Consider the following 115,343-nt stretch of genomic DNA (forward strand, 5'->3'; position numbering starts at 1 on the left):
CAGTCCTGGACCTGACGGCGGGAGCAATTGACGCGACACCATGCAGCAACTGCCCGGCAATGCCAATATCCCCCGCCGCACGCGCACGCTTTGCGCGCACGGGATCGGTATGGATTCCGGCCGCGCCCTTCTATAGAAGAGGGAGCATGAATACCCCACGCACAGCCACGGTCCACCGCGCCACCAGCGAGACCGACATTACCGTGACCATCAACCTGGACGGCACGGGCCAGACCCGCATCGATACCGGGATCGGCTTTTTCGACCATATGCTGACAGCCCTTGGCCGCCACAGCATGTGTGACCTGGATGTGACTGCCCGGGGGGATCTGCATATCGACTACCACCATACGGTAGAGGATACGGGCATCGCGCTGGGCAAGGCCTTTGCGCAGGCGATTGGCGACAAGCGTGGCATCCGCCGCTATGGCAGCGCCACGGTCCCGCTGGATGAGGCGCTGTGCGAAGCCGTGATCGACATTTCGGGGCGTCCCTTCCTTGCGTGGTCCGTCACCTTCGGGCGGGACAGGATCGGGGAAATGGACACGGAACTGTTCGAGGAATTTTTTCGCGCCTTCGCCATGAGCGCCCTTGTCACCCTGCATGTGATTCAGCGCGCGGGCCATAACTGCCACCATATCGCCGAGGCCGCGTTCAAGGCGCTGGCCCGCGCCCTGCGCACGGCAAGCGAGGCGGACCCCCGCGCGGGCGGCATCATCCCGTCCACCAAGGGCAGCCTGTGACATTCTATACCGCCCTGCTGCCACCTGGGCGCGCCACGGGGCCGGCGTCATGGCCGGTCATGGTGGCGGAGCGCATGTCGTGGCTGGTGCTGCTGTGCGGCTGGGTCGGGCTTGGGCTGCGCGGCTGCCCGGTCAGCGCGCTGGTGGCGGGCGGGGCAAGCATCCTGATCGGGGCGTTCGCGCCCGTTGCCGTGCTCCTGCCGCTGCTGGCCGGGTTCCACCTGCTTCTGGCCCTGTGCATGCCCGGCCTGCGGCAGTGGGAACTGCGGCTGCGGGGCTACCGGCCCACGCGCGGCGTTTACGCCACCAGCCCCCGGGCCGCCCTGCTGCGCTGGATGGACCATGACCCGGCCCATCCCGTTTCCCCCCTGACATGAGACATCCCATGCCCGCGCATACCCGCACCCAGTCCATAGTGGTGATCGACTATAATGGCGGCAACCTTGCGTCCGCCGCGCGTGCGCTGGCGCGCGCGGCGCACGATGGCGGCCTCGACGCCGATGTCACCATCACCGCGGACCCGCAGGCCGTGCGGCGGGCCGACCGGATCGTCCTGCCGGGACAGGGCGCCTTTGCCGACTGCGCATCCGGTCTCGATGCCAAGCCGGGCCTGCGTGACGCGATCGTGGATGCGACCGATAACGGGGTGCCCTTCCTTGGTATCTGCGTGGGCATGCAGCTTATGGCCGAACGCGGGCGCGAACATGGCGTGACCCCCGGCTTCGGCTGGATCGCGGGGGAAATACGGCTTATGGACGCACCCGACCTGCGCCTGCCGCAGATGGGGTGGAACCAGCTTGAATTCACACCCGGCGCGCACCCCCTGACCGAAGGGCTGGATGCGGACGCCCATGGCTATTTCGTCCATTCCTTCGCCCTGGCGCAGTACGATCCGGCCGACATGGTGGCCATGACCGATTATGGCGGGCAGGTTCCGGCCATCGTGGCGCGCGGCAACCGGGCGGGCACGCAGTTCCATGTGGAAAAAAGCCAGAAGGTGGGCCTGCGCATCCTGTCCAACTTCCTGCGCTGGACCCCCGCGCCGGACACCACGCCATGACACGGCGGAACATGTCCCCCGCCGGAACCATCCATGCCGAGCGGCTTCAGCGCATGGACGAGGATGACCTGCACGCCCTGTGCGACGCGACGAACGCCGCGATTCTGGAGGGCGGTGGATTCGGCTGGTTGGCCCCGCCCCCGCGTGAGACGCTGGAACGCTACTTCCGTGGCGTGCTGCTGGTGCCCGAGCGGCAGATGTTCGTGGCCCGGCTGGACGGCATGATCGTGGGCTCCGCCCAGCTTGTCCGCCCGCCGCGCAATAACGAGGCGCAGGCCATGAGCGCCACGCTCATGCATTTCTATATCGCGCCCTATGCGCGGCGGCTGGGGCTGGGCCGCCAGTTGCTGGCCGAGGTTGAAAACTGCGCGCGCAGCATGGGCTACCAGATCATCAACCTTGATGTACGCGAGACCCAGACCGAGGCCGTCCGCCTGTTCCGCAACTGCGGATTCCACCACTGGGGCACCCACCCCAGCTATGCCCGCACGGACGGGCGGACCGTCCGTGGCCTGTTCTTCACCAAACGCCTGCAGGATGACGAGCGGATCGTACCCGCCCACCCGCAGGATGCCTCAACCCCCATTCCTGCAGCAGGACATGCCCCCGTGACCGGACACAGCCTGACCCTCTATCCCGCCATCGACCTCAAGGACGGCACATGCGTGCGCCTGCGCCGGGGCGAGATGGACAACGCCACCGTCTATTCCGATGATCCGGGCGCACAGGCGCTGGCATGGATCCGTGCCGGCTGCACATGGCTGCATGTGGTGGACCTGAACGGCGCTTTCGCCGGGCGTTCGGCCAATACCGAAGCCATCGAGGCCATTATCGCCAATGCCTCGGTCCCGGTGCAGCTGGGCGGTGGCCTGCGTGATCTGGACAGTATCGGCAAATGGCTCAATGTCGGGATCAGCCGTGTCATCCTGGGCAGCGTGGCGGTCAAGAACCCCGAACTGGTGCGCGAGGCCTGCCGCCTGTTTCCCGACCGCATCGTGGCGGGCATCGACGCCCGCAGCGGCCAGGTCGCGACCGAGGGCTGGGCCGAAACATCGGAAATGAAGGCGGTGGAGCTGGGCCTGCGCATGCAGGACGCAGGGGTCGCCGCCGTCATCTTTACCGAGATCAGCCGTGACGGCATGCTGACCGGAATCGACATCGAACAGACCGCCGACATGGCCAATGCGCTGTCCATTCCGGTCATCGCCAGTGGCGGGGTTGGCTCCCTGTCGCATCTGGAAGCCCTGCGCGCCGCCACGGCGCGCGCACCGGGCATCGAGGGCGTGATCGTGGGCCGCGCGCTGTATGACGGGCGGATCGACCTGAGCGAAGCCCTGCGGGTTCTGGCCTGATGCTGAAGCTGCGCGTCATCCCCTGCCTTGATGTCAAGAACGGCCGTGTGGTCAAGGGCGTCAACTTCGTCTCCCTGCGCGATGCGGGCGACCCGGTGGAGCAGGCCGCCGTTTATGACGCGGCGGGGGCGGATGAGCTGACGTTCCTGGACATTACGGCCAGCAATGAAAACCGCGACACCATCCTTGATGTCGTCAGCCGCACGGCGGAGCGGATTTTCCTGCCGCTTACGGTGGGCGGCGGCGTGCGCACCACCGATGACATGCGCCGCCTGCTGCTGGCGGGCGCCGATAAATGCGCCATGAATTCCGCCGCCGTCTCCCGCCCCGAACTGGTGAGCGAGGCGGCACGGAAATTCGGCAGCCAGTGCGTGGTGGTCGCCATCGACGCGCGCAGCGATGGCCATGGCTCATGGGAGGTCTATACCCATGGCGGCCGCACGCCCACCGGCCGCAACGTGATCGACTGGTGCGGGGAAGTGGCCGAACGTGGCGCGGGTGAAATCCTGCTGACCAGCATGGACCGTGACGGCACGGGCAAGGGCTTCGACCTTGACCTGCTGCGCGCGGCCAATGCGCGCGTGCGCATTCCCATCGTGGCGTCCGGGGGCGTGGGCGAACTGGCGCATTTTGTCGAAGGCGCGCGCGCGGGCGCCACCGGCCTGCTGGCGGCCAGCGTGTTCCATTTCGGCCAGTTCACCATTCCCCAGGTCAAGCAGACGCTGGATAAAGCCGGTCTGCCGGTCCGCCAGACGGTCTGATTTCCCTTTTTCTGCCTATCGGAGCATTGCCATGGCCAAGCCAGACAAATCCCGCAAGAACGCCCCGGCCAAGTCCGCCGCCGCTACCGTGAAGCCGGAAGCCGTGGGCCCGGCCACCCCCGATGTGCTGGACCGTCTGTTCGCAGTTGTGGAGTCACGCCGGGGCACGGATCCGTCCATCAGCCATTCCGCCCGGCTGCTGGCCCGCGGGCGGCGCAAGATCGCCCAGAAATTCGGGGAGGAAGCCGTCGAATGCCTGATCGAGGCCGTGGCGGGCAACCGCGAGGAACTGGTCAGCGAAAGTGCCGACGTACTCTACCACCTGATCGTGATGTGGGTGGATGCCGGTGTGACGGCCGCCGATGTCTGGGCCGAACTCCAGCGCCGCGAAGGCACCAGCGGCGTGGCCGAAAAGGCGGCGCGCCCGCGCGATCCGCTGGCCTGATTTCCAACCTGTAACAGGAGAAAGCCCATGGCCGTAAGCGGCATCGGTCCCTACGACCCGCAGAATATCTTTGCCCGCATCCTGCGCGGCGAACTGCCGTGCAAGAAGGTGTACGAGGATGAATACGCCCTCGCCTTCCACGACATCGCGCCCAAGGCCCCCGTGCATGTGCTGGTCATACCCAAAGGGGCCTATGTCTCCTTCGCCGATTTCAGCCACACCGCATCCGAGGCCGAAATCGTGGGCTTCACGCGGGCGATCGGTACGGTAAGCCGCACGCTGGGGCTGGAGCCGCGCGGCTACCGGCTGCTCTCCAACGTAGGTGAGGAAGCCGGGCAGGAAGTGCCGCATTTCCATGTCCACCTGTTCGGTGGCAAGGCGCTGGGGGCCATGCTGCCCGGCTGATGGAGGGCGCTAGCGGGACTGGATCTCGAACAGTTCGCGGTAGATCCCCTCCCGCCGGGCCATGAGTTCGGCGTGGGTGCCATCTTCCCATACCCGCCCGTGGCGGAAGACGATAATGCGGTCCAGGCCCATGACCGTGGAAAGCCGGTGCGCGATCACCAGGACCGTCCGCCCGGCCATGAGGCGCTCCATCGCCTGCTGCACCAGCATTTCGGAATGGGAATCGAGGCTTGATGTCGCCTCATCCATGATGACGATGCGCGCCCGGCTCAGGAAAGCGCGGGCGATGACGATACGCTGCCTTTCCCCGCCCGACAGCTTGACGCCACGCTCCCCCACCATGGTGGCGTAACCGCGTGGCAGGCGGTCGATGAAATCCGCCGCGTTGGCCTGCCGCGCCGCATGGGCGATTTCGGCGGCCGTGGCGCCGGGGCGGCCATAGGCGATGTTTTCCGCCACCGAACGATGGAACAGGACGGGTTCCTGCGGCACGATGGCAATCTGCCCGCGCAGGCTCGCCTGCGTGACGGTGCTGATATCGATCCCGTCAATGGTGATCTGGCCGCTTCCCACATCATAAAGCCGCTGCAGCAGCCGTGTCAGCGTGGTCTTGCCCGAGCCGGACGGCCCGACCAGCGCGATCCTGCTGCCGGGGGCGATATCAAGGTTCAGATTATCGAACAGCAGATGCCCGTTCTGGCGGGCATAGCCAAAATCCACATGCTGGAAACGGATATGCCCCGCCGTGACCGCAAGCACGCCAGCGCCCGGTGCATCGGCCACATCGGGCTGCATGTGGAACAGGGCGACAAGCTCACCCATCTCGTTGACCGAGCGCTGCACGACCGAGATCTGCTGGCCAATATCGCGCAGGTAGCCCTGGATCACGAACATCATGGTCAGCACGTAAGCGACATCCCCCGCTCCCGCGCGGCCCCTGGCCCATAGCAGCGCAACCCCCGCGATCAGTACCATGCGCATGATCAGGGCGGCCAGATTCTGCAGGTTGGCGCTATCCGTGCCGCGCAGCCACGACCGCAGCATGCGCCCGCGCCAGCGGTTCGCGACCCATGCCAGCCGGGCCTCCTCGCGCGCTTCCGCGCCATGGGCCTTGACCACCGCGTTGCATGTCACCGCATCGGACAGGGTAGCCCCCATGCGCGTGTCCCACCGATTGGCCAGTTGGGCAGACGGGGCGACATAGCCCAGCGTCAGCCTGACCGACAGCGCGATCAGCGCCACGGACCCCACCGCGAGCACCAGCCCCATCAGCGCCCAGTGGAACGCCAGCACGCCGGTCGTGACGCACAGGACGATCACCTCCGGCGCGAGCATGAGCAAAAGCGTATCGCCCAGTGTGTCGATCGCACCCAGCCCGCGCGTGATCCGCCTTACGGTGGAGCCGGCGAAATTGCTGGCGTGCCATTCGCTGGAAAAACGCTGCACACGGGCGAACGCCTCCGTCACGATGCCGTACATAACGCGCGAGGTCAGATGGGAAATGGACACATACGCCATGCGACGGGCCGCGATCCCGCCCACGCCCAGCCCGGTCAGGCCCGCCACGTCCCACAGCACGTGATGCAGCGCCGCCCCCTGCGCGGGGCGAGATACGCCATCGACCAGCCAGCCCGCCAGCAGGGGCATCATGACATCGGCCACGGTGGCAATGGTGATCCCCGCCAGCGTCCATGCCAGACAGACCGGCTGCGCCCGCCACCTGCGCCATACAAAGCCCAGCACATCGGAAAATTCATGTCGCCCCGCTACCGGGCGCGAAGGGAAAAAGGCCATTACCACCATGTCCTGATGCCGGAGAACCGGGAAACCACACCGCAAGAAGGGCCGGAAGGACTAGCCCCCGCATGGCCCATACGCAAGGGCACGGCCCCGGTCGCCCGGGGTGGGCGATTTACATGAATCCCCCAAAAGCCCCACAATGCCATGCGACCACACCAGCGAGCAGCCAATGAAAACACCAACCCGCCGCACCAGACCCGCACGCCGCAACATGACGCTGGCGGAAGTGCGGGCCTTCATCACCCAACTGGCCGCGGCCAATCCCGATGCGCGAAGCGAACTCAATTTCGTGGATGACTACACCCTGCTGGTGGCGGTGGTCCTGTCCGCGCAGGCGACCGATGCCTCGGTCAACAAAGCGACGGTCGCACTGTTCCATGACGCCCCGACCCCACGCACCATGGTGGAACTGGGGGAAGAAAAGGTGGGGGCCCATATCCGCACCATCGGGCTGTGGCGGACCAAGGCGCGTAATGTGGTCGCCCTGTCGCGGCAACTGCTGGAGCGTTTCGATGGCAAGGTGCCGTTTGACCGCGCGGCGCTGGAATCCCTGCCCGGTGTCGGGCGCAAGACGGCGAATGTGGTGATGAACGTCGCATTCGGGGACAGCACCATGGCGGTGGACACCCATATTTTCCGTATCGGCAACCGTACGGGTCTGGCGCCGGGCACGACGCCGCGCGCGGTGGAGGACCAACTCCTGCGCCGCATCCCGGCTGACATGCTGCGCCCCGCCCATCACTGGCTGATCCTGCATGGACGGTATGTGTGCAAGGCCCGCAAGCCCGAATGCTGGCGCTGCCCCGCCTTTGATCCCTGCCAGTACCGCCTGAAGGAAGACCTGCGCGCCACGGGGCCGGGCACTGCCGCACCCTGAGACATTATTTTTAAATAACTCGTTGATAAAGTGGCTGGACTATTCCGCCTGCGCCATGGGCAGGTCGGGCACGCCCGCCCCACCGGGCCGCATGACCCATGGCCGCACGCCACGGACATGCCGGTCAGAGCGGATGTACACACCATCGCGGCCCTGCCGGTAAATGGCATAGGCGCCGTTACGCCACGTATCGAAACGCCCGATCAGCGGCATGCCGGGGCATCCCCGCCGGGCCGCGAGATCCACCAGCAACCGGCCCCCGTTGCATACCGCCCGCCCCGGTGGCGGGATGGAGGCGGATACAATCAGGATAATATCGCCCCCCGGCTCCCCGATACGGCAGATCCCCCCATGGCAGGCTAACGCACCCGCCTGTCCCTCCACCGGCAACAGCCCTGTGGGCAGGCCGGTCACCCGCCGCCATTCACGCAACGTGAACGGGTCCGGGCGCGCGCCGGGGCCGGTCAGAAGGGCATGGTCCGCCACCACTGCGGCCACACGCCCCTCCGGCGCGATGACAAGCACCGGCCGCGCCGCCACCAGCGGCGACATGACCGCAAGCACGATCGGCATGGCACCCACCAGCCGCACCCGCCCACGCCACAGGCACAACCAGCACAGACCGGCAAAAAACAGCACAAGCGCGCCATTGCCCATGGCCGCCACCCCCACCCGCGCCATGGGCAGGCTGGCCACCATGCGCGCCAGCCACGCCACCACGCCAATCCCCCACCCCATGGGCACCAGCGCCAGCTTTTCCAGCCCCACGGGCATAAGCAGGACCGAAACCAGACCCCACGGCATGATCCATATGGACATGAGGGGCACGGCCAGCAGGTTCGCCATCACGAACCATGGCTGCACGGTACCGAAATGCGCCATCCCCACCGGAACGCACGCGCCACCCGCCAGCACGCTGGCCAGAAACGGGTGGGCGAGGCGTACTGCGACCCGTCGCCATAACGCGACCTCGTATCGCCATGCGGACAGGCGGGAACGAAGGGAGTCGAAACCCGCGATCAGCGCCATCACGGCGGCCACCGACATCTGTAGCGACAGTTCGGCCACATTTTCTGGGTCAAGGCACAGCAGGAGCGTCACCGCCAGCGCGAGCGCGCGCATGGACATGGCGCGCCTGCCCGCCAGCAGGGCCATGACCGCAAGCCCCGCCATGAACAGGCTGCGCAGGGCGGGAAGATGCCCGCCGGTCATAACAACGTAACCACCCCCCGCCAGCAGGGCGCAGACAGCCGCGATCTGGCGGCATGGCCAGAACAGCGCCATCCGTTCCGACAGGGCCAGCCCCGCCCGTACCACCCCCATGACCAGCCCCATCACGATGGCCAGGTGCAGCCCCGCCACCGCCAGCAGGTGGGCAAGCCCGGCATCGGCGAAGGTGTCCCTTACCTCCGGGTCAATCGCACCCTCCGCGCCTACCAGCACCGTGGCGGCGACAGCCCCCCGCATGCCCGGCAGGGCCGCCCGGATTCGCGCCGCCATGACCTGCCGCAGGCGGGCGACGGCACTTTCCATTCCCGAAGGGCCATGCACATGCAGGCATGTAACCGGGCCAAGCGCGCGGCCATACCCGGCAAGCCCGTCGAACCACGCCCGGCGCTGGGCATCGTAACCACCCGGCAGGGCGGGAAAGGCAGGCGGTGTGAGCAGAGCGTAAACGGACACGCCATCACCCGCCACCGGCCGGGCCGGGTCATCGGGGCGCAGGCGCAGCAGCAGCCTGCGCCGGAGCGGCGGCATGCCCGTATTGATGCCATCAAGGAATCGGGCATCGGCCAGAAGGAGTCGCCATGCCAGCGCGCCATCATGTCCGACCGCGCGCTCCACCCCCACCACACGGGCGGACAGATGCACGGCGCGGCGTGGCAGGTCGGGAAAAGGTGGTTGCCTGTGGGCCTGCGCCCATGCCAGCAGACAGCCCGCGGCAACCGCGCCCAGCACGCCACACCCCACGCGCACCGGCAGGCGCGCGGGCCAGATCAGGCGCGCGGACAGACAGGCCACGACAGCCATGCCCGCCGCCAGCGCCCACACGCCCCCCGGCTCCCACCGCAGGGCGAAATACAGCACGATTCCCCCCGCCAGCAGCACGGGCAGCCACAGGACAAGGCCATCATGCTGCCCCCACAGCCACATGGCGGTCGCGACACGCATCCGCCGCAACCCCGCCCCGAGGCGTGACCCAAGGCGTATCCAGAACCCTGCAATATGCTGGCGCGGCAGAAGAACCCCCGTAATTCACATGCCCGATTCATATGCCCGCCCCGCCATATCCATGCGTGACCGGAATGCACATCTTACCGGCCATGCGGGCGCGCACGCCAGAGAAGCCCCTGTCAGCAGGCCGAAAACATGCTAAGGAGCCGGCTCATGACTGTCCGTACGCGTTTTGCTCCCAGCCCCACCGGCCTGCTGCATATCGGCAACGCCCGTGCCGCCCTTTTCAATTTTCTCTATGCCCGCCACCACGGCGGGCAGTTCCTGCTCCGGATCGAGGATACCGACCGCGAACGCTCAACGCAGAAAGCGGTGGACGTGCTGTTCGACGGCCTGGCCTGGATGGGAATCGAAGCCGATGAGAAGCCGGTCTTCCAGTCCACCCGGCAGGCCCGCCATACCGAGGTGGCACACGCCCTGCTGGAACAGGGGCTGGCCTATCGCTGCTACTGCACGGCGGATGAGCTGAAGGAAATGCGCGAGACCGCGATGGCCGAGGGCCGCCCCCCGCGCTACAACGGCATGTGGCGCGACCGCGACCCGTCCGAAGCGCCCGCCAATACCCCCTACACCATCCGCATCAAGGCCCCGCGTGAAGGCGAGACCGTCATTCACGACCTGGTGCAGGGCGACGTGCGCGTGGCCAACGCGGAACTGGATGACATGATCATCCTGCGCGCGGACGGCACGCCGGTCTATCAGCTCGCCGTGGTGGTGGATGACCATGACATGGACATCACCCACGTCATCCGTGGCGATGACCACCTGACCAATACCTTCCGCCAGGCCATGATCTACCGCGCCATGGGGTGGGAACTGCCGCACTTCGCCCATCTGCCCCTGATCCACGGGCCGGACGGGGCCAAGCTGTCCAAGCGGCACGGGGCGCAGTCCGTCGTCGAGTTCCGGGAGATGGGCTACCTGCCCGAGGCCCTGAACAACTACCTGCTCCGCCTGGGCTGGGGCCATGGCGATGCCGAAATCCTGTCGCGTGAGGAACAGATCAGGCTGTTCGACCTCGATGGCGTGGGCCGCTCGCCCTCACGCATGGATTACGCCAAGCTGCTGCACATCAACGGCGTATGGATGCGGCAGGCCGATGATGCGCGCCTGACCGGCGACGTGATGGAGCGGCTGGCGGGCATGGACGGCGTGGATACGGGCGAACTGACCCGCAGCCGTGTCCTGGCCCTCATGCCCGGACTGAAGGAACGCGCCAAGACGCTGGTGGAACTGACCGATAACGCCGCGTTCCTGGGCCGCGCGGTCCCGCTTCCCTTCGATGCCAAGGCCGAAAAGCAGCTTACGCCGGAAAACCGCGTGATGCTGGGCCGGCTGGCCGAAACGCTGAAGGCGGTCGAACCCTTCGCGCAGGAGGGAATCGACGCCGCCCTGCGCCAGTTCGCCCAAACGCATGACATGAAACTGGGCAAGGTGGCGCAGCCGCTGCGCGCGGCCGTGACCGGCAGCACCATGTCCCCCGGCATCGACGATACGCTGGCCGCCCTTGGCCGGGATGAGGTCGTGGCCCGCATCAACGCGGTCGCCGCCCATGAGTGAGCGCAGCGGCCATGGCGGCAACATGTTCCTGAACCGCCCGGCGCGGCACCTGCTGGGGGTGCAGGGCATGCATCCCAGCCGCATCACGCCCATTCTCGACCTTGCGGAAAACTACACCCTGCTCAACCGCTCGCGCAAAACACCGCGCGACCTGCTGCGCGGCCGCACGCTCATCAACCTGTTCTTCGAGGACAGCACGCGCACGCGTACCTCCTTCGAACTGGCGGGCAAGCGGCTGGGGGCGGATGTGGTGAACATGACCGTGGCCAGTTCCTCGGTCAACAAGGGGGAGACGCTGCTCGACACGGCAGCGACGCTGAACGCCATGCACACCGACCTGCTGGTGGTGCGCCACGCGCAGTCCGGCGCGCCCGCGCTGCTGGCGCAGAAAGTGCAGGCCAGCGTGGTCAACGCCGGTGACGGCACGCACGAACACCCCACGCAGGCGCTGCTCGACGCGCTGACCATCCGCCGCCATTTCGGCGCGTTCGAGGGGCTGACCATCGCCATCTGCGGCGATGTCAGTCACAGCCGCGTCGCGCGCTCCAACATCCACCTGCTGACCGCCATGGGCTGTCAGGTGCGCGTGGTGGGACCGCCCACGCTGGTGCCCGGCGCGATCGGGGCGCTGGGGGTCAGTGTCCACCACACGATGGAGGACGGGCTGCGGGGCGTGGATGTGGTCATGATGCTGCGCGTGCAGCGCGAACGGATGAAGGGCACGCAGGTACCCAGCGCGCGCGAATACTTCCGCTTCTACGGGCTGGACAGCAGGCGCCTGGCGCTGGCGCGGCCGCATGCGCTGGTCATGCATCCCGGCCCGATGAACCGGGGCGTGGAAATTGACAGCCGCGTGGCCGATTCCGACCAAAGCGTAATCCGTGAGCAGGTGGAAATGGGGGTTGCGGTGCGCATGGCCGTGCTGGACCTCCTCTCCCGCGGGGGGGATGGGGCATGAAGCCGGTCGTATTTGAAAATGTCCGCCTGATCGACCCCGCCAGCGGGCTCGACCGCGCCGGTCGCCTGCTGGTGCGCGATGGCGTGATCGCGGGCACCGACCTGCCGGGCGCCGAAGGCAGGCCCGAAGGCGCTGAAACCATTGACGGGCAGAACCAGCTAATCCTGTGCCCCGGCCTGGTGGACATGCGGGTCACGATTGGCGAGCCCGGCTTTGAATATCGCGAGACCGTGGCCTCCGCCGCGCGTGCCGCGGTCGCCGGGGGCATCACCACCATCGCGGTGCTGCCCAACACCAGCCCGACCATCGACAACCCGGCCCTTGCCCGCCTGCTGCGCACGCGTGGCGAGGAGACGGGCATGATCGACATCCTGCCCTATGGCGCGCTGACCCGCGACTGCGCGGGCGTGGAAATGGCGGAGATCGGCCTGCTGGCGGAAGCGGGGGCCATCGCCTTCACCGACGGGCCGCACGCGATTGCCGACAGCCGCATGATGCGCCAGATGCTGACCTATGCCAAAGGCTTCGGCGCGCTGATCGTCCAGCACCCCGAAGACCCGTCACTCGCACGCGGCGGATGCGCGACCGATGGCGAACTGGCGACGCGCCTCGGCCTGCCCGGCATTCCCCCCGCCGCCGAGGCCATCCTGATCGCGCGGGATCTCCGCCTTGCGCGCATGACGGGGGGACGGCTGCATTTCGGCCATGTCTCCACCGCCGAAGGGCTGGACCTGATCCGCACCGCCCGGGCCGATGGCCTGAAGGTGACGTGCGACACGGCCCCGCCCTATTTCGACCTGAACGAAACCGTGATCGGTGATTTCCGCACCTACGCCAAGCTGTCCCCGCCGCTGCGTGCCGAAGCGGACCGCAGGGCGGTATGCGCCGCGCTGGCGGACGGGACCATCGACGCCATAGCGTCCGACCACATGCCGTGCGACGCGGATGACAAGCGCCAGCCTTTTGCCGTGGCGGCCGCCGGTGGCACCGGCCTGTGCACCCTGCTCGCGGTCACGCTGGCGCAGGTGCATGCGGGCAATCTGGGCATGAGCGACGCCATCGGCCTGCTGACCCACCGCCCGGCCCGCGTGCTGGGCAGTGACGCGGGCACGCTGGCGGCGGGCCGGCCCGCCGATCTGTGCCTGTTCCACCCCGATACCGGCTGGATCGTGCGCGCGGGCGAACTGCCCGGCAAGGCCCAGAACACCCCGTTCGACGGGCGTGCGCTGGAAGGCCGCGTGATCGGCACGTGGAAGAACGGCCGCCGCGTGCATGGGGCGCGCGCCGCATGATCTATGGCATCCCTACCTACGACCTGCCGCTTATGGGGGGGGTCGCGTTCCTGTCCTACCTGATTGGCAGCGTGCCCTTCGGGCTGGTGCTGACCGCGCTGTCGGGCAACGGGGACATCCGCAAGATCGGGTCGGGCAATATCGGCGCGACCAATGTGCTGCGCACCGGGCGCAAGGGGCTGGCGGCGGGCACGCTGGCGCTGGATGGCACCAAGGGGGCGTTCGCCGTTTTCTGCGCCTTCGTACTGTGCCCGTTCCATACGCTGGCCGCCGAATCGCTTGCCGCGCTGTGTGTCGTGCTGGGGCACTGCTTTCCCGTGTGGCTAAAGTTCAGGGGCGGCAAGGGGGTCGCCACGGGGCTGGGCAGCCTGCTTGCCCTCATGCCCGTTGTGGGGCTGTGCTGCTGCGCGCTGTGGCTGATCTTCGCCAAGGTCACGCGCATTTCCTCTGCTGGCGCGATCCTGGCCTTCGCGATGCTGCCGCTGCTCATGATCCGGCCGGGAGGCGTTGCGTTTTCATCCCCCGCCTACCTGGCGGGCGCGCTGATCGCGGCGGTGATCGTGCTGCGCCACCATGCCAATATCAGCCGCCTGCTCAGGGGCACGGAACCCCGGATCGGCCGCAAGAACGCATGACCATCCCCGATGCCGAAACGCTTCTGGCCTGCCTGCGGCTGGCGCGGACGGACGGCATCGGCCCGGTCAGCTACCGCCGGCTGATCCAGACCCATGGCAGCGCCCAGTCCGCGCTGGACATGCTTGAACGCGGGGCGACGCGCATGAGCCGGAACGTGGGGCCACCCTGCCCGCGTGATGACGCCGTGCGGGAATATGAACGCCTGCATGCCATGGGCGCGCACCTGCTGGTTCATGGCCATGCGGGCTATCCCGCGCTGCTGGCCCGTCTGCACGATGCGCCGCCGGTGCTGGCTGTCCTGGGCGACCCGGCGCTGCTGGCGAGTCGGATGGTGGGCATCGTGGGGGGGCGCAATGCGTCATCGGGCGGCATCCGCATGGCGGAAAGCCTGGCCGCCCTGCTGGCGGCACAGGGCGTGGACACCATATCGGGCCTTGCGCGCGGGATCGACGCCGCCGCCCATCGCGGCGCGATGACCGCGGGCCGCACCGTGGCCGCCATCGCGGGCGGGCTGGACTGCCCCTATCCGCCCGAACATGGCGCACTTCAGGACCAGATTGCCCGCACTGGCGCAGTTGTGACCGAAGCGCCGCTGGGCACGGTGCCGCAGGCCCGGCATTTCCCGCGTCGCAACCGGCTTATCGCCGGATTGGGGCTGGGCTGCGTGGTGATCGAGGCCGCGCCGCGCTCGGGCAGCCTGATTACCGCGCGCATGGCGCTGGAATACGACCGGACGGTATTCGCCGTTCCCGGCTCCCCGCTCGATCCGCGCTGCCGGGGCAGCAACGACCTGCTGCGGCAGGGCGCGATACTGACGGAAAACGAGCGCGATATTCTACGCGAACTTCCTGAATATATTGAGGAAACAGACCTGTTTCCCCTTCACGCCCAACCCCCGCGCGCATCCCCCGCGCCCCATGGGCGACAGCCCGCCCCCCGCCCGCAAACCAGCCCGGCATCACCCCCCGCCCCACCCCCGGAGGGGGAGGAAGACATTTGTAAAAGAGTGGAGGGATTTCTATCTTTCACGCCATCGCCTGTTGACGATCTTGTACGGCGCTGCCAGTTCTCCACAGCAGCAGTCCTGCGTGTCCTGTCGGAAATGGAGATTGCGGGCATGATCGAATTCCTTCCGGGGGATATGGTCGTGCGGCGTCCACCCCCGGCCTGACGGCAGGGAGCAGAGCAAGGTTTGAGAATCGTGATCCGGAGACAGAATGACTGACGTCGTGGTGGTCGAATCGCCAGCCAAGGCGAAAACGATCAATAAGTATCTGGGTGATAACTACACGGTTCTTGCCTCGTTCGGGCATGTACGTGACCTGCCGCCCAAGGATGGAAGCGTGCGGCCCGATGAGGGCTTCGCCATGGTGTGGGAAACCGATGAGCGCGGCAGCCGCCAGATCGCGGCCATAGCCAAGGCGCTGCGCGGGGCGCGCCATCTCTACCTCGCCACTGACCCCGACCGCGAAGGGGAAGCCATTTCATGGCATGTGCGCGCCATTCTGGAGGAGAAGAACCTCCTCAAGGGCATCGACGTACAGCGCGTCACGTTCAACGAGATCACCAAGAGCGCCATCAAGACCGCGATGGTCCATCCGCGTGAACTCGACTTTCCGCTGATCGAGGCCTATCTCGCCCGGCGCGCGCTGGATTACCTGGTCGGCTTCACGCTTTCACCCGTCCTGTGGCGCAAGCTGCCCGGTTCGAAAAGTGCCGGGCGCGTGCAGTCGGTCGCGCTGCGCCTGATCTGTGAGCGCGAAGCCGAGATCGAGGTTTTCCGCCCGCGTGAATACTGGTCGGTCATCGCCCACATGACCACGCCCGCCGGGGCGGCCTTTACCGCGCGGCTGACGCATCTGGACGGCCACAAGCTCGACCAGTTCGACCTGGGCGACGAAGCTGGCGCCATGCGCGCGAAAGCGGCGGTGGAAGCGGGCGACTTCAGCGTGGGCAAGGTCGAGCGCCGCAAGGTGCGCCGCAACCCGCCGCCGCCCTTCACCACATCGACCATGCAGCAGGAAGCGTCGCGCAAGCTGGGCATGGGCGCGCAGGTGGCCATGCGCACGGCCCAGCAGCTTTATGAAGGCATCGACATCGGCGGTGAGACGGTCGGCCTGATCACCTATATGCGAACCGACGGCGTGCAGATGGCGGGCGAGGCGATCAGCGCCATCCGCAGCCATATCGGCCACAGTTTTGGCGAACACTACGTGCCCGAGAAGGCGCGCATCTATTCCACCAAGGCCAAGAACGCGCAGGAAGCGCATGAAGCCATCCGCCCGACCGACGTGCGCCGCACGCCAGCGGACATGGCCCCCTACCTGTCGGCCGAGCAGAAGAAGCTGTACGACCTGGTGTGGAAGCGTTCGGTCGCAAGCCAGATGCAGTCCGCCGAGCTGGATCAGGTGGCGGTGGACATCATGGACCGCCAGCAGCGCACGACGCTGCGCGCCACCGGCTCCATCATCGCCTTCGATGGCTTCCTGCGCCTGTACAGCGAAGGCCGTGACGATTCCCCCGCCAAAGCGGATGACGATCAGGACCGCATGCTGCCCGCCATGAGCGAGCGCGACGCGATCGGCCGGGGCGATGTCGTGGCGGACCAGCACTTCACGCAGCCGCCGCCGCGTTATTCGGAAGCGTCGCTGGTCAAGAAGATGGAGGAAATCGGCATTGGCCGTCCCTCCACCTATGCCTCCATCCTGACCGTGCTGCGCGACCGCAATTATGTGCGCCTCGAGAACCGGCGCTTCATACCGGAAGATCGCGGGCGGCTCGTCACGGCGTTCCTCACCTCCTTTTTCGAACGCTATGTCGATACGCAGTTCACCGCCGGGCTTGAAGAACAGCTTGATGACATTTCGGGCGGCCGGGCCAACTGGCGTGATGTCATGGCCGCGTTCTGGAGCGACTTTTCCCATGCCGTGGACCAGACCAAGGATCTCAAGATATCCGACGTCATCACGGCCCTTGACGCGGATCTCTCGCCCTATTTCTTCCCCCAGCGCGAGGACGGGCAGGATCCGCGCGTCTGCACGGCGTGCCATACCGGCCGGCTGGGGCTGAAGCTGGGCCGCTATGGCGCGTTCATCGGCTGTTCCAATTATCCGACCTGCCAGTACACCCGCAAACTGGTGGCCGACCCGAATGAAGGCGCCGAGGCCGCGTCCCTCAAGGATGGGCTGCGCGTGCTGGGCACCGGCCCGTCGGGTGAGGAGATTACCGTGCGCCGCGGCCCATGGGGGCTGTACGTGCAGCAGGGCGAACCCGACCCCGAGGACAAGAAGGCCAAGCCGAAGCGCGCCACCATTCCCCGTGGGCTGGAAGGCGATTCGATCACGCTGGAACAGGCGGTGGGGCTGCTGTCGCTGCCCCGGATCGTGGGTATCCATCCCGAACTGGGCGAGCCGATCGAGGCGGGCCTGGGCCGGTTCGGGCCATATGTGAAAATGGGCGCGGTCTATGGGTCGCTGGACAAGGATGACGATGTCCTGACCGTGGGCCTGAACCGCGCGGTCGATGCGCTGGCCAAGAAGCTGGCCTCCATCCGCACCATCGGCCCGCACCCCAAGGATGGCGAGCCGGTGCTGGTGCGCAAGGGTCGCTTTGGCCCCTATGTCCAGCACGGGTCGATCGTGGCCACCGTGCCGCGTGGGCAGGACATGGCTGATGTAACCATGGAAGAGGCCCTGACGCTGCTGACCGAAAAAGGCAAGCCGCTGAAGCCCAAGGGCGGCAAGAAAGCCCCGGCCCGCAAGCCCGCCGCCCGCAAGACCAAGGCAAAGACGGCGGAAACCCCCGAAGAGGGCGCGGCCCCCAAGAAGAAACCCGCCGCGCGCAAGACCGCTGCCCGCAAGACCACGACACGCAAGAAGACCAGCACCGAAAGCGGGACTGACTGACCATGAAACGGCAGCGTCCAGCAGCTCCCGAGATGCCGGACCGCCTGCCCACGGGCACTACCCCGGCCCGGACGGGTGGCCTGCCCGAGCGCGAACAGCTCCGCGCGTTTATCGAAAACGCGCCGGGCCGGATCGGCAAGCGTGAGATCAGCCGGGAATTCGGCCTGGGCCCGGAACACCGGCGCCCCTTGCGTGAAATGCTGCGCAGCATGGCGCTGGACGGCACGCTGGCCCCCGCAGGCGCCCGGCGCTTTCGCGTATCGGACCGGTTGCCCGAATCCGCCGTGGTGCAGGTGACCGGCACCGACGCGGATGGGGATCCCGTCGCGCGGCCCGTCCAGTGGGATGGGGAGGGCGCGCCCCCCGTCGTGTTCATGCACCCCGAACTGCGGGGCCGCGCCGCTCTTGCGCCGGGCGAACGCGTGGTCGCGCGCCTGCGTCGCATCGGCCCCGGCCGGTACGAAGGCCGCACCCTGCGCCGCCTGACCGATGCACCGGTGCAGATCGTGGGCCTGTTCCACAAGCTGGATGAAACCGACCCCGCCCTTGCCGCGCCCGCCCGTTTCCGCCCCGTGGGCCGACTCACCCCCGCGGACCGGCGCGCGAAGGCGGAATGGATCATTCCCGCGGGCGAGGACGATCACGCGCCGGACAACGAAGTCGTCATCGCCACGCCCCTGCCCCAATCCGGGCCGGGCCTGCACCCCGCGCGGATCATCCAGCGTCTCGGCCCGCAGGGCGATGCCCGGACCATCAGCATGGTCGCCGTCGCCATGCTGGGGATTCCCCACGTCTTCCCCACCGAGGCGCTGGCCCAGGCCAAAGCCGCGCGCGGTGTGACGCCCGATGGCCGCACCGACCTGCGCGAGGTGCCGCTCGTCACCATAGACGGCGCGGATGCCCGCGACTTCGATGACGCCATTTACGCCGAACCGGACGGGGACGGCTTTCGTATTACGATCGCGATCGCGGACGTGGCGTGGTACGTCCGCCCCGGCAGCGCGCTGGACCGAGAAGCGCGGCTGCGTGGCAATTCGGTCTATTTCCCCGACCGGGTCATTCCCATGCTGCCTGAAGACCTCTCCAACGGCTGGTGTTCGCTCCGCCCGGATGAGGACAGGGGCTGTCTTTTTGTCGATATGCGGGTCGCGGCCGATGGCGGCGTGTCAGGCGCGCGCTTTGGCCGTGGCGTCATGCGCAGCGCGGCGCGCCTGACCTACGAGCAGGTGCAGGCGGCCCGCGACGGCGCACCCGATGCGACCATGCAGTCCCTGCCCGATGGATTGCTGGACAGCCTGTTCGGGGCATGGGGCTGCCTGTCGGCAGCAAGGGCGCAGCGCGGCACGCTGGATCTGGAACTGCCCGAGCGTCTGGTCCACCTTAACGATAGCGGCCAGATCGCGGCCATCCGGCCCCGAATCCGTCTCGACAGCCACAGGCTGGTCGAGGAATTCATGATCGCGGCCAATGTCGCCGCCGCACATTATCTTGAGGGGCGGCATATCCCCTGCCTTTACCGGATTCACGCGCCCCCCGCGCCGGAACGGCTGGAAACCCTGCGCCGCGCGCTGGACATGATGGGGCTGCCCCTCCCCAATGCGGGCAGCCTGCACGCGACCGACCTGGACCGCGTACTGCGCCAGGTCAGCAATACCGATCAGGCCGGACTGGTGAACGAACTGATCCTGCGCGCCCAGAACCAGGCGGAATACAGCCCCGAGCCGGTCGGGCATTTCGGCCTGTCCCTGCCCGCCTATGCCCATTTCACCAGCCCCATCCGCCGCTATGCCGACCTGCTGACCCACCGGGCCCTGCTGGTCGCCACCGGGCTGGAACCCGGCCCGGCGCCGGATCATGACACGCTGGAGGAAACCGGGCAGGCCATCACCCTGACCGAACGCCGCGCCGCGCAGGCCGAACGTGATACGCTGGAACGCTACGCCGCCACGTGGCTGCAGACCCGCGTGGGTACGGTCATGGAGGCGCATATATCCAGCCTGTCGCGATTCGGTATTTTCATGGTGCTGGACGCGACCGGCACATCCGCCCTGCTGCCCATGTCTGCCCTGCCGCAAGATCAGTGGCATCACGACGAAAAAACGCAGACATTGCAGTCATACGACAAGACCATGGTATTCCGGCCCGGTCAGGCCCTGCGCGTACGGATAGAACAGACATGCGCCATCCGGGGAACGGTCCTGCTGGCACTTCCCGACGCCTCGCCGCCGCGATGGAGGCGGCGGGCATGACACGCCGCCAGTTCGCGGCCATCATACTGCGCCCGATGGGCAGGGGGGGCGAACCCGCGCCGACATGGCGGCGGCGCATGTGCACGCTGGGCCATCTCCCGCGCGACACCATCATCCTGCTGCTGGTCATGGTCCGGCTGACAACCTCCGCCTGCGCCGAGGATGCGCCCGCCTTTCCCCGCGCGCCCACACCGCCTCCGCCGCCCCATGAAGACAGGGTGGACACGCCCGCCGGGACGGGAATGAACCTGGCGGTCATTTCCTCCGTCATTCAGGCGAGTCTGGCCTTCCTTCAGCCCCGCACGCTGGAAAGCCATGAAATCCATGATTTCGCCCTGTGGGGGCTGAACGGCGTGAGCGCGATCGACCCCTCGCTCAGTATTGAGGAGCAGCAGGGCTTCCTGCAACTGGCCGCCACCCAGCGGACCGTCATGGCGCTGCCCGTGCCCCCGGCCAACGACCTGCCGGGGTGGAGCGCGGCCATAACCCGCATGCTGGACGTGGCCTGGCAGCATTCCGCCGCCATGCGCAGCACCGGGCAGGATGGCGTGCTGCAGGGCTTTTTTGATGAACTGTTCAACCATCTCGACCCCTATTCCCGCTACATCGCGCCCGGCGCGGCCGTCTCGGACCGCAGCACGCGCACGGGTGGCGAGGCCTCGGCCGGGCTGACGCTGGGGCTCGACAGGCACGCCATCATCATCACCGCGGTCAACGCCAATGGCCCCGCATGGCCGACCAGCCTTGCCGCCGGGCAGATCGTGCGGGCCGTCAACGGGCGCTCCACCGCGTCGCGCAGCCTCGATACCGTCAATTCATGGCTTGGCGGCCCCGCAGGCAGCCTTGTACGCATCACGGTGGAGGTGAAGGGGCGGCAGAACACGGTCACGCTGCACCGCGCCTCCACCCCGCCTGAAACCGTGTTCGCCTATACCAGCGGCAAGCATGTCATCCTGCACATCACCGCATTTTCCGCCAACACGGCGGAGGAAATGAGCCAGTACCTGGACGAGGCGATGAACGTGCCTGGCATTTCGGGCCTGATCCTGGACCTGCGCGGCAACCGGGGCGGCGTGCTCCAGCAGGCGGTCACCACGTCGGCGCTCATGCTGGACCACGGCGTGGCGGCGATCACGCAGGGCCGCGACCCGCAGGCCAACCATGTCTGGGCCGTGCAGGGCGGGGACATGACCAATGGGCTGCCCATCATCGTCATGGTGGATGGACGCACCGCCAGCGCCGCCGAGATTCTGGCCGCCGCCCTGGCCGACCAGAAGCGGGGCGTGGTGATCGGCAGCGCCACGCTGGGCAAGGGACTGGTCCAGACCATTGGCCAGATGCCCAATGGCGGCGAGCTTTACGTAACATGGAGTCGCGTGCTCGCCCCGCTGGGCTGGCCGCTACAGGGGCTGGGCGTAATGCCGCAGGTCTGCACCAGCCTGGGGGAAAGCGCGCTTGAGCGCCAGCTCCAGAACCTGGCCGAAGGCACGGTGGACAGTCGGGAATGGATCACCGCCACCCGCCAGATCCGCTACCCCGTGGACCCCGCGCGCATCCTGAGCATCCGCAAGGCCTGCCCCGCCGCCATCGGCACAGACAGCGACCTTGATGCCGCGCGTTCCCTGCTGGACAACCCGGTCGAATACCGCGCCGCCCTGTCCGCCATACCCGAGGAAAGCGCCGTCCCGGCCAGTGGCGGCTAGAATATCACCATGGGAAACCGTGCTATTCCTGCATGTCTCCCTTTGCCTTTCTGCATTACCGGAGATGTTCACCCCATGGAAGAATCGCGCCTGAAAACCGGCATATGGGTCCGGGCAATGCTGCGTCAGGCTGGACAAAAGGGAAATCCCGGCATGGTCCTGCACCGTGGGGACGAAGATGCGGGCAGCGTGCTGATCGTACTTCTGGGCCGGGACAGGCGCATGTGCGTGCTTGCCCCCACCCGCACCCCCGATGGACGCCGGGCATGGTTCCGCGCTACAGGGGAGGCGGCTGTGGATCAGGACAGTGTCGATACCTACGTCGCAAGACAGAGGGAACGGGACCCCGATATATGGGTCCTTGAATTCGACGCACCCGATCTTGCGCCACCGTTTGAAGCAAGGCTGATATGAAAGACGTGATTCCACGCGATTAAAGGCATAGAAACCAGTCCGGCGTATGGGTGTGGCATCTGGCACACACTCGGACAGGACAGTTGGCCCCACCGCCCGAAGCGGTGGATTAGGCAGTGACAATGGATTGTCAGGGCTGGTTTCTTTAAGCAAAAGAATGCTGATGCTGCTGATCCGAAGGAATATGGCACGCGCACCCGACCGGGCCGATACGCCACCAGAGGCCCGTCGAAGGGAGAAGAAGAGTATGAATCTGCGGTACGGATTGCTTGCAGGGTCTTTATTGGCTGCCTCGGTTACCCTGGGTCCCGTACTGGTCTCCGCCCCGGTATTCGCCCAGCCCGTACAGGGGCTGTACATGAGCGGTGAAGGTGGTGCGACCTTCAACCAGGGCCAGGTCATACGGAATTCCTCGGCGCGCGATCAGTTCCGTACCGGCGCCATCGGCGAGGGCGCCATCGGCTGGGGGCTGGGCAACGGCTTCCGCGTGGAACTTGAGGGCCATTACCGTAACAACGACCTGAAAACGGTGGGGGGCAATGCCGCCTATCATGCCCATGCGGATGGCCGGCAGCAGGAATCGGGCCTGATGGCCAATGCCCTGTTCGACCTCGATATCGGCAAAAGCTGGCTGTTCCCGTATTTTGGCGCGGGTATCGGCTATGGCTGGCAGAACATGAACACCACCATGACCGGCAACGTGAATGGCGCGAATTACAGCCAGCATGTGAGCGGTACGTACGGCAACTTCGCCTATCAGGGCATCTTTGGCCTCGCCTTCCCCATGCCATGGGTTGTCGGCCTGTCCGCCACGGCGGAATACCGCTTCTGGACCATGCTTGGCCCGCAGTCGCACCATTCCTCCATGAGCGGCAGCGACAGCGCGCTGACGGCCATGAACAGCGATTACGGCTTTCGCAACGGCAACCGCGACAGCCGCACCGACTTCAATCATTCGCTCATGCTCGGCCTGCGCTACGAGTTCAATCCCGCCCCGCCGCCGCCACCGCCGCCTTCAAGCGTCGCGGCGCCAGCCCCGGCGGAGAATCGGACCTATCTCGTATTTTTCGATTGGGACCGCAGCGAGCTGACCGATCGCGCCCGTTCGATCGTGGCGGTTGCCGCGCAGGCCTCGACCAATACGCAGACCACGCGCATCGAGGTCAACGGCTATACCGACAACTCCGCCGCCCATCCCGGCCTGCGGGGCGAGCAGTATAACCAGGCGCTCTCGCTCCGGCGCGCGGAGGTCATCAAGGCCGAACTGGTGCGCGACGGTGTGCCCGGCCCCGCGATCGACATCCATGGCTTTGGCGACTCCAACCCGCTGGTCCAGACCATGGCCAATACGCGCGAAGCGCAGAACCGTCGCGTCGAGATCATCCTGCACTGATCGTGCTGTCACCCGCCTGAATATGGAAAAGAAAAAAGCAGCGCCACAAGGCAGCCGCTTTTTCCATATGGGCCTTTCTTCGCGCCGGATGGTCCGGGATCAGACCAGCCCGGTAAACAGCGAGGTGGACAGGTAACGCTCGGCAAAGGACGGGGCGATGGTCACGATGGTCTTGCCCCCGTTCTCCGGCCGTGCGGCAAGCTGTATGGCCGCATGCAGCGCCGCACCGGATGAAATGCCCACCGGCACGCCATCAAGCCGCGCACAGCGGCGGGCGGCGGCAATGGCCTCACGTTCGGAGACCGGCAGCACCCCCGCCAGCGCCGCGAGATCCAGCGTGCGGGGGCAAAATCCCGGCCCGATTCCCTGAATGCCGTGCGGTCCCGGTTCATCACCGTTCAGAATGGCGCTTTCCATCGGCTCAACGCCGTAAACCTCGATGTCCTTCTTGTAGTCCTTCAGGCGGTGGGCAATGCCGCTGGCGGTCCCGCCGGTGCCCAGCCCCGCGACGACAATATCGACCTCACCCGCCGTATCGGCCCAGATTTCCTCCGCCGTGGTGGCGGCGTGCACATCGGGGTTGGCCGGGTTGTCGAACTGCCGCGGCATCCATGAATTGGGTGTCTTTTTAAGGATTTCCTCGGCACGGGCGATCGCACCGGCCATGCCCAGCCGCATGGGCGTAAGCTCCAGCCGCGCATCGAGCAGGCGTAACATCTTGCGCCGCTCGATCGACGCCCCTTCCGGCATGGTCACGATCAGCCGGTACCCACGCGCCGCCGCCACGAAAGCCAGCGAAATGCCGGTATTGCCGGAAGTCGGCTCCACCAGCGTGGTCTTGCCCGGCTGGATTTCGCCCCGGCTTTCCGCATCCTCGATCATGGCCGCGCCGATGCGGTCCTTGACGGAGGCGAGCGGATTGAAGAATTCCAGTTTCATCAGCACGCGGGCCTGCAACCCGTCCTCACGGGTCAGGTGCGGCAAGGCCACCAGTGGTGTTCCCCCCACAGTGTCCACGATGGAGTCGTACACCTTGCCGCGCGGCGCGGCAAAACCGTAGGTGGAACCCGCCGGGGTGGTCTTGTTCATCCGTTATCACTCCTTGTTACGGAAATGGCCTATTCACGCGTACAGTCTGACATAATCCACCATCCTCCTGAACAGAAGCGTGGATCAATCCGGCAATTGCTGATAAACGGTGCAAGGCACTTTTCCGCTCCACTCCAAGCAAGGCTGAATGATATGCTCCTCCGGCGTGACAGAACCATGATCGCCATACTGATCATGCTTGATGTTGCTTTTCACGCTGGACGGAACGGCACCATAAGCGCGGCCGACATTGCCGAGCGGGCCGGTCTGGCCCGCCGGGGCATCGAGCCGCTGCTCCAGTCCCTGTCACGCTCGGGACTGCTGGAAAGCGTGCGTGGCCCGCGTGGCGGCTACCGGCTGGGCCGCCCCCGGCGCGACATCCTGCTGGCGGATATCCTTTCGGTCATCACGGCGGAAGACAATACGGATGATGGCCCGATCGGCGGTCTGTTCCAGAAGGTTGTCGAACCCTGCTGGCAGGAATTCGACAGCATGATTGACGAGAAATGTCGTGAAATCAGCCTTGATGACCTGGTGCGCAAGGCGGAACACGCGGGCATGCGCCGCCCCCAGCCCGAACCCATCACCTTCTCGATCTGACTGCGCCGCCCCGCTTCCGGCAGGGCGGACCCCGGCCCGTCAGGGCCGGGGCGGTATCATTTTGCGCCGGGTACGACAGGGGCCGTGACCGTGGCCGTCACGTCGATATATTCACGCGGCTCGCTGCCGCCACGGATCAGGACGACACGGAATTTGTCCTGACCGGAATAGGATGTATTGGGCGTATAGGTCACATAAGTGTGATCATTATAGTTATAGATGAAAGCCTTGCCATGCTCCGGCGCGGGCGACACCCCGAACGAGGGATAGGGATGCCCGCCGGACATACGCGTCTCGATCGCGCAGTAGCCGTCATCGCTGCGCACCTGCATGGTGGCGCTTTTCGTGTTCTGTCCCGCGGGCGTCAGGTTCCCCACCTGACACAGGCCGGATGACTTCATGTAATTGTACGGGTTGGGGGTTATGCCGATTCCACCAAGGTTCACGGCCGGTTTGTTGTCACATCCGGCGAGCAGAATGCCCGTCGTCATCATGATTGCAGACAGTCGCAGTCGCACTCGTCAGCTCCGCTGTATTTGATACATCACCTGTTATGAGGACAGTTTCGCCCGCGCCGTCCCATACGGTCTGGATCGGCACAACGGCAAACCGCTTTGGCGTGTGCTGTAGAGCAACGCACCCAGGCGGGAAAGACCCGTTGGTCCTTTTACGCAAGCGGACAGGCCCTGCCCATGTGGCATAGCCGGACCGATGGCCGCTGTCATCCCATCGAACGTTCATGGCTCCCCTTTTTAAGGGGGATACCGTCACTCTCCCTTTTGGCAACAGCAAGTTTGCGCTATAGACCTGATCCGGATTTCATTTCCGCCGGACCATGCGGGGCCGCGTGCACCCCCCGTTGGCAACAGCCCCAATATCTGGAGAACCTTCCTGATGTCCATGTCGATCTGGCGCGCTGGCGCTGCCGCACTTGCCCTGGCCGGGCTGGTTAATGGCGGGCAGGCACTGGCCGCCGGCCCCTGCTCCCCTTCCCCCGCGCATGAGGCCTTCGATGTGCAGGGCCTGAAAAGCGAGCTTATGGTCACGGCCCTGTCATGCAACGCGCAGGAAAAGTATAACAGTTTCGTCATCAAGTTCCGCAACAAGCTGACCAATGAGGAACACGTCCTCAACACCTACTTCCGCAGCACCTATGGCCGCAACGCCCAGCGCCAGCATGATGACTACATCACGCAGCTTGCGAACGTGCAGTCCGAGCGCGGCCTGCATTCCGGCAGCGCGTTCTGCCAGCAGCGTATCTCCATGTTTGACGAGGTGCTGGTGCTTGACAGCGCATCCGACCTGTCCAGCTACGCGCAGGCGAAGGATATTCTCCAGCCCGCGTCCTACCTGACCTGCACCGCCCCCAACCGCCCGGTTCGCCCGGCGGCGTCCACCACCAGCCGTGGCCCGGCGCGCCATACGGTCCGTAGCTGAGCACGCCGGTCGCGGCCGGATAAAAGAAAAATAAGGCCGGGCCAGCGTCCGGCCTTTTTCATGCCCGCAAGTGCGGGCATAGTGCCTGCGCGTGATCGGGCCTTGCAGCCTGACTGGACGTGATGCGACAAAATAAAGAACGATTCATGAACGACGATCTTTTTTCCACGCCTGCCAGCCCCGGCAAACCCGCCCGACGCAAGGTCTCCCCCGCCCCCATGCCAGACAGCACCACAAACACCCCCGATTCCTATGACGCCAGCGCGATCGAGGTGCTGGAGGGGCTGGAACCCGTACGCCGCCGCCCGGGCATGTATATCGGCGGCACGGACGAGACGGCCTATCATCACCTGGCCTCCGAAATTCTGGATAACGCGATGGATGAAGCCGTCGCCGGCCATGCCACCACCATCGACGTGACGCTGGAGGCCGGTGACCGCCTGACCATACGCGACAATGGCCGTGGCATACCGGTGGACCCGCATCCCCGCTTTCCCGACCGCTCGGCGCTGGAGGTGATCCTGACCACGCTGCATGCGGGGGGCAAGTTCTCCGGCAAGGCCTATGCCACATCCGGCGGGCTGCATGGCGTTGGCTCGTCCGTGGTCAATGCGCTGGCCGCCCGCATGGAAGTGGAAATCGCGCGCGACCGGGAACTGTGGCGGCAGGTCTATGAACGCGGGCACCCACTCAGCGGCGTGGAAAAAATCGGCCCGGTCAATAACCGGCGCGGCACGCAGATCCGCTTCACCCCCGACCCGCAGATTTTCGGCCGCCTGCATTTCTCGCCCGCCCGGCTGTACCGGCTGTGCCGTTCCAAGGCGTTCCTGTTCCGTGGGGTGACCATCCGCTGGGCATGCGATCCGGCGCTGATCAAGGGGGATGACGTACCGGCGGAAGCCGTGCTGCACTTTCCCGGTGGGCTGGCGGACAGCCTGCGTGACGAACTGGGGGAAAAGGCAGCCCTGCTGACCGATCTGTGGGCGGGTGACGCGGACCTGCCCACCGGGCCTGATGGCCATGACACCGGGCGCATGGAATGGGCCATTGCCTTTCAGGAAACGGGTCCGGCGGCCCTTGCCTCCTATTGCAACACCATTCCCACCCCCAATGGCGGCACGCATGAGACGGGGTTCCGCAACGCGCTGCTCAAGGGCCTGCGCAACTGGGGGGAGCAGCGCTCCAACAAACGCGCCGCCAGCATCAATGCCGATGATATTCTGGGCTGCATCGCCGCCAAGCTGTCGGTCTTCATCCGTGACCCGCAGTTTCAGGGCCAGACCAAGGAAAAACTGACCAGTGGCGAGGCGAGCAAGCTGGTGGAAACCGCCCTGCGCGACCGTTTCGACCACTGGCTGGCGGGCAACCCGCCGCAGGCGGATAACCTGCTGGCCTTTGTGGTGGAACGGGCCGAGGAACGCCTGCGCCGCAAGGAACAGAAGGACACGCCGCGCAAAAGCGCCACCCGCCGCCTGCGGCTACCGGGCAAGCTGACCGACTGCACGCGCGAAAACGCCGCCGAGACGGAAATCTTCCTGGTGGAGGGGGATTCCGCCGGTGGCTCCGCCAAGCAGGCCCGCAACCGCGAAACACAGGCCGTGCTTCCGCTGCGGGGCAAGATCCTGAATGTGGCCAGCGCCTCGACCGAGAAGCTGCGCGGCAATCAGGAACTGCGCGACCTTGTGGAAGCACTGGGCTGCGGCATGGGGGAGCGTTTCGACGCCACCAAGCTGCGTTATGGCCGCATCATCATCATGACCGATGCCGATGTGGACGGCGCGCATATCGCCTCCCTGCTCATGACGTTCTTTTTTCGGGAACTGCCCGGTCTGATCCGCAACGGGCATCTCTACCTGGCCCAGCCGCCGCTGTATCGCCTTACGCAGGGTGGCAAAAGCATCTACGCCATGGATGATGCCGACCGGGAAAAGAAAATGAAAACCGCGTTCAAACCCAACAGCAAGGTCGAGGTCTCACGCTTCAAGGGGCTGGGGGAAATGCCGCCGGGCGACCTGAAGCAGACCACCATGGACCCGAAGCACCGCACGCTGCTCAAGGTCATCACCCCGCCCGAAGACAGGGCCTTCACGCTGGAGCGCGTGGAACACCTGATGGGCCGCAAGGCGGAACTCCGCTTCCGCTTCATTCAGGAACATGCCAGACAGGTCGATAACCTTGATGTATAAGCAATTTTCCAAAAGGGCGGCGTTTCCTGAAGCTTTTTGAAGAAAGCTTCACCAAAACGTCCTTACAGAACAAAAAAAGCCCGGTCATCCTGTTGGGATGACCGGGCTTTTCCTATCAAGGGAGAGACGTGGTTCAGCCCGCGCCGGTCAGCGGCGCGATCACCTGCGGCTCAACCGTGGCGACAGCCGCCACGGGGTGCAGGAGGCTGGTCACGGTCGGATCGAACATCCGCAGGAACGACCCCGGATGTACCCCCATCCACAGCGTCACCACCGCCAGCGGCACCAGCACAGCCAGTTCCGGCCCCGTCAGGTCGCGCAGCAGGGCGACAACCCCGCCCTTGTTCGCCCCGAACAGCACCCGGCGGTACAGCACCAGCATGTAGACCGCACCCAGGATCATGCTCGAACCACCCAGGAAGGCCAGCCAGAACGAGACATGCAGCGCACCAACCATAACCAGGAATTCACCCACGAACGCCCCGGTGCCCGGCAGGCCGATATTGGCCATGACGAACAGCATGGCGAGCGTGGCCAGCACCGGCATCTTGTGCGCGACACCGGAGAATGCGCTGATTTCGCGCGTTTCGGCCCGCCAGGACACGGCGGAGACACAGAAGAACAGCGCCGCGATCACGATACCATGCGACAGCATCTGGAAAATCGCGCCGTCAATTCCCTCGGGCGTCAGGGTGAACAGGCCGATCGCGATCACCCCCATATGCGAGAACGAGGAATAGGCGATCACGCGCTTCATGTCCGTCTGCGCCAGCGCGATGATGGCGGCGTAGATCACCGCGATCACCCCCAGCGTCAGCACCACCGGCGCGAACAGGCGCGCCGCATCGGGGAACATGAGCACGCCAAAGCGCAGCAGGCCGTAGGCCCCGGCCTTTGACAGCACGCCCGACAGCATGACGGAAGCCGGGGTCGGGGCCTCGGTATAGGCATCGGGCAGCCAGGCATGCAGCGGGAACAGCGGCAGCTTCACGCCAAAGGCGATGATGAACCCGGCCAGAAGCCAGCACTGCATGGCATGGCCGAAACCGTGATGCTGGAGCGCCACGATATCGGTCGTACCCGTTGCGTTCCACATGGCCAGAAGCGCCAGCAGCATGAACAGCGAGCCGCCAAAGGTGAACAGGAAGAACTGCAGCGACGCCCATACACGACGCGGGCCACCCCATACGCCGATCATGAGGCTGGCGGGCAGCAGCGTCGCTTCATAGAACACGTAGAACAGCACCAGATCGAGCGCCGAGAACAGGCCGATCAGTGTCGTTTCCAGCAGCAGCATGGCGATCATGTAATCGCGCACCCGCCCTGAAATCAGTTTCCAGCCGCCAATGATGGAAAGCGGCGTGAGGAACGTGGAGAGCAGCACGAACACGAGGCTGATGCCATCAAGCCCGGCATGATAGGAAATGCCCGCGCCGCTGGCCCATCCGATCCGCTGTTCGAACTGGACGCCAACATGGGCAGGGTCGAATTCTGCCCACATGATCACGGACAACGCGAACACGATGCCACTGGTCCATAACGCCACCCATCGGGCGGCGGTCTCGACCGTCTGGGTCGTGCCACGAGTCAGCAATATGGCGACAACCCCGGCAAGAGGCAGGTAGGTAACTAGAGGGAGCAGGATCGGATGCACACTGGGTCTCACATCATCCATGGACAATGCGTGACCCTAAAGGGGTTTTGTATCAGGGATCCAGTGCGCAAACGGTCACATTCTACCGATCATGCGCCCTGCCATGCCCCGCAATGCGTCAGGCGCATGCCGCACGCCCCTCCGGACCGCGCGGTCAGCGGCGTCCGAACAGCCGTTCGAGATCGCCCTTTTCCAGCCGGATCCATGTCGGCCGACCATGCGAACACGTGCCCGAGCGGGGGGTACGTTCCATGTCGCGCAGCAGGGCGTTCATTTCCTCATGCGTCAGCCTGCGGCCCGCGCGCACGCTGCCATGACACGCCATGCGCGCGATCATCGCGTCCATGCGGGCCTCCAGCGCATCCGCCTGCGCCGGGGTGGCCAGATCGTCCGCCTCCAGTTCCTCCGCCAGATCCCGCAGCATGCCCGCCGGGTCTTCCTTGCCCAGCAGCGCGGGCATGGTACGGATCAGAACGGCGGTCCCCCCAAAAGGTTCGATCTCGATTCCCAGCCTGGCCAGCGCGGGCGTGAAGGACAGAAGTACGTCCACCTGCCGGGGCACGAGATCCACCACTTCGGGCAGCAGCAGGCGCTGGGCACGAATCTCGCCACCCATATATTGCTGGCGCAGCTTCTCATGGGTCAGGCGTTCATGGGCGGCGTGCTGGTCCACCAGCACAAGCGCGCCATCGGCTGTCTGGGACAGGATGTACGTGCCCAGCACCTGCGCCATGGCGGCGCCCAGGGGGTGATCCTCCGCACAGGCGGCGGTCTCGTCCATGCCAGGCGACGACTCCACCGCGGCGGCATGGCGGGCCAAGGGCGGGGCGACGAGCGGCAGGGTGGAGTCGCCAAACCCGGCGGGGAATCCGGCCCCATCCTGCCGGGGCGGATCGGGCGGCATGGCCAGGCGGGTGGAAATGTCCGGTGCGTTGCCCTGCTGCTCCGGCGGGTACCAGATACGCGCGGGGGAAGGTCCGCGCGACTGAAGCAGGTCGGGCCGCACCCCCGCGATCCCCGCCCCCGTGCCAAGCGCGCGCCCCAGCGATCCGATCACCAGCGCCCGTACGGCGGCCGAGTCGGCATAACGCAGTTCCGTCTTGGCGGGGTGTACGTTCACATCCACCTGTTCGGGCGGGATTTCCAGCGATAGCGCCACCACCGCGTGCCGCCCGTGTTCCATGACATTGCGGTAGGCCACCCTGACCGCCGTGCGCAGCACCGGATCGACCACGGGGCGGCCATTGACCAGCAGCATCTGTCCATTGGCCGTGGCGCGATGGACCGAGGGGGCGCAGATGAAGCCGCTCAGTTTCAGGTCACCGCGCTGCCCTTCCACGGGCAGCAGGCCATCGGCATGACCGGATTCAAGAATGGCGGCGACACGCGCGGCCATGTCCTGCACCGGCAGGTCAAGGATCACGCGCGTGTCGAATTCCAGCCGGAAGGCGATATGCGGGGCGGACAGCGCCAGACGTCGCACCACGTTTTCGGCATGGCCGGATTCGACCCGGGGACTTTTGAGGAATTTGCGTCGCGCGGGCGTGGCGAAGAACATGTCCTCCACCAGCACGCGGGTACCCGCTGGCCCGGCGCAGGGTTCGGGTTCCCCCACCACGCCGCCTTCCACCCGGATGGACCATGCCGACTCCGCGCCCCGTGGCCGGGACATGACCGTAAGCCGCGCGGCCGCGCCGATGGAGGGCAGCGCCTCCCCCCGGAACCCAAGGGTGGAAATGCGCACCAGCGTCTCGTCACGCAGTTTGGAGGTGCAATGCCGCTCGACCGCGAGAAGCAGGTCATCGGGCGACATCCCGCAGCCGTCATCGGTGACCTCGATGCGGTCCATGCCGCCCCGGTCGAGACGGATGCGGATGCGCCGCGCCCCGGAATCAATGGCGTTCTCGACCAGTTCCTTCAGCGCCGCCGCCGGGCGCTCGATCACCTCGCCCGCCGCGATGCGATTGACCACCTGTTCGGACAGCCGACGGATCACCGGCTGGCTGTTGCCTGAAGACATGTTCATATCCGCGACCGGATTCCCGTTTCCGCCCACCAGACGGACACCGCCTTGTCTGGTGGGACTTATTTGGTGGGGCCGCTTACGGTTGGGGTGGCACCCTGCGTCAGGTTGCGGCCAAGGGCTGAATCCTCGCGCAGGCGGGCGTTTTCCGCCTTGCCGTTGACAAGATTACCCGCCCCGCCACCGTGCCAGAACATGAGCTTGTCCACAAAGCTGGTATCCGCGCGCCCCATCTCGCCCTTGTCCGGGTCGTTGGCCGCCTGCCGCGCCGACCCCACCAGGGCGGCCTGCCCCGCGCTGTCGGGCCCATCGGCCCCCTGGAGCGCCACGTTGGGCGAAAGCGTTTCCAGCGCCTGCATGCGCGGGTTGGTGTCTTCCGCACGCTGGACGGCGTTGCTGTTGGGCGCGCCCAGTTCATCGGATGGCGGCATGGACAGCGGCGCACGGGTGGTGACGGTGTATTCGTCCGGCAGGCTCCGCTCCAGCCCGAAGGCGCGCGAGACATCAGCGCCCGAGCAGCCCGACAGCATGAAGCCGCTCGCCATGAGCAATGCACAGGAAAGGGGTCTGAAAGCTGGAATCGCCATATCTCGCCTATTACCGTTAGTGGAACGCTTCGGCAAGCATGCGCGGGCCGCTCCAGCCCCTAGTTTGCATCGCGCATGCGCAGGTTGTCGATAATCAGGATCGCAACCCCGCAATCAATCAGGGCGTCCGCGATGTTGAAGACCGGCCACGACCAGCCAAAGGCATGGGCATGGATGAAATCGACCACCGCGCCATAGCGCAGCCGGTCGATCACGTTGCCAATGGCCCCGCCCATGATCATGCCCAGCGCCACCGCCACCCATACCCGTGGCGTGCGCGCCAGCCAGACGCCAAGCCCCGTCACGATCGCAAGGGCTGCGACCGAAAAGATCACGCGGCCGGCGGCCCCCGCCCCCCCCAGCATGCCGAAGGTGATGGCGTGGTTCCAGACCATGGTCAGGTTCAGCACGGGCAGCAGGGGCACGCTTTCACGCGCGGGCAGGTCATAGACATCAAGTATCCAGAACTTGCTGGCCTGATCCGCCGCCAGCGCGCCCAGCAGGCAGGCCCCGCCCACAACGCGGTTGTTCATTGCCGTTACGCCTTGCCCTGCACCACATCGACACAGCGCAGGCACAGTTCGGGGTGGGTACTGTCGCGCCCCACTTCGTCCAGCACCTTCCAGCAGCGCGCGCATTTATGCCCCTGCGCCACCGTAATGGCGGGAATGCCATGCGGCGTGCCTTCCTGCGCCCCGTCCTCGCCCAGATAGATCGAGCCCGCGCCCGCGATGATGCTGACCCCGGCCTGTGACACGATGGTCAGTTCCGCCCAGTCCACGCCTTCAAACCGCGCGGCTTCCGCCTCCGACAGGGGGAGTTCGAGCGCCGCCTGGAGCGAGGACTTGACCAGCCCGTCGCGGCGCGCGCTCTCGATCTCGGTGGTGATGATACGGCGCACGGCGCGCAGCATGGCCCAGCGATCGCCCAGTTCGGGATCATTCCACTCCGTGGGCAGGTCCGGGAAGGACTGAAGATGCACGCTTTCGGTATTGCCGGGGCGGGCGAGCCACGCCTCTTCCGCCGTGAAGACCAGCACCGGCGCGAGCCAGGCGCACAGGCTGCGATGCAGGTGGTCGAGCACGGTGCGCGCGGCGCGGCGCTTCAGGCTCGACGGACCATCGCAATAGATGGTGTCCTTGCGCACATCGAAATAGAAGGCGGACAGGTCGGCGGCGCAGAACCCGTGCAGGGCGGGATACACGCCCACCCATTCATGCGTTTCCACCGCGCGGGCCACAAGCCCGCCCAGTTCGGTCATGCGGTGCAGGACCCAGCGCTCCAGTTCCGGCAGTTCGGCATGGGGCACGCGCTCGGCTTCGGTAAAGCCGTCCAGCGCGCCCAGCAGCCAGCGCAGCGTGTTGCGCAGGCGGCGATAGAGTTCGCCCTGCTGCTTGAGGATCTCCTTGCCGATGCGCAAATCCTCGTTCGTGTCGGAATTCATGACCCACAGGCGCAGGATGTCGGCGCCCAGGCTGTCATTGACATCCTGCGGCGCGATGACATTGCCAAGGGACTTGGACATCTTGCGGCCCTGCTCATCCAGCACGAAGCCATTGGTCACCAGCGCCCTGTAGGGCGCGACACCGCGCGTGCCCACGCTTTCGAGCAGCGATGACTGGAACCAGCCGCGATGCTGGTCCGACCCTTCCAGGTACAGATCCGCCGGGAAGGGCATGTCCCCATGCCCCAGCACGAAGGAATGGGTCGAGCCACTCTCGAACCAGACATCCACGATATCGAACACCTGCTCGTAATCTTCCGGATCGCGCCCTTCACCCAGGAAGCGCGTGGCGGGCGAGCTGTACCAGGCATCGGCCCCTTCGGCGCGGAAGGCAGCGACGACACGGGCCATCACCTCCGCGTCGCGCAGGACCTCGCCGGTGCGTTTTTCCACGAACACGGCAATCGGCACGCCCCATGCGCGCTGGCGGCTGATGCACCAGTCGGGTCGCCCCGCCACCATCGAGGTCAGCCGGTTGCGCGCCTGCGCGGGCACGAACGTCACCTTTTCCAGCGCGGCGAGGGCGCGATCACGCAGGTGCCCCTCCCCATCCATGCGGATGAACCATTGCGGCGTGGCGCGGTAGATGATGGGCGCGCGCGAACGCCATGAATGCGGATAGGAATGAACCAGCGTGGCGCGCGCCACCAGACCGGACGGCGCGGTGCCCGCCGCCACGGCGCGCTGCATGGATTCAAGCAGGGCCTGACAGACCGGCTCCGCCGCCTTGAACACATGCCCCCCGCCGAACAGCGGCACCCAGTCGGCATAACGGCCATCGTCCAGCACCAGTTCGGTGATTTCCAGCCCGAAGGCGCGGCCGAGGCTGAAGTCGTCCTCGCCATGGGCGGGGGCGGTATGGACCAGCCCGGTCCCGGCCTCGGTCGTGACATGCGCGCCGGGCAGCAGCGGCACGTCGAAATCATAGCCCTGCCCCCGCAGCGGATGGGCGCAGACCGCCCCCTCCAGCGCGCTGCCGGGCAGGGTGTACAGGACATGGTGCGCGGTAACGCCCGCTGCCTGGCAGAACGGCCCGATCAGGTCTTCCGCCACCAGAACGCGCGATTGCGGTTCCAGCATGGCCTCGTCGCTTACGCCGTCAACACGCAGCACGGCGTAGGTGATTTCGGGGCCGTAGGCGATGGCGCGGTTGGCGGGGATGGTCCACGGCGTGGTGGTCCAGATCACCGCCGCCACGTCTTCCAGCGCCTGGGCGGGGGTGGGATCGGTTACAAAGGGGAACGCCACGTGGATGGCTGTGGATTCGTGATCGCGATATTCGATCTCGGCCTCGGCCAGGGCCGTTTTCTCGACCGGGCTCCACATGACCGGGCGCAGGCCACGGTACAGCAGGCCGTTGAGCAGGAATTTGCCGATTTCACCCGCGATCGCCGCTTCGGACGAAAAATCCATGGTGGCGTAGCGCCGCGCCCATTCCGCCTGCACGCCCAGCCTGCGGAATTCGCTGGCCTGCGTATCCAGCCATTTCTGCGCATAGGCACGGCATTCGGCCCGGAACTGGAGAACGGGCACGCTGTCCTTGTCCTGCCCGCGCTTGCGGTATTCTTCCTCGATCTTCCATTCGATCGGCAGGCCATGGCAGTCCCAGCCCGGCACGTAATGGATGCCATAGCCCGACATGCGGTGGGCGCGGTTGATCACGTCCTTGAGGATCTTGTTCAGCGCATGACCGATATGCAGGTGCCCGTTGGCGTAGGGCGGCCCATCGTGCAGCATGAACACGTCACGCCCGCGCGCCTGCGCGAACAGGCGGTCATCGAGCTTCTCGCTCTCCCATCCGGCCAGAATCTCAGGTTCCCGTTTGGGCAGGCTGCCCCGCATGGGAAAGGAGGTGGTCGGCAGGAAGACCGTCTCCCGATAGACATCCTGTGGTTTTGACTCGGACATGGCCTGTTCTGTTCTTCTGGCAAGGGGAAGCATGCGGGCCGCGAAGGGCCCGCGTGCGAGGCAACCTTATGGAGACCACGGTGGCGCGTGGTCAAGTTCTGGTGGGTATGGTCCCGGACTGGCGGGCGGCCAGATAGGCGGTGGCCTGCTCGGAATCACGCGCGATCTGATCCTTGAGCGCGTCCAGCCCGTCAAAGCGGCGTTCGGCGCGCAGCAGGGTATGCAGCGCGACCGACAGGGTCTGGCCATACAGATCGCCTGAAAAACCAAGCAGATGCACTTCCAGCCGGCTTTCCTGCCCATCATTGATGGTGGGCCTGCGCCCGATATTGGCCACACCGGGGCAGACCGTGCCATCGGCCATGCGCACGCTGACCGCGTACACCCCGCGCGCAGGCTCCAGATGGCGGCCAAGGGCTATGTTGGCGGTGGGGAAACCCAGCAGGCGGCCGCGCTTGTCACCATGCTGCACCACGCCGCGAATCGACCAGGGGCGACCCAGTTCCTCCGCCGCGCGTTCGGGGTAGCCATCCTGCAGCAGCCTGCGGATCCGGCTGGAGGAATACGGCCCCAGCGCATCGGCCAGCGCGGGCACCACGGTCAGGCCGATGCCCAGTTCCTCGGTCCGTTCGGCCAGGAAATCGACATTGCCCCGCCTGCGGTGGCCGAACGCGAAATCCATGCCGCAGGCCACATGGTGCAGGCCAAGGCTTTCATGCAGCACGCGGGTTACGAAGTTCTCCGCGCTCATGGCGCTGAATTCACGATCGAAGGGGATCTGGAAGACATGCTTCACCCCCAGCGCGGACAGCGCCGCGAAACGTTCCTGCGGCAGGGTAAGGCGAAAGGCCGGATCCTGCGGGCGGAACAGTTCGCGCGGGTGGGGCTCGAACGTCACCACCGCCAGTTCCCGGTCCGGGCGCGCGGCATGCGCCGCCTGCACCAGGTGGGCGTGGCCCACATGCACCCCGTCAAAATTGCCCAGCGCCGCGACCGCGCCACGGGCGCTGTCGGGAATGTCGCGCCAGTCCGTGTGGAGATGCGCCTTCATACCGCCTCCGGGCGTGGCAGGCCGAAGCGGGTGGCCACCTCATCCAGCGTGACGGCCACGGGGTGGGTGGCGCCGGGCTGCGTGCCATCCTGCGGGCGGGCGATCTGGCAGGTGCGCAGGCCCGCGCTGGCCGCCGCGTCAAGCTCGGCCACGACATCGGACAGGAACAGCACGTCGCCCGCCTGCCAATGGGCGTCATGCACGATGTGGCGGTAGCTGTCCGCCTCCCGCTTGCTTCCCATCGCCAGGTCATAGAAACCCACGAAAACGCTGCTCAGGTCGCCCTCGCTCGTATGGCCGTAGATCAGCTTCTGCGCCGCGACCGAACCGGACGAATAGACCGCCAGCGCCACCCCCGCCGCCGCCCAGCACCGCAACGCGGGCACCACGTCGGGATACAGCACGGCCTTGAGCACGCCATCGGCGTAACCCTGCGCCCAGACCATGCCCTGCAGCGCCTTCAGCGGCGCGACCTTGGCGTCCGCGTCCATCCATGCCTCAAGCTGGCGCAGGGGGGGCACGCCGGGGGCAAGGCGGGCGATTTCCGCGATCTGCGCCTTGACCTGCGGGTCATCGGCACGGCTGCGCAGCAGGGCGGGCAGCGCCTTGCGGGCGTAGGGGAACAGGGTGTCATGGACAAAGGAAACCGGTATGGTCGTCCCCTCGATATCCAGCAGCACCGCACGCACGGGCGGCTGCGTGGCCTGGGTCACGTTCTCATCTCCTTCAGTGCGGCTCAGGCTTCAACGGGGAAGCGGGCCGCGATGTCGCTGCCGGTATATTGCGCGATCCAGCCATCGGGGTTGGTGAAGATGCGCAGCGTCACGAAATCCGGCGTCACGCCCCCATCGAACCAGTGCGGCGTGCCGGCGGGGACCGAGATCAGGTCGCGCGCGGTGCAGCGCACGTCATAGACATGGCCATTGGCGTGCAGCACGAAATTCCCCTGCCCATGGACGAAAAAGCGCACTTCGTCCTCGCTATGGACATGTTCGGACAGGTATTTGCCCCGTGCCTGCGCCCAGCCCGCCGTATCGGGGCCGACGCGGATCACATCCGCCGAACCGGCCCCCGTCTCGCCCATCAACTGGTCGAGATAGGGACGATAGGCGTCCAGCACCTCGGCTTCCGCGGCTTCACGCGGGGGGGTGACGGGGCTGTCCCACTGTTCGAAACGCACGCCGATCCGGGCCAGCTCGGCCGCGATGCGCGCGGGGTCGGTCAGGTGCAGGCTGGCCACGCCGGGCCGGTCATCGGCATAAACGCTCAGGCTGCTCATCGGGCCTTCCTTCTTTCCAGTTCGCAGGCCAGCAGGAATTCGAGCCCCTCCAGCCGGGCCAGCGCCACATCCATGTCCGCGCCCCATACATACACACCATGCCCGCGAATGATGTAGCCCGCGCGCATGCCCGCCAGATGCGGTGCGACCACATGGGAAAGGCGGGCGATGTCCTGGTCATTGTCGAATATGGGCACATGCACCCCCGCCGCATGCGTGTCCTGCCCGGCAAAGACCTTCTGGACTTCATACCCCTCCAGCACCAGCGCGTCCCCGCCCGTCATGGACAGCACGGTGGAGGCGACGGAATGGCCATGCAGCACCGCGCCCGCCGTGGCGTCATGGGCATAGATCTGGCAGTGCAGCAGGGTCTCGGCGCTGGGGCGGTCGCCGGGGGTGCATGGCGCGCCCGTGGCGTCCACGCGGATGACCCCATCATTCCCCAGCAGCCCCTTGTGCCCGCCCGAGCGCGTGATGGCGAGCGTGCCGTCGGGCAGGCGGATGCTGATATTGCCCGCCGTGGCGGGCACCCAGCCAAAACGGTCCATCCGCTGGCCCGCGGCAATAATCCGGTCCACCGCGTGGCAGTACGCGCCAGCGGGAAATACTGTTTCATCCATCACGCCGTCCGCCCGCATGCATGTGGCATGCGGCCCATATCATTTTACGTTATTGGCGGAACGCTGCGGCGCTTCGGTAAAGGCGGCGTCCTTTTCGCGTGCCGGACCCTGTATATGGCCGGTGGGCACCGGTTCATCGGGCGTGTCATCGGCCATGTTCTTCTTGAACGACTTGATGCCGCGCGCCATGTCCCCCATGAGCGAACTGATCTTGCCGCCGCCGCCGAACAGTACCAGCACCACGGCCAGTACGATCAGCCAATGTCCCCAGCTCAAGCTACCCATTGCATTCCTCAATCCGCGTCCATGACGCAAAAAGCCGTTTCCGCGCCCGCCATCCCATACGGCGGACAACCTGCCCTTCCCCGCCTATGTGAGGGGGGCACCCATGATATGCAAGCATCCATGGCAGCCAGATCAGCCCGTCGGCAGGATAAATCCATATGCAGGATAGACGGTTTTGCCCATGTCGTGAATGGGGGCCCACCATACCTTTACCCGCGACCAGTCGTTGCGGCCCGATACGTCGATGACCGGCTCGGCCCGGCCAACCCGGCCCGGCACCCAGTTGGCCTGATCCACCAGCACCTCACGCGGGCCACGCACCGCGCGCACGACGGAGACATGCCCATCGGGCAGACGGCCGGTGGAGCGGAACACCAGCACGGCGCCGGGCCGGGGCACGGCGCTGCGCGGGTAGCGCCCGCGCGCCTGCGCCCACCACGACGCCGCATCCCCCTTCAGTTGCACATGCGTCATCTCGCGCGCATAGGGCGCACATTGCAGCCGCCCGTTCCACCCGCCGCCACAGCCGGCCAGCGACACGAGCAGGGCCGCCGCCATGATCCGCGCCACACCCCTCTTCATGCCGATCTCATGCGCATGATCCTGTCCTCCGCCTCGCCCACGTCCATTTCCAGCGCCTGCCGCGCGATGTCGCGTGAAAAGCCCGCCCGCGCCATGGCCTCCATCGCGCGCCGGTCGCGCCGCGCCGCCTCATCCCCATCCGCGTCGGGACGCAGGAACGGTCCCGCCCGCCGCTTGCGCACGAATACGAGGGCGGCGGCCAGTTCCGTCTCCCGTCCCTCCCCCTCACGCGCGCCCAGCGCTTCCTCCATCGCGTGGCCGGCGGTGGCCTCATCCACGCCACGCGCGCCCAGATGGGCGGCGACCATGCGGCGCGAGCGCCCGGCACGCGCGAGGGAACGGGCGCGGGATTGGGAAAAACGGGCGTCATCCACCGCGCCCAGCCCTTCCATGTCGGCAACGATGGCGGGGATCAGCTCACGGGCGGGGGCGACGGCATGGGCCGCCGCTTCCGCCTCCATGCCGGTGGCGAGCGCGCGGCGCACCCAGCGGTCGATGTGGCGGTGGAGCATCTGCCCGACCGCCGCGCGCGTGGCGGCAAAGCGGGCCAGATAGGCAAGTGCTACCGCGCGCAGCACGGCGGCATCCGGTGCGGGGGGAAGCGGGCGCGGAGCGGAGCGGGACGGGCGGGCCACCATAACGGATGGACTGTGCCATAACGCCCCGCCGCCGCCCATAGCTGACTGGCTGGCGGATGGCTGCCATGGCGGAACCGCAGGGGGATACGGGGTTAAGGTTGCATTTCGCACGCCCCGATCATATCCTCTCCTGCTTCCGGGTTGAAATATGCAAGGCGGATGCCCCGACGCACCGCATGCGCGCATGGCCCGGAAAATTCGGGAAAGAAAATATGCCCACCCCACCGGCGGTGGGCCGTTTTCGTTTCTGAGCCTGCCATCCTTTTCCTTGAAACGAAGTACAAGGCCATTCCATGATTCCCGCCCTGATGCCGAATTACAATCGTGCCGACCTCGCTTTCGAGCGCGGCGAAGGTGCTTGGCTGTATACGGTGGACGGGCGACGATTCCTGGATTTCGGCTCCGGCATCGCCACGTCTTCGGTCGGCCATAACAACCCGCATCTTGTCGGCGCGATCACACAGCAGGCGCAGCGCGTCATGCATGTCTCCAACCTGTACCGCGTGCCGCAGGCCGAACGGCTGGCCGCGCGGCTGGTCGCCAGCAGCTTCGCGGATACCGCCTTTTTCTGCAATTCGGGCGCGGAAGCGAACGAAGGTATGATCAAGATGATCCGCCGCGCGCAGGCCAAGTCCGGCCACCCCGGGCGCACCCGCATCATCTGCTTCAACGGCGCGTTCCACGGGCGCACGCTGGCCACGCTGTCCGCCACGGGCAACCCGAAATACCTGGATGGCTTCGGCCCCCGGGTGGAAGGCTTCGATCACGTCGCCCTCAACAACATGAACGCGGTGCGCGACGCCATCACGGCCGAGACCGCGGGCATCATGGTCGAGCCGGTGCAGGGTGAAAGCGGCATCCATGTCGCCACCCCGCGCTTCATGCAGGACCTGCGCGCGGTGTGCGATGAATATGGCCTGTTCCTTGGCGTGGATGAGGTCCAGTGCGGCATGGGCCGCAGCGGCCGCCTGTTCGCCTATGAATGGTCGGACATAACGCCCGACATCCTGTCCACCGCCAAGGGCATCGCCGGTGGCTTCCCCATGGGCGCCGTGCTGACGACCGAGACCATCGCCCGGCACATGACACCGGGCAGCCACGGCACCACGTTCGGCGGCAGCCCGCTGGCCTGCGCCGCCGCCAACGCGGTGCTCGATATCCTGCTCGCCCCCGGCTTCCTTGAGGGCGTGCGCGCCCGCGCGGCCCAGATCGACGCGGGGCTCGACCGGCTGGTGGCGGCGTACCCGGATGTGTTTTCCGGCCGTCGGGGCCTTGGCCTGCTGATCGGGCTGAAATGCCGCGCCGATGTGGCGCTGGTGCAGGACGCGGCCCTCGCGGAAGGGATGCTGAGCGTCACGGCGGGCGACAATGTCCTGCGCATGCTGCCCCCCCTGACCGTGACAGAGAGCGACTGCGCCGATGCGCTGGCCACACTGGACCGGGCGGCCCGGCGCGTGCAGGCCCATCTGGCCGCCGCCAAGCCGGAGAACGTGGCATGAACGCGCTCAACACCCCCACCCAGGCTTCCCCCCGCCATTTCCTCGACCTCCGGGAACTGGACGGGGCCACGCTGCGCGCCATCCTGGATGTCGCGGCCGCCATCAAGCGCATGCAGCGCCAGCGCGCCCGCCCGCTGCACCCCGCCCAGCCGCTGCGTGGCCGCGCGCTGGGGCTCATGCTGTCCAAGCCCTCCACGCGCACGCGCGTCTCGTTCGAGGTGGGGATGCAGCAGCTTGGCGGCAACGTGATCCTGCTTGCGCCATCGGACATGCAGATTGGCCGGGGCGAGAGCATTGCCGATACCGCGCGCGTGCTGTCGCGCTTTGTCGACGCCATCGTCCTGCGCACGGGCAAGACGGAAAACCTGCGCCAGCTCGCGCGCTGGAGCAGCGTGCCGGTCATCAACGGGCTGACGCCGGATTCCCACCCCGTGCAGATCATGGCCGACATCATGACGTTCGAGGAACATCGCGGCCCCATTACCGGGCGCACGCTGGCCTGGGTGGGGGATGGCAACAATGTCGCCACCTCCTTCATCGAGGCCGCCGCCCTGTTCGGCTTCCGCCTGCGTCTGGCCACCCCCCCCACCCACGCGCCCAGCGCCGCCGCCGTGGCGTGGGCGCGCGAACATGGCGCGGACATTACGGTCACGACCGACCCGGTCGCCGCGGTAGAGGGGGCGGACGCGGTCATTACCGACACATGGGTCAGCATGTCGGACAAGGCTTCGGACCAGCGGCTGAACGCTTTCGAGCCCTACCGCGTGAATGGCGCGCTTATGGCGCATGCCGCACCCGATGCCCTTTTCCTGCACTGCCTGCCTGCCCATATCGGGGAAGAAGTGACGGAAGACGTGTTTGAAGGCCCGCATTCCGTCGTGTTCGACGAGGCCGAGAACCGCCTGCACGCGCAAAAGGGCATCCTTGTCTGGGCGCTGTGTGGCGAGGACTGGCAGCAATATGGAAAGGAACCCACGGCATGACCGGACCGGCCGAACAGCCCGCCCTGCCCTCCTCCACCGAAGACGCGCCGGAAATTCCCGGCTGGGCTGAAAAAAGCGTGCGCGACATCTTCGCCTCCGCCCTGCCGGCGGGGGATGGACGGGCTGCCGCCATCCGCGACGCCTATCTGGACTGCCTTGCCGGTGCGGGCCGCACGGAAGATCTGGACATGGAACATGACCGCTGCCGCCGGCGCGCGATCGCAGCAGTACAGGAAGCGGGCCTGCTGCCCGCCGCACGGCTGACGGATCTCGACCAGCGCCTTGCCGCGCTGGAAGCGGACATCACCGCCAATCTCTGACCACACGCGGGTTTTAGCATGACCACCCCCATCCCTTCCCCCGCCTTTCTCGATTCCAGCCGTCCCGACACCCCCGATCTGGTGGTGCCGCAGGGTATCGTGCCGTTCTATCTGGACCAGCGCCCCGTGCGCGGCCGTCTCGTGCGCCCTGGCGTGCTGACCGACACGCTGCTGACCCGCCATGACAACCCCGATGTCGTGCTGCGGCTGGCGGGGGAGGCGCTGGCGCTGGTGGCCGCACTGGCTTCATCACTGAAATTCCAGGGTTCCTTCTCCCTTCAGGCCAAGGGCGATGGCCCGGTCAGCCTGCTGCTGGCGGACTGCACGGATTCCGGCGCCCTGCGCTTTCACGCCCGCTCGGACGATGACCAGGTGGCCGAACTGCTGGCCACCTGCCCCAACCCCACGGCGGGGCAGCTTCTGGGCAAGGGCTACCTGGCGTTCAGCGTGGACCAGGGGCCGGATACCGACATCCATCAGGGCATTGTCGAGATCACGGGCGAGAGCCTGTCGGACATGGCGGCGCATTACTTCACCACCAGCGAGCAGCATGCCTGCTGGGTCAGGCTGTTCTGTGAAAAGACGGAGCTGGGCTGGCGCGCGGGCGCGCTGGTGATGGAAAAGATCGCAAGCGATGGCGGGATCGAAACCGACCTCAGCACCGAGGAAGGTGATGACGCCTGGGAGACGGCGACAACGCTGGCCACCACCCTGACCGCGCATGAAATCCTGGATGACGGCCTTTCCTCCGCCACGCTGCTGCACCGCCTGTTCCATGCCGAAGGGCTGATGATGGGCCAGCCGCGCGCGCTGGCCTTTGGCTGCCGCTGCTCACGCGCGCGGCTGTCGGGCATTCTGGAAACCTTCACGCTTGATGATCTGGACCACATGGCGCAGGACGGCACCATCACCATGAACTGCTCGTTCTGCAACCACAGCTTCCATTTCCAGCGTGGCGAGATCGCCGGCAAGACCACCTGACGCCCGGCCTGCCCCTTTGCGCCGGGTGCGGATCATGGCACGGTCATAATCCTGATCTGTTGACCGCGCCCTGTGCGCCCGCTGTTATCGGGATATATTTTTCATGCGACCGAACCGTCCGCCCTTTTCCATTCCCTCGCTGCGTCGCGGCCTGCGCGTGGTGCTGGCCGCCAGCCTGCCCCTTATGGCGCTATCGGCCTGTGACCATGCCGATAGCAGCCCGACCACCAGTTTCGCACCGCCCCGGTTCAGCAGCCAGCCGCCGCTCAACCTCAATGTCGCCTCCATTTCCGTGGTGGACCGGGGGCAGCCGGGCGTCATACCGGGCGACCTGTCGGCCCGCGCGCCCTTCCCCCCGGACCAGTCCCTGGCCCAGATGGCGCATGACCGGCTCATCGCGGCGGGCAGCGGCGGGCAGGCCGTGTTCACGATCGACCGCGCCTCCATCCTGCATCAGCCCGGCGGCGTGCTGGATGGGCAGTTGAACGTGCATCTGGACGTGACCTCCACCGATGGCCGCATGACAGGCTACGCCGTGGCACAGGTCACGCGCTCCTATGACCCGAAAACACGGCACGGCAACAGCGATACACCTGAAAACCTGAACACCCTGACCGACATGATGTTGCAGGACATGAGCCAGGAACTGGAAAACCAGATCCGCAGCCATCTCGGCAACTGGCTGGTCACATCGCAGCCACCCGGCAGCGTGGCCGTGCAGCCGCTTGATGCTGGCGCGCCCGCCACCGTTACGGCGACCACACCGGCGGCCAGCCAGCCCACCAGCGGGTCCATGACCATTGGCGGCGGCCCGACGGACAGTCCGCCCACAGCCCCGGCCCAGCCAGCGCCCGCGACTCCCGCAGCCCCTGCGGCACCCAGGGATGAAGGGCCTGACGCCATCTTCCCCACCGGCTATCCATCGGATGATGCGACCACGCCTGCCCGGCCCGTAAAACAGCAACCCCAGCTTCGTTCCCCCCCGCCGGGCAGCCTGACCCTGCCGGGCGGCACGGCAAACTGACACCACCAGACGGAGGGGAGGCACACAGGCCGCCCCCCTTCCGTTTTTTCACTCCCCGCCCGTCATGCGCAGGACAATGCCGGGGGACAGGATTTCAGGCAGGATCACCTCCGCCCCATGCGCGGGATAATAGGCGTAGAACGGCACGCCATCGCGCCCATGGGCGTGCAGGAAAGCCGTGATGCCCGCATCCCGCCGGGTCCAGTCCCCTGTCATGTACACGATCCCGCGCCGCGCGAATGACTCCCGCACGGCTTGGGTGGACAGGGCCACCCGCTCATTGACCAGGCATGAGATGCACCACGCCGCCGTCATGTCCACAAACACCGGGTGCCCCTGCGCGCGCAGTTCCGCCAGCCGGGTCGCGGAAAATACCGAACTGCCATCGGCAACGCGGCCGCTACCCTGCCCCGCCAGACTGGCGGGCGGCAGCACGCCGCCACCCACAAAAGCCACCAGCAGGGCCAGAACCGCCACGGCGCGGTAAACACCCGCACGGTCTGGCCGGTCGCCGCGCATATCCGCGTTTTCCGCCATGCGCAGGAAGACGCAGCCAGTCGCGACCAGCACCAGCCCGGCCCCCAGCAAGCCAAGGGCGTACGGTCCCCCCTCCAGTTCGCTCACCCATGCCAGCCACACGCAGGTCGCCAGCACCGGCAGGGCCAGAAGATGGCGTACCGTTTCCATCCATGCCCCGGGGCGTGGCAACCAGCCCAGCAGCCCCGGCATGGTGGCAAGCAGCAGGTACGGCGCGGCCAGCCCCAGCCCGAGGGCCGCGAAAACCAGTAGCCCCACCACTGGCGATGCCGCCAGCGCACCCGCCACCGCCGCCCCCATGAAGGGCGCGGTACACGGTGAAGCCAGCACGACCGCCAGCACGCCGGTCAGGAAATCCCCCATATGCGTGGGCAGGGCATTACCAAACCGCATGAGCCGCAGGCCCGCGCTGAACACGCCCAGCAGGTTAAGCGCCACGACGAACAGCAGCAGGCAGATGACGATGACAAAACCGGTGGACTGGAACTGGAACCCCCACCCCGCCTGCTGCCCCGCCACCCGCAGGCCGGCAATGCCTCCCCCCAGCACGACAAAGGAGCCAATCACACCGCCAGCATAGGCCCCCGCCCCGGCCAGCGCCGCCTTGCGCGCGCCGCGCGCCATACGCTCCAGCGCCAGAACCTTCATCGCCAGAACCGGAAAGACACAGGGCATGAGGTTGAGGATGAGCCCCCCCGCAAAGGCCATGAGCAGCAGCCACCCGACAGGCGCGGCATGGGCCGCCGCATCCGGCGCCAGCACCTGCACGTCCCCCGCCACGGGGCGCACCTGCAGGGCCCTCTCGCGCCCCGTGGCGTCACGCAGCACGACAATGCCGGGCAGGGACGCCCCGCCATGGAATTCCGGCCCGGGACGCAGCGCAAGCTGTACGATCCCGTCGCGCACCGTCAGCACCTGTGGGGCGTCGTGGTCAATCACGCCCGCCGTCTCCGGCATGAACCATGCATCGCGCACCGCGCCCGGCGTCAGTTCCGGGCCGGAAAGCTGCAGGATCCCGGCAGGGGAGATACGCGCGGCGAAGGGGGAGATCACGGGCCTGCTGGCCGCCGCCTGCGCAAAATCCGCCGCCTGCGCCGAAGGTTTCGGGTCGCCACGGGGCAGGGTCAGGCTGAAGGTGCCCTGTTCGGGCACGCAGATATCGGCACAGACCAGCCACTCCGCCACGGCATGCAGGTCCATCGCCCCCGGCTGCGGCCCGGCCACGGGTACAAGCGTGACCGGCAGCAGCACATCGCCGGTATAGGCATAGGATGTGAGCGGTCCATCATGCAGCACGCGCGGGGTTGGCCATTCGATCGTGCTGGCCTGCCCGCTGCCCCCGCCCTGCGCGTTTACCGCCACGGTGGGGGCGGCCCCGGCATCGCCGGGATTGAGCCAGTAGGTGTGCCAGCCGGGCGCAAGATGCAGGCGCAGCCCCACATGCAGCGCGCGACCGGGCATGAAGGTGTCATCCTCCGTTACCAGCGTGGCGGTGGCGCGGGTGGTGGTGACGGGATCGCTCTGCGCCGCGCGGGCGGCGGGCATGGCCGCCACCAGCAGGCACAGGATCGATACAAGCCGCAGAAAGGGCACGGACAGCACTCCACCAGACGGATAAGGAAAAAACGCACCCGTGCCGCATGCCAAGGATTGCCCCCCTGCCGCGCCGGACGCCATAAGATCAGGATATGTCTTTCGATCCCACCTTGCAAAACCGGCTTGCCGCACTCCTGTCCCAAAGCGCGGAGGCGCTGCCGGTTGCGGCTGCCCTTCCCGCGCTACAGGCCGCGCTTGAGCGCACATCCAACGCCGTTCTGGTCGCCCCGCCGGGCGCGGGCAAGACCACGCTGGTACCGCTGGCGCTGCTGGACGCCCCATGGCGGGGCGACGGGCGGATCGTGATGCTGGAGCCACGCAGGCTGGCCACCCGGGCGGCGGCGCAGCGCATGGCGGAACTGGTGGGCGAACAGCCCGGCGGGCTGGTGGGCTACCGCACCCGGCTGGATGGCGCGACATCGGAGCGGACCCGCATCGAGGTCATTACCGAGGGCCTGCTGGTGCGCCGCCTGCTGTCCGACCCCATGCTGGACGGGGTGGCCTGCGTCATTTTTGATGAAATCCATGAGCGTTCCGTCGATGCGGACGCCGCGCTGGCCTTCTGCCTTGACCTGCAACGCAGCCTGCGGCCCGAGCTGAGGCTCGTGGCCATGTCCGCCACCATGGACGGGGCGGCGCTGTCACGCCACATGGCGGCGGAACTGGTGGAAAGCGCGGGCCGGATGTTCCCCGTTGAAATCCGCCATGCGAAGCGCGACCTCGTTCACCGCCGCGACCTGCCCGACGCCATGGCCGCCGCGATCCGCGCCGCCGTGGGCGGGGATGCGGGCGATGTCCTGGCCTTCCTGCCCGGCGTGGCCGAAATCCAGCGCACACGGACGGCGCTGGCGGGAATTGATGCCGATGTCCTGCCGCTTTATGGCGAACTGCCCCCGGCGGAGCAGGATCTGGCGCTGACGCCCCACCCGGCAGGCCGCAGGCGGGTCATCCTGTCCACCTCCATTGCCGAGACATCGCTGACCGTTCCGGGCGTGCGCATCGTGGTCGATGGCGGGTTCCGCCGCGTGCCGCGACTGGACCCCGGTACGGGGCTGACACGGCTTGAAACGGTGCGCATTTCCCGTGCCGCGGCGGCCCAGCGCGCCGGGCGCGCGGGCCGCGTGGCCCCCGGCATCGCCATACGCCTGTGGACGGAAATGACCACCCGCGCCATGCCGCCGCATGACCGCCCGGAAATGATGGAAGCCGAACTGACCGGCCTGCGGCTCGACACCGCCGCGTGGCAGGAGACGATGGGAACGGAACCTGCCGACCTCCCCTTCCCCGACGCCCCGCCCAATGGTGCGTTCGAAGCCGGGCGCAGCCTGCTTCAGGCCCTTGGCGCGCTGGATGAGGACGCCCGCATCACCCCCGGGGGCACGCGCATGGCGGCCCTTGGCGCGCATCCCCGCCTTGCCGCCATGATGCTGGCCGCCCGCACGCCCCCCGAGCGCGCGCTGGCCGCCGACCTTGCCGCCATGCTGGAGGAACGCGACCCCCTGCGCCCGCGCCGCGTCGGGACGGGACGGGGCGCGCCCCCACCCGCGCCGGTGGATATCCGCCTGCGCCTTGACCTGCTGGCGGGCGCGGACCACCCGGATGCCGACCGCGCGGCGTTATCGCGTATCCGCCATGCGGCGCGGCAGTATCGCAGGCGGCTGGGGCTGGCGCGGGACATCATGGCCGAAGGCGACTGCGCCGCGCTGATCGCCGCCGCCTTTCCCGACAGGATCGCGCAGGCGCGCGGCGAGGCCGGGTCCTTCCGCCTTGCGGGCGGCGGCAGCGCGCGCCTGTCCAAAACCGATGACATGGCGAAATGCGGCCTGCTGGCTGTCGCGGGCCTGCATGTGCGCAAGGCCGCCGAAATCTGCCTGGCCGCCCCGCTGGACCGTGACGCCCTGCCCGACAGCGTTCTTGCGCGCGCGAAGGAACAGGTGGAGACCACGCTCGACCCCACGACCGGCAACGTGCTGGCGCGCCGCAGGCTGCGGCTGGGCAATCTGGTGCTGCGCGACCGCACGGTCAGCGCCAGCGCGGATGAGGTCTCGGCCCTGCTCTGCGCGCAGGCGGCGCAGAACCTTGCCGCGACCTTCACCTGGGGGGATGCCTGCCGCCAGCTTCAGGCGCGCGTGGAACTGGCCCGCGCCCGGCTGGACCGCCCGGACCTGCCCGACCTGTCCGATACGGCACTTGCCGACACCACGCAGGCATGGCTCGCCCCCTGGCTTGCGGGGGTGAACCGGCTGTCCGTGCTGGCGGAAATGGACCTGCTGGCCATGCTGCGCGCCACCATGGACCATGCGACGCTGAAATGGCTGGACCGGATGCTGCCCACCCATCTCGACCTGCCGGGGGGGCGGGCGGCGGTGGATTACCTGCAACCCGTTCCGGTCGCGGCCGCGCGCGCCCAGACCTTCTACGGCGTGACCCAGACACCCCGGCTGGCCGATGGCCGGGTGGAGCTGCGCATCGCCCTGCTTTCCCCCGCGGGCAGGCCGCAGGCGATCACCGCCGACCTGACCGGGTTCTGGGCCGGGTCATGGGCGGACATGCGGCGCGACATGCGCGGGCGCTACCCCCGGCATGACTGGCCCGAAAACCCGGCGACAGCCAGTCCGCCGCCCCCACGGCAGCGACGCGGGCCATAAAACCCCATGCGTTCACATCCAAGATGGTATGCAGACATGGCATTGCCACTTTTTTAAGATAACATGGCCACCATGAACGCCTGTCCCAGCCGCCATACATGGATACCGACCGCCATGCGTCGCCCGGCCTCGCGCCTGTTACCCGTACTCCTGCTGGGCATGCCTGGACTGACCATGGCGGTCGCCACGGCCTGGGCGCAGGACGCGAGCATACCCGCTCCACCGCCCAACCCGTCGCTTTTCGCCGCCCCCGTGGCGCCCGTGGTCTCGTCCGGTCCGCTGACCTTCGCGCCGCTGGTGCGGCAGGTGGGGCCTGCGGTGGTGAATATCGCCGTCTCCCAGTCCTCACAGGACAACCGGCAGGCGAACGGCCACCAGCCCCTGCCCCCCAGCGTGAAGGGCACCCCGTTCGAACATAAGTTCCGTGAGCGCATGCGCGCCCATGGCGAGGAAATGCTGGGCGCGGGCTCCGGTTTCCTGATCGACCCGGGCGGCGTGATCGTGACCAACGCGCATGTGGTGGGCGGGGCGGACCAGATTACCGTATCGCTGGCCGATGGCACGGAGTTTCCCGCCCGGCTGGTCGGCAGTGACGACCTGACGGATATCGCGGTCATCCAGATCCACGCGCCCCATCCCATGCCCTTCGTGCCGTGGGGCGACAGCAGGCTGGTCAATATCGGTGACTGGATCATGGCGGCGGGCAACCCGTTCGGTCTGGGCTCCTCGGTCACGGCGGGCATCGTCTCCGCGCGGGGGCGCGATATCGGCACCGGCCCGTTCGATGACTTTTTCCAGATCGACGCGCCCATCAACCCCGGCAATTCCGGCGGGCCGTCGTTCAACCTGGGGGGGCAGGTGGTGGCGGTGAACACGGCCATCGTCTCACCAACCGGGGGGTCGGTCGGGATCGGGTTCGGCCTGCCGTCCGAAATCGTGGCCCCGATCGTGGAGGAATTGCGCCGCAAGGGCCGCATCGACCGGGGCTGGCTGGGCGTGACCCTGGCGGACGGGCCGGGACATGGCGGCGTGCAGATCGTGGGAATCGACCGTGACGGCCCGGCCATGAAGGCGCACCTGCATATCGGTGATGTCATTACCGCCGTAAATGACGAACCGATTGACACTTCGCGCATGCTGATCCGTTCAATAGCGGCGAAGCAGCCGGAATCGACCGTGGTGCTGCATATTCACCGCCACCGTGAGATACTCAGCCTAAATGCCTGCGTGGGCCACCGCCCCGACGAGGACATGGAAGACTGACCGACCCCGCCAGAAACGACGTGAGGCAACGTGCATATTCTTGTAGTCGAAGACGACCCCACCGTCCGCAACTTCGTGGCCAAGGGCCTGAAGGAAGCGGGACACCTGGTCGAACTGACCGATAACGGCAAGGACGGCCTGTTCATGGCCGTGAGCGAGAAGTTCGACCTGATCATACTCGACCGCATGCTGCCGGGGGGTATCGATGGCGTGCGCCTGCTCGAGACCATCCGCGCGCAGAACAATGCCACCCCGGTGCTGCTGCTTTCGGCGCTGGCGGATGTGGATGACCGGGTGCAGGGCCTCAAGGCCGGGGGGGATGATTACGTCACCAAGCCCTTCGCCTTCAGTGAGTTGCTGGCGCGGGTGGAAGCCCTGGGCCGCCGAGGCCGGACCGAGGCGGCGCCGCAGACCAAGCTGGAACTGGCCGACCTGGAGATTGACCTGCTCTCGCGCACGGTGCGCCGCGCGGGACGCAAGATCGACCTCCAGCCACGGGAATTCCGCCTGCTGGAATACCTGACCCGCCACGCGGGGCAGGTCGTGACCCGCACCATGCTGCTGGAAGGCGTGTGGGACTACCATTTCGACCCGCAGACCAACGTGATCGACGTGCATGTCTCGCGCCTGCGCCAGAAGGTGGACAAGCCGTTCGACACGCCGCTCATCCACACTATCCGCAATGCCGGGTACATGCTGCGTGCCGAATAGGCCGCGCGGGGCCTGCCGGTCGCGAACGCGATGGTGAGCGATTTCGCCCCCCCCACCCCCCGCCGTTCGCGCTGGCGGGCATGGCGGTCGGCCAGCCTGCGTTTCTCGCTGGCTTACGGCATGCTGTTCGCCCTGTCCTCGGTCCTGTTCATGTCGTTCATGTGGTGGGGCACGATCGGCTTTCTGGACCGTCAGGTCGAAACCGCCATCAACGCCGATGCCCGCGCCCTGGCCGAACGCTGGGTCATGGGCGGGCTGCCCACGCTGGCGCTCACGATCGAGGACCGGCTGGAACAGAACCTCGATGACGATGCGATCTACCTCGTCGTCGATCCGCAGGGGAATTACCTGACCGGCAATGTCTCCGCATGGCCCGGGCGCGTGCAGTACACCGACCGGTGGTACACCCTGCCCGATACGCGCGCGGGCCTGCGCGGCATGGCGGAACTGCATGGCTACCGCCTGCCCGGCACCGCGCAGACCCATACGGCGGGCCAGCTTGACAGCGGCTACCGCCTGCTCGTCGGCCGCGATGTCCGCTCACGCGGGGTGCTGCGCCACCTGCTGACCGACTCGCTGCTCTGGGCGTGGGTCATGGTCTCGCTGCTGGCGGTGAGCGGGGCGGTGCTGGTGCATGGCATCTTCCGCCGCATGGTCAAGACGGTCGCGCGCACCACCTCCGCCATCGCGCATGGCGACCTGAGCCGGCGCATGCCGCTGGTGGGCAATGGCGACGAGATGGACCAGGTGGCCGAAGCCATCAACGAGATGCTGGACCGCATCGTACGCCTGATGGACGGGGTGCGGCAGGTCTCCAATTCCATTGCCCATGACCTGCGCACCCCCATCGCGCGGGCGCGCACGCAGCTTGAGGACGCGGCCCTTCACGCCACCACGGCGGATGAACTGCGCGGCGCGATCGAGCGCGCGGTCGGTAATCTGGATAACGTGACAGCCGTGTTCGAGGCCCTGCTGCGCATCGCCCAGATCGAGGCGGGCGCGCGTCGCTCCGCGTTCATGACATTCGACCTCGTGCCGGTCCTGCGCGATGTAGCCGACCTGTACGAAGCCGTGGCGGATGAGCATGACATCGCCCTTGCGCTCGACCTGCCCGCGCACCTGTCCTTTTATGGTGATCGCTCACTGGTGCAGCAGGCGGTCGCCAACATGCTCGACAACGCCATAAAGTTCTCGCCACCCGGTGGCACGGTCCACCTGCGCGCGCAGATACGCGAACTTTCCCCCGGCCGCACAAGCGGGCCAACGGGCGAAGGGATGCTGGACCTGTCGGTCAGCGACGAGGGAATCGGCATGAGCGAAGCCGACATGGCGCGGGCGACGGAACGCTTCTTCCGCGCCGAAAAGGCCCGCCATACGCCCGGCGCCGGGCTGGGTCTGGCCATGGTGCGCGCCATCGTGCAACTGCATGGGGGGCGGATGCATCTGTCCGCCCACAACCCCGGGCTCACGGTTTCCATATCCCTGCCCGTAGCGGCGTGCGCGCTGGCGGCGGGGGAAGATGATTTTCCATCCGGCCAGCACATATCTGGCATGACGCAAACGTCACCTTTCTCCCATCAGCACGACATGAACAGTAGCGTAGAGTAACGCCATGAACATGCACTCCGCCGTGACGCCAGCCATCGTCGTGATGGGCTTCTGCCTGTGCGGGGCCTCACCCGTTCCGGTGGAACCAGGGGACATGGCCCGCGTGATGGCCGCACGGGACGGAGCGGACAAGCCTGTCATCATCACCAGCGACACGCGGGCCTACTGTAACCGGCTCCTGAACATTATCGACGCGTATGGGCCTGCCCTGCCGCAGGATGTGGACAGCCTGCGCATGCAGGGCGAAGGCATGTGCCGGGAGGGACGCATCCGCTCGGGAATCGTCCGGCTCCGCCGCGCGCTGGTCGAATTGAAGGAAACGACACATTCATGATGACCAGATACTTTCGCCCATCCGCACGCCGCGCCCTGCCAGCACTCGTACTCGCGGCGGCCCTGTGCCCGGCGGCGGTGATGGCGCAGACACCCGCGGCCGATAACGCCACCCCCGATGAAACCACGCTTGACCTGATCGCGTCCGGCACCGTGCAGGCCCGGCCTGATGAACTGACCGCCTCGTTCTTCGCCGAATCCCGGGCCGACACGGCGGCGGCGGCACAGGCGCAGGTCAATGCCCTGATCGCGAAGGCCATGGCGACCACCGCCCATGTGGACGGGTTGAACGTCAATGCCGAGTCGTATTTCGTCCGGCATGATGATGGCGACCCCCGCCAGAACCGCAAACCGGGCTGGGTCGCCCGCCAGACCATTCGCCTGACCGCGCAGGACGGCAAAATCCTGCTGCCGCTGATCGGGCAGTTGCAGGCCGAAAACCTTGCCCTGACACAACTGGACTGGTCCCTGTCGCGCGCGCGGCGGGCGGAACTGACCCGTCAGGCCGAATCCCTTGCCCTGCAGGACATGCAGCAGCGCGCGCAGGCGGCGGCCACCACGCTCAAGCGGAAAGTTTCGGTCATCATGTCCGTCGTGCTGGAAGACCAGAATACACCGCACCCCATGCCCATGATGATGATGGCCCGCGCCAGCGCCGACAGCATGGCGCCATCCGCCCCGGCGGGCATGGAAGATGTGACCGCCACCGCCCATGGCACCCTGCTTCTCAAACCCTGAGCACTGCCGGTCGAGATATGAAAAAGGCCCGGAAGAGATCATCTCCGGGCCTTTTTTCAAACCTGATGACAGGAGCGGGACACCTCAGCGCGGCGCCAGCACCATGATCATCTGACGGTTTTCAAGCTTGGGCATATGCTCAACCTTGGCCAGCTCGTCCATTTCCGCGCGGATACGCTCCAGAACCTTCACGCCCAGATCCTGATGCGCCATTTCACGGCCACGGAAGCGAAGGGTCACCTTCACCTTGTCGCCCTCGCCAATGAAGCTTTTCATCGCGCGCATTTTAACCTGATAGTCATTTTCATCAATGTTCGGGCGAACCTTGACTTCCTTGATTTCAATGACTTTCTGCTTCTTGCGCGCTTCGTTGCGCTTCTTCTGCTGTTCGTATTTGAACTTCCCGTAATCAAGCACCTTGGCCACCGGCGGCTCGGCGTTCGGGCTGATTTCCAGCAGGTCAAGACCGACGGCATAAGCGCGCGCCAGCGCATCACGGGTGGACATGATGCCGAGCATCTCGCCCGCTTCGTCGATCAGACGTACCTGGGGTACGCGAATCTCTTCATTGACACGGGGGCCCTCTCGATTCGGCGGAGTGGGCATGGGGGGTCTGGCTATGGTCAGCTCCTGTAACTGTTTCATTCAAACGGCAGGCAAGGCCGCCCGCCCGCCTGTGCGCCGGTGGCTGGAGCCAGCCGGACGCGCCGCGAGCATGGAACGGCCTTACATTATGGAAAGATATGTGACGCAAACACACGCCACAGATCAAGTACTGTCTTGCTCCGCCCCGCGAAAACAGCCATGCGCTCGCGGCACGGTGCCATTACGCCACGGGGCGCTTCAGCCACGCATGCGGCGGATATCGGGTGGCAGCGCCTCATATGCAAGGGCGGACACCGCCTCCTCCATCGGAAGGACCTCCTGCGCCTTGCCGCCCAGGCGGCGCATGGCGACGGTATTTTCCTCCGCCTCCTTGCGGCCCACGACCAGAATGACCGGCACGCGGGCAAGGCTGTGTTCGCGAATCTTGGCGTTGATCTTCTCGTTGCGCAGGTCGGCCTCGACCACCAGGCCTGCGGCGCGCAGGCTGTCCGCCACGTGCCGGGCGTAATCGGCCGCGTCGGTCACGATCGAAGCCACGACTACCTGCGTGGGCGCCAGCCAGAGCGGGAAGCGGCCCGCATGCTGTTCGATCAGGATGCCGAGGAACCGCTCGAACGAGCCCAGAATCGCGCGATGCAGCATGACGGGCCGGTGGCGCGCGCTGTCTTCACCCACATAGGAGGCGTCCAGCCGTTCGGGCAGCACGTAATCGACCTGCAACGTGCCGCACTGCCAGTCACGGCCAATGGCGTCGCGCAGCACGAATTCAAGCTTGGGGCCATAGAACGCGCCCTCCCCCGGATTGTGCTCGTAGCTTACGCCCGCCATGTCGCACGCGACTTTCAGCGCGTTTTCCGCGCGGTCCCATGTCGCGTCATCGCCCGCGCGCTGTTCGGGGCGGTCGGCAAACTTCACACGGAAATGCTCGAAGCCGAGATCCTGGTACACATCGGACAGCATGCGCACGAAACGCGCCGTTTCATCCGCGATCTGGTCCTCGGTGCAGAAGATGTGGGCGTCATCCTGCGTGAAGCCGCGCACGCGCATGATGCCATGCAGCGCGCCGGAGGGTTCATAACGGTGGCAGGCGCCGAATTCCGCCATGCGCAGCGGCAGTTCACGGTAGGAGCGCAGGCCATGGCGGAAGATCTGCACATGGCACGGGCAGTTCATCGGCTTCAGCGCGAGGGTCTTGTCCTCGTCCTCGACGGTGGCGATGAACATGTGCTCGCGGTATTTGTCCCAGTGGCCGGAGGCTTCCCACAGCCCACGGTCCACAAGCTGGGGGGTGCGCACTTCCTGGTAGCCGTTGCCGTTCTGCGCGCGGCGCATGTAATCCTGCAGCACCGAGTACAGCCGCCAGCCCTTGGGGTGCCAGAAAATCTGGCCCACGGCTTCCTCCTGGATATGGAACAGGTCCATCTCGCGGCCGATGCGGCGGTGGTCGCGGCGCTCGGCTTCCTCAAGCTGGTGCAGGTGCGCCTCAAGTTCCTTGCGATCGCGCCATGCCGTGCCGTAGATGCGCGTCAGCATGGGGTTGCGATGGTCACCGCGCCAGTAGGCCCCGGCCACCTTCATGAGCTTGAAGGCGGTGCCCACATCCGCCGTGCCGCGCAGGTGCGGCCCCCGACACAGATCCAGCCATTCGCCCTGACGGTAGATGGAAATTTCCTCGTCTTCCGGCAGGTCGCGGATCAGTTCCGCCTTGAAGCGTTCGCCACGTTCCTCGAAAAACGCGATGGCCTGCGCGCGGGGCCAGGTCTCGCGCACGAAGGGCGTGTCGGCGGCTACGATCTCGCGCATCCGCTCCTCGATGGCGGCGAAATCTTCCGGCGTGAACGGCTCGTTCCGATAGAAATCGTAATAGAACCCGTTTTCAATGGACGGGCCGATCGTGACCTGCGTGCCCGGCCACAGCGACTGCACGGCCTCGGCCAGCACATGGGCGGCGTCGTGGCGGATCATTTCCAGCGCCTGCGGATCCTTGCGCGTGATGAAGCGGAGGCTGGCGTCATGGTCGATGGCCCGACCGATATCCATAAGATGGCCGTCCACCTCCATCGCAAGGGCTGCGCGGGCCAGACCGGCCCCGATGGACTGCGCCACCGTAGTGCCCGTCACCGGCCCGTCAAAGCGGCGAACGGATCCGTCAGGCAGGGTGATGGCAGGCATGGTTCATTGCTCCGGTAAGAAGATATTGCGCTGTAATGGCGTTACGGGAGCATTGCCGCAACCCTGTCCACGCGCAGAGTCGCCAGATCCTGCACATAAATGACCCGTACCTGCCCCACATACCGCCCCACCGGGGCGTTGAGTGCCGGGTTGCCGACCGCGCAGAACAGCACGGTGGACGGCACGCCCAGGGCGGCGGCCATATGCATCGGCCCCGTATCATTGCCCACCACGCAGGCGGCGCGCGCGATCACGCCGCCCAGTTCCAGCAGGGAAGTCCGGCCTGTCAGGTCAAGCGCATCGGGGCAGGACTGGCGGATGACACCGGCAAGGGGGCTTTCCTCCGCCCCGCCCACGATAACCGGACGGAGCCCGCGCGCGTGCATGCGTACGGCAAGCGCCCCGTAGCGTTCCACCGGCCAGCGCTTGGCCGGATGGCGCAGTGACGCGCCGGGCACCAGCACGCCATAGGGGCCATCCAGCACCGGGCCGCCCCCGGCCAGCCACGACAGGTCTGGCACCGGCAGCCCCGCCCCGAGTCCCGCATGGCGCAACTGGTCGCGCTGGCGGCTGCTGTTATGCATTGACCGGCGCTGCGGGCTGTCATGCCGCGCCTGCGCGCCGCGCCCGATTCCCGACCACGCCTTCATGCCTGACAGGTGGAAGTAGCGGGTACTGCGGCGCGAGGTCTGGAGGTCGTAGATAAAATCATATGACCGCAGGCAACGCCGCAGCGCCATCATGGCGGGCAGGTCATGCCAGCGTGGCCGGGAATCGATCCGCACATGATCGAACCATGGCGCGTGTTCCCCCAGCCCGGCGAAGGGGCGCCGGGTCAGCAGGTCCACCTCGTCATGGGCATGGTGGGCGCGGATGGCGGCGAAGGGCGCGAAGGACTGCACGAAGTCGCCTAACGCGCCGAGACGGATCACGAGAATACGGGCCATGGGGTCAGGGCGCCTCGGGGTCGGTTTCCAGCAGGGAAAGATCCTGCCGCGCCAGGTCGGCCTCATCCGAATCCGGCGCCAGCGTCACCACGTCCTGCCAGTCGGCGCGGGCGGCTTCCATCTCGCCGCGCCGCATGTACAGGATCCCCCGCTCCAGCAACGCGGCCCCGTTATGGGGCGCATCCTTCAGCGCCGCGTTGATATCCGCCATGCCCAGATCAATGCGGCCCAGCCTGCGCCATGCGCTCGCCCGCGTCACCAGCGCCTCGTCACGTTCCGCCGGGGCGTCGGGCAACGGCGTGAGCGTGGCGATGGCGCGGGCGGGCTGGTCCAGCTCCACCGCGACGCGCGCATAGACCAGCCGCAGCGTGGGGCTGCCCGGCGCCAGCGTCAGGCCGTAGGTCGCGCTGTCCAGCGCCTGTTTCGGGCTGTCATCCGCCTGCCATGCGCGGGCGGCCTGTTCGGCCAGCGCGGCGCGGCGCGGGAGCCAGGCCCGGTTATCCGTGCCCGTGGTCCGCGCGCCCGTCGTGTCCCCCGCGGGCCAGTCGGCCATATGGGCCAGGCGGTCCAGCTCGGTGGCGGCGCTGGCCACATCCCCCAGTTCCATCCGCGCCATGGCGTCGCACTGTTCCGCTTCCAGCCCGCCGCCATGATTGTGCCAGTCGGCGGCATAATCACGGGCGCCATCGGGGTCATCGGGCAGGGTGGCGGTACAATGCGGCAGGCTCCAGTCCTCCGGCGCGGGCGCGGACTGGAGCGGGACGGGCGCAAGCGCGGGCTGGGCCATGGACGCGGCCCCGGCCCGCCCACCGGCCAGCGCCGCCACCAGCAGCACGCATCCCCCCGCCACCGCCGGTCGCGCCGGGCGTGTCCACCGGCCCGGTTCAATGGCCGGAAAAGCACGCCGCGCCAGGGCGGTTCCCGGCAGGACAAAACGGCGGACAGGCAGGCAGGCGAAGGCTTTCATCGGCCCATTCGTCGGGCCGCCCAGCCCCAAGGTCAAGGGAAAACCCCCTATTCGTCGCATGGCCGTGCAGTTCCATTGCGTTCGTGATATGGTGAAGGGTGATGCAAACCGTTACCGACCGACCCGTTATCCTTCAGGCCCTGCCCGCGCTCGAATCCGGTGGAATTGAACAGGGCACGCTGGAAATAGCGCAGGCCGTCGTACAGGCGGGGGGCACGGCCATTGTCGCCAGCGCGGGCGGGCGGCTGGTCGCGCGGCTGAAATATATCGGCGCCATCCCGGTCGAGATGGAACTGGGCGCCAAGAACCCCATCTCCATCATGCGTAACGCGGGCCGCCTGCGCCAGGTCATGCGGCAGTTCAATGTCAATCTGGTCCATGCGCGTTCGCGCGCGCCCGCATGGGCGGCGTCGCTGGCATGCAGGCGGGTCGGCATTCCCCTTGTCACCACGTGGCATGGCGTCCATGCGGCCAATTTGCCGGGCAAGCGGCATTATAACAGCGTGCTGGCCTCGGGCGCGCGGGTGATCGCGATAAGCGACTACATCGCGGGCCGCCTGCGCGATGAATACCACGTCGGCCCCGACCGGCTGCGCCTGATCCCGCGCGGGGCGGACATGGCGCGCTTCGACCCGCACGGCGTGCGCGGCAACCGCGTGCAGGCCCTGCATGACCAGTGGAACATTCCCGATGGCGCCACCGTCATCATGCTGCCCGCGCGGGTTACGGCATGGAAGGGCCATGCGCTGCTGGTCGAGGCACTGGCCCATCTGCACCGGGCGGGCGGTTTTCCCACCGACTGGGTCTGTGTCTTCGTGGGCGAAGCCAATGCGAAACAGGGCAGCGAACTGGTCAGCCTGGCGCGGCGGCACGCCATCGCCGCCCACCTGCGTTTTGCCGGGCACTGCGCGGACATGCCCGCCGCCCTGATGCTGGCGGACATGGTTGTCGTGCCCTCGCGCAGGCCCGAACCCTTCGGGCGCGTGGTGGTGGAGGCGCAGGCCATGGGCTGCCCGGTTATCGTGGCGGGCCATGGCGCGGCGCTGGAAACGGTGGAAGATGGCGTGACCGGCTTCGCCTTCCCCCCCGATGATGTCGGGGCGCTTGCGGCGTGCCTCCATCATGTCATGGCCATGACAGCGGACCAGCGGGCCATGCTGGCGTGGCACGCGCGCGAGAACGTACGCACGCATTATTCCACGCAGGCAATGCAGCATGCGACCCTCGCGGTTTATGATGAACTGCTGCACACCCATCTGGCGGACAGTTTCCTCCATGCCACGGGCGCGGACGAAAGCGGGGATGGCGAAATGCTGCCACAGGCAGGATAGCCCAAGGCCGGATAACGATTGTGCCATGCCCGCAAACGGATTTCCTTGATCTGTCTCATAGCTGCCCGAAAACCCCGCACGAGCCTCCTGCATTAAGCATGGGCCTTATGCAACGCGTGGTTTTACAGTCGACAACACCGCTGGAATTCGCCACCCATTGCGCACGTTCATTTCTGGCATACGGGTTCTGCCCGCTGCCTGCCGTTTCAACGCGAACACTTCGGGACTGCACCGCATGAACCAGATTTCCCCCGCCCTGGCAGACACCGCAACGGAGGCCCGCCAGCCCGACCTGCGCCGGGTCAACTCCAATCCGGATTTCTGGTATCCGGTCGCATGGTCTTCCGACGTGCCCAAGGGCAAGACCGTAGCCGTCAGCTTCGCCGGCATTCCCATTGCCCTGGTCCGCCCCGAGGAAGGGGGCATCTTCGCCCTGTATGACCGCTGCCCCCACCGGCAGGTGCCGCTGAGCCAGGGCATCGTGAACGGCCAGACCGTGCGCTGCTGCTACCATGGCTGGGCCTTCGGCCGGTCGGGCCGCTGCATCGACGTGCCCTATCTGGGCAAGGGCAAGCTGCCCAACGGCGTGCGCTCCTACCCGGTGCGTGAGGCTGGCGGCCTGATCTTCGTCTTCCCCGGCGACCCGGAAAAGGCCCGCACCGTACCGTTCCCCAAGCTGGCCCAGACGGACAACCCCGCCTTCAAGACCCGGCGCTTCAGCCCGCGCGTGAACTGCCACTACACCTTCATGCACGAGAACCTGATGGACATGAACCATCAGTTCCTGCACCGCCGCCAGATGGGCCAGATCAAGGCCCGCTTCCTGGGGCAGGACCGCGGTGACGACTTTATCGAGGCCCGCTACAGCTTCATGCGCAGCGGCGGCCAGCAGCCGCTGGCCGAACGGCTGATCTTTGGCAAGCACAAGGATCTCAATGGCCGCGAACAGCCCGTCGAGGAAGTCGTGACCATCCGCACCGAATATCCGTACCAGACCCTGCGCATCACCGACAAGGACGGTGACCTGATCATGGATCTGTGGGCGGCCTACGTGCCGGTGGACAAGGACCAGCGCGTCACCCAGTCCTTCGGCCTGCTGTCCGTCCTGCGCCCGAAGACCCCGCTGCTGATCGACGTGATCTGGCCCGTGCTGGGCTGGTTCACCAACCGCATTTTCCTTGAGGACAAGGACATTGTGGAAATGGAGCAGGCCGCGTGGAACGAAGTCGGCCATGACCGCAATGTGGAAATCTTCCCCATCGTGCGCGAACTGCGTGAACTGCTGGTCCGCTGCGGCTGCCCGCAGGACGTGAAGCCCGCGCCCGAGCCCGAGAAAACCCCGGCCTGACACCCCGGACCGTCCCGCCCGCCCCCATTCCCATGATCAAGGGGGGCGGGCACCCCTTCCAGCCCCAAGAAACACGACCGATGACCGAACGGCCCGATCCCCCCCGCCTGACCGACCGGGCCGAGGCCGCCCGTCGTGAGCGCCTTGAGCGTGAAGCCGCGGCCCTGCGCGCCAACCTGCGCCGCCGCAAGCAGCAAAGCCGCGCGCGCAGCACCCCGGACACCGACACGGACCAACCGGCGGAGAGTGACATATCCGGCAACGAAAGGTGATTGCCGGTTGCGGTCGGCTGGTCACTTCGCTAGTGGTCGCGCAGCGGCTGGCGGCTTTTCCGCCCGCGCGCCCGCAATGCCGAAGGAAGGGACACCATGCCAATAATGCCTGATACGTGGATTCGTCGCATGGCCACGGAACATGGCATGATCGAACCCTTCGTGGAGAAGCAGAACCGTAGCGGGGTCATCTCCTTCGGCCTGTCGTCCTACGGGTACGACGCGCGCGTGGCGAGCGAGTTCAAGATTTTCACCGACGTGGACAACGCGGTCGTGGACCCCAAGAACTTTGCCGAAAACAGCTTCGTGACCCGCCGGGGGGACTGCTGCACCATCCCGCCGCACAGCTTCGTGCTGGCGCATACGGTCGAATATTTCCGCATACCGCGCGACACGCTGGTCATCTGCCTGGGCAAGTCAACCTATGCGCGCTGCGGCATTATCGTGAACGTGACCCCGCTGGAGCCGGAATGGGAAGGCCAGGTCACGATCGAGATCAGCAACACCACCCCGCTGCCCGCGCGCATCTACGCCAATGAGGGGATCTGCCAGTTCCTGTTCCTGCAGGGCGCATCCCCGTGTGAGACCAGCTACGCCGACCGCAAGGGCAAATACATGGGGCAGGTCGGCGTCGCCCCGCCGCGCATGTAAGGGCAGGGAATACAAGGCATGGACCGTTTCATCATTCACGGCGGGCACCCGCTGCGCGGCGACATCATTATCGGGGGGGCGAAGAATTCGGCCCTCAAGCTGCTGGTCGCCGGACTGCTCACGTCCGAACGGCTCGTGCTGGACAACGTGCCCCGCATTGCCGACATCCGCACCATGCGCAGGCTGCTCGAACAGCACGGCCTGACGGTGGAGGACGTGAACGGGGACAGCGGCACCATCGCGGTGGGCGGCAGCATCACCAACACGGAAGCGCCGTACGACATCGTATCGAAGATGCGGGCCTCGATTCTCGTGCTCGGCCCGCTTCTGGCGCGCTGCGGGGTGGCGCGCGTGTCACTGCCCGGCGGCTGCGCCATCGGCACCCGCCCCGTTGACCTGCACCTCAAGGCGCTGGAAACGCTGGGGGCCCGGATCACGCTGGAAAACGGCTATATCCACGCCTCCGCCCCCGATGGGCTGAAGGGGGAGCGGGTGATCCTGCCCTTCGCCTCGGTCGGGGCCACGGAAAACCTGCTCATGGCCGCCTGCCTGGCCAAGGGGCGGACCGAAATCGTCAACGCCGCGCGCGAGCCGGAAATTGGCGACCTGGTGGGCTGCCTCAACGCCATGGGCGCGCGCATTACCGGCGTGGGCAGCGGCAAGCTGGTCATTGATGGCGTGGAGGAACTGCATGGCGCGCGCTACCGCGTCATGCCCGACCGGATCGAATGCGGCACCTATGCCTGCGCCGCCGCCATTACCGGGGGGGAGCTGCGCCTTGTCGGTGGCCAGATCGAGCATCTGGGCGCGGTGGTGCGCGCGCTCGAGGAAGCGGGCGTGGAAATGGTGCAGGAAGACGGGGCCATCCGTGTCCAGCGCACCGGGGCGCTGCGCGGGGTCGATATCATGACCGAGCCCTATCCGGGCTTCCCGACCGACATGCAGGCCCAGTTCATGGCGCTGCTGTCGGTAGCGGAAGGGGCGTCCATGGTGACCGAAACCATTTTCGAAAACCGGTTCATGCATGTGCCCGAACTCAACCGCATGGGTGCGCGCATCAACGTGCATGGCTCGTCCGCCATTATCCGGGGGGTCCATTCCCTGTCCGGCGCGCCGGTCATGGCGACGGACCTGCGGGCCTCGTTCTCGCTCATTCTGGCGGGGCTTGCCGCCCATGGCGAGACGATCCTGAGCCGGGTCTACCACCTTGACCGCGGGTATGAGGCGGTGGAGCGCAAACTGGCCCAGTGTGGCGCGCATATCGAACGGGTGGCCGGCTAGTCGCCGCCACGGCATGAGAAAAGCGCCCTTCCTGCATGATGGCTGAATGTGGTATGCGCGCATGTCACGAAAAAGCGCCCTGCCCGCCGGGGTGCGCCCGCTCTCATGTCGGAGAATGCATTGACCGTCCTGTCACCGGCCCAGTCCCCCGTTCCGGAAACGGATAGCCCGCTGGTACTGGCCCTGCCCAAGGGCCGTATCCTCAAAGCCGCGGCGCCGCTTCTGCATACGGCGGGCATTGTGCCCGGCCCGGATTTCAACGACGAGAAAAGCCGCCTGCTGCGTTTCGAAACCAATGACCCCGGTGTCGACGTGGTGCGCGTGCGCTCGTTCGATGTCGCGACCTTCGTCGCCTTTGGCGGCGCGCAGGTCGGCATATGCGGCGCCGATGTGCTGATGGAATTCGACTATCCCGAAATCTATGCCCCGCTTGACCTGGGCATTGGCGGCTGCCGCATTTCCATCGCCCAGCCCCGTGACAGGAGCGGGCGGGAGGATAATCCCAACCGCCTGTCGCAGGTGCGGGTGGCGACGAAGTATCCCTCCCTCACGCGGCGGCATTTCGCGGCGCGCGGCATCAACGCCAGCATCGTCCACCTGCATGGCGCGATGGAACTGGCCCCGGTGCTGGATCTCTCGCACCTGATTGTCGATCTGGTCGATACGGGATCCACCCTGCGCGCCAACGGGCTGGAGGAAACCCACGTCATCGCCCATGTCACCAGCCGCCTGATCGTGAACCGCACGGCGCTGAAAACCCAGCCCGAGCGTATCACCGCCCTTATTAACCGTTTTCGTACGGCGCTGGCCTCCCGCCCGGCGCAAGCCAAGGACCAGAAGGCATGAAGCGCCTCGATACCACGCAGCCTGATTTCCGCACGCAATTCAGGGGCCTGCTGGCCGAACGCGACAGTGACACCGCCAGCGTGGATGCCCCCGTGGCTGAAATCCTGGCCGCCGTGCGCGCGCGGGGCGATGAGGCGCTGTGCGAGTTCACCCGCCGCTTCGACCGCATGGACGTGACACCCGCGGACCTGCGCATCACGCCCGATGAAGTCGCCGCCGCCTGCGCCAGCGTATCGACCGAGCTGCTGGCGGCCCTTGAACTGGCGGCGACCCGTATCGAGTCGTTTCACAAGGCGCAGATGCCCGACTCCCTGCGCTATACCGACGCGGCCGGGGTCACGCTTGGCATGCGCTGGACGGCGCTGGATTCGGTCGGGCTTTACGTGCCCGGCGGCAAGGCGGCCTATCCCTCCTCCGTGCTGATGAACGCCATTCCCGCCCATGTCGCGGGCGTAGGGCGCATCGCCATGTGCGTGCCCACGCCCGATGGCACGCTCAACCCGCTGGTGCTGGCGGCGGCGCGGCGCGCGGGCGTGACCGAAATCTACCGCGTGGGCGGCGCGCAGGCCGTGGGTGCGATGGCCTACGGCACCGCCACCATCGCCCCGGTGGACCGCGTGGTGGGGCCGGGCAACGCCTATGTGGCCGAGGCGAAGCGTCAGGTCTTCGGCACGGTGGGAATCGACTCCATCGCCGGCCCTTCCGAAGTGGTTGTGGTGGCGGATGGCAATAACGACCCGCGCGCCATCGCACTCGACCTGCTGGCGCAGGCGGAACACGACCCCATGGCGCAGTCCATCCTGCTCACGCCCGATGCCGGCATGGCGGAAAAGGTGGCGCGCGCCGTAGCGCTCGAACTCGAGACCCTGCCGCGCGCGCAGATCGCCCGCACAAGCTGGGATGCGCACGGGGCGATCATTACCGTACGGAACCTGGATGAAGCGGCGGATCTTGTAAACGAGATCGCGCCGGAACATCTGGAACTCATGGTCGATGCGCCCGCGCCGGTCTTCGAGCGGGTGCGTCACGCCGGGGCCATCTTCGTCGGGCGGTACTGCCCCGAGGCCATTGGCGATTACGTGGGTGGTCCCAACCATGTGCTGCCGACCAGCCGCACGGCACGTTTTTCATCCGGCCTTTCGGTGTTCGACTTTATCAAGCGCACCACGTTCATCGAGGCGCAGGCCGAGTCGCTACGTGAAATCGGCCCCGCCGCCGTAAGCCTGGCGCAGGCGGAAGGCCTTGACGCGCATGCCCTGAGCGTGGCCGTAAGGCTTGCCGCGCTGGACCGCGCGCATGATGGAACTTGACCACCGCCGTTCACATCCCCACATAAACCAACCGTATTGCGCTGCGGGCCCGCGGCGAAACGGCAATTCTAATGATCGAAGGACACGATGTCTAAAGAAGACATGATTGAATTCAGTGGCACGGTAACCGAACTGCTGCCCAACGCCATGTTCCGCGTCACGCTGGATAATGAGCATACCATTCTGGCCCACACCAGCGGCAAGATGCGCAAGAACCGCATCCGTGTCCTTGCGGGGGACCGCGTGAATGTGGAAATGACGCCCTATGACCTGACAAAGGGTCGCATCACCTTCCGCTTCAAGTAAGCCGCGCATTGTCGGTCATGACCGGAACCCCCACCCCAGCCGGGGTGGATGCGGGCGCACAGATGGTCCTTGCCTCGGCCTCCCCCCGGCGGCTGGAACTCCTGCGCCAGATCGGGCTCGTCCCGAACCAGATATACCCCGCCGATATTGACGAAACGCCCCGGCGCGACGAACTGCCCCGCCCGTACGCCCAGCGTCTGGCTGCTGAAAAGGCGGACCACGTGGCGGCGGCGCTTGATATTCCGGCACTCGTCATCGCCGCCGATACGGTTGTCGCACTCGGGCGGCGCATCCTGCCCAAGGCAGAGGATGCGCAGACCGCGCGCGCCTGCCTCAACCTGCTGTCCGGCCGCCGGCACAGCGTCCATACGGCTGTCTCCATCCGTCCGACCGCTGCGTGGCGGGACGGGCGTGCGGGCAACCGTCTGGTCACCAGCACGGTCACGTTCTCGCGCCTGACACCCGCGCAGATCGAGGCGCTGGTCACGGCCGGGGACTGGCACGACAAGGCGGGCGGCTATGCCATACAGGGGCATGCGGCGGCCTTCGTACGGTTTCTGTCGGGCAGTTACACGGGTATCGTGGGCCTGCCCCTGTTCGAGACAGCCCAGATGCTGCGTGGGCAGAAGGGGAACTGGCTCCGTTGAACACGCGCATCTGCGCCAGCAGCGGGCCGGGGGAGATCCGCATTGCCGTGACCGGCAATGGCCGGATGCTGGACTTCGCCCTGTGGCGGCCCGACATGGCCGATGGGGTGGGCGATATCTACCGCGCGCCCGTCAGCGCCCATGTACCCGCCCTTGGCGGCACCTTCATCACCCTGCCCGGGCAGGAACAGGCGGGTTTCCTGCCCGATTCCGAGGGGCTTGGTCCCCTGACACAGGGGCAGGCCGTTCTTGTCACCGTCACCCGCAGCGCGCAGGGTGGCAAGGGCGTGCGACTGGGTGCGCGCAACCTGCCATCCAACCTGCCGGGCGGGGCCGAACCGAAGCTGCTGCGGCGCGGGCTGACACCGCTGGAACGGCTTGCCCACCAGTACCCCGATGCGCCCATCGTGATTGACGACGCGCATGTCGCCACCCTGATACCGGCTACCCTGCACCCCCGGATCACACGCGCCACTTCCGCGTTTGACAGTGAATTACGCGCACAGGCCGATGCGCTGGAAGACCCCGTCGTGGCGTTGCCCGGCGGCATGTCGGCCAGCATCACCCCCACCCCGGCGCTGGTGGCGATCGACATGGATGGCGGGGCCACCAGCGCGGACAGGCGCCCCAAACAGACCGCCCAGTTCGCCGCCAACCGCGACGCCCTGCCGGATCTCCTGCACCAGTTGCGGCTGCGCAACCTGTCCGGCGCGATTATCGTGGATGTCGCCGGTCTGGCCATCCGCAAGCGCAAGGCGCTGGGAGAGACGTTCGGGGCCGCATTGGCGCATGATCCGCTGCGGCCACGCTTCCTGGGGTTTACGGCGCTGGGCCTGGCCGAAATCGTGCGGCCGCGCGTGCATCCGCCGCTGCATGAACTCCTGCACGCCCGCGAGGGCCGGCTGCTGCGCGCCCTGCGGGTGCGGATGCAGGCCGACCGTGGCATGCCGTCCAGCGGCCAGCCTGTCAGGCTGGGGTGTGGTTATGGTATCATGCAGCTCTTGCAGGACCATCCCGCCTGGATGGAGGATTTCACGCGCCTGACCGGCCGCATGCTCCAGCCTGTTACGGATCAGACCCTGCCCGCCAATGGCTGGAGATTTGACCATGACTGAACCATCCGCCCTTCCGCCCTGCCCCATCTGCGGCCAGCCCGCGCAGGCGCGCTACCGGCCGTTCTGTTCGCGACGCTGCGCCGATGTTGATCTGGGCCGCTGGTTCTCCGGGCAGTACCGCGTACCCTCGGCAGAGATTTCCCCTGACACGGATGAAAAATACACAAGACGGGTTGATCCCGACGATGAGGTGGGTTAAACGCTTGTCCATCGTCACGGCGGCCAGACTGTCGTGACCTGCCGGGTAACGGCCCGGTGCCCAAGTAGCTCAGTTGGTAGAGCATGCGACTGAAAATCGCAGTGTCGGTGGTTCGATCCCGCCCTTGGGCACCATTAATTTCCTTGAAAAAACAAGCCTAGACAGAAGTTCGCTTCCTATATCGGAACGGACCGTTCTGCGAACCGTAAAGAAGTTTTTGGTGAAGCTTTTTTCAAAAAGCTTCAGGGAACGCCGCCTTTTTGGAAAAAGGCGACGCCCAAGGACTTTTATTGGTTTTGGGAAGCTCAGGTACCCTGCGGGCGATCTGTTGCCTCAAAACGCAGGGGCGCGCCCTGTGCCGTGGGGGCAAGTTCGTTTTCCCACATGGCGACATTGCCACGGATAATCGTGCCGATGGGGCGACCCGTCAGTTCGCGCCCCACAAAAGGCGACCAGCCGCACTTGGACGCCAGCCATTCCTGCTGGACCGTCCAGCGGGCAGCCAGATCCACCACCGAGAAATCGGCATCATACCCCACGGCAATACGTCCCTTGCCCACCAGCCCGAACAGGCGCTGCGGCCCGGCGGATGTCATGTCCACCACCCGGCGCAGCGACAGCCGCCCATGGGCCACATGGTCGAGCATCAGCGGCAGGAGCGTCTGCACGCCCGGCATGCCGGACGGCGAGGCGGGATAGGCGCGCTGCTTGGCTTCCAGCGTATGGGGCGCATGGTCGGACCCGATGATGTCGGGCACCCCCTGCCCCATCCAGTACCAGAGCCCGTCCCGCCATTTACGGCCGCGAATCGGCGGGTTCATCTGCGCCAGCGTGCCAAGCCCTGCATAGGCTTCTTCCCCCGCCAGCGTCAGGTGCTGGGGCGTGACCTCGCAACTGGCGATATCCTTATGCGCCGCCAGGAATTCCATCTCCACCGGGGTGGTGACATGCAGTACATGAATGCGCCGCCCCGTACGCCGCGCCAGATGCACGATGCGCTGCGTGGCACGCAGGGCCGTCTCGTCATCGCGCCATACGGGATGGCTGGATGGATCATCCGCCCGCCGTTCGGAAAGGCGTTCCTGCAGCCGGGTCTCATCCTCGGCATGGATGGCGACACGGCGGCGGCCCGAGCGCAGCACGCGCTCCAGCATCGAATCGTCCGATACCAGCAGGTTGCCGGTGGATGACCCCATGAAGATCTTGATCCCCGCCGTACCCGGCAGCATTTCCAGCTCACCGCACCGATCGGCATTGTCCGTTGTCGCGCCGACATAGAAGGCATGGTCGCACCACATCCGCCCGCGCGCGCGCTCCAGCTTGTCCAGCACGGCTTCCGGGCAGTCGGTGGCGGGGCGGGTATTGGGCATCTCGAACACGGCGGTCACCCCGCCCATCACGGCGGCCATGCTGCCGGTGGCCAGATCCTCCGCCCCGGTCAGGCCCGGCTCACGGAAATGGACCTGCGTATCGATCACGCCGGGCAGGATGGTCAGACCAGTACAGTCAATGACCCTGCCGGCATCGCCCTGCCCGCCAATACGGGCGATACGGCCGTCGCACACATACACATCGGTTACGACCGTGGCGTCGGGCAGGACAACACTGCCATTTTTCAGACAAAGATCAAAAACGGGTAAGGTCATGGGATCATCCTGTGGCCATACACCCGCCCACCATCACCTGACGGGAGCAGGAGCAGGAAATGTCGTGCCGGGCCAGAGCGACGCCCCACACATCTTTCCCCCGATGTAGGGCATGCGCCCCCTGCCATGCAAACCGCTGAGGCCCGTGAAACATCCTGTTTCAGAAAGCTTTGAGGAATGCCACCTTTTTGAAAAAAGGCGGCACCCAAAAACTTCCGTTACCTATCAATGGATTATGCTGAAGAAATGTCTTAGGGTTGGGACGTAGGCAGCGGGTCGGGACGCCAGGGGTGTGGCTGGCGCGACCAGGCCAGCATGTCCTGGGGTGTCATTGGCCGGGCGAACAGATAACCCTGCGCCACGTCGCAGTTCAGGCCCTGAAGCAGCTTGAGCTGCTCCTCCGTCTCGACCCCCTCGGTCACGACCGTCATGTTCAGCCGGTTGCCAATGCCGATGACGGCGGTGGTCACCGCCTGAGCATTGGCATCCTGTTCCAGATTCATGATGAAGCTGCGGTCAATCTTGATTTCGGTCAGCGGCAGGCGCGTCAGGCGCGACAGTGATGAATAGCCCGTACCGAAATCATCCATCGACAGGCCAACGCCCAGACTGCGGATCGCGGCCAGTCCTTTCATCGTTTCCTCGTTCTCGCCCATCATGACGCTTTCCGTTATTTCAACGGTCAGGCGCCTGGGCTCGACGCCGTGCTCGCGCAGGATACGCTCGATCAGGACCGGCAGATCCCGGTTGCAGAAATGGACCGCCGACAGGTTGACCGACACGGCGGGAACATACAGCCCTTCCCCGTCCCACCGGACGATCTGGCTGACCGCTTCCTCCAGCGACCACGCGCCGATGGTCTCGATCTGCCCGGTATCCTCCGCCACGGCAATGAAGCGGGAGGGATAGATGTTGCCCAGCGTGGGATGGTTCCACCGCGACAGGGCCTCCGCCCCGTACAGCTTATTGGTCCGGATATCGACCTGCGGCTGGTAATGCAGGTTCAAAAGCCCCCGCGCCAGCGAATCACGCAGGGCCGACCCCAGCAGGAGCCGGTCTTCCGCCGCACGGTTATCCGCCGTGCTGGAGACGCAGTACCCCCCGCGCCCCGCCTTCTTGCACCGGCGCATGGCGCTTTCGGCATGACTGAGCAGGGACTGACCATCAGGACCGTTTTCAGGGAAGATGCTGATCCCGATGCCCAGCGATACAACCAGCAGGTTCCCCGCGATCTCGACCGGCTCCTGCATGCCCTTGATCAGACGGTCCGCGAAGATCACGGCGCGCGCCTCATTGGTGTCGGGCAGCACGATGACGAATTCGTCCGCCCCCGAGCGGCTGAGGATATAATTGGAGCGCGACAGGGTCTTGAGCCGCTGGGCAATGGCCTTGAGAAAGGCATCGCCGTTCATGTGGCCCAATGTGTCGTTAATATCGCGGAAGCGGTCGATATCGACCATGAAGATCGCGAAATTATTATCCCCCGGCAGGTCGATCATCGACCTGATGACCTTGTGAACGGCGGAACGGTTGAGGAACCCGGTCAGCGAATCATAATTCGCGAGCTGCGAGATATGCTGTTGCGCCTCATAATTCTCGATCACCACGCCGCAGAACGAGACGGAGCCGGTCACGATCTTCTGTGGCCAGTCGCTCAGTTGGTACTGATTGCGTGAATAGAGGGCGAAAATGCCCGATATCCGGCCATTGCGTGACTTGATGGCCGAAGCCCAGCAGTTATGCAGACCCAGCGAAATGCCAAGCGAACTGTAGCTGTCCCACACGATGCGCCCCACCGCCAGCGGATCGCGGGCGATGGTGGCAAGATCATCCTCGCTCAGCACCACATTCTCAAGGGCCGTGGCGTAATGGCGCGGCAGGCCCGGACCCGACAGGATGCGCAGGCGGTTGTTATCACCCAGCAGGATGATGACCGCCACCGTGTTCGGTACGAAGCTTTCCACCTCACGGCAGACCAGATCGGCCACATCCGGGATCACCATGTCGTTCGAAATGGCTTCGAACACCGTATTCTGCAGGTCGTGCAGCTTGCGGCGGTGGCTTTCCTCGGTCACGCCCTTCATGATGGCCATGTAGTAGCGTTTCTTATCCGGCCCCAGCACGGCGGTCGAGATCGACATTTCGCCCGAAATGTGGTCTCCGGCCTTGTTCTCGAAGGTCACCTCGCGCGATGTGCCGACAATCCGGTCCTTGCCGGTCTCGCGGTTCCTGTCGATATAGCTGTCATGCTCATGGCGATAGACCGAGGGCACAAGGCGGTTGACATTCTCGCCCAGCACTTCGCTTTCGGTATAGCCCCACAGCTTTTCCGCCGCCGGATTGAAGAAAACCACCTCGTTACGCTCATTGATGATCACAACGCCATCAGTGGCCTGCTCAAGCAGTTCAAGGCTGACATCCGCCGTCATCCCCAGTTCCCGGCCTGCGCGCTTTCTGTCCTTCCTCCTGGGTGTTTCGGGCGGCGTGGTCGCGTCCTCATACTGCTTCATAGGATTCCAGAGCTCTCAAATCGCGGAACAAAATAGGCGGAAGAATAAAATCGGCGGCTTTTCTGCCCGGCAAGGCCGCGCGGGGAGTCCGCCGCACCCACGGGACGGGCCGCCAGGGCCACGATGCCATTGCCGGGGGGGCCGATCAGGTAACCCTGCCCTTCATCGCACCCTTCGGAATAGGCCAGGGCCAACTGGTCGCCCGTTTCGATTCCCTGAACCAGAACCGACATATGCAGGACATGACCGGCGATTGTCACGGCACGGACCAGTTCCGCCACTTTCGGGTCGGTCGCGACCTGCTGCATGACCAGACGGTCAAGCTTGATCTTGTCAAACGGGAAATCACACAATGCGGAGAGGACGGACCCCTTCCCGCCAAACTGGTCCAGCGCGAAACGGACGCCAAGGGCATGCACCTTCTGCGCCATGCCCAGCGCGCGCACCCGGTCGCGCTGCACGGTTTCCTCCGTGATCTCGATGACAAGGCGGCTGGCCGGCAGCCCCGTGCGCGCAAGAACCGCCTTCACGGTCCCGGCAAAGCCGGGTTCGAGAAACTGCGAGGCCGACATGTTGACCGCGACGCAGATATTGCCTTCCCACCCGGCGGCCGTCCGGCAGGCCTGCTCCAGCACCCATTCGCCAAGCTGGATGATCAGGCCGTTCTCATCGGCCAGGTCAAGGATTTCCAGTGGGGGAACATGGCCACGGGTGGGATGGTCCCACCGCAGAAGCGCCTCGTAACCCGAGACCTCGCCGGTCGCGACCACGGTCTGGACCTGATAGTGCAGGGAAAGCTGGCGCGTCGCCATGGCCTGTTTCAGATCGTCGCCCAACGCGCGGCGTTCACGTATGTTCTGGTCGAGCGAGCTTTCGTAAAACCATACGGTCTGGTGCAGGTCGTTCTTGGCGCGGTACATCGCCATGTCGGCACGCGAGATCAGGGTTTCGCTGTCTGTCGCATCAATGGGGTAAACCGCCACGCCGATGCTGCCCCCGCTCGTGACCATATAGTCGGCAATCGGGATGGGCTGGTTCAATGCCTGCTGGATACGCGCGACAAAACCATGCAGTTCGCTGTCATCCACCATGCGGTGGAGGGCGACGAATTCATCCCCCCCAGACGGGCGACGAACTCCCCCTCCCCCAGCAGCGCGCGGAACCGTTCCGCCAGGGTGACCAGAACGGTATCGCCCGCGGCATGGCCACGGGTATCGTTGATCTCCTTGAACTTGTTGAGATCGATGCCGATGATGGCGAAGGGCCTGTCGTTCTGGTCGGTCCGGGACACTTCCTCGGCCAGCCGCTCGTTGAAGCTTATGCGGTTGGGCAGTCCGGTCAGCGCGTCCGACATCGCCATGCGATGCAGTTCACCATATGATTCCCGGCGCAGGCTGCCATCAATGATATAGCTGGCGATGCCGGTAATGATGGTCAGCAGCGAACCGCCCAGCACCGCGAAGCCGATCATCTGGAACTGCTGGTTGTCGTGCATCATGGCCATGGAGGGCCGCATGACGACATGCATGGCCGCCATGCCGGTAAAATGCAGCCCCGCCACCGCGCCGGACATCGCCAGCGTCATTTCAATCTCGCGCCGCAGGGTGCCGGGTTGCAGCGCCAGCTTCAGCGCCACGGCGGACAGCCCGACCCCGATCAGGATGGACAGCGCCACGAGCGGCATGTTCCACGCCACCGGCGCATCCAGCCGGTAGGCCTCCATGCCGGTGTAATGCATGCCCGCGATGCCCAGCCCCAGGATCGCCCCCCCGATCAGGCAGCCGCCACGTCCGCACAGCCTGATGGCCGCCGCCACCGCGCAGGGTATGGCCACAAAAATAACCAGCAGCGATAGCGCGGTCCTGATCGGGGCGAGATGCCCCGCCGCGCTGGAATGATAGGCCAGCATGCTGGCGAAATGTGTGCACCAGACAAAGGTGGAGCCGGCCACGGCCGCCATCAGGTACCACCCGACACGCTGGCCGCCATGCGTTTCGGATATACGGGCAACCAGCCGCATGGTCACCCACGCGCCCGTTATACAGACAATAAATGCACCGATCAAAAGGAAGGGGCTGTAGACCTTCAGTTCATAGACAGGATTGCTCATAGATTCCATTTTGAACGATCAATACCATCCGATTACTGACAGAACACAGGTATATAACTGGCTCCACATGCAGGAATGCGGAAAAAACATCTGGCATCAACCGCGCACAGCAGGGGCGTTCCAATAAGTTGATCAGCGGATTATTTGCGTTGGCTGATATTAAACCAACAATAATAAACACCTAAATGAGATGCAACAGAAAACATACATGTATGTTTTCTATATATCCCCGCGCTCAATCCCAATTATGTGAATATGCAAATGACCCTGCCTATATGACTGACAGGACGGGATAAATTACCTATTATAGGTTTGTATTCCTACTCTATACTTTATAACACACCGTCCCTCGCCGGTCCATTCGCGGTTTCCGGTTACAATACTCAATAGGTATATCGTCCACCCTTACGGTAACATGCGCTGAAAAACCTGATCACGACAGAACAGAAGATGGTAAAACCCGGCGCAGGCATGAAACAGCGCCACCCAGAACAGCATCCACGCACCCCAGTGATGGAGCCACGAAAAAAAGTGGTGTGTTTCATGCGTCATGGCAGGAAACGGGGAATTGATGGGCACGCCAAAGGCGATCACGGGGTGCCCGCTGGACCAGCGTGCCATGTAGCCAAGCGCGATCTCGGCCGCCAGCAGCACATAAAGCAGGTGATGGACGCCACGCGCGGCCCGGTCCTGAACCGTCACGGCGGGGAAACGGATCGCCCGTCCCCCCGTCACCCCCCAGGCCACGCGCGTAATGAACACGGCGGCCAGCAAGACCCCCAGCGATGTATGCGTCACCACCATGAAAGGCCGGAGTGCCGCGGTGCGCGCCATGAAATGCCAGCCGATCTGGCCCACGACAAACTGCTCGACCACCAGCGCAGCCGTGATCCAGTGCAGCCAGCGGGTCTCCCAGCTGTAATGGGTCGGTGCGGGGGACGCGATGGGAGAAATTACGCTCATTCCGATCACCTATACTCCACGAAACCAGATCGCCAGGGCCGGGAAGAACGCGCGACATCCGGAACCAGCCATATTGTTGCAAAAACCGCCCTATCTGACCATCCGGTTTCTCACCCATGCCCGCGCGGCGTGGGCCATTGCGCATGCAGCACCCCGGTCCATGCGGCCCGACCTGCCACGCGGCAGGCGCGCAGGTGCCATGGCCCCATGGAACATCATGCCCGGCATGCGGTTGTCATGACACCGAACGGAGCGCACAGTCTGCCCAGTCCGCCCCGGTAGATGTCTTGATGGAGAATGAGAGATGACCACGCTCGCCACCCTTCCGCTGACGCAGATGATCGTGGTGCCCGACCTGCTGGCAGCAAAAGTCGGGACCGTGATGCTGGCCTCGGAAATTTCGCGCGATGACCAGAAACTCGTCATCCGCAGCCGCCTCGTATCGAACGAGGGGATCCGGCCCGGCCTGATCCTGATGACATCGAGCATGCGCGGCTATTTCGCCCCGGATCAGGACTGCACGGAATTCGTGCGCACCGCCATTGACGTGACGGAAGTCATGCCGCCGTTGCTGGTCAAGATCGTGCCGGGCTTTCGCTATAAATATGACGCGGTCGTGCGGGGCGACATCTGGCAGCTCAAGGACGACGCGGGCAACCAGTTCGCCGGGCTCGCCATCGGGTCGGACGAGGAAGAGAGCAAGGTTTACGGCTACGCCCGCATCGAGGGCGGGCGGATTGGCGATATCATCCCCGCCACCCGCGTCGCCTATCTGGGCCAGCTCGATTTCGGGGCCGGTCCCGTCTCGCCCACGCTGGGCTAGGAACGATGCCCCTCATCCCCCACCACAGGGGGGATGAGGGGGACGATGGTCAGGCCGCGCCGGGCTGGCTTTCCAGCATGGCGGAGTTGGGCGTGCGCTTGAGGAAGAAGCGCAGGAAACGCGCGAGGTTGGGCGCAAGCTTGGGCCGCAGCAGGCGCGCGTCGTACCCGGCGAAACGGCGCTCGTTCTCGATCAGGCACATGTCGAGCATGTCACGCAGGGGAACATCGACATTGGCGACGTCCTTGGTGCCATTCACGGTGAAGTTGTTGTCCTGCTGGTGCTTGTTCCCGTCCGCATCGAAGGTCGTGACCATGCCGATGCGCTCATAAAGCAGGAACATCCATACGCCCAGCACCCGCATCTCGAACCACGGGCGACGCCACAGCGGCAGGGTCGCGCGGTACCAGGCCAGCCAGTTGGCGAACAGCAGGATGTGACGGCATTCTTCCTGCATGACCGGCTCGAACGTCTCGATCAGCGCGGGCGGGAAGAAAGCGGATTTCCGGGCGATGGCGAACAGGCCGAAGGCGAAGAAGCTGTCCACGCATTCCGAAAAGCCGGTGACCATGTAGGCCCATTCCACATCGCGCGGTTCGATGTACGGTGGTTCGGACGCCAGCGGGATGCCGTAGGCTGCGACCATGTTGGCCAGAACCTCCTTATGGCGGTTCTCCTCCCATGCATTGCGTGAGAGGGCGTCCTTCATGTCGGGGTCTTCGACCAGGCGGGCATAGGCGGCCATGCGCAGCCGGGCCTTGCCTTCCGTCTGCACCGCGATGTCCCACACCGGCAGGGAGGTGACGCGCCGGAGCGTATCGGGATCCAGCTTCGGCCATTCGATGACCGAGGGCTTGTAGGGGTTGAAGGTGTCGCGGAACATGTCCGCAACCGCCTTTTTATGCTCCGCCGATCCGGGCTTGAGCGGGCCGGGCACGGGGCTGGACCAGTGGCGGGCGTTAAAATCGGCCTGCGCCACCGCATCCGGCGTGGCGGCACCCGGGTCCTGGGCTTCAGGCAGGCTGGTATAGATTTCAGAAAGTGATTTCGTCATATCGGCTCGCTGCTCGGAACGGTGTCACGTGGTACGCCGGCCGATGGGGCATTTATCGAAACAGCCTGACATCCCATTGCCGGTCCACTTATCATAATCAACAAGAAGTGCAGAACTGTTATCTGGAATTTAAGGGAGCCGCCAGAGGCGGCTCCCCCAAACGGAACGCCAGATATTATGAACGTGCCGAAACCTGCGCTTTGCCCTGGATCAATGAAGATCCGAGATTTTGTCGATTACGCGCGTCACCAGCCCGTATTCGATGCCCTCGGCGGCGGACATCCAGTAGTTGCGGTCCGTATCCTTGCGCACCTTGTCGTAAGGCTGGCCCGTCACATCGGCGAACAGCCGGTTGAGACGCTCGCGCATCTTGATGATTTCCCGCGCCTCGATATCGATATCGGTGGCGGGACCGCGCACGCCGCCCATGGGCTGGTGCAGCAGGAAGCGGGTGTTGGGCAGGCAGAAGCGCCGGTCCTTGTGGCCCGCCGCGAAAATAAGCGCGCCAGCGGAGGCGACCCACCCGGTTCCGATCATGTTGACCGGGGCGATCGAATCGACAAAGCGGATCATGTCGTGGATCGTGTCACCACTTTCGACATGGCCGCCGGGTGAGTTCACGTACACATCGATCGGCTTGTCCGACGTACCGGCCAGCGCGAGCAGGCGGCCGGTCACGTCACGGGCGATCTTGTCGTTGATCGGGCCGAACACCAGCACCTTGCGCTGGTCGAACAGGCGGCTTTCCAGCTCCCCTATGGGGGAGGAGAGGGTACGGTTGCGATCCGGTTCCTCGGTTTCCGGGCCCTGGGGTTCGGGGATATCGGGATCTCTCGGATCTTCGTCATCCATGCGGACACGGTGTTTCGGCTGCATGCCGTTCATCGGGTTCTCCCTTTTCTCCGGGACTGGCCTAGTCATGCCCTTATCCTGCGCCGCCTTGCGTCCGGTGCCAAGTCCCGACCTGACAATCCGGGCGCGGCAACCCCGGCGGCGGGCGCCAGCCCCCCCTCGCTAAGATCGGCATTGCGGGTTAGTTTGCCCCGGCCATGTCGTATTCAGGGCCGCAAAGGGCCACGGGAGCTAGAGATTGGAAAAACCGGCGCCATCACCAAGTCCGGAAAGATTTTTTTTTCCACCCCCCGGATTCGCCCCCGCCATCCGGGGCGTGCTGCTGGCCGTGATCGTGACGGGCGCGACCGGTTGCGCGCACCATCAGGACACGGTTGATACCGTAACCGACTGGTACCACGCGTATCAGGGCGGCGTGATCGGCCAGCAGCGGCCACCGCCGCCCGGCGCGCACCAGCCCTATCCCAAAATCGGGCTTGGCCCGCACAAGGCGCCCGAACTCCCCTCGCCCGACCTGCGTGAGGATATTACCACCGACCTCGAGGCCCAGCACGAACTCGGCCAGCGCCAGGACGCGATCATGGGGACCATGCCCTCGATCGCGGATATCCCGCCCGTACCCAGGCTTAAGGGCGGCGGCGCGCAGTCCGCATCGCTCCGGGCGGCGGATGGCGCGCCTTCGGGGGATGGTGCCGCCGCGCCGCCCACCACCGGCAGCGGCACCCGCAACCCGCCGGGCATGACCCATCAGGCCGCCCCCGTACGGGACAGCAGGGGGCAACTGGTCATGCCCGAGATCACCACCACCGTGCCCGACCAGCCCGAGGCCATACCCGCCAACCTGCCGCAGATGGCCGACGCACCGCCCGCCCTGCCCGCCATCGCCGGGATCAGCCTGCCGGACAACGCGCAGCGCGATGGCATGGACCTGCCATCCTATAACCTCGCCACGCCCGACGATGGCGATGAGATACGCTTCCTGTCCGGGTCGGACCAGATCGAACCGGGGGAGGAGGATGTGGTCAATTCCATCGTGAACGGGCGCGGCAACCGCTTCGTGATCGTGAACGGATATGGCAACGCCGCGACCGCCACGGCGGAAGGTCAGGCCACGGCGCTGAACCTGGCCCTGCTGCGCACGCGCACCCTGACCCGCCTGCTTATGGCGCGCGGGGTGCCCGCCACGCGCATTGCGGTACGCGCCCATGCCTTTGGCAATGGTGCAAGACTTGCCATCGTGCGCTAGAGTGTCGTGGCAGTCACGCCGCGCGCGGGCTGTCACGACCTGATTTTTCAACCCGGCGCACAGCTTCGCGCCCTCAACAGAGCGTCCCATGACCGAAGAATTCCATCGTATCCGCCGGCTGCCGCCCTATGTCTTCGCCGAAGTCAACAAGGCCAAGGCCCAGGCCCGAGCGCGGGGGGAGGATATTATCGATCTGGGCATGGGCAATCCCGACACCCCCACCCCGCCGCACATCGTGCAGAAGCTGGTGGAGACCGTGTCCGACCCGCGCGCGCACCGCTATTCCGTCAGCCGTGGCATTCCCGGCCTGCGCCGGGCGCTGGCGGGGTATTACGAACGCCGCTTCAACGTGAAGCTGGATCCGGAAACGGAAGTGATCGCGACCCTTGGCTCAAAGGAAGGGCTGGCCAACCTCGCCTCCGCCGTGACCAGCCCGGGCGACACCATTTTGGTACCCAACCCGTCCTACCCGATCCATCAGTTCGGCTTCATCATCGCCGGGGCGTCCGTGCGCTCGATTCCCGCCACGCCGGATGACGAGATGCTGGAGGCCCTGGACCGCGCGGTACGCCATTCCGTGCCGAAGCCCACGGCGCTGATCGTCAACTTCCCGTCCAATCCCACCGCCTACCTGGCCGATCTCGATTTCTACCGCAAACTGGTGGCCTTCGCCCGCAAGCACGAAATCTGGATCATGTCCGACCTTGCCTATGCCGAGATCTATTTTGGCGACAAGGTGCCCCCCTCCATTCTGGAGGTGCCGGGGGCGAAGGACATCGCGGTGGAGTTCACGTCCCTTTCCAAGACGTATTCCATGGCGGGCTGGCGCATGGGCTTCGCGGCGGGCAACCCGCGCCTGATCTCGGCGCTGACACGCATCAAGTCCTATCTGGATTATGGCGCGTTCACCCCCATCCAGGTCGCCGCCGTCGCCGCCCTGAGCGGCCCGCAGGACTGCGTGGCCGAAATTCGCGACATCTACCGCAAGCGCCGCGACGTGCTGATCCAGGGCCTGCACGCGGCGGGGTGGGACGTCCCCTCGCCCGAGGGGTCGATGTTCGCGTGGGCGCCGATCCCCGAACGCTTCCGCCATCTGGGCAGCGTCGATTTTTCCAAGCTGCTGCTGAAGGAGGCTGGCGTTGCCGTGGCGCCGGGCCTGGGCTTTGGGGAACATGGGGAAGGGTTCGTGCGCATCGGCCTGGTGGAAAACACGCAGCGCCTGCGCCAGGCCTGCCGTTCCATCCGCCATTTCATGACGGAACATGGCGGCATCAGCCCGACCTCGCAGCAGGCCGCCCCCCTGCATGATACCCACTCCGCCCATTCATGACGGCCCCATCGGTTGACGGAAAAGAAATGACTCCTACTTCCCACTCCACCCCCGAACCCAAGCCCCTGCGCATCGGCATTGCCGGGCTGGGCACGGTTGGCGCGGGCGTTTTCAGGCTGCTGCGCGAAAACGCGGCGCTGATCCGCGCCCGTGCGGGCCGCGAACTGGTGGTGACCGCCGTCAGCGCCCGCGACCGCACGCGTGACCGGGGGATCGACCTGTCCGGCGTGGCATGGTGCGACACGCCCGAGGAACTGGCCGCCCACCCGGATGTGGATGTCGTGGCCGAACTGATCGGCGGGGCGGAAGGCCCGGCGCGCCTGACCGTCAGCCGCGCGCTGGAAAACCGCAAGCCCGTCGTCACCGCCAACAAGGCGCTGATCGCCATTCATGGCGCGGCGCTGGCCTGCACCGCGCAGGAAGCGGGCGTGCCGCTCATGTTCGAGGCGGCGGTCGCCGGCGGCATCCCCGCCATCAAGACCGTGCGCGAAGGACTGGCGGCGGACCGTATCCTCAAGATCGGCGGCATCCTGAACGGCACGTGCAACTATATCCTGAGCGTCATGCACGAAACCGGGCGGGATTTTGCCGAAATCCTGGCCGATGCGCAGAAGCTGGGCTATGCCGAGGCCGACCCCTCCACCGATGTGGATGGAATCGACACCGCCCACAAGCTGGCGATTCTGGCGGGGCTGGCCTTCGGGCGGCCGGTGGTGTTCGCCTCCGTCTATATCGAGGGGATCCGCCGCATCGGCGCGCTGGACCTGCAGTTCGCCCGCAAGATGGGCTACCGCATCAAGCTGCTGGGCATTGCCCGCCAGCATGAAAACGGGATCGAGGCGCGGGTCCATCCCTGCCTCGTGCCGCAGGATGCGCCCATCGCGCAGGTGAACGGCGTCTTCAACGCCGTAGTGGCGGAAGGGGCCTTTGTCGGTCGCCTGATGCTCGAAGGGCGCGGCGCGGGCGAAGGGCCAACAGCCACCGCCGTCTGCGCCGACCTGATCGACATTGCCCGTGGCACGGCCATTCCCGTATGGGGCTGCGACGCGGACAGCCTGACACAGGCCGTGGCCCTGCCCAGCAAGTCGTTCACGGGCGAATATTACCTGCGCCTGAACGTGGAGGACCGCCCCGGCGTGATCGCGGACATCACCGCCGTGCTGCGTGACAATGGCGTATCCCTGCGCAGCATGCTCCAGCATGCCGATGCCCATGAAGTCCGCCCCGACGGCGCCCGCGCCGTACCCCTGGTGCTCCTGACGCACAGGACATCGGAAGCGGCGATGCAGCATGCCCTGCATCATATTGCCGAACTGTCCGCCGTGCTGGATGAACCCGTCCTGATCCGTATCGACGCGGGCTGAAGCCCGGCCATTACAGAAAGCCCGCCCATGCCCGCCGCCGACCTGCTTTCGCCCCATCCAGCCGCCCGCACCGCGCATGAGGCGGCGGAACCCGCCGTACTGGGGGTGACCCGCAGCGTGACGGGCCGCCGGTGGAACTGGCGCGAGGGCGGGCAGGCCAGCCATACCGACCGGATGGGCATGGCCATTGCCCAGCAGACCGGCCTGCCCGAGATCGTGGGGCGCATGCTGGCCCTGCGCGGTGTCGCCCCGGAAGACGTGGCCACCTACCTGACCCCGACCCTGCGGGCGCTGATGCCCGATCCATCCACCTGCGCGGACATGGACATGGCGGCGGCCCGTCTGGCCACCGCCATCCGCAATGGCGAAACGGTGGGGCTGTTCGGGGATTACGACGTGGACGGCGCGTGTTCCACCGCCCTCATGACCGATTTCCTGCGTCGTATGGGCTGCACGGTCCTGACCCACATCCCCGACCGCATGACGGAGGGCTACGGCCCCAACACGCCCGCCATCACGGCCATGATGGACCGGGGGGCCAGCCTGATCGTCTGCCTGGACTGCGGCACGGCGGCGGTGGAGGTGCTGGAATCCGTCAGCCAGCGGGGCGATGTCATTATTCTCGACCATCATCAGGTTCAGGGCGCGCTGCCGAAGGTCCTGGCCACGGTCAACCCCAACCGGCCGGACTGCTCTTCCGGCCTGCGCCATATCTGCGCGGCGGCGGTCACTTTTCTTACGGTCGTGGCCACGGCCCGCATCCTGCGGCGGGATGGGTGGTTCAACGGGTCCCGCCCCGAGCCGCAGCTTATGGACGGCCTCGATCTGGTTGCCCTTGCCACCGTATGCGACGTGATGCCGCTGGGCGGCCTGAATCGCGCCTTTGTCGCCCAGGGGCTGAAGATCATGGCGCGCAGGCAGCGCACCGGCCTTTCGGCCCTGCTGGAAGCAGCGGGGGCGCGGGATCCGCTTTCCGCCTTCACCTGCGGTTTCGCGGTGGGGCCACGCATCAATGCCGGGGGGCGTATCGCGGATTCGGGACTGGGGCTGCGTTTATTGCTCTGTGACGACGCGGCCGAGGCCCGAACGCTGGCCGAGCGCCTGAACACCGTCAACCACAACCGCCAGAGTGTCGAGGCCGGGATTCTGGACCGCGCCATGGAACTGGCGGCGCAGCAGCGCGCGCAGGGCCATGCCGTGCTGGTGCTGAGCGGGCGCGACTGGCACCCCGGCGTGGTGGGTATTGTGGCCGGGCGCATCAAGGAAAAATTCAATCGTCCCGTTCTGGTCGGCGCGGAGCTGGAGGACGGCAGCGTAAAAGGGTCCGCCCGTTCCGTGCCGGGGCAGGATCTGGGCGGGGCGATCATCGCGGCACGGCAGGCGGGCCTGCTTACCTCCGGTGGGGGCCATGCCATGGCGGCGGGTTTCGGGTTGTCGGCCGATGGCATTCCGGCCCTGCATGCGTTTCTTGACCACCATCTGGCAACCGCCGCCGACCTGCCCGATGCCGTGGACCTGACCATAGACGCGGTTGTGAACGTGGCTGCCGCCGATGTGGAACTTGCGACCAACATGGACCGTCTGGCTCCGTTTGGCGCCGGGAATGACGAACCGCTGATCGCCCTGCCCCGCGTGCGCGTGGCCTATGCCGAGCGTATTGGCCGTGAGGGCAACACCCTGCGCCTGACAGTGCAGGGCGAGGGCCGTGGCCCCCGGCTCAAGGCGCTGGTGTTCCGCGCCAGTGAAAGCCCGCTTGCCCCCGTGCTGGAGGACCGCGACGCCCCGCCGCTGCATCTGGCGGGCTGGCTGCGTGCGGAAAGCTGGAACGGGCGGACATCCGCCACTTTTTTCATACGCGATGTGGCGATCGCCCAATAATCCAATATTTTTTCATTGAGGGGTTGACCCACCCCGGCTGTCGGGATACTTACCGCTCACGCCTTTAGTCCCGTTCGTCTAGAGGCCTAGGACACCGCCCTTTCACGGCGGCAACACGGGTTCGAATCCCGTACGGGACGCCAGCTACTTTTGCCGCAGTTACCTGCGGACGTTAGCTGATTACAGGTACTTTCCTGATTTCCAGTTTGTTGGACTTTGCGCCACTCCTGAACCAGACGGGTTTCCGTCACTCAGGAATAGCTCAGTGATATCAGGCATTCTCATGAGCGAATCCCAAAAGACGAATATCGACCCCACCACACACCTCTGTCATTGCCCGCATTCCGATCCGTCGGTTGATCGAAGCCTGCTTTAAGAAAGTAATCGTCGTCCAGCGCCTCAACCTGCTCACCAGCATCATCCGCCATGCAATATCCGGGTGGAATAGGCGGCTTTATGAGGGATGCGGGAGGTCTGCTTCTGGAGTGCCTACATATGAAAGCAGACATTTCTGTATTCCATGTTGGTGAATGCCCGGCTCCTACACGTCGCGGTCAATCTCTCTTCCCGCCTGCACCTCGGGGTCACTTTCAAAAGCATGCAGGACGGCTGACCAGAATGCCCGCAGGCTTGGAAAGCTGCCCCAGTTAGGTGGTTCTTCAACATCCGCCGTGGGGTCTATACCGAGCACAGCCCAACTGACGCGATCGAGGTCCATATCGCCATAGGCCAGTAACGTCCTTAATTCGTTGACTGTCTGCTGTTTGAACGGCAGGCGAAGGCCCCGCGGCGCATCTTCAATGACCTCGAACAGTGTATCACCAAAGAGCTCAGGATCCTCGCCAAACGAACTCGCGCCCAGATCGGCTAGATGCAAAAATAGGTCGAGAATATCATTATTGGTATAGTTTAACAGTTTGGACATAGTAGATCATTCCATTGTGTTCTTTTTTGACAATTGTAACGCGCATACGTCGCGCAGTCTTGCGCTGCCGATTGGCATTCTCGATAACGACAGTCCCCCTTCCAGAAGTATATCCGTCAAGGAAGATTTTATTTCCATCTCTGGCGTTCTTGAGCCAGCCATCAATCCTGGGGCCGTTATCCTTGAGCACTTTGTGAACCGGCGTTCGATATATGCCTCGGTCGGGTCGACGTGCTTTAGCAAGACATGACCGCCTCCTTTCTTACGATCATGGAGCGGCGCCTCATGATGGTTGAGGTCAAGCCGGTTCTGTCGATGCGGTGAGAGAAGATTCTGGTTGGCAGGTGTCCGTGCCGGCTGACCGGTGCGTTGCACGACAGGCCGGTGGAAGTGCTCCGTGGTGATGTCGTCCTGCCCTGAAGGCAAGCCGGTTTGCATTCGCCGTGGCAACGCGAATGGCCCGTGTCGCCGCGAAATGCGCTGCCGCATGCAGTATGCCAGCAGGAATCACGGCATCTGCAGCCGCACCTGCCAGATTGGCAATAGCAGGGATGCATGCGCCTTCAGAGCCGCGGCGTGGACCGTACGTTCGGTCCGGGTCTGTGGTGGTGTGCCGGTGTTCCATGCACGCCGTCCAGCGGTCATCATGTCAACGCCGTGGGCGGCAGGCGCAATGCCGCCCACTTTGCTGAGCAACGGTTCCGGGGCGGCCAGCAGGCCCGTGGCCCCGGCCATTTCCGCAGCCCCGAAGCCGATCGTGGCCAGACCTTCGGCCCGGTTGAGGGTTTTCCGGTTTGGCAGGTAGCGTCTGACAACACTGACGAGCTGATGTTCGCTCATGACAAATGTCAGAGCGGGATGCTGGTTGGTATTTGGCATGGCGTGTCCTGAAATGAAGACACAAAAAAACCCGCCGGTGAGGGCGGGCTTTACGTGTCGCACGGGTGATTCGCGCCGTGGCTATGGCATGGCGCTTTTTAGGAGGATCATGATTGTGTGGAAAAGTCCGGATCAGTGAGCAGCACTAGCTGAACTATATTATATGTAGCAAAAACCGCGCGCAGATACCGGAGGGAAAATAGGCTGGCGGAACTCCACCAATGTCCGCTTTTGCGAAATTTCAGACACCCGCAGATGTCCGACATGAAGGCGACTGCGGAATGTCCGGTTACGGTCAATCTGAAGATGTAATCGGACTCTTCTGGTCGTCCAAAATAACGCGAGACGAGTCAGTCAGTGACGGTAATGCTGGGGACGAGGGTATCGGGCAGCATAGCAAGCTCCGCAACAACGATCCCCCGATAAGGCCGACGCCCCGATAAGAAGAATGCCCGTTGTCATCGCAGGATCAGATTGGTGATGGTGTCGGTAAGCCTGCCGAATGGCGGCTGAAGCAGTGTTGCCGCGTTGAAACGTCCCTGTCGGTACACACCACGGGCATGTGTGAGCGCCATGAAACCTTCCTTTCCATGATACGCCCCGATGCCGCTGTCCCCCACGCCGCCGAATGGCAGGTCGTCCTGCACATAATGCATCAATGTACCGTTGATCGTCACGTTTCCTGAAACCGTGTTCCTCAACACCCTGTCGCGTTCAACGCGGTTGTCGCCAAAATAATACAGGGCCAGGGGGCGGGGCCGTGCGTTGATGAAGGCAATCGCTTCGTCAAGGTTCCTGTAGGTCAGCACAGGCAGGACAGGTCCGAAAATCTCCTCCTGCATGACCGCCATCTGGGGCGTGACGTTCAGCAGTAGCACGGGGGCCAGAACATGATCCGTAGCTGAATCATTCCCCAATCGGATAACCTGCGCGCCCTGTGCTTCGGCATTGTCGATCAGACTGCTCAACCGCCCGTAATGATGCGTGTTGAGAATGGCCGTATAATCAGGCGACCCGACATAACCGCCCGGATGCAGCCTCTGCACGGCGTCCTGATAGGCTGCGGCAAAAGCGTCCCGGTCGTTTTCATGCACAAGCACATAATCCGGCGCGATGCAGGTCTGCCCAGCGTTGGTCAGCTTGCCAAACGCCACGCGGTCCGCCACCCGCTGCATGGAAAAACCGGACTCTATCACCACAGGGGACTTGCCTCCCAGTTCAAGCGTGACTGGGGTCAGATTGCGTGCCGCCGTCTCAGCGACCTTCTTTCCAACCGCCGTGCTGCCGGTGAACAGGATATGATCAAAGGGCAGCGCCGAGAACGCAGCGCCCACTTCACCATCTCCCGTAACGACAGAAATCTGCTCTGGCGGAAAAATGGCCTGCACGATCTCGCCGATCACAGCCGATGTGGCCGGCGTGAATTCAGACGGTTTAAGCATGGCCCGGTTGCCGGCGGCGATTGCCGTCGCCAGCGGCACGAGGGCCAGCGAGACCGGATAATTCCACGGCGCGATAATGCCCACGACACCCACCGGCTGCCGGACCACCCAGGCACGACCGCACTGGAAATAAGCCGATACGTGGCGGCGCTCCGGCTTCATCCAGCATCCTACATGCGCGATCATGTAATTGATCGACTGCACCAGCGGAATCAGTTCCACGATGGCGCTTTCGCGTTCCGAGCGCTGGCCGAAATCCGTTTTCAGGGCACGCACGATGTCAGTCCGCCGCTTCAGGATTTCCGCTTTCAGGCGACGCAGGTCGGTCCGACGTTGTTTCCGGTCCGGCGGTCCGACCTGCAGGAACGCGGCGCGCTGGCGGTCGAGAATACGGTGCAATTCAGCGGGGGTAACGTCGGACATCGCGTCCTCCATGTTTACAGGAGAAACTTATGCGGGCAGGATATGAAGCATGACGATCTGGTGTCAATGAAAGTTTCTTGTGCAAACATGGACTTCACGAATGAGTGAAACAAAGGACCGCCCCTACCATCACGGTGACCTGCGCCGTGCCCTGATCGATACGGCGCTGGACATGCTGGCGGCTGACCAGAACTGGACCTTTACCTTGCGGGAGGTGGCGCGACGCACGGGGGTCAGCCATGCAGCACCCTACAAGCATTTCCGGGATCGTGAGATGCTGCTGCGGGAACTGGCCCGGATCGGGTTCGTCAGACTTGGGGAGAGCCTGACAGAGGCCATGTCTCTGGGACTGCCGTCCACGCGCGCGCAATTCATGGCGGCGGCACAGGCCTGTATCGGGTTTGCGTGTCAAAATCCCGGTCTTTATCGCCTGATGTTCAGTTCCGATGCCGACAAGACGATAGACCCGCCGCTACATGACGCAGCCATGAGCACTTTCGGGATTCTTCTGAGTCTTCTGGAAAAAGGGCAGCGGGACGGAAGTTTCCGCCCGGTCGCCATCAACGCTTTAGCTGCGGCAAGCTGGGCGCAGGTGCACGGCCTGGCCATGCTGGCGATCAGTAAACAGTTGCTTGAAGAGAAGGTCGGGTCAACGCCAGTCCCGGCCGCGCTGGATGTACTGCTTGATGGCATGTGCGGCACCGACTGATTGGGCGACCGCACGACGTCCGCTTTTCGGAACTGGTAATGTTTTCGTTGATGACCAGCATGAGGGCGAGTGTTGTCTGTCTGCTTAATTCCTGGAAGCAGACAGGCAGGTTTGCCGGGTCTGCTTCCGGTCCGCTTCTGGTGGCCAACTGATTGAATCTGACCGAAAGCTTTTAACTAGCTGTCCTTGAAGATTAATTTTATTAAATAAACGAAAATAACAAATATATCTGCATTTCCAATTGCAATACATATAAACCCTATAATGCTTTGTTTTGTTGTTATGTCTTGAGAAAAGCTTGCTAATGAAAACATTAAAGTGGAAATGGTAAGAAGTGATGTGGTGTTTATTTTTATGTTGTATTTCTCTAATGTGAAGCATTTTATGCAGTACAAGCCTGTGTATAGACCAACCATCATTGCTGTCGCTTTCGCGTAATCACTTATTTGTTCAGATTGAATAAAAATATTTTCTTTTATGAATGATATGAAATTACAAATTGTCCAAGACAATATGAGAGCACATGCTAAAAAATTTAAGTAAATGGGATATTTTTCTCTCATCAGTCGATCCGTTGATTTTAGAAATACAATGTAAAGAAATTTAGCTGCTAAGAGCCTTGTTTGGAAATGCGCGCTGGTCGGCGGTCCGACGTGCGTTTCCTGCGCTTCGGTAATCAAATATTGCGGCACCGACACAATGCTCATTCGCTGTCGCGCCATGCCAGTAGGCAGAGGGCCTGCATACATACCGCACCCAGCGGTAGCCAGACAAATCCAGCCATAATCCAGAATGACAGATCCGGTGGCTGCGTAACCCCACCCTCGACGTAATGGCCTTGTGACAGGAACTGCGCCAGAACGAAGCCGGTCAGCCCCATCGCCAGCTTCGTAACCCAAGTGTTGATCGAATACGCCAGACCAGCCGATCCGGTCGAAGTCCGTGGGTCACCATCATCCACGGCTTCCGCCAGCAAGGTGTAATACAGCGGAGACATCACGCCCTGAGCCAGTGCCAGAAGCGCTACGGACAGGAAAAAACCTGTCATGGACGCGCCCGCCACAGCCATTGCCAGATAGGCTGCTCCCTGCGCGATCAGGCATATGATCCCGCTGCGGACAGCCCCCAGACGTCGAGCAAGTGGAAGGCATACGGGCACGCCCGCAAATAGCAGGACAGTGACGAAAGTAATGATATTGGCGCCCAGTTGCTCCGTGCCACCAAGAACGACACGGGCGTAATACAGGGCAAACCCGAACAGGGCCGCCTGCCCCACGAAATAGAAGAACGCGAGAAGGTTACTCAGCACCCATCGCCGGTTTTCCATAAGATGGCGCAGCGTGACCAAAAGATTCTGCCGAACAGGTGCTGGCGGGTGCCTTACTGTGCAGCCTCGCGCCACGCATAACCACAGGATAGTACCCAGAACTGACAGAGCCAGCACATAGACCGCCATGCCATACCGGTGCTGCGCCGCGCTTTCGCCTCCACCCAGCCAGGTGATGGCGGGAATGGTCAGCAGCGCCACAAGCAGCGATCCGACCTGACAGCCCATCATGCGGAATGCATTAAGGCCAATGCGCCCTGTGGCGGAGCGGCTCATCATGACGGCCAACGCACCATAGGGCGTATTGATGCAGGAATAGATGGCACCAAACACGATATAGGTCGCCCCAGCCCACACAACTTTCCCCGTGGGCGGAAGCGGCAGGGCCAGAAAGCACAGGAAACCTGTTATGCCGAAGGGAATGGCCAGGGAGCGGATCAGGCGCGGTACGATCAGCCCGCCGATACGGTCAACAACATAGCCGATGGCCGGATCGCAGAAAGCATCCACAACACGGGCCACCAGAAGTATCCACGATACGGCAAGCAGCGGCAGACCATAAATATCCGTATAATAATACATCAGATAGGATGACGTCATGCCCCACATCATGTTGGAGGCAGCATCACCACAGCCGTAGGCCACCTTTTCTTTCACGGAAAGCGCCTGCATGTTCTCCATTATCCTGCTTTCCCTGAAAACTTTAGGCCAGGCTGGACGCCATCAATCCATTGTCAGTTACCATATCCACTTTAGGGAGTAATGCCGCAGTGTCTTTTCATCTCAGATGAGGGCATAAACCGACATCCCCATCCTGATAAAAACATTATCCACATTGCTGTAGCAGTAGTAGCCGATATCAAGACCTAACCGGCCGTAGCACCGCAACACTGCCCGCACTTCCTTGCGCCACTGCTATCGGCAGGGCAAAAGTGGTCCAGTGTTCATAGTTCAGGTCCGATCATGTCTTTCGCACTTGCCAGCCTTCTCGCCACCTATCGCGCCCTGTCGGAATCCGAACGTGAAAAAGGCACGTATTTCGAGAAGCTGATCGTCTGTTACCTGCGGACGGAGCCCACCTATGCGGATCTGTATGATACCGTCTGGACCTATCAGGACTGGGCTAGGGAACAGGGATATAATGCCAAGGATACCGGTATTGACCTTGTCGCCCGAACACGTGGAACAGGCGAATTCCATGCCATCCAATGCAAATTCCATGCATCAGATCACCGCATCAGCAAGCAGGATATCGACAGTTTCTTCACCGCATCCGGCAAAAGGCATTTTGCCCGCCGCATTATCGTGGCCACAACCAATCACTGGACCGACAACGCGAAAGCCTCGTTGGATAACCAGCAGCCGCCTGTCAGCGAGATCAACCTTTACGACCTTGAAAACAGCCTGATCGACTGGACCCGTTACCAGCCGGATATGACCCCGGTCCTGCGGGAGAAGAAATCTCCCCATGACTACCAGAAAACAGCTATCGGGCGCACCCTGAAGGGTTTTGAGCAGCATGAGCGCGGGCGTCTCATCATGGCCTGTGGCACGGGCAAGACCTTCACCAGCCTGAAAATAGCGGAACGGCAGGTTGGTCCCGGCGGCACGGTGCTTTTCCTTGTTCCCAGCCTGTCGCTACTATCCCAGACGCTAACGGAATGGACGCAGGAAAGCCACATTCCCCTCCACAGCTTCGCGGTCTGTTCAGACAGCGATGTCGGGAAGAAGCAGGCCAGGAATGACGATGAAATCAAGATCAGCATCCATGAACTGCGTTACCCCGCGACCACGAATGCCGCCCGCCTGAGCACGGAATTCAGCAAGCGTTGCGACGGGGCGCACATGAACGTGGTCTTTGCGACCTATCATTCCATTGATGTCATCAGTCAGGCGCAGAAGGAACATGACTTTCCCGAATTTGACCTGATTGTCTGTGATGAGGCGCACCGGACAACCGGCGTTACCTTCGGCGGGCACGAAAATGATAGCGCCTTCGTCCGTGTTCATAATCAGGATTATCTTGCAGGGAAACGCCGCCTCTACATGACAGCCACGCCGCGTATCTATGGTGAGGCCGCACAGGCAAAGGCGGAGAAGGACGAGGCCATCCTGTATGGCATGGATAACGAGACGGTGTATGGCCCCCAGTTCCACGTCATCACCTTTTCCGAAGCCGTCCGGCGCAAGCTGTTGGTGGATTACAAGGTCATCGTGCTGGCCGTTGATGAGGGCACTGTATCCCGTAGTGTCCAGAAGCTTCTGGACAACCCGGATAATGGGCTGACAGTCTCGGATGCCTCCAGAATCGTCGGTTGCTGGAAGGCGCTGGCGAAAATCGGTCTGTCACAGGATGGTATTGACGATCCTGACCCGATGAAGCGGGCCGTGGCGTTCTGTCAGGTCATTGAGGCCAATTACAAGGGCCGGGCGCACAAGGTCAGTTCCAAGCAGATCCAGAAGATGTTCCAGGCCGTGGTCGAGGAATATCAGCAAAAGGAGGACGTCGAACCCGCCGCCCGCCTGACCTGTGAAGCCGAGCATGTGGATGGCGGCATGAACGCCAGCGAGAAGGAAAGCAGGCTCGCATGGCTGAAGGAAGAAGCGCCTGAGCGTACCTGTCGTATCCTGACAAATGTGCGCTGCCTGTCCGAAGGGGTGGATGTTCCCGCCCTTGATGCCGTGCTGTTCCTGACCCCCAGGAATTCACAGGTCGATGTCGTACAGTCGGTCGGGCGTGTCATGCGGAATGCACCGGGGAAAAAGCGTGGCTATGTCGTGCTGCCCGTGGTGATTCCGGCAGGCGTCGAACCTGATCAGGCTCTGGATAACAACAAGACCTATCAGGTCGTCTGGCAGGTGCTTCAGGCGCTCCGCTCCCATGACGACCGTTTTGACCATATGGTCAACAGGATGGACCTGCGGGCAAGGCCAGACACGGCACGCATGGAAGTCATAGCGGTGACAAAGAAAATCACCCCCAAAACGATGGCCCTGACAACGGGAACGGCCCAGAAAGCCCATTCGTCCTACGCTCTCGGTCAAAAGGCGCAGACTCCGCAGAATGATGACCGGCAGGATATGCTGCAATTCGAGGTCGGGGAGATCGAACGGGCCATCTATGCCAAGATCGTCAAGCGGGTTGGCAACCGGCATCACTGGGAAGACTGGGCCGGGGATATCGCCCGGATCGCCCAGACCCATATCGCCCGCATCACCCACATTCTGGATAACCCGGAGAATATTCAGGCGCGGGAAGCATTTGAGCAGTTTGCAACGGACCTGCGCTCGGAGCTGAATGACAGCATCAGCCGCGATGAAATCATCGAGATGCTGGCGCAGCACCTGATTACCCGTCCCGTCTTTGAGGCCCTGTTTGAAGGCCACAGCTTCGTGCGGGACAATCCCATGTCAAAAGCCATGCAGTCCGTTCTGGATGCGCTGGATCGGCACAGCCTGCACAAGGAAACGGACAGGCTGGAAAGCTTCTATAACAGCGTCCGGGAACGGGCGGCGGGGATTGATACAGCCTATGGCCGCCAGAAGGTTATCAAGGAACTGTATGACGGATTTTTCCAGCAGGCTTTCCCGCGCCTGAAGGAACGGCTCGGCATTGTCTATACGCCCATCGAGGTGGTGGACTTCATCATCCGCTCCATCAACGACGTGCTGGAACGTGAGTTCGGCCAGACGCTGGGCAGTGAGGGCGTCCATATCATGGACCCCTTTACCGGCACGGGCACCTTCATCACCCGCCTGCTGCAAAGCGGCCTGATAACGAAGGCGCAGCTTCTGCATAAATTCCGGCATGAACTGCATGCCAACGAGATTGTGCTGCTGGCCTACTACATTGCCTCCATCAACATCGAGGCCACCTTCTCCGACCTGATGGACGGGAAATATGAACCCTTTGAGGGCATCTGCCTGACAGATACCTTCCGGCTGACTGAACCCCATAATCTGATCAGTTCCGCGCTGGAGGACAACAACCGCCGCATCCGTAAACAGAAGACACTGGATATTCGCGTCATAATGGGGAATCCGCCCTATTCCGTAGGGCAGGAGAGCGGGAACGACAATAACCAGAATGTGGCCTATCCGGCCCTGGATGCCCGAATTGCGCAGACCTATGCAAAGCGGACGACGGCCACGAACAAGCGGGCACTCTATGACAGTTATATCCGGGCAATCCGCTGGGCTTCGGACCGGATCGGGGATTGCGGCATTATCGGGTTTGTCACCAATGCAGGGTTTCTGGACGCCAATACTGCCAACGGCCTGCGTCAGTGCCTGGCTGAAGAATTTTCGTCCATTCAGATGTTCTATCTGCGAGGAAATGCCCGTACGTCAGGAGTGACCCGCCAGAAGGAAGGCGCAAATATTTTTGAAATTGGAAGCCGCGCACCAATCGCTATCTCCATTCTGGTCAAGAATCCTGCCGCAAAGGAACACGGACATATCCAGTTTCATGACGTCGGGGACTACCTGAGCCGTGAACAGAAGCTGAAACGTATTCAGGAACTGGCCAGCGTCAATGGCCTGACTGACGCAGAACTGTGGCACACCATTATCCCCGACGAACACGGAGACTGGCTCAGACAGAGAGATGACAGCTTCGGGAAATTTATCGCTATCGGGAGCAAAGAGAAGGATGCGGGGCCAGTGCTGTTCGACCTATTTTCCCGTGGGGTTGCAACGGCTCGTGATGCATGGTGCTACAATTCATCCCGTCAAAAATTGACCGAAAACATGCTGTCCATGATTGAAGTATATAATTCGGAAAGAGAACGCTTTCGGGATAGGTACCCTAATGCATCCTCGAAAGAACGATCAGAAAAAGCCAGAAACTTTGTTGATAGTGACCCGCACAAGATAAGCTGGAACCGTTCATTGCTTCAGGATTTTGCCCGAGATAAGCCTGCATTACTTAAACCTGAGCATGTCGTGAAATCTACTTATCGACCCTTTTTCTGTCAGTGGATGTATTTTGATCGACAGATGAACGATATGATTTATCAGATGCCCAAAATTTTCCCAATGAATAAGGTCGATACAGAAAATCGGGTCATCATGGTTAAGCAACGGCACCATGCTGATAGCCAGTTTGCATTGATGAGCCAAAGCATTCCAGAACTGCAAAGCGATGGCGGAACGCAATGCTTTCCTGAATATCTTTATGAAATTGATGCTATTAAAGAACAGAACAGAACAGAACAGAACAGAACAGAACAGAACAGAACAGAACAGAACAGAACAGAACAGAACAGAACAGAACAGAACAGAACAGAACAGAACAGAACAGAACAGAACAGAACAGAACAATTGTACTCGCGAATTAGCGGAAGTACAAGAGGAAAATCTGGTAATTTGCCTGTCGGGCGGGGGACAGAAAAACGCCTTCAGCGCCCTGATGTGCAATACCATCCCGAGCCTGCATATGGTGGACATAGACGGCAGCCAATGTTTCCCGATGTTCCTCTACGAAGAGGAGCAAGGATGATGAGCGATGCGCAAGGCAGTTTCTTTGAACAGAGCCCTTCTCAACTACGTCTCGTGCGCCGCGAAGCCATCACGGATGAAGGACTGAAGCACTTTCAGGAAGCCTATCCGGGACAGACGATCAGCAAAAAAGACCTGTTCTATTACGTCTATGGGCTTCTGCACTCCCCTGACTATCGGGAGCGTTATGCAGACACCCTGCGGAAAGAACTGCCCCGCATTCCCCGCATGAAGACATTTGAAGCCTTTAAGGCCTTTTCAGATGCTGGCCGCAGACTGGGAGAGATGCATGTCCATTTCGACAACCAGCCAATGTATGAAGGGGTCAAGGTCGAGACAGGAAACAAGCGCCTCACGCCGAAAGACTACCGCGTCACCCAGATGAAGTACGGAAAGGGCAAGGACAAAACTGTCCTTCATTACAATGAACACATCACAGTCACAGGAATTCCTTTGGAAGCCTATGATTATGTCGTCAACGGCAAGGCTGCGCTGGACTGGGTTGTGGAACGTCAATGCGTCAAAACGGACAAAGCCAGCGGTATTGTCAATAATGCCAATGACTGGGCTATCGAGACCATGAACAATCCGCGCTATCCTCTGGAACTGTTCTTACGCGTCATCACCGTCAGCCTCGAAACGATGAAAATCGTGCGTGCCTTACCTGAACTGGACATTCTGGAAAGTTAGGCTCTGGCCTGCCTCGACGCAAACCTGTGGATCACCCGTCATCACTCAATCCAATAAATTAATGGCCTGAGCCTCACTTACAACAATTTACAACAGACCCAAAAAAGAACGGGAAACCACCCACCCGAAACAAAAACAGCATTGCCAAACCTGCATTCACGCCTACCTGAAAATTGCAGGCACGCAGGTTCACGGTAGGCTGGAGGATGCATGGCAGACAGGCGGATCGCCCCCATCTCACCGCTACTCCGAACTATGGCATGATACGCCGCCAGACGAGGAGGTAACAGACACATGGAACCGTGGACTTCATTCACATTGTTTGGGAAATCCGGTACAATCTATCAGTTCCGGCGCGTCCCCTCACCGTTACCGCCACAGGGCTGCATATTCCTGCTGACAACCGTAATGGGCTCAACCGCCAATGGTGGATCATGGCAGTTCATGGACCCTGAAATCGGGACCGTCACATCCCTTGCGCGTGAATGGGACAGCGTGATCACACCTGCGCGAGAACAGAAGACCGAAAGTGATGATGTGCTTGTCTGTTTTCCCGAAAGTGGTGACGTGAACGAAGCATTTACCGACCTGACGGAAGGTGGCGCGCGGAAACTGCCGCGCTGAACCATCCAGCCCACCGGCGCAGACGTGACTGGACGTGCGGGACGGGCACGGTCAACACTGCCGCGCCGCCGGTTGGAGATTTTAGCCATGCCACATTACCGTCATACCCTTGTTGCCGTCATGGCCAGTCTCGTGGCTGCCCATGGCACGGTTCACGCCGCGACCACGGACAGGCCCGTCCTGCTCCGCCACGCCACTGTCATTGATGGCACCGGTGGCACGCCAAGTGATGATACCGACATCCTGATCCGTGACGGGCATATCGCCGCAACCGGCCACAACCTGCGCGCCCCCGCCCATGCCCGGAAGGTGGACCTGTCCGGCCAGACGGTCCTGCCAGGACTGATTTCCGACCATAGCCATGTGGGGCAGGTCAGCGGCACCCAGAACGGGGAGGTCAATTATACCCGGGCCAATATCCTGTCCGCGCTGGCGCAGTATGAACATTACGGCGTCCTGACCGTAACGGCGCTGGGGTTGAACCGCTCGCCCCTGTTTGACGATATGCGCCGCGAACAGCATGCCGCACTGAACCCCGGCGCGGATCTGTATGGCGTGGATCAGGGCATTGGCGCGCCGGATGGCGTCCCGCCGGAAAACATGTTCCACCTTGGCGCCGATCAGGTCTTCCGGCCCACCACGCCGGAGGAAGCCCGCGCGGCGGTAAATAAAATGGCCGATGAGGGCACGGACCTGATCAAGCTGTGGGTGGATGACTTCCGCAATGGCGTGCCAAAGGCGCATGGCCTGCCCAAGATGCAGCCCGCCATATATCGCGCGGCCATCGCGCAGGCCCATCTGCGCGGCAAGCGGGCGGCGGCGCATATCCATGACCTGTCCGACGCCCGCGCGCTGGTCGCCGCGGGGGTGGACATTCTGGCCCATGGCGTACGGGACAAACCCGTTGACGCCGCCCTGATCAGCGCCATGAAGCAGCAGGGCACCGGCTATATCGCCACGCTGGACCTGGATGAAGCCAACTACATTTTTGCCGAACACCCGGAATGGCTGGAGGATCCGTTCTTCGCCTACGGTCTCTCTCCCGCCCTGCACCAGCAGTTTGCCGACCCCGCGTGGCGGCAGAAAGTGCTGGCCGCCCCCCTTACCGCCGCGTCGCGCAAGGCGCTGGCAATGAATATGAGCAATCTCATGCTCCTGTACCGCGCGGGCATTCCCATTGGCTTCGGCACGGATTCAGGCGCGACACCCACCCGCATTCCCGGCTTCGCGGAACACAGGGAACTGCGGCTCTCCGTCATGGCCGGGCTGACGCCCCTGCAGGCCATCACGCTTGCGACCGGCAATGCCGCCCATCTCATGCAGCTATCGGACCGGGGCACGATCGCGCCGGGGCAACTGGCTGACCTGCTGGTGGTAAAAGGCAACCCGGCGCAGGATATCACCGCGCTCGACCATATAAGCCTGGTCTGGCACCGGGGCCGACCGGTACCCGGCCCGCTGGCAGGCCAGACCCCGCAGCCCACGCAACAGCACTGAAACGACATGACGGGAAGAATGATGCGCCTGCGTCCGTACGCCCTGCTCCCCCTGTTCTGCCTTGCCGGGTTGCTCGCGGCGTGCACCGGCCCCACCGGGCCGGAGCCGACGGGCATGGATGGCCCGATGATCGCGAATAATGACTGGAATGAGCATGGCTACGGGATGGGGTATTATTCCGGACCGTATGATGATGGTTTCCAGTCCGAAGGGCTGGACGGCGGCCCGCCCGATTATCTGGGTGATGAATTCTGGGGCGCCCGTTAGAAAGCATTTCCACACAGGCTCGTCCGTGGGGGGCCGGACCTGTTTTCCGTCCCCCTGATACGCATGCGGGGATGGATCCCTCCTGTCCCATTACTAACAGCACCAAAATTATACTGTATTTGACTGTCTGTTCTTTCCAGATTCGTTCAGCCCCCGGACCGGGGTCGGGAACACGAAACGCCCATTTTCTGTTATGTTGATACAGATAGACTGATATGTGCCGGGATATGGTCTGGGCCGGAGGCATAAAGGGCCAAAACCCCAGTTTATGAACCACATGTCATTCTGACAGCGCGTGCCAGTAACCATGCGAATAATGGCACCGAATGTATGACTCACGAGTACGTTACTCTTCCCGGCTTGCGAGCACCGCCCCGCCTATATATCCGAAAATACAGAGGGCTCCCGGCCTCTCACCGGGTCGTGTCCAGGTTCTGTTCAGTTTGCGCGGAGATCATACCCACATGTTCTACAGGTTTACGTGTTGTGATTTCGGCATGACCGGAATGATCATCCTCTGAAATGGATAGCGCCAGACAACATCCGCCCTGTTTTACTGTAATGCATCAATGCCGCGCAGATAATACCGAACAATACCAGTATCCGCCACGCGTACATTGATGCGGCCTGCATTCTCCCGAAGGAACATCCCCCGTGTCATCAGATAACCTCTCGGCTCCCCCACCATTCAAGTCCCGTTACGCCAACTACATCGGCGGGGAATGGGTCGCTCCTGTTGAAGGTCATTACCTGACCAATACATCCCCCGTTGATGGTCGCGTGCTGTGCGAAGTTCCCGCCTCCACCGCCGCTGATGTGGAGCTGGCCCTTGACGCCGCGCACAAGGCGAAGGCCGGATGGGGCCATATGGCCCCCGCCGAACGCGCGCTGATCCTGCTGCGGGCGGCCGAGCGCATGGAACAGAACCTCGACCTGCTCGCCCGTGCCGAGACATGGGATAACGGCAAGCCCATCCGCGAGACGCTGAACGCGGACATCCCGCTGGCCATTGACCATTTCCGTTATTTCGCAGGCTGCATCCGCGCACAGGAAGGTGCGCTGAGCGAGATTGACGCCACGACCATCGCCTATCATTTCCATGAACCGCTGGGGGTGGTGGCGCAGATCATTCCGTGGAACTTCCCGCTGCTGATGGGGGCATGGAAGCTGGCCCCGGCGCTGGCCGCCGGTAACTGCGTGGTCATGAAACCCGCCGAGAGCACCCCCGCCAGCATGCTTGTGCTGATGGAACTGATCGGGGATCTGTTCCCGCCGGGCACGCTGAACATCGTCAACGGCCTGGGCCGGGATGTGGGCGCGGCCCTGTCCAACAGCGACCGCATCGCCAAGATCGCCTTTACCGGCTCCACCCCCACCGGCAAGATGATCGCGCATGCGGCGGCCGAACACCTGATCCCGGCGACGCTGGAACTGGGCGGCAAGTCACCCAACATCTTCTTTGCCGATGTGATGGACCATGACGATGCCTATCTGGACAAGGCGCTGGAAGGTTTCACCATGTTCGCCCTGAACCAGGGCCAGATCTGTTCATGCCCCAGCCGCGCGCTGATCCATGAATCGATTTATGAAAAGTTCATGGAACGCGCCCTGCCCCGCGTGCGGGCCATCCGCCAGGGCAACCCGCTCGACCCCCAGACCATGATGGGCGCGCAGAACTCGGTCGGCCATCAGGCGAAGATCATGTCCTACATGGACATCGGCCGTAACGAAGGCGCCGAACTGCTGATCGGCGGCGGACGCCCCGATCTGGGCAGCGAACTGAACAACGGGTGCTATGTGGAGCCCACCGTGTTCAAGGGCGACAACAAGATGCGCATCTTCCAGGAGGAAATCTTCGGCCCCGTTCTGGCCGTGACCACCTTCAAGACGGAAGAGGAAGCGCTCGCCATCGCCAATGATACGCCCTTCGGCCTCGGCTCGGGTGTGTGGAGCCGCAACGCCAATACCTGCTACCGTGTCGGTCGCGGGCTGGAAGCCGGTCGCGTCTGGGTCAACTGCTACCATGTCTATCCCGCGCATGCGGCGTTTGGCGGATACAAGAAATCCGGCATCGGGCGTGAAACGCACAAGATGGTGCTGGAACACTACCAGCAGACCAAGAACCTTCTGGTCAGCTACAGCGAAAACAGCCGCGGCTTCTTCTGATCCGCTGCCCCGGCAACACGGCCCCGCCCGCATGGGCGGGGCCGTGATAGGTTACCATGCGCCCGTTCACCGAACGGGCGCGCACCGGCTCAGGGTTGGATTTCCGGCTCGACGGTATCAGGCTGTTTCCACAGCGATGACTGCAGGGCATAGGTTTTCTGCAACAAAGGCACCAGGGCGGGCCGCCCCTTGAGCCGGATCCATTCATCCAGCGCCGTGCGGAAAATGGCAATGCCACAACGCGCCATGAGCCGGGCCGCGTTCCGGCGGTTCCTGCGCTCGGTTATGCGTTTCAGCAGTCCTTCCGCCAGGCAGTCTTCCCATTTCCTGTATTTCTGCAAACTGACCGTCTGGAGCGAGGGCGTCTTCTCGATCAGATAGACGAAGGCATAGGTATCCTGCCGGTTGGCGGCAATACGGGGCACGAGCGAGATGAAGGCATGCATCATCGCATCGGCGGGGTGCGTGCCCTTGGGGCAGGCTTCCAGCGCCTCGGTCAGGGCCTGGGTCATGCCCTTTGTCCAGGCAAGGACGATATCGCCCTTCGTCTCGAACATGCGGAACAGGGTGCGGCGTGAGACCTCGGCCGCCTCGGCCACTTCGTCCACGGTTGTCTGGTCATACCCCTGCGCGGAAAAGAGCCGCATGGCCTGCGCAATGATCATGCTGCGCACACGGGCCTGCTTGCGTTCGCGCAGGCCCGGTCTGGGGGCCTCGGTGGTGGCGATGGGCTTCATTCACTCTCCCCTTGTCCCGATCCATCATGCCGCAGGCCATCCGGATCATTCAAGACACGAGAAAACCATGGCTCACGCCGGACGGCGGCTTCCAGCCGCGCGGACCGAGCGTATCATGGCAGTATATGACACAAAAGGCTGCAACCAGATACGCCCCGGCGCGATCATCCTAAACCGGCCATGCGGCCTGTGTTTTCCGCCACAACCGCCCTGAAACCGGGCCTCAACTGTTCGGGATTCTCGACATGTGTGGTCGCCACCTGCCTGATTATCTCCTTATCCCAACCCTGTACGCTTCCTTCATCAACAGGGAATGGAGAGACGGAAATGGCCGATAACACACCTATCGCGATCGTGACCGGGGCGAACCGTGGGCTGGGGCTGAGCATGGTCCGGCATCTGGCGCGCCAGGGCGTGGATATTATCCTGACCTGCAGGAGCGATATCGAAGGCGCGCGCGCCGTGGAACGGGAACTGACGCAAATGGGCCGCCGGGCCCGCGCCCTTGTACTCGATGTCGCCAAGGTCGCGACATTCGACGGCTTTGCCACCGACGTCGCGAACGTGCTGGCTGGATGGAACGCCGAACGGTTCAATTTTCTGGTCAACAATGCAGGGATCGGCATTCATGCGCCGCTGATGGAAACGACGGAGGAACAGTTCGACACGCTGGTCAACATCCACCTGAAAGGCACCTTTTTCCTGACCCAGAAACTCGTGCCCCATATGGCGGATGGCGGGCGTATCGTGAATATCTCGACCGGTCTCACACGCTTCTGCCTGCCGGGATATGCGGCCTACGCGGCGATGAAGGGCGCGGTCGAGGTACTGACACGTTACGAGGCCACGGAACTCGCGGCGCGGCGCATTACGGTCAATACGCTTGCCCCCGGCGCGATCGAGACCGATTTTGGCGGTGGCGCGGTGCGCGACAACAGGGATGTCAACGACTATATCGCCTCGGTCACGGCGCTGGGCCGCGCGGGTCGGCCCGATGATATCGGCGGGGCCGTCGCCGCGCTGCTGGGGCCGGATACCGGCTGGATCAACGCCCAGCGTATCGAGGCTTCGGGCGGAATGAAACTGTAGGAACCTGTTCCAAACCAACAAAGGCTTCACCAAAAACTCCCGGCATTCCGGCTAGTTCGCGGTGGGCGCGCGCGGCTTTCCGCCGCGCTGCCGCGCGGCCCACCGTTCCTTCATGGCCAGGTGTTCGTAGCGGATGCGCTGACGCACCCAGTTCAGCATGCCCGAAAAGGTCACGACGGTAATACCCACGAACGTCCAGCCATCCAGGGGCTGGTGGAACAGGAAATAGCTGAACGCCACCGCCCAGAGCATCTGGCTGTACTGCGGCAACGCCACGCGGTTGGCTGGCGCGCGCGCGGTCGCCATCATCATGAAAAGCTGCCCCAGCGCGGCCAGAAACCCGTAGCCAAACAGGAACAGCCACGTTTTCACCCCGTGCGGCCAGTGGGCATGGGTGAGCATGAGCGCGCCATCACCCACCAGCGGCCCGAACAGGCTGGACCCGAACAGGGAAAGCCGCGGCGTGTTCGATCCCGCCAGCCGGTAGGCTATCACGCCCACGGCATTCGCAACCGCCGCGATCAGGGCGCATAGATGCCCGAAATGAAGCGCGCGCACGCCGGGGCGCAGGACGATCAGCACCCCCACGAAACCAAGGATGACCGCAAGCCACGCCCAGCCCGATACCTTTTCATGCAGCAGGAGAACCGAAAGGATGGTCACGAAAAGCGGCATGAGGAACATGAGCGAGAGCGCTTCAGGCATGGGCAGCAGCATGAAGGCTTCGACACTGGCGGCGGTGGCGGCAAAGATGGATACCGCACGCACCAGCCACATGACGGGCTGCGAGGGCGAGAAGATATCCATATAGGATTCTTCGGGGCGGCGGATGAAGGGAATGATCAGGAAGCCGAACACACCGCCGGAGAAGGCAACCTCAAACGGGTCAAGCTGCCCCGCCAGCAGTTTGGAATACGCATCGCTGATCGAAAATGAGGAAAACGCCGCGAACGCCAGCGCCATGCCCGAAGAAAGGAAGGCCGTCTTCATCTGCTTCTGCCCATGATCAATGCTTTCCTCCGCCCTTATGGGTTCAAAAGCTCAAGAACCAGTGCCGACACGGAGCGCCAGCCATGCAGGGGAGCAGGTTAGCACACTGATCATAACTTCTGCTTATGACAAGATCATCATAAAGACTTGGACGCGGCCCGCCCGTTCTCGCAGCGTGTACTTTTCCCCACCGGAGGGCGCCCGCCATGAATGCCGAGATGAATGCAGCCGCAGGGCCGACGCGGGCGCCGCTGGGCGTGCTGGCCGGTCCGTGTGCTGAATTCGCGGCCCGGTGGCGCCAGAAGCTGCGCTGGCTGCTGGCCCCCTCCCGTGCCGATATGGTGTTTGCCGTCCGCACCGCGTTCGCGGCGGCAATTTCCCTGCTGATCGCGATGTGGATGGAACTGGACAGCCCGCAATGGGCGCCGCTGACCGTCTGGGTCGTGGCCCAGTCCTCACGCGGGGAATCCCTGTCCAAGGCCCGGTGGCGCATCGCGGGCACCCTGATCGGGTGTGCGGCGGCGGTGGCGCTGATCGCGGCCTTCCCCCAGGCGCCGGGACTGTTTTTCCTGGGGCTGGCCCTGTGGATCGGCCTGTGCTGCGGGTGCGCCACTTTTTTTGACGGCTATCGTTCCTATGGCCTGCTGGTCACGAGCTTTACCTCCGCCATCGTGGCCACGGGGGCGATCATCGCCCCGGATGATGTCTTCAACATCGCCGTCTCGCGCGGGTCGTACATCGTGCTGGGCATCGTGTGCGAGGCCACGCTGGCGGCGCTGTTCATTCCCGCCCTGCATGAACAGGCGCGCGCCCGCCTGCTCGAACGGCTCAATACGGTGTGGGGCGCGGTATCCGGCAGCGTCGGGCCGCTGACGGACGGGCGGCTCGATGCAGAGGCGCAGGGAAAGCTGCTGGGTGAACTGGTGGGGGCGAACAGCCGCATCGAATTCGATACGCTGGAAATGGGGCCGCAGGCCCGCCGGGTCGCGGACCACGCCCGCGCGGCGCTGGCCGATCTCATGATGGCGGTGGCGCGCGCACGCGGCCTGGCGATCGCGGGCGCAATGGCGGAAGAAGGGTTCCCAAGCGCCATCGCGTCCGATCTGGCGGCGGCGCGCAACCATATCCTGACATGCGAAAACCCGGTCGCGGGGGACAGGTTCCGCTTTGCCCTGCGCTCACGCCGGCTGGCGGTGGAGGCGGCTGAAAACGGAATCCGGGCCGCCGCGGGCATTCTGGGCGCGTGGCTGCTGTGGGAAGTAACGGGATGGCCCACGGGGGCGGCCTTCGTGTCGTTCGTCTCCCTTGTGTACGGGCTGCTGGCGACGCGGGAAAACCCGCTGCTGGCTTCCAGCCCGTTTTTCAAGGGCGCGGTCTGGTGCGCGGTCGTGGCCGCCGTGTTCGTGCTGCTGGTCATGCCCGCCATCACCGCGCCGGAAATACTGGTGCTGCTCATGCTCATACCCATGACCATAGGCGGGCTGGCGGCCCGCACGCCCGCCACGGCGGGGTACGCCTTTTCATTCAACATGTTCCTGCCCGTGCTGATCGGCCCGGCCAATCAGGGGCGGTATGATGAGGTGGCCTTTTTCAACGGAACCTCCGCCTTTCTGGGCGCGGTGCTGTTCGCGTGGTGGACGTTCCGGCTGGTCCTGCCGTTCCGGCCTGATTCGCACATCCAGCGGACCGAGGCATGGACACAGCGGCGGCTCGCGGCGCTGGCCGACCCGCGCAATCCGCTTTCCGCCTATCAGTGGCTGCTGGAAAACGCCGAGAGCATGGTCCGCTCCGTACGCAATGCGCGGGGCGTCGCGCGCCCGGTCGTGCTGGCGCATATCCAGATGCGGCTCAACGCCATGACGGTCGGGGCCGAAATCATCACCATAAGGAACCTGGTCCGTTCCGGCACCCTGCCCGGATGGCTGGAACGCAGGCTGCGGGTCTTCCTGCGGGCATGGAAAGACCGGGACGCCAACGCACAGGCCATGGCCCGCGTCATACTGCGCGATCCGGCCTGGCGGGACGGGCATGATGCCGGGAGCAGACGCCTTGCGGGCGCGCTGAAGGTGATTGCGCACATACGGCCCTGAACAACAGCCTGTCCCCGCCGTTATTCGTGACGGGCGCCTATGATCGCGCGCGCCGCCGCGATGGCGGTGTGAAGCTGGGCATGGATATTCTGCGCCCCCACAACCGGGGTAATGCGGTGGCGGTCCATGTCCGCCCGCAGGTAAGGGCTGACCCGGCCAAAGATCACGCTGACATTGCGCCGCGCGAGATCCCCGAACAGGTCACGCAGGTCGCTTGCCGCCGAAAAATCGACATCGGTGATCGCACTGGCGTCGATCACGAGACAGGCCACCGGCACGGCCGGATGTTCAAGCAGCAGGCGCACATCACCCACAAAGCGCGCGGAATTGGCATAGAACAGATCCGCGCAGAAACGATAGACAACCAGCCCCGGCGCCGTCTGCCGCCCTGCGGCGACAGGCCCGGGCTCCAGCAGGCCGGAATCAACATCGTAGCGCAGGATCATCGTATGGGGTTCGTAGCTGTGGCGGACATGGCGGAACAGGGACAGCGCAATGGCCAGGAAGATGCCCTGCTCCACGCCAATGCCGACCACGGCGGCGGCGGTCACCAGCGCCAGGCCGTATTCGCCGGGGCTTTCCCGCCTGATGGCCCGCATGGCCCGCACGTCGATCATTCCCACCGCCACGGTAAACACGATGGAGGCCAGCACGCAGCGCGGCAGGTAGTGCAGGGGCGCTGTCAGGAACAGCAGGACGCACATCGTCACGGCGGCGAAGGTCAACTGCGCCAACTGGCTACGCGCGCCCGCACGGACGGCCATGGCGGTCTGGGTCGGGCTGCCGTTGACGGTAAAGGTCCCGCTCAGCCCCGCCACCGCGTTCGCCGCGCACAGGCCGAGTATGTCGGCGTTATCGTTCATCCTGTCATGAAAACGCAGGGCGAAGGCGCGTGATGTCGCGGCACTCTGTGCGATGATGACAAACACGCATGACGTGCTGACCGGCAGCAGCGCCAGCATGTCGTTCCATGAAACATCCGGCAGGCGCAGGTGCGGCAGGCCGCTTTCGATCGGGCCGATGGTCTCGATCCCGTAGCGTGTCAGGCCGAACGTCATGCTGGCCACGACCGTCACCAGCGCCAGCGGCGCGCGTGGGGCCAGACGGTTCCCCGCCAGGATCAGCCCCACCACGCAGATGGACAGCGCCATGCTTGGCACGCTGGCCTGCCGCAGGTGGGTAAGGGTCTGGACCAGTTGCAGCACCGGGTTATGCGCCGTGGTGGTCACACCCAGCATGTCGCGCGTCATGGCCAGCGCCACCTGTATGCCAACCCCGGCCATAAACCCCACCAGCACGGTACGGGACAGGAAATCCGCCAGGAACCCCAGCCGGAACAGTCGCGCCACCAGCAGGAACCCCGCGCTGAGCAGGGCCACCATGCTGACCAGCGCCATGTAATGCGGGCTGCCCGGCGGGGCCATGCGCCCCAGTGCGCTGGAAAAAATGGCGGCGGTCGCGGAATCCGCCGCGACGACAAGATGCCGCGAAGCCCCGAAACACGCGAACGCCACCAGTGGCAGCAGGACCGTGTACAGCCCGGTCACGGCGGGCATGGCCGCGATGCGGGTATAACCCAGCACCTGCGGAATGTTCATCGATGCAAGGGAGACCCCCGCCACGATATCGCGCACCCGCCCGCGCCACCCGCCCGTTTCCCGTGGCCTGTCCGTGGCGGGGCCTGAACCGCCTGTACTGGCTTGCATAATGCCGGTCCCATTCCCGATCCATACACCAGACCGAAGAACCGGGCCGGATTGCACCACAGCGTGGTTACTGCGCGTAATCATACGGGACAATACGGGGCCGCCGCCAATCGCAATAAGCTGACCCCGCCATGCGACCGGGGCGCGGCGCATTGTGGCGTTTGTGGGGATAGGCCGCGAAAGATTCCTTAAAAATTACTTTATTAAGTGTATGTAATTATGCACTACATTCCATGTAATGAAAAATTATTTTAAATATTATCCGTTCATAATTTGTAAAAAAACACGCTATCTGTCACATATGCAGATGCCACATGACTCCCTGCCGGCATGCTGCCACCCATCATGCCGGAGTGGTTTATTATGCTTTTTTCAGTCAACATGACCCGCCTTCTGTAAACACCCCGCAGTAATGTGCCTTATTAATGTAACGAACCGTAATAACGCGCACATATACTTCTGATCAATGGTCAGGGTATGGTTATCATAATATAGGGAATCACCCACCCCATGAATGCCATCGTAGTCACCGCGCTGCGTCGGCCTTATACTTTCGTGGTGCTATCGATCCTGATCGTGGTCTTTGGCATCATGTCGGTATTCCGTACGCCAACCGATGTATTCCCCAACATCCGCATTCCGGTCGTGTCCGTTGTGTGGACTTACGGCGGCATGCTGCCGGAAGAATTCGCGGGCCGTATCATCTATAATTACGAACTGATGGTCACCTCGACAGTCGAGGGCATCGAACATATGGAAAGCAGTTCGTATTACGGTCGCGGTATCGTCAACATATACTTCCAGCCCGGAACGGATATCGGCAAGGCCGAGGCCGAAGTCACCGCCATTTCGCAGACGGTGATAAAGCAGCTTCCCGAAAACATCCCCTCCCCCATGGTCATGAGCCTTGACGCCTCTTCCGTGCCGGTGCTGACCCTACAGGTCACATCCGACCGGCAGACGCCGTCCGACCTGTTCAAGCTGGCGATGATCCGCGTGCGACCGCTGCTGGTGACCGTGCCGGGGGCCGTCGTGCCGCAGGCCTATGGCGGCATGGACAGTTTCGTCATGGTCTCGCTCAACCAGCAGCAGCTCCAGGCCCATCACCTGTCCGCCATGGATGTGCAGAACGCCCTGCGCGGGCAGAACATCGTCCTGCCGGCGGGGGACCAGAAGATCGCGGCGACGGACTGGATGGTCCAGACCAACGCCACCCCGCGCTCCATGAAGGAACTGGGGGACATTCCGGTCAAGCGCGTGGGCAATGCGGTGATCTACGTGCATGACGTGGCCGAGGTCTATCGTGGCGGACACCCGCAGACGAACCTCGTGCTGGTCAAGGGCAAGCAGGGCGTGGAGATCGTGGTCATGAAAAGTGGCGACGCCTCGACGCTGGACGTGGTGGCGGGGGCCAAGGCGCTGCTGCCGCGCATACAGAAGCTGCTGCCGCCGGATGTGAAGGTCAGCATCCTGGGGGATGCCTCGATCTTCGTGAAGGATTCGATTTTCGACGTGGTGCGCGAAATGCTCACCGCCGCCTTCCTGACCGGCATGGTGGTGCTGCTGTTCCTGGGGTCGTGGCGGCCGACGGTCATCATCGCCACCTCCATCCCGCTGGCGATCCTGTGCGCCATCATCGGCCTGCACTGGGCGGGCCAGACCATCAATGTCATGACGCTGGGCGGACTGGCGCTGGCGGTGGGCATTCTGGTCGATGACGCGACCGTCATGATCGAGAATATCGACGCGCATCTGGAAATGGGCAAAGAACTGGAACCCGCCATTATCGACGCGGCGAACCAGATCGTCATTCCCACCTTTGTCGCCACCACCTGCATCTGCATCGTCTGGCTGCCGCTGTTCGGGCTGAGCGGGGTTGCGGGCTGGCTGTTCATGCCCATGGCGGAAGCCATCATCTTCTCCATGATCGCGTCCTTCATCCTGTCGCGCACGCTGGTGCCGACCATGGCCAAATACCTTCTGGCCGGGCACAGCGTGGCGGGACATGGGGATTCCCACCACTGCGAACCGCAGATCCATAAACTGCAGTACCCCACCCGCCTGCCCGAACGCTTCCAGCAGGCGTTCGAACGCGGGTTCAACAGTTTCCGTGAACAGTATGCTGCCCTGCTGCGCTGGGCCATTGCGCGGCGGCAGCGGTTTGTCGCGGTGTTCCTCGGGCTTTCGGTATGCTCGACGGGCCTGTATTTCATGGCCGGGCGTGATTTCTTTCCAGAAACGAAATCCGGCACGCTCCAGATGCACATGCGCGCGCCGCTGGGCACGCGTATCGAGGTGGCGGGGCGCGAAGCCTCGCTGGTGGAAGACCGCATCAACGCCCTGTTCCCCGGTAAGGTCGACACCATGATCGAGAATTGCGGCCTGCCCGAAGGCGCGCATAACCAGGCGTTCATTCCCACGCCCACCATCGGCACGCAGGACTGCGACATCACCATCGCGCTGAAGGACGAGGAAACGCCGGTATGGGATTACCGCGCCCTGCTGCGCCGTGACCTGTCGGCGCATTTTCCCGGCACGGTATTTACGTTCCAGCCAGCCGACCTGACCGCCAAGATCCTGAACTTCGGCTCGCCTTCACCCATCGACGTGCAGATTTCCGGCCCCGACCTGCGCGACAACTACGAATATGCCCGCCAGGTGGTCAACCGCCTGCGGCAGGTGCCCGGCGCGGCGGATGTCACGATCCAGCAGACCATGAAGACCCCGACCCTGTTCGTGCAGGGCAACCGCACCTTCGGGCAGGCCACCGGCATGACGGAAGCGGATCTGGCCAATAATGAACTCATGACCCTGTCGGGCAGCCAGACGGTGGACCCGCAATACTGGCTGGACCCGCAGACCGGCATCACCTTCCCGCTCAACGTCTATGTGTCACAGGACCAGTTGACCCATTTCAACAATCTCATGACCATCCCGGTCGACAAGGGCGATGGTGACCCGCAGGGGCGGCATATGCAGCTTCTGGGCGGGATCAGCAATGTCGCGGCCACCGGCACGCCGGGGCAGGTCTCGCATTTCAACTCCATGCCGGAGGTCGATATCTACGTCTCCGCCGAAGGGGCCGACCTGGGCCAGGTCACGGCAGGCGTGCGCCGCGTCCTGCACGAGACGGAAAAGATGGTGCCCTCCACCGCCGCCGTGGTGATCCGTGGCCAGACCGAAACCATGCGCCATTCCTATACGGAACTGGTGTTCGGCCTGGTGGTGTCGGTCATGCTGATCTACCTGCTGATCGTGGTCAACTTCCAGTCCTGGCTTGACCCCTTCATCATCATCACCGCGCTGCCCGGCGCGCTGGCCGGGATCGCATGGGCGCTGTTCCTGACCCATACGCGCCTGTCGGTGCCGGCCCTGACGGGTGCGATCATGTGCATGGGCACGGCGACGGCCAATTCGATCCTGGTCGTCTCCTTCGCGCGCGAACGGATCGAGGAACATGGCGACGCCCTGCGCGCGGCGGTGGAGGCGGGGTACGGCCGTATCCGCCCCGTGCTCATGACCGCGCTGGCCATGGTGATCGGCATGGTGCCGATGGCCATGAGCAATTCCCAGAACGCGCCGCTGGGCCGCGCCGTCATTGGCGGCCTGCTGGTGGCGACCGTATCCACGCTCCTGTTCGTGCCGTGTGTTTACGCAATCCTGCACAACCGCCCGTCCCGCAGCCGGGAGGAAATGAACCCATGACAACCAAAAAATCATCAAGAACCATAATGATGGGGGGCGCAGCACTTCTGGTGGGGTGGTGTGGCTACCTGCTGGTCGAACGCGTGCATCATGCGGCCGAACTGCGCCGCGACGCGATGGCGGCCGCCGTGCCCGATGTCATGGTCATTTCCCCCCATGCCGAGGCGCGGCAGGTCAGCCTCGACCTGCCCGGCACGATCGATGCGTGGTACCAGGCGCCGATCTACCCGCAGGTCTCGGGCTATGTGCGCATGTGGTACAAGGATTATGGCGCGCATGTCGCCAGCGGGGACGTGCTGGCTGAAATCAACACCCCCGGCCTCGATGCCCAGTTCGCGCAGGCGCAGGCGGATCTCCAGTCCTCGCAGGCGAAATATGACCTGGCCGTGGTCACCGCCCAGCGCTGGCGGCTCATGGGCAAGTCGCAGGCCGTATCGGGGCAGTCGGTCTCGGTGCAGGACGCGAACGAGAAATCAGCCGCCGCCGACCTGGAAGCGGCGCGGCATAACCTGGACCGCTACGCGGCCCTTGAACGCTTCAAGATCATCGTCTCCCCCTTCGATGGGGTGGTGACGGAACGTGACATCAACGTGGGCGACTACGTGCATGAAGGCGGCGGCAACCTGAACGCCACGGGCGGGGCCAGTGAACTGTTCAGCGTGGCGGACACGCACCAGATGCGCCTGTTCGTCTCCATTCCCGAAAACCTGTCCTACATCCTCCAGCCCGGCCTGCGCGCGCGCGTGCATGTGCCGCAGTTTCCCGACCGGGTGTTTGAAGCCCGCTTCCTGACCGTATCGGGTGGCTACGACCCCGACACCCGCACCAGCGTGAGTGAATTCATCATCGACAACACGGACCATGCCCTGTGGCCGGGCACGTTTGCCGCCGTCACCCTGAGCGCGCCCGAACAGGGCGGGCACCAGAGCATTCCCACCGGGGCGCTGGTGTTTCAGGAACACGGCATGCAGGTCGCGGTGGTGGATGGGCAGGACATCGCGCATTTCCACGATATCACGGTCGGCCGCATGGGCGATGGGGCGACGCAGGTTCTCTCCGGCCTTTCCCCCACGGACAGGATCATAGACAACCCGCCCGCCGACCTGCTGGAGGGTGAAAAGGTGCATGTGGTCCAGCCCGTGGCCGGATACAGCAACGACGTATCTGAAAAGGACGATGAATGATGGCGCTCCCCATCCGCCGTTCCCTGCCCGCGGGCGGGGCCTGTGTCCTGTCGCTGCTGTCACTGGCGGGGTGCGACCTCTCGCCCGCCTATCACGCGCCGCATTACGTCATTCCCACCACATGGGAGGGGCAGGCCCCGTTCGAGGTGGCCCACCCGATGGATGACAGCATCCGGTCCGACTGGTGGACAACCTTTGCCGACCCGCAACTGGACGCGCTGGAAACGCAGGCCACGGACCATAACGGGGACCTGCAGGCGGCATCCGAACGCTTCCTGCAGGCGCGCGCCATCGTAAGCGAGGCACGGGCCGACCTGCTGCCCCATTTCGGCATCGCCTTTGGGGGCAGCAACAACAAAAGCTCGACCGAGCGGCTGTTCCGCTACAAGGGGCCCATTACCGATTCCGATGAATTCTATGGCGGCATGGCGTCGTGGGAACCGGATTTCTGGTCCTCCATCCGCAACCGCGTACGGTTGCAGAAGGACTATGCGCAGGAACAGGCCGCCGAATACGCCAATGCGCGGCTCAGCCTGCAGTCGGAACTGGCCAGTGACTATTTCACCCTGCGCGGGCTGGACGCGCAGGCCGCCATCTATGGCCAGTCGATCGGGTATTACCAGGAATCGCTGCGCGTCACGCAGACGCGCCTGATCGATCAGGCCGCGTCACGGCTGGACGTGGCCCGCGCCCAGAACCAGCTTTACACCACCCAGGCCCACCTGCTTGATATCCAGGCCCAGCGCGAAGTGATGGAGCATGCCATTGCCGTACTGGTCAATGCCGCCCCTTCGACCTTCCACATCACGGCGGACAGCCACCTGAACACGAACCGCTTCGCGCTGAAACCGGGCCTGCCATCGGAACTGCTGGAGCGCAGGCCCGATGTCGCCATGGCGGAACGCCAGATGGCGCAGGCCAACCGGGCGATCGGGATCGCACGGGCATCCTTCTATCCGCATGTCTCCTTTCACATGGATGGCGGGTTCAGTGACAACGGGTTCAATCTGGCCAACCTTGCCAACAGCATGTGGACCTATGGCGCCACGGTGACCATGCCCGTGTTCGAGGGCGGCCTGCGCCGGGCCGAACTGCAACAGAGCTGGTCCGCCTACCGTGAAACACGCGACCACTACCGCATGACGGTGCTGACCGCCTTCCGTGATGTGGAGGACGGGCTGTCCCGCACCAACCGGCTTGATAGTGAAAACAGCCGCCTGCGCGCGGCCGTAGGTGCCGCCAGCCAGACGCAGGACATTACGATGAACCTGTACAAGGGTGGCCTTGCAAGCTATCTGGACGTGCTGATCGCGCAGGTCAGCACGCTGGACGCCCGCATCCAGCAGGTCGAGGTCCAGACACGTTACCTGCAGGCGCAGGTCGGTCTGATCCGCGCATGTGGCGGTGGATGGGACGCGGCCCGGCTTCCCGCGCCCGACAAACTGTTTTCGGTCGATCCGCTCCAGTATTCCGGGCTGCATAACGCCCCCGCGACAGGCGACGTGCCCCGGCCGCACACCCATGGCCCCGACCCCGATGACAACCTGACCCGGCCCATCCTGTCCCCCACGCTGGAAAGATAAGGACATGGACCAAGCCCGCACCGGGCGGTGGGAAACGCCGCCTTTTTGAAAAAAGGCGGCACCCAAAAACTTTTATTGCTTTTCCATCAAGCCGTTATTCAAAGGGCTTTTGCTAAAAACCGCCCATGCATAACGGAGGCTTCAGCACCGCTCGCCATAAATCTCAACCTGGTCGAGGTGGAAAAAATTCTGCCCGATCAGGGTCAGGCGGATAAAACGGGCCTTGAACGATGTATGGACATGGTACGGCCCCGTAGCCAGGTTGCCGATGGGCTGGTCATCCTTTTTTTCAAACCCGAAACAGAAATTTTCCCCATCGCCGGAATACTCCATGCGGATATTCCGGCATCGCTGCCGCGTGGGTGCCATGATATTGTAAATGAGTATGTCCTCGACCTGGTACAATCCCATAAGGTCGATCCGCCACCACGGGTTGTCTTCAAGGCCCGTATGGAATTTCACAAGCCCATTGACGATGCCATTGACCGCGTTACCCGCATCGGATCGCGTATCATGCCCGATGGACCAGGTGCTGATGCTGCTCTGCTCACATGGTTTGTTCAGG

Annotated in this window: 96 protein-coding genes, 2 tRNA genes and 1 pseudogene (1 of these 99 cut by a window edge); 61 read left to right on the plus strand and 38 right to left on the minus strand. The window is 64.4% G+C overall.

Annotated elements, in window-relative coordinates; all coding sequences use genetic code 11:
• Window positions 1-146 precede the first annotated feature (146 nt).
• The 7 genes from hisB to LDL28_RS07110 are packed head-to-tail and all read left to right on the plus strand — an operon-like array spanning window position 147 to window position 4,766.
• Window positions 147-743, plus strand: a complete 597-nt coding sequence (hisB, locus tag LDL28_RS07080) for an imidazoleglycerol-phosphate dehydratase HisB (protein ID WP_183480874.1) — start codon at window positions 147-149, stop codon at window positions 741-743.
• Window positions 740-1,120 (plus strand): hypothetical protein, encoded by a 381-nt coding sequence (locus LDL28_RS07085; protein ID WP_233057918.1) that lies wholly within the window; start codon window positions 740-742, stop codon window positions 1,118-1,120. Before hisB ends, LDL28_RS07085 begins: the two co-directional genes overlap by 4 nt.
• A gap of 8 nt (window positions 1,121-1,128) precedes the next feature.
• Entirely contained in the window at window positions 1,129-1,803 is a 675-nt protein-coding gene (gene hisH, locus LDL28_RS07090) for an imidazole glycerol phosphate synthase subunit HisH (protein WP_233057919.1), read from the plus strand.
• On the plus strand, window positions 1,800-3,155 hold the full coding sequence (gene hisA, locus LDL28_RS07095; protein WP_233057920.1) for a 1-(5-phosphoribosyl)-5-[(5-phosphoribosylamino)methylideneamino]imidazole-4-carboxamide isomerase: 1,356 nt from the start codon (window positions 1,800-1,802) through the stop codon (window positions 3,153-3,155). Before hisH ends, hisA begins: the two co-directional genes overlap by 4 nt.
• Complete coding sequence (gene hisF / locus LDL28_RS07100; protein WP_233057921.1) at window positions 3,155-3,916, plus strand: imidazole glycerol phosphate synthase subunit HisF; 762 nt, start codon at window positions 3,155-3,157, stop codon at window positions 3,914-3,916. The genes hisA and hisF overlap by 1 nt, the downstream gene beginning before the upstream one ends.
• Window positions 3,917-3,947: 31 nt before the next feature.
• Window positions 3,948-4,361, plus strand: a complete 414-nt coding sequence (locus tag LDL28_RS07105; RefSeq protein ID WP_233057922.1) for a phosphoribosyl-ATP diphosphatase — start codon at window positions 3,948-3,950, stop codon at window positions 4,359-4,361.
• 27 nt (window positions 4,362-4,388) lie between these two features.
• Window positions 4,389-4,766 (plus strand): histidine triad nucleotide-binding protein, encoded by a 378-nt coding sequence (locus tag LDL28_RS07110; RefSeq protein ID WP_233057923.1) that lies wholly within the window; start codon window positions 4,389-4,391, stop codon window positions 4,764-4,766.
• 9 nt (window positions 4,767-4,775) lie between these two features.
• On the opposite strand, the gene LDL28_RS07115 is transcribed toward LDL28_RS07110, so the two are convergent.
• A complete protein-coding gene (locus tag LDL28_RS07115; RefSeq protein WP_233057924.1) occupies window positions 4,776-6,560 on the minus strand; it encodes an ABC transporter ATP-binding protein in 1,785 nt (594 codons plus the stop codon).
• Between the two features lie 175 nt (window positions 6,561-6,735).
• On the opposite strand from LDL28_RS07115, the gene nth reads away from it, so the two are divergent.
• Window positions 6,736-7,443: an endonuclease III gene (gene nth / locus LDL28_RS07120; protein WP_233057925.1), complete on the plus strand. Its 708-nt coding sequence runs from the start codon at window positions 6,736-6,738 to the stop codon at window positions 7,441-7,443.
• A gap of 39 nt (window positions 7,444-7,482) precedes the next feature.
• Here the strand turns inward: nth and LDL28_RS07125 are convergent, their stop codons facing one another.
• Window positions 7,483-9,615, minus strand: coding sequence for a ComEC/Rec2 family competence protein (locus LDL28_RS07125; RefSeq protein ID WP_233057926.1), 2,133 nt, complete (start codon window positions 9,613-9,615; stop codon window positions 7,483-7,485).
• A gap of 216 nt (window positions 9,616-9,831) precedes the next feature.
• On the opposite strand from LDL28_RS07125, the gene gltX reads away from it, so the two are divergent.
• From gltX to LDL28_RS07175, 10 genes are all read left to right on the plus strand, one after another.
• Entirely contained in the window at window positions 9,832-11,238 is a 1,407-nt protein-coding gene (gltX, locus tag LDL28_RS07130; protein WP_233057927.1) for a glutamate--tRNA ligase, read from the plus strand.
• Complete coding sequence (locus tag LDL28_RS07135; protein ID WP_233057928.1) at window positions 11,231-12,196, plus strand: aspartate carbamoyltransferase catalytic subunit; 966 nt, start codon at window positions 11,231-11,233, stop codon at window positions 12,194-12,196. Before gltX ends, LDL28_RS07135 begins: the two co-directional genes overlap by 8 nt.
• Window positions 12,193-13,488, plus strand: coding sequence for a dihydroorotase family protein (locus LDL28_RS07140; RefSeq protein ID WP_233057929.1), 1,296 nt, complete (start codon window positions 12,193-12,195; stop codon window positions 13,486-13,488). The genes LDL28_RS07135 and LDL28_RS07140 overlap by 4 nt, the downstream gene beginning before the upstream one ends.
• Window positions 13,485-14,123: a glycerol-3-phosphate 1-O-acyltransferase PlsY gene (plsY, locus tag LDL28_RS07145; protein WP_233057930.1), complete on the plus strand. Its 639-nt coding sequence runs from the start codon at window positions 13,485-13,487 to the stop codon at window positions 14,121-14,123. The genes LDL28_RS07140 and plsY overlap by 4 nt, the downstream gene beginning before the upstream one ends.
• On the plus strand, window positions 14,120-15,295 hold the full coding sequence (gene dprA / locus LDL28_RS07150) for a DNA-processing protein DprA (RefSeq protein WP_233057931.1): 1,176 nt from the start codon (window positions 14,120-14,122) through the stop codon (window positions 15,293-15,295). The genes plsY and dprA overlap by 4 nt, the downstream gene beginning before the upstream one ends.
• A gap of 46 nt (window positions 15,296-15,341) precedes the next feature.
• Entirely contained in the window at window positions 15,342-18,029 is a 2,688-nt protein-coding gene (gene topA / locus LDL28_RS07155; protein WP_233057932.1) for a type I DNA topoisomerase, read from the plus strand.
• 32 nt (window positions 18,030-18,061) lie between these two features.
• Window positions 18,062-20,278 carry a ribonuclease R family protein gene (locus tag LDL28_RS07160; protein WP_233059222.1) on the plus strand — a complete coding sequence of 739 codons (2,217 nt, stop codon included), beginning with the start codon at window positions 18,062-18,064 and terminating at the stop codon, window positions 20,276-20,278.
• Complete coding sequence (locus LDL28_RS07165; RefSeq protein ID WP_233057933.1) at window positions 20,275-21,981, plus strand: S41 family peptidase; 1,707 nt, start codon at window positions 20,275-20,277, stop codon at window positions 21,979-21,981. The genes LDL28_RS07160 and LDL28_RS07165 overlap by 4 nt, the downstream gene beginning before the upstream one ends.
• 75 nt (window positions 21,982-22,056) lie before the next feature.
• Complete coding sequence (locus LDL28_RS07170) at window positions 22,057-22,395, plus strand: DUF1491 family protein (protein WP_233057934.1); 339 nt, start codon at window positions 22,057-22,059, stop codon at window positions 22,393-22,395.
• Window positions 22,396-22,642: 247 nt separating this feature from the next.
• Window positions 22,643-23,788 (plus strand): OmpA family protein, encoded by a 1,146-nt coding sequence (locus LDL28_RS07175; RefSeq protein ID WP_233057935.1) that lies wholly within the window; start codon window positions 22,643-22,645, stop codon window positions 23,786-23,788.
• Between the two features lie 99 nt (window positions 23,789-23,887).
• Here LDL28_RS07175 and cysK read toward each other — a convergent pair whose 3' ends face one another.
• Window positions 23,888-24,877 carry a cysteine synthase A gene (gene cysK, locus LDL28_RS07180; RefSeq protein WP_233057936.1) on the minus strand — a complete coding sequence of 330 codons (990 nt, stop codon included), beginning with the start codon at window positions 24,875-24,877 and terminating at the stop codon, window positions 23,888-23,890.
• A gap of 153 nt (window positions 24,878-25,030) precedes the next feature.
• Here cysK and LDL28_RS07185 point away from each other — a divergent pair, with 153 nt between their 5' ends.
• Window positions 25,031-25,477: an Rrf2 family transcriptional regulator gene (locus LDL28_RS07185; protein ID WP_025813399.1), complete on the plus strand. Its 447-nt coding sequence runs from the start codon at window positions 25,031-25,033 to the stop codon at window positions 25,475-25,477.
• A 56-nt stretch (window positions 25,478-25,533) separates the two neighbouring features.
• On the opposite strand, the gene LDL28_RS07190 is transcribed toward LDL28_RS07185, so the two are convergent.
• On the minus strand, window positions 25,534-25,971 hold the full coding sequence (locus tag LDL28_RS07190) for a hypothetical protein (RefSeq protein ID WP_233057937.1): 438 nt from the start codon (window positions 25,969-25,971) through the stop codon (window positions 25,534-25,536).
• A gap of 400 nt (window positions 25,972-26,371) precedes the next feature.
• Here LDL28_RS07190 and LDL28_RS07195 point away from each other — a divergent pair, with 400 nt between their 5' ends.
• Window positions 26,372-26,914, plus strand: a complete 543-nt coding sequence (locus tag LDL28_RS07195) for a hypothetical protein (protein ID WP_233057938.1) — start codon at window positions 26,372-26,374, stop codon at window positions 26,912-26,914.
• A 218-nt stretch (window positions 26,915-27,132) separates the two neighbouring features.
• A complete protein-coding gene (gene parE / locus LDL28_RS07200; RefSeq protein WP_370636368.1) occupies window positions 27,133-29,100 on the plus strand; it encodes a DNA topoisomerase IV subunit B in 1,968 nt (655 codons plus the stop codon).
• 133 nt (window positions 29,101-29,233) lie between these two features.
• On the opposite strand, the gene LDL28_RS07205 is transcribed toward parE, so the two are convergent.
• The 12 genes from LDL28_RS07205 to LDL28_RS07260 all read right to left on the minus strand — a co-directional run bounded on the left by LDL28_RS07205 (window position 29,234) and on the right by LDL28_RS07260 (window position 41,231).
• Window positions 29,234-30,775, minus strand: a complete 1,542-nt coding sequence (locus tag LDL28_RS07205) for a NuoM family protein (protein ID WP_233057940.1) — start codon at window positions 30,773-30,775, stop codon at window positions 29,234-29,236.
• A gap of 133 nt (window positions 30,776-30,908) precedes the next feature.
• Window positions 30,909-32,780: a DNA mismatch repair endonuclease MutL gene (mutL, locus tag LDL28_RS07210; protein WP_233057941.1), complete on the minus strand. Its 1,872-nt coding sequence runs from the start codon at window positions 32,778-32,780 to the stop codon at window positions 30,909-30,911.
• 59 nt (window positions 32,781-32,839) lie between these two features.
• Complete coding sequence (locus LDL28_RS07215; RefSeq protein WP_233059223.1) at window positions 32,840-33,328, minus strand: DUF3035 domain-containing protein; 489 nt, start codon at window positions 33,326-33,328, stop codon at window positions 32,840-32,842.
• 95 nt (window positions 33,329-33,423) lie between these two features.
• Complete coding sequence (gene lspA / locus LDL28_RS07220; RefSeq protein ID WP_233057942.1) at window positions 33,424-33,897, minus strand: signal peptidase II; 474 nt, start codon at window positions 33,895-33,897, stop codon at window positions 33,424-33,426.
• A 5-nt stretch (window positions 33,898-33,902) separates the two neighbouring features.
• Window positions 33,903-36,776: an isoleucine--tRNA ligase gene (ileS, locus tag LDL28_RS07225; RefSeq protein ID WP_233057943.1), complete on the minus strand. Its 2,874-nt coding sequence runs from the start codon at window positions 36,774-36,776 to the stop codon at window positions 33,903-33,905.
• A 91-nt stretch (window positions 36,777-36,867) separates the two neighbouring features.
• Window positions 36,868-37,827, minus strand: coding sequence for a bifunctional riboflavin kinase/FAD synthetase (locus tag LDL28_RS07230; protein ID WP_233057944.1), 960 nt, complete (start codon window positions 37,825-37,827; stop codon window positions 36,868-36,870).
• The gene (mtnC, locus tag LDL28_RS07235; RefSeq protein WP_233057945.1) at window positions 37,824-38,540 is read right to left on the minus strand and encodes an acireductone synthase; all 717 of its coding nucleotides are present in this window, start codon (window positions 38,538-38,540) and stop codon (window positions 37,824-37,826) included. Before mtnC ends, LDL28_RS07230 begins: the two co-directional genes overlap by 4 nt.
• A 23-nt stretch (window positions 38,541-38,563) precedes the next feature.
• Window positions 38,564-39,106: an acireductone dioxygenase gene (locus LDL28_RS07240; RefSeq protein ID WP_233057946.1), complete on the minus strand. Its 543-nt coding sequence runs from the start codon at window positions 39,104-39,106 to the stop codon at window positions 38,564-38,566.
• Complete coding sequence (locus tag LDL28_RS07245) at window positions 39,103-39,726, minus strand: methylthioribulose 1-phosphate dehydratase (protein WP_233057947.1); 624 nt, start codon at window positions 39,724-39,726, stop codon at window positions 39,103-39,105. Before LDL28_RS07245 ends, LDL28_RS07240 begins: the two co-directional genes overlap by 4 nt.
• Before the next feature lie 39 nt (window positions 39,727-39,765).
• Complete coding sequence (locus LDL28_RS07250) at window positions 39,766-40,011, minus strand: twin-arginine translocase TatA/TatE family subunit (protein WP_025813518.1); 246 nt, start codon at window positions 40,009-40,011, stop codon at window positions 39,766-39,768.
• A 132-nt stretch (window positions 40,012-40,143) separates the two neighbouring features.
• Entirely contained in the window at window positions 40,144-40,593 is a 450-nt protein-coding gene (locus LDL28_RS07255; protein ID WP_233057948.1) for a CHAP domain-containing protein, read from the minus strand.
• Entirely contained in the window at window positions 40,590-41,231 is a 642-nt protein-coding gene (locus LDL28_RS07260) for a regulatory protein RecX (protein ID WP_233059224.1), read from the minus strand. Before LDL28_RS07260 ends, LDL28_RS07255 begins: the two co-directional genes overlap by 4 nt.
• Window positions 41,232-41,524: 293 nt before the next feature.
• On the opposite strand from LDL28_RS07260, the gene LDL28_RS07265 reads away from it, so the two are divergent.
• The 5 genes from LDL28_RS07265 (at window position 41,525) to LDL28_RS07285 (ending at window position 46,038) form a co-directional block, all read left to right on the plus strand.
• Window positions 41,525-42,730: an aspartate aminotransferase family protein gene (locus LDL28_RS07265; protein WP_233057949.1), complete on the plus strand. Its 1,206-nt coding sequence runs from the start codon at window positions 41,525-41,527 to the stop codon at window positions 42,728-42,730.
• Window positions 42,727-43,713 carry an ornithine carbamoyltransferase gene (argF, locus tag LDL28_RS07270; RefSeq protein ID WP_233057950.1) on the plus strand — a complete coding sequence of 329 codons (987 nt, stop codon included), beginning with the start codon at window positions 42,727-42,729 and terminating at the stop codon, window positions 43,711-43,713. The genes LDL28_RS07265 and argF overlap by 4 nt, the downstream gene beginning before the upstream one ends.
• Complete coding sequence (locus tag LDL28_RS07275) at window positions 43,710-44,033, plus strand: hypothetical protein (RefSeq protein ID WP_233057951.1); 324 nt, start codon at window positions 43,710-43,712, stop codon at window positions 44,031-44,033. The genes argF and LDL28_RS07275 overlap by 4 nt, the downstream gene beginning before the upstream one ends.
• A gap of 18 nt (window positions 44,034-44,051) precedes the next feature.
• Complete coding sequence (locus tag LDL28_RS07280) at window positions 44,052-45,014, plus strand: Hsp33 family molecular chaperone HslO (RefSeq protein WP_233057952.1); 963 nt, start codon at window positions 44,052-44,054, stop codon at window positions 45,012-45,014.
• A 103-nt stretch (window positions 45,015-45,117) separates the two neighbouring features.
• Complete coding sequence (locus LDL28_RS07285; protein ID WP_233057953.1) at window positions 45,118-46,038, plus strand: hypothetical protein; 921 nt, start codon at window positions 45,118-45,120, stop codon at window positions 46,036-46,038.
• Window positions 46,039-46,086: 48 nt separating this feature from the next.
• Here the strand turns inward: LDL28_RS07285 and LDL28_RS07290 are convergent, their stop codons facing one another.
• Window positions 46,087-48,174, minus strand: coding sequence for a protein-disulfide reductase DsbD (locus tag LDL28_RS07290; RefSeq protein ID WP_233059225.1), 2,088 nt, complete (start codon window positions 48,172-48,174; stop codon window positions 46,087-46,089).
• Between the two features lie 89 nt (window positions 48,175-48,263).
• On the opposite strand from LDL28_RS07290, the gene hrpB reads away from it, so the two are divergent.
• The 6 genes from hrpB (at window position 48,264) to LDL28_RS07320 (ending at window position 55,472) form a co-directional block, all read left to right on the plus strand.
• Complete coding sequence (gene hrpB, locus LDL28_RS07295; RefSeq protein WP_233057954.1) at window positions 48,264-50,819, plus strand: ATP-dependent helicase HrpB; 2,556 nt, start codon at window positions 48,264-48,266, stop codon at window positions 50,817-50,819.
• A 72-nt stretch (window positions 50,820-50,891) separates the two neighbouring features.
• Window positions 50,892-52,082 (plus strand): S1C family serine protease, encoded by a 1,191-nt coding sequence (locus LDL28_RS07300; RefSeq protein ID WP_233057955.1) that lies wholly within the window; start codon window positions 50,892-50,894, stop codon window positions 52,080-52,082.
• Window positions 52,083-52,112: 30 nt separating this feature from the next.
• Window positions 52,113-52,793, plus strand: a complete 681-nt coding sequence (locus LDL28_RS07305) for a response regulator transcription factor (RefSeq protein ID WP_183480954.1) — start codon at window positions 52,113-52,115, stop codon at window positions 52,791-52,793.
• A 30-nt stretch (window positions 52,794-52,823) separates the two neighbouring features.
• Entirely contained in the window at window positions 52,824-54,401 is a 1,578-nt protein-coding gene (locus LDL28_RS07310) for a HAMP domain-containing sensor histidine kinase (protein WP_233057956.1), read from the plus strand.
• A 4-nt stretch (window positions 54,402-54,405) separates the two neighbouring features.
• Window positions 54,406-54,735 carry a hypothetical protein gene (locus LDL28_RS07315; RefSeq protein WP_233057957.1) on the plus strand — a complete coding sequence of 110 codons (330 nt, stop codon included), beginning with the start codon at window positions 54,406-54,408 and terminating at the stop codon, window positions 54,733-54,735.
• Window positions 54,732-55,472, plus strand: coding sequence for an SIMPL domain-containing protein (locus LDL28_RS07320; protein WP_233057958.1), 741 nt, complete (start codon window positions 54,732-54,734; stop codon window positions 55,470-55,472). The genes LDL28_RS07315 and LDL28_RS07320 overlap by 4 nt, the downstream gene beginning before the upstream one ends.
• An 84-nt stretch (window positions 55,473-55,556) precedes the next feature.
• Here the strand turns inward: LDL28_RS07320 and infC are convergent, their stop codons facing one another.
• From infC to LDL28_RS07340, 4 genes are all read right to left on the minus strand, one after another.
• A complete protein-coding gene (gene infC, locus LDL28_RS07325; RefSeq protein WP_025812777.1) occupies window positions 55,557-56,078 on the minus strand; it encodes a translation initiation factor IF-3 in 522 nt (173 codons plus the stop codon).
• Between the two features lie 237 nt (window positions 56,079-56,315).
• Complete coding sequence (thrS, locus tag LDL28_RS07330; RefSeq protein ID WP_233057959.1) at window positions 56,316-58,250, minus strand: threonine--tRNA ligase; 1,935 nt, start codon at window positions 58,248-58,250, stop codon at window positions 56,316-56,318.
• 41 nt (window positions 58,251-58,291) lie between these two features.
• Window positions 58,292-59,197 (minus strand): glycosyltransferase family 9 protein, encoded by a 906-nt coding sequence (locus LDL28_RS07335; RefSeq protein WP_233057960.1) that lies wholly within the window; start codon window positions 59,195-59,197, stop codon window positions 58,292-58,294.
• Between the two features lie 4 nt (window positions 59,198-59,201).
• The gene (locus LDL28_RS07340; protein ID WP_233057961.1) at window positions 59,202-60,224 is read right to left on the minus strand and encodes a tetratricopeptide repeat protein; all 1,023 of its coding nucleotides are present in this window, start codon (window positions 60,222-60,224) and stop codon (window positions 59,202-59,204) included.
• 41 nt (window positions 60,225-60,265) lie between these two features.
• On the opposite strand from LDL28_RS07340, the gene LDL28_RS07345 reads away from it, so the two are divergent.
• From LDL28_RS07345 to LDL28_RS07400, 12 genes are all read left to right on the plus strand, one after another.
• Window positions 60,266-61,495 (plus strand): glycosyltransferase family 4 protein, encoded by a 1,230-nt coding sequence (locus LDL28_RS07345; protein ID WP_233057962.1) that lies wholly within the window; start codon window positions 60,266-60,268, stop codon window positions 61,493-61,495.
• A gap of 235 nt (window positions 61,496-61,730) precedes the next feature.
• Window positions 61,731-62,843, plus strand: coding sequence for an aromatic ring-hydroxylating dioxygenase subunit alpha (locus LDL28_RS07350; RefSeq protein ID WP_233057963.1), 1,113 nt, complete (start codon window positions 61,731-61,733; stop codon window positions 62,841-62,843).
• Between the two features lie 80 nt (window positions 62,844-62,923).
• Window positions 62,924-63,115 (plus strand): hypothetical protein, encoded by a 192-nt coding sequence (locus LDL28_RS07355; protein ID WP_233057964.1) that lies wholly within the window; start codon window positions 62,924-62,926, stop codon window positions 63,113-63,115.
• A gap of 96 nt (window positions 63,116-63,211) precedes the next feature.
• A complete protein-coding gene (dcd, locus tag LDL28_RS07360; protein WP_233057965.1) occupies window positions 63,212-63,766 on the plus strand; it encodes a dCTP deaminase in 555 nt (184 codons plus the stop codon).
• Between the two features lie 18 nt (window positions 63,767-63,784).
• Window positions 63,785-65,047 (plus strand): UDP-N-acetylglucosamine 1-carboxyvinyltransferase, encoded by a 1,263-nt coding sequence (gene murA, locus LDL28_RS07365; protein WP_233057966.1) that lies wholly within the window; start codon window positions 63,785-63,787, stop codon window positions 65,045-65,047.
• 48 nt (window positions 65,048-65,095) lie between these two features.
• The gene (gene hisG / locus LDL28_RS07370) at window positions 65,096-65,893 is read left to right on the plus strand and encodes an ATP phosphoribosyltransferase (protein WP_370636271.1); all 798 of its coding nucleotides are present in this window, start codon (window positions 65,096-65,098) and stop codon (window positions 65,891-65,893) included.
• Window positions 65,890-67,203: a histidinol dehydrogenase gene (gene hisD / locus LDL28_RS07375; RefSeq protein ID WP_233057968.1), complete on the plus strand. Its 1,314-nt coding sequence runs from the start codon at window positions 65,890-65,892 to the stop codon at window positions 67,201-67,203. The genes hisG and hisD overlap by 4 nt, the downstream gene beginning before the upstream one ends.
• Window positions 67,204-67,290: 87 nt before the next feature.
• Window positions 67,291-67,509 carry a translation initiation factor IF-1 gene (infA, locus tag LDL28_RS07380; RefSeq protein ID WP_010508114.1) on the plus strand — a complete coding sequence of 73 codons (219 nt, stop codon included), beginning with the start codon at window positions 67,291-67,293 and terminating at the stop codon, window positions 67,507-67,509.
• Between the two features lie 17 nt (window positions 67,510-67,526).
• Window positions 67,527-68,156: a nucleoside triphosphate pyrophosphatase gene (locus tag LDL28_RS07385; RefSeq protein ID WP_233057969.1), complete on the plus strand. Its 630-nt coding sequence runs from the start codon at window positions 67,527-67,529 to the stop codon at window positions 68,154-68,156.
• Entirely contained in the window at window positions 68,153-69,271 is a 1,119-nt protein-coding gene (locus tag LDL28_RS07390) for a ribonuclease E/G (RefSeq protein WP_233057970.1), read from the plus strand. The genes LDL28_RS07385 and LDL28_RS07390 overlap by 4 nt, the downstream gene beginning before the upstream one ends.
• On the plus strand, window positions 69,264-69,470 hold the full coding sequence (locus LDL28_RS07395; RefSeq protein WP_233057971.1) for a DNA gyrase inhibitor YacG: 207 nt from the start codon (window positions 69,264-69,266) through the stop codon (window positions 69,468-69,470). The genes LDL28_RS07390 and LDL28_RS07395 overlap by 8 nt, the downstream gene beginning before the upstream one ends.
• Window positions 69,471-69,528: 58 nt before the next feature.
• Window positions 69,529-69,604: transfer RNA gene (locus tag LDL28_RS07400), tRNA-Phe, on the plus strand.
• 171 nt (window positions 69,605-69,775) lie between these two features.
• Here the strand turns inward: LDL28_RS07400 and LDL28_RS07405 are convergent.
• The 5 genes and pseudogenes from LDL28_RS07405 to LDL28_RS07425 all read right to left on the minus strand — a co-directional run bounded on the left by LDL28_RS07405 (window position 69,776) and on the right by LDL28_RS07425 (window position 76,699).
• Window positions 69,776-71,116 (minus strand): dihydroorotase, encoded by a 1,341-nt coding sequence (locus tag LDL28_RS07405; protein ID WP_233057972.1) that lies wholly within the window; start codon window positions 71,114-71,116, stop codon window positions 69,776-69,778.
• Window positions 71,117-71,367: 251 nt separating this feature from the next.
• The gene (locus tag LDL28_RS07410; protein ID WP_233059226.1) at window positions 71,368-73,545 is read right to left on the minus strand and encodes an EAL domain-containing protein; all 2,178 of its coding nucleotides are present in this window, start codon (window positions 73,543-73,545) and stop codon (window positions 71,368-71,370) included.
• Window positions 73,546-73,622: 77 nt separating this feature from the next.
• Window positions 73,623-74,552 (minus strand): EAL domain-containing protein, encoded by a 930-nt coding sequence (locus LDL28_RS07415; RefSeq protein ID WP_370636369.1) that lies wholly within the window; start codon window positions 74,550-74,552, stop codon window positions 73,623-73,625.
• 33 nt (window positions 74,553-74,585) lie between these two features.
• A pseudogene (locus tag LDL28_RS07420) lies at window positions 74,586-75,745 on the minus strand (diguanylate cyclase domain-containing protein); the annotation flags it as partial.
• A 396-nt stretch (window positions 75,746-76,141) separates the two neighbouring features.
• Window positions 76,142-76,699, minus strand: a complete 558-nt coding sequence (locus LDL28_RS07425) for a cytochrome b (RefSeq protein ID WP_233057975.1) — start codon at window positions 76,697-76,699, stop codon at window positions 76,142-76,144.
• A gap of 304 nt (window positions 76,700-77,003) precedes the next feature.
• Between LDL28_RS07425 and LDL28_RS07430 the strand changes: the two genes are divergently transcribed.
• Window positions 77,004-77,522, plus strand: coding sequence for a hypothetical protein (locus LDL28_RS07430; RefSeq protein ID WP_233057976.1), 519 nt, complete (start codon window positions 77,004-77,006; stop codon window positions 77,520-77,522).
• Between the two features lie 49 nt (window positions 77,523-77,571).
• On the opposite strand, the gene LDL28_RS07435 is transcribed toward LDL28_RS07430, so the two are convergent.
• Window positions 77,572-78,576 carry a ferritin-like domain-containing protein gene (locus tag LDL28_RS07435; RefSeq protein WP_233057977.1) on the minus strand — a complete coding sequence of 335 codons (1,005 nt, stop codon included), beginning with the start codon at window positions 78,574-78,576 and terminating at the stop codon, window positions 77,572-77,574.
• Between the two features lie 210 nt (window positions 78,577-78,786).
• On the minus strand, window positions 78,787-79,461 hold the full coding sequence (locus LDL28_RS07440; protein WP_233059227.1) for an ATP-dependent Clp protease proteolytic subunit: 675 nt from the start codon (window positions 79,459-79,461) through the stop codon (window positions 78,787-78,789).
• 283 nt (window positions 79,462-79,744) lie between these two features.
• Between LDL28_RS07440 and LDL28_RS07445 the strand changes: the two genes are divergently transcribed.
• From LDL28_RS07445 to LDL28_RS07465, 5 genes are all read left to right on the plus strand, one after another.
• Window positions 79,745-80,674 (plus strand): hypothetical protein, encoded by a 930-nt coding sequence (locus tag LDL28_RS07445; protein WP_233057978.1) that lies wholly within the window; start codon window positions 79,745-79,747, stop codon window positions 80,672-80,674.
• Window positions 80,675-80,762: 88 nt separating this feature from the next.
• Window positions 80,763-82,004, plus strand: a complete 1,242-nt coding sequence (locus LDL28_RS07450; RefSeq protein WP_233057979.1) for an LL-diaminopimelate aminotransferase — start codon at window positions 80,763-80,765, stop codon at window positions 82,002-82,004.
• Between the two features lie 26 nt (window positions 82,005-82,030).
• Window positions 82,031-83,368: a homoserine dehydrogenase gene (locus LDL28_RS07455; protein WP_233057980.1), complete on the plus strand. Its 1,338-nt coding sequence runs from the start codon at window positions 82,031-82,033 to the stop codon at window positions 83,366-83,368.
• 27 nt (window positions 83,369-83,395) lie between these two features.
• Window positions 83,396-85,246: a single-stranded-DNA-specific exonuclease RecJ gene (recJ, locus tag LDL28_RS07460; protein ID WP_233057981.1), complete on the plus strand. Its 1,851-nt coding sequence runs from the start codon at window positions 83,396-83,398 to the stop codon at window positions 85,244-85,246.
• A gap of 67 nt (window positions 85,247-85,313) precedes the next feature.
• Window positions 85,314-85,389: transfer RNA gene (locus tag LDL28_RS07465), tRNA-Glu, on the plus strand.
• A gap of 138 nt (window positions 85,390-85,527) precedes the next feature.
• Here the strand turns inward: LDL28_RS07465 and LDL28_RS07470 are convergent.
• From LDL28_RS07470 to LDL28_RS07485, 5 genes are all read right to left on the minus strand, one after another.
• A complete protein-coding gene (locus tag LDL28_RS07470) occupies window positions 85,528-85,674 on the minus strand; it encodes a hypothetical protein (protein ID WP_233057982.1) in 147 nt (48 codons plus the stop codon).
• Window positions 85,675-85,787: 113 nt separating this feature from the next.
• On the minus strand, window positions 85,788-86,171 hold the full coding sequence (locus LDL28_RS07475; protein WP_233057983.1) for a hypothetical protein: 384 nt from the start codon (window positions 86,169-86,171) through the stop codon (window positions 85,788-85,790).
• The gene (locus tag LDL28_RS15705) at window positions 86,143-86,361 is read right to left on the minus strand and encodes an RNase A-like domain-containing protein (protein ID WP_370636273.1); all 219 of its coding nucleotides are present in this window, start codon (window positions 86,359-86,361) and stop codon (window positions 86,143-86,145) included. Before LDL28_RS15705 ends, LDL28_RS07475 begins: the two co-directional genes overlap by 29 nt.
• 317 nt (window positions 86,362-86,678) lie before the next feature.
• Window positions 86,679-87,050: a hypothetical protein gene (locus tag LDL28_RS07480; protein ID WP_233057984.1), complete on the minus strand. Its 372-nt coding sequence runs from the start codon at window positions 87,048-87,050 to the stop codon at window positions 86,679-86,681.
• 458 nt (window positions 87,051-87,508) lie between these two features.
• Complete coding sequence (locus tag LDL28_RS07485) at window positions 87,509-88,915, minus strand: coniferyl aldehyde dehydrogenase (protein ID WP_233057985.1); 1,407 nt, start codon at window positions 88,913-88,915, stop codon at window positions 87,509-87,511.
• A 100-nt stretch (window positions 88,916-89,015) separates the two neighbouring features.
• On the opposite strand from LDL28_RS07485, the gene LDL28_RS07490 reads away from it, so the two are divergent.
• Window positions 89,016-89,624 (plus strand): TetR/AcrR family transcriptional regulator, encoded by a 609-nt coding sequence (locus LDL28_RS07490; protein ID WP_233057986.1) that lies wholly within the window; start codon window positions 89,016-89,018, stop codon window positions 89,622-89,624.
• A gap of 703 nt (window positions 89,625-90,327) precedes the next feature.
• Here LDL28_RS07490 and LDL28_RS07495 read toward each other — a convergent pair.
• Window positions 90,328-91,632, minus strand: coding sequence for an MFS transporter (locus LDL28_RS07495; RefSeq protein ID WP_233057987.1), 1,305 nt, complete (start codon window positions 91,630-91,632; stop codon window positions 90,328-90,330).
• Window positions 91,633-91,914: 282 nt separating this feature from the next.
• Between LDL28_RS07495 and LDL28_RS07500 the strand changes: the two genes are divergently transcribed.
• The 5 genes from LDL28_RS07500 to LDL28_RS07520 all read left to right on the plus strand — a co-directional run bounded on the left by LDL28_RS07500 (window position 91,915) and on the right by LDL28_RS07520 (window position 101,694).
• Entirely contained in the window at window positions 91,915-97,140 is a 5,226-nt protein-coding gene (locus LDL28_RS07500) for a type ISP restriction/modification enzyme (protein ID WP_233057988.1), read from the plus strand.
• A gap of 444 nt (window positions 97,141-97,584) precedes the next feature.
• Window positions 97,585-97,764, plus strand: a complete 180-nt coding sequence (locus LDL28_RS07505; protein WP_233057989.1) for a hypothetical protein — start codon at window positions 97,585-97,587, stop codon at window positions 97,762-97,764.
• An 87-nt stretch (window positions 97,765-97,851) separates the two neighbouring features.
• Entirely contained in the window at window positions 97,852-99,261 is a 1,410-nt protein-coding gene (locus LDL28_RS07510; protein ID WP_233057990.1) for an amidohydrolase family protein, read from the plus strand.
• Between the two features lie 6 nt (window positions 99,262-99,267).
• Complete coding sequence (locus tag LDL28_RS07515) at window positions 99,268-99,528, plus strand: hypothetical protein (protein WP_233057991.1); 261 nt, start codon at window positions 99,268-99,270, stop codon at window positions 99,526-99,528.
• Window positions 99,529-100,182: 654 nt separating this feature from the next.
• Window positions 100,183-101,694, plus strand: a complete 1,512-nt coding sequence (locus LDL28_RS07520; protein WP_233057992.1) for an aldehyde dehydrogenase family protein — start codon at window positions 100,183-100,185, stop codon at window positions 101,692-101,694.
• An 89-nt stretch (window positions 101,695-101,783) separates the two neighbouring features.
• On the opposite strand, the gene LDL28_RS07525 is transcribed toward LDL28_RS07520, so the two are convergent.
• Entirely contained in the window at window positions 101,784-102,431 is a 648-nt protein-coding gene (locus tag LDL28_RS07525; RefSeq protein WP_233057993.1) for a TetR/AcrR family transcriptional regulator, read from the minus strand.
• Between the two features lie 327 nt (window positions 102,432-102,758).
• On the opposite strand from LDL28_RS07525, the gene LDL28_RS07530 reads away from it, so the two are divergent.
• A complete protein-coding gene (locus tag LDL28_RS07530) occupies window positions 102,759-103,520 on the plus strand; it encodes an SDR family NAD(P)-dependent oxidoreductase (RefSeq protein ID WP_233057994.1) in 762 nt (253 codons plus the stop codon).
• A gap of 51 nt (window positions 103,521-103,571) precedes the next feature.
• Here LDL28_RS07530 and LDL28_RS07535 read toward each other — a convergent pair whose 3' ends face one another.
• Window positions 103,572-104,510 carry a DMT family transporter gene (locus LDL28_RS07535; protein ID WP_233057995.1) on the minus strand — a complete coding sequence of 313 codons (939 nt, stop codon included), beginning with the start codon at window positions 104,508-104,510 and terminating at the stop codon, window positions 103,572-103,574.
• Window positions 104,511-104,716: 206 nt separating this feature from the next.
• Here LDL28_RS07535 and LDL28_RS07540 point away from each other — a divergent pair, with 206 nt between their 5' ends.
• Window positions 104,717-106,600, plus strand: coding sequence for an FUSC family protein (locus tag LDL28_RS07540; protein WP_370636274.1), 1,884 nt, complete (start codon window positions 104,717-104,719; stop codon window positions 106,598-106,600).
• 20 nt (window positions 106,601-106,620) lie between these two features.
• On the opposite strand, the gene LDL28_RS07545 is transcribed toward LDL28_RS07540, so the two are convergent.
• Window positions 106,621-108,306, minus strand: a complete 1,686-nt coding sequence (locus LDL28_RS07545) for a SulP family inorganic anion transporter (protein WP_233057996.1) — start codon at window positions 108,304-108,306, stop codon at window positions 106,621-106,623.
• A 510-nt stretch (window positions 108,307-108,816) separates the two neighbouring features.
• On the opposite strand from LDL28_RS07545, the gene LDL28_RS07550 reads away from it, so the two are divergent.
• Genes LDL28_RS07550 through LDL28_RS07560 form a run of 3 tightly spaced genes read left to right on the plus strand, consistent with a single transcriptional unit; the run spans window position 108,817 to window position 114,778 of the window.
• Complete coding sequence (locus LDL28_RS07550; protein ID WP_233057997.1) at window positions 108,817-112,011, plus strand: efflux RND transporter permease subunit; 3,195 nt, start codon at window positions 108,817-108,819, stop codon at window positions 112,009-112,011.
• Window positions 112,008-113,195 carry an efflux RND transporter periplasmic adaptor subunit gene (locus LDL28_RS07555; protein WP_233057998.1) on the plus strand — a complete coding sequence of 396 codons (1,188 nt, stop codon included), beginning with the start codon at window positions 112,008-112,010 and terminating at the stop codon, window positions 113,193-113,195. Before LDL28_RS07550 ends, LDL28_RS07555 begins: the two co-directional genes overlap by 4 nt.
• Window positions 113,192-114,778, plus strand: a complete 1,587-nt coding sequence (locus LDL28_RS07560; RefSeq protein WP_233057999.1) for an efflux transporter outer membrane subunit — start codon at window positions 113,192-113,194, stop codon at window positions 114,776-114,778. The genes LDL28_RS07555 and LDL28_RS07560 overlap by 4 nt, the downstream gene beginning before the upstream one ends.
• Before the next feature lie 141 nt (window positions 114,779-114,919).
• Here LDL28_RS07560 and LDL28_RS07565 read toward each other — a convergent pair whose 3' ends face one another.
• Window positions 114,920-115,343, minus strand: partial view of a glycosyltransferase family 2 protein gene (locus LDL28_RS07565; RefSeq protein WP_233058000.1) — the final stretch only. The gene runs 899 nt beyond the window's last position; 424 of the gene's 1,323 nt are visible here — the last part of the coding sequence; its start codon lies off the right edge, out of view — the gene reads right to left on this strand; the stop codon is at window positions 114,920-114,922.

This window comes from Komagataeibacter sp. FNDCR2, assembly GCF_021295395.1.
Classification (GTDB): domain Bacteria; phylum Pseudomonadota; class Alphaproteobacteria; order Acetobacterales; family Acetobacteraceae; genus Komagataeibacter.

What these genes read in the sequence shown, in the direction of transcription:
- gltX (WP_233057927.1), top strand. Translation starts at nt 9,832, where the DNA reads ATGACTGTCCGTACGCGTTTTGCTCCCAGCCCCACCGGCCTGCTGCAT.
- LDL28_RS07515 (WP_233057991.1), top strand. Translation starts at nt 99,268, where the DNA reads ATGACGGGAAGAATGATGCGCCTGCGTCCGTACGCCCTGCTCCCCCTG.
- dprA (WP_233057931.1), top strand. Translation starts at nt 14,120, where the DNA reads ATGACCATCCCCGATGCCGAAACGCTTCTGGCCTGCCTGCGGCTGGCG.
- LDL28_RS07205 (WP_233057940.1), bottom strand. Translation starts at nt 30,775, where the DNA reads ATGGATGATGTGAGACCCAGTGTGCATCCGATCCTGCTCCCTCTAGTT.
- LDL28_RS07470 (WP_233057982.1), bottom strand. Translation starts at nt 85,674, where the DNA reads ATGGCGGATGATGCTGGTGAGCAGGTTGAGGCGCTGGACGACGATTAC.
- LDL28_RS07410 (WP_233059226.1), bottom strand. Translation starts at nt 73,545, where the DNA reads ATGACGGCGGATGTCAGCCTTGAACTGCTTGAGCAGGCCACTGATGGC.
- LDL28_RS07555 (WP_233057998.1), top strand. Translation starts at nt 112,008, where the DNA reads ATGACAACCAAAAAATCATCAAGAACCATAATGATGGGGGGCGCAGCA.
- LDL28_RS07175 (WP_233057935.1), top strand. Translation starts at nt 22,643, where the DNA reads ATGAATCTGCGGTACGGATTGCTTGCAGGGTCTTTATTGGCTGCCTCG.
- hisH (WP_233057919.1), top strand. Translation starts at nt 1,129, where the DNA reads ATGCCCGCGCATACCCGCACCCAGTCCATAGTGGTGATCGACTATAAT.
- LDL28_RS07110 (WP_233057923.1), top strand. Translation starts at nt 4,389, where the DNA reads ATGGCCGTAAGCGGCATCGGTCCCTACGACCCGCAGAATATCTTTGCC.
- LDL28_RS07440 (WP_233059227.1), bottom strand. Translation starts at nt 79,461, where the DNA reads ATGAACGGCATGCAGCCGAAACACCGTGTCCGCATGGATGACGAAGAT.
- LDL28_RS07285 (WP_233057953.1), top strand. Translation starts at nt 45,118, where the DNA reads ATGCGACCGAACCGTCCGCCCTTTTCCATTCCCTCGCTGCGTCGCGGC.
- LDL28_RS07115 (WP_233057924.1), bottom strand. Translation starts at nt 6,560, where the DNA reads ATGGCCTTTTTCCCTTCGCGCCCGGTAGCGGGGCGACATGAATTTTCC.
- LDL28_RS07140 (WP_233057929.1), top strand. Translation starts at nt 12,193, where the DNA reads ATGAAGCCGGTCGTATTTGAAAATGTCCGCCTGATCGACCCCGCCAGC.
- LDL28_RS07160 (WP_233059222.1), top strand. Translation starts at nt 18,062, where the DNA reads ATGCCGGACCGCCTGCCCACGGGCACTACCCCGGCCCGGACGGGTGGC.
- thrS (WP_233057959.1), bottom strand. Translation starts at nt 58,250, where the DNA reads ATGCCTGCCATCACCCTGCCTGACGGATCCGTTCGCCGCTTTGACGGG.
- LDL28_RS07435 (WP_233057977.1), bottom strand. Translation starts at nt 78,576, where the DNA reads ATGACGAAATCACTTTCTGAAATCTATACCAGCCTGCCTGAAGCCCAG.
- plsY (WP_233057930.1), top strand. Translation starts at nt 13,485, where the DNA reads ATGATCTATGGCATCCCTACCTACGACCTGCCGCTTATGGGGGGGGTC.
- LDL28_RS07345 (WP_233057962.1), top strand. Translation starts at nt 60,266, where the DNA reads ATGCAAACCGTTACCGACCGACCCGTTATCCTTCAGGCCCTGCCCGCG.
- LDL28_RS07480 (WP_233057984.1), bottom strand. Translation starts at nt 87,050, where the DNA reads ATGCCAAATACCAACCAGCATCCCGCTCTGACATTTGTCATGAGCGAA.
- LDL28_RS07335 (WP_233057960.1), bottom strand. Translation starts at nt 59,197, where the DNA reads ATGGCCCGTATTCTCGTGATCCGTCTCGGCGCGTTAGGCGACTTCGTG.
- dcd (WP_233057965.1), top strand. Translation starts at nt 63,212, where the DNA reads ATGCCAATAATGCCTGATACGTGGATTCGTCGCATGGCCACGGAACAT.
- infA (WP_010508114.1), top strand. Translation starts at nt 67,291, where the DNA reads ATGTCTAAAGAAGACATGATTGAATTCAGTGGCACGGTAACCGAACTG.
- hrpB (WP_233057954.1), top strand. Translation starts at nt 48,264, where the DNA reads ATGTCTTTCGATCCCACCTTGCAAAACCGGCTTGCCGCACTCCTGTCC.
- LDL28_RS07495 (WP_233057987.1), bottom strand. Translation starts at nt 91,632, where the DNA reads ATGGAGAACATGCAGGCGCTTTCCGTGAAAGAAAAGGTGGCCTACGGC.
- LDL28_RS07165 (WP_233057933.1), top strand. Translation starts at nt 20,275, where the DNA reads ATGACACGCCGCCAGTTCGCGGCCATCATACTGCGCCCGATGGGCAGG.
- LDL28_RS07510 (WP_233057990.1), top strand. Translation starts at nt 97,852, where the DNA reads ATGCCACATTACCGTCATACCCTTGTTGCCGTCATGGCCAGTCTCGTG.
- hisA (WP_233057920.1), top strand. Translation starts at nt 1,800, where the DNA reads ATGACACGGCGGAACATGTCCCCCGCCGGAACCATCCATGCCGAGCGG.
- LDL28_RS07195 (WP_233057938.1), top strand. Translation starts at nt 26,372, where the DNA reads ATGTCCATGTCGATCTGGCGCGCTGGCGCTGCCGCACTTGCCCTGGCC.
- LDL28_RS07395 (WP_233057971.1), top strand. Translation starts at nt 69,264, where the DNA reads ATGACTGAACCATCCGCCCTTCCGCCCTGCCCCATCTGCGGCCAGCCC.
- LDL28_RS07505 (WP_233057989.1), top strand. Translation starts at nt 97,585, where the DNA reads ATGGACCCTGAAATCGGGACCGTCACATCCCTTGCGCGTGAATGGGAC.
- LDL28_RS07185 (WP_025813399.1), top strand. Translation starts at nt 25,031, where the DNA reads ATGCTCCTCCGGCGTGACAGAACCATGATCGCCATACTGATCATGCTT.
- LDL28_RS07485 (WP_233057985.1), bottom strand. Translation starts at nt 88,915, where the DNA reads ATGTCCGACGTTACCCCCGCTGAATTGCACCGTATTCTCGACCGCCAG.
- LDL28_RS07350 (WP_233057963.1), top strand. Translation starts at nt 61,731, where the DNA reads ATGAACCAGATTTCCCCCGCCCTGGCAGACACCGCAACGGAGGCCCGC.
- LDL28_RS07240 (WP_233057946.1), bottom strand. Translation starts at nt 39,106, where the DNA reads ATGAGCAGCCTGAGCGTTTATGCCGATGACCGGCCCGGCGTGGCCAGC.
- LDL28_RS07245 (WP_233057947.1), bottom strand. Translation starts at nt 39,726, where the DNA reads ATGGATGAAACAGTATTTCCCGCTGGCGCGTACTGCCACGCGGTGGAC.
- LDL28_RS07415 (WP_370636369.1), bottom strand. Translation starts at nt 74,552, where the DNA reads ATGGCGATGTACCGCGCCAAGAACGACCTGCACCAGACCGTATGGTTT.
- LDL28_RS07125 (WP_233057926.1), bottom strand. Translation starts at nt 9,615, where the DNA reads ATGCGTGTCGCGACCGCCATGTGGCTGTGGGGGCAGCATGATGGCCTT.
- LDL28_RS07315 (WP_233057957.1), top strand. Translation starts at nt 54,406, where the DNA reads ATGAACATGCACTCCGCCGTGACGCCAGCCATCGTCGTGATGGGCTTC.
- hisB (WP_183480874.1), top strand. Translation starts at nt 147, where the DNA reads ATGAATACCCCACGCACAGCCACGGTCCACCGCGCCACCAGCGAGACC.
- LDL28_RS07490 (WP_233057986.1), top strand. Translation starts at nt 89,016, where the DNA reads ATGAGTGAAACAAAGGACCGCCCCTACCATCACGGTGACCTGCGCCGT.
- LDL28_RS07340 (WP_233057961.1), bottom strand. Translation starts at nt 60,224, where the DNA reads ATGCGACGAATAGGGGGTTTTCCCTTGACCTTGGGGCTGGGCGGCCCG.
- LDL28_RS07560 (WP_233057999.1), top strand. Translation starts at nt 113,192, where the DNA reads ATGATGGCGCTCCCCATCCGCCGTTCCCTGCCCGCGGGCGGGGCCTGT.
- murA (WP_233057966.1), top strand. Translation starts at nt 63,785, where the DNA reads ATGGACCGTTTCATCATTCACGGCGGGCACCCGCTGCGCGGCGACATC.
- LDL28_RS07105 (WP_233057922.1), top strand. Translation starts at nt 3,948, where the DNA reads ATGGCCAAGCCAGACAAATCCCGCAAGAACGCCCCGGCCAAGTCCGCC.
- argF (WP_233057950.1), top strand. Translation starts at nt 42,727, where the DNA reads ATGAACGCGCTCAACACCCCCACCCAGGCTTCCCCCCGCCATTTCCTC.
- LDL28_RS07320 (WP_233057958.1), top strand. Translation starts at nt 54,732, where the DNA reads ATGATGACCAGATACTTTCGCCCATCCGCACGCCGCGCCCTGCCAGCA.
- LDL28_RS07135 (WP_233057928.1), top strand. Translation starts at nt 11,231, where the DNA reads ATGAGTGAGCGCAGCGGCCATGGCGGCAACATGTTCCTGAACCGCCCG.
- topA (WP_233057932.1), top strand. Translation starts at nt 15,342, where the DNA reads ATGACTGACGTCGTGGTGGTCGAATCGCCAGCCAAGGCGAAAACGATC.
- LDL28_RS07280 (WP_233057952.1), top strand. Translation starts at nt 44,052, where the DNA reads ATGACCACCCCCATCCCTTCCCCCGCCTTTCTCGATTCCAGCCGTCCC.
- LDL28_RS07300 (WP_233057955.1), top strand. Translation starts at nt 50,892, where the DNA reads ATGAACGCCTGTCCCAGCCGCCATACATGGATACCGACCGCCATGCGT.
- LDL28_RS07430 (WP_233057976.1), top strand. Translation starts at nt 77,004, where the DNA reads ATGACCACGCTCGCCACCCTTCCGCTGACGCAGATGATCGTGGTGCCC.
- LDL28_RS07170 (WP_233057934.1), top strand. Translation starts at nt 22,057, where the DNA reads ATGGAAGAATCGCGCCTGAAAACCGGCATATGGGTCCGGGCAATGCTG.
- ileS (WP_233057943.1), bottom strand. Translation starts at nt 36,776, where the DNA reads ATGTCCGAGTCAAAACCACAGGATGTCTATCGGGAGACGGTCTTCCTG.
- LDL28_RS07255 (WP_233057948.1), bottom strand. Translation starts at nt 40,593, where the DNA reads ATGAAGAGGGGTGTGGCGCGGATCATGGCGGCGGCCCTGCTCGTGTCG.
- LDL28_RS07450 (WP_233057979.1), top strand. Translation starts at nt 80,763, where the DNA reads ATGACCGAAGAATTCCATCGTATCCGCCGGCTGCCGCCCTATGTCTTC.
- infC (WP_025812777.1), bottom strand. Translation starts at nt 56,078, where the DNA reads ATGCCCACTCCGCCGAATCGAGAGGGCCCCCGTGTCAATGAAGAGATT.
- LDL28_RS07500 (WP_233057988.1), top strand. Translation starts at nt 91,915, where the DNA reads ATGTCTTTCGCACTTGCCAGCCTTCTCGCCACCTATCGCGCCCTGTCG.
- lspA (WP_233057942.1), bottom strand. Translation starts at nt 33,897, where the DNA reads ATGAACAACCGCGTTGTGGGCGGGGCCTGCCTGCTGGGCGCGCTGGCG.
- LDL28_RS07250 (WP_025813518.1), bottom strand. Translation starts at nt 40,011, where the DNA reads ATGGGTAGCTTGAGCTGGGGACATTGGCTGATCGTACTGGCCGTGGTG.
- LDL28_RS07230 (WP_233057944.1), bottom strand. Translation starts at nt 37,827, where the DNA reads ATGAAGGCGCATCTCCACACGGACTGGCGCGACATTCCCGACAGCGCC.
- LDL28_RS07310 (WP_233057956.1), top strand. Translation starts at nt 52,824, where the DNA reads ATGGTGAGCGATTTCGCCCCCCCCACCCCCCGCCGTTCGCGCTGGCGG.
- LDL28_RS07535 (WP_233057995.1), bottom strand. Translation starts at nt 104,510, where the DNA reads ATGAAGACGGCCTTCCTTTCTTCGGGCATGGCGCTGGCGTTCGCGGCG.
- LDL28_RS07405 (WP_233057972.1), bottom strand. Translation starts at nt 71,116, where the DNA reads ATGACCTTACCCGTTTTTGATCTTTGTCTGAAAAATGGCAGTGTTGTC.
- hisF (WP_233057921.1), top strand. Translation starts at nt 3,155, where the DNA reads ATGCTGAAGCTGCGCGTCATCCCCTGCCTTGATGTCAAGAACGGCCGT.
- LDL28_RS07475 (WP_233057983.1), bottom strand. Translation starts at nt 86,171, where the DNA reads ATGTCCAAACTGTTAAACTATACCAATAATGATATTCTCGACCTATTT.
- parE (WP_370636368.1), top strand. Translation starts at nt 27,133, where the DNA reads ATGCCAGACAGCACCACAAACACCCCCGATTCCTATGACGCCAGCGCG.
- hisD (WP_233057968.1), top strand. Translation starts at nt 65,890, where the DNA reads ATGAAGCGCCTCGATACCACGCAGCCTGATTTCCGCACGCAATTCAGG.
- LDL28_RS07530 (WP_233057994.1), top strand. Translation starts at nt 102,759, where the DNA reads ATGGCCGATAACACACCTATCGCGATCGTGACCGGGGCGAACCGTGGG.
- cysK (WP_233057936.1), bottom strand. Translation starts at nt 24,877, where the DNA reads ATGAACAAGACCACCCCGGCGGGTTCCACCTACGGTTTTGCCGCGCCG.
- LDL28_RS07540 (WP_370636274.1), top strand. Translation starts at nt 104,717, where the DNA reads ATGAATGCCGAGATGAATGCAGCCGCAGGGCCGACGCGGGCGCCGCTG.
- LDL28_RS07385 (WP_233057969.1), top strand. Translation starts at nt 67,527, where the DNA reads ATGACCGGAACCCCCACCCCAGCCGGGGTGGATGCGGGCGCACAGATG.
- LDL28_RS07455 (WP_233057980.1), top strand. Translation starts at nt 82,031, where the DNA reads ATGACTCCTACTTCCCACTCCACCCCCGAACCCAAGCCCCTGCGCATC.
- LDL28_RS07275 (WP_233057951.1), top strand. Translation starts at nt 43,710, where the DNA reads ATGACCGGACCGGCCGAACAGCCCGCCCTGCCCTCCTCCACCGAAGAC.
- nth (WP_233057925.1), top strand. Translation starts at nt 6,736, where the DNA reads ATGAAAACACCAACCCGCCGCACCAGACCCGCACGCCGCAACATGACG.
- LDL28_RS07545 (WP_233057996.1), bottom strand. Translation starts at nt 108,306, where the DNA reads ATGCAAGCCAGTACAGGCGGTTCAGGCCCCGCCACGGACAGGCCACGG.
- LDL28_RS07525 (WP_233057993.1), bottom strand. Translation starts at nt 102,431, where the DNA reads ATGAAGCCCATCGCCACCACCGAGGCCCCCAGACCGGGCCTGCGCGAA.
- LDL28_RS07550 (WP_233057997.1), top strand. Translation starts at nt 108,817, where the DNA reads ATGAATGCCATCGTAGTCACCGCGCTGCGTCGGCCTTATACTTTCGTG.
- LDL28_RS07265 (WP_233057949.1), top strand. Translation starts at nt 41,525, where the DNA reads ATGATTCCCGCCCTGATGCCGAATTACAATCGTGCCGACCTCGCTTTC.
- LDL28_RS07190 (WP_233057937.1), bottom strand. Translation starts at nt 25,971, where the DNA reads ATGATGACGACGGGCATTCTGCTCGCCGGATGTGACAACAAACCGGCC.
- LDL28_RS07260 (WP_233059224.1), bottom strand. Translation starts at nt 41,231, where the DNA reads ATGGTGGCCCGCCCGTCCCGCTCCGCTCCGCGCCCGCTTCCCCCCGCA.
- LDL28_RS07425 (WP_233057975.1), bottom strand. Translation starts at nt 76,699, where the DNA reads ATGAGCGTAATTTCTCCCATCGCGTCCCCCGCACCGACCCATTACAGC.
- recJ (WP_233057981.1), top strand. Translation starts at nt 83,396, where the DNA reads ATGCCCGCCGCCGACCTGCTTTCGCCCCATCCAGCCGCCCGCACCGCG.
- LDL28_RS07355 (WP_233057964.1), top strand. Translation starts at nt 62,924, where the DNA reads ATGACCGAACGGCCCGATCCCCCCCGCCTGACCGACCGGGCCGAGGCC.
- mutL (WP_233057941.1), bottom strand. Translation starts at nt 32,780, where the DNA reads ATGAACATGTCTTCAGGCAACAGCCAGCCGGTGATCCGTCGGCTGTCC.